This is a genomic window from Actinoplanes sp. NPDC049548 (assembly GCF_040676695.1).
Lineage (GTDB): Bacteria > Actinomycetota > Actinomycetes > Mycobacteriales > Micromonosporaceae > Actinoplanes.
The window spans coordinates 57,672-170,433 of sequence record NZ_JBFAPM010000018.1; the positions used below are offsets into that span (position 1 = coordinate 57,672).

105 protein-coding genes and 1 pseudogene (2 of these 106 only partly in view) are annotated in these 112,762 nt (G+C 71.8%); 55 read left to right on the plus strand and 51 right to left on the minus strand.

Annotated features, from left to right (window positions below; translation table 11 throughout):
• Positions 1-260, plus strand: partial view of a hypothetical protein gene (locus AB0J80_RS28985; protein WP_364711061.1) — the 3' end only. It extends 310 nt beyond the left edge of the window; only the last 260 of its 570 coding nucleotides appear in the window; its start codon lies off the left edge, out of view; it ends in the stop codon at positions 258-260.
• A gap of 6 nt (positions 261-266) precedes the next feature.
• On the opposite strand, the gene AB0J80_RS28990 is transcribed toward AB0J80_RS28985, so the two are convergent.
• Positions 267-1,505 (minus strand): glycosyl hydrolase, encoded by a 1,239-nt coding sequence (locus AB0J80_RS28990; RefSeq protein ID WP_364711063.1) that lies wholly within the window; start codon positions 1,503-1,505, stop codon positions 267-269.
• A 174-nt stretch (positions 1,506-1,679) separates the two neighbouring features.
• On the opposite strand from AB0J80_RS28990, the gene AB0J80_RS28995 reads away from it, so the two are divergent.
• Both AB0J80_RS28995 and AB0J80_RS29000 read left to right on the plus strand, forming a co-directional pair.
• Positions 1,680-3,686 (plus strand): PAS domain S-box protein, encoded by a 2,007-nt coding sequence (locus AB0J80_RS28995; RefSeq protein ID WP_364711064.1) that lies wholly within the window; start codon positions 1,680-1,682, stop codon positions 3,684-3,686.
• Between the two features lie 9 nt (positions 3,687-3,695).
• Complete coding sequence (locus AB0J80_RS29000; protein WP_364711065.1) at positions 3,696-5,363, plus strand: alpha-amylase family glycosyl hydrolase; 1,668 nt, start codon at positions 3,696-3,698, stop codon at positions 5,361-5,363.
• 223 nt (positions 5,364-5,586) lie between these two features.
• On the opposite strand, the gene AB0J80_RS29005 is transcribed toward AB0J80_RS29000, so the two are convergent.
• The gene (locus AB0J80_RS29005) at positions 5,587-7,623 is read right to left on the minus strand and encodes an acyltransferase family protein (protein ID WP_364711066.1); all 2,037 of its coding nucleotides are present in this window, start codon (positions 7,621-7,623) and stop codon (positions 5,587-5,589) included.
• 227 nt (positions 7,624-7,850) lie between these two features.
• Here AB0J80_RS29005 and AB0J80_RS29010 point away from each other — a divergent pair, with 227 nt between their 5' ends.
• The 6 genes from AB0J80_RS29010 (at position 7,851) to AB0J80_RS29035 (ending at position 13,717) form a co-directional block, all read left to right on the plus strand.
• Complete coding sequence (locus tag AB0J80_RS29010) at positions 7,851-8,177, plus strand: STAS domain-containing protein (protein WP_364711068.1); 327 nt, start codon at positions 7,851-7,853, stop codon at positions 8,175-8,177.
• Positions 8,178-8,254: 77 nt separating this feature from the next.
• A complete protein-coding gene (locus AB0J80_RS29015; RefSeq protein WP_364711070.1) occupies positions 8,255-8,728 on the plus strand; it encodes a Fur family transcriptional regulator in 474 nt (157 codons plus the stop codon).
• The gene (gene katG, locus AB0J80_RS29020; protein ID WP_364711072.1) at positions 8,725-11,001 is read left to right on the plus strand and encodes a catalase/peroxidase HPI; all 2,277 of its coding nucleotides are present in this window, start codon (positions 8,725-8,727) and stop codon (positions 10,999-11,001) included. Before AB0J80_RS29015 ends, katG begins: the two co-directional genes overlap by 4 nt.
• Positions 11,002-11,141: 140 nt before the next feature.
• Complete coding sequence (locus tag AB0J80_RS29025) at positions 11,142-11,894, plus strand: DUF4142 domain-containing protein (protein WP_364711075.1); 753 nt, start codon at positions 11,142-11,144, stop codon at positions 11,892-11,894.
• A 30-nt stretch (positions 11,895-11,924) separates the two neighbouring features.
• Positions 11,925-12,578 carry a response regulator transcription factor gene (locus tag AB0J80_RS29030; RefSeq protein ID WP_364711078.1) on the plus strand — a complete coding sequence of 218 codons (654 nt, stop codon included), beginning with the start codon at positions 11,925-11,927 and terminating at the stop codon, positions 12,576-12,578.
• Positions 12,578-13,717, plus strand: a complete 1,140-nt coding sequence (locus tag AB0J80_RS29035; RefSeq protein ID WP_364711080.1) for a GAF domain-containing sensor histidine kinase — start codon at positions 12,578-12,580, stop codon at positions 13,715-13,717. The genes AB0J80_RS29030 and AB0J80_RS29035 overlap by 1 nt, the downstream gene beginning before the upstream one ends.
• A 4-nt stretch (positions 13,718-13,721) precedes the next feature.
• Here AB0J80_RS29035 and AB0J80_RS29040 read toward each other — a convergent pair whose 3' ends face one another.
• The 3 genes from AB0J80_RS29040 to AB0J80_RS29050 are packed head-to-tail and all read right to left on the minus strand — an operon-like array spanning position 13,722 to position 16,611.
• Complete coding sequence (locus AB0J80_RS29040) at positions 13,722-14,597, minus strand: phosphoribulokinase (RefSeq protein WP_364711082.1); 876 nt, start codon at positions 14,595-14,597, stop codon at positions 13,722-13,724.
• Positions 14,598-14,614: 17 nt separating this feature from the next.
• On the minus strand, positions 14,615-15,643 hold the full coding sequence (locus tag AB0J80_RS29045) for a class 1 fructose-bisphosphatase (RefSeq protein WP_364711083.1): 1,029 nt from the start codon (positions 15,641-15,643) through the stop codon (positions 14,615-14,617).
• A 50-nt stretch (positions 15,644-15,693) separates the two neighbouring features.
• A complete protein-coding gene (locus AB0J80_RS29050; protein ID WP_364711084.1) occupies positions 15,694-16,611 on the minus strand; it encodes a LysR substrate-binding domain-containing protein in 918 nt (305 codons plus the stop codon).
• 126 nt (positions 16,612-16,737) lie between these two features.
• On the opposite strand from AB0J80_RS29050, the gene AB0J80_RS29055 reads away from it, so the two are divergent.
• The 3 genes from AB0J80_RS29055 to AB0J80_RS29065 are packed head-to-tail and all read left to right on the plus strand — an operon-like array spanning position 16,738 to position 19,589.
• Positions 16,738-18,195, plus strand: coding sequence for a ribulose-bisphosphate carboxylase large subunit (locus tag AB0J80_RS29055; protein WP_364711086.1), 1,458 nt, complete (start codon positions 16,738-16,740; stop codon positions 18,193-18,195).
• A gap of 9 nt (positions 18,196-18,204) precedes the next feature.
• Entirely contained in the window at positions 18,205-18,645 is a 441-nt protein-coding gene (locus AB0J80_RS29060) for a ribulose bisphosphate carboxylase small subunit (protein ID WP_364711089.1), read from the plus strand.
• Positions 18,642-19,589 carry an AAA family ATPase gene (locus AB0J80_RS29065; protein WP_364711091.1) on the plus strand — a complete coding sequence of 316 codons (948 nt, stop codon included), beginning with the start codon at positions 18,642-18,644 and terminating at the stop codon, positions 19,587-19,589. The genes AB0J80_RS29060 and AB0J80_RS29065 overlap by 4 nt, the downstream gene beginning before the upstream one ends.
• Here the strand turns inward: AB0J80_RS29065 and AB0J80_RS29070 are convergent.
• The 5 genes from AB0J80_RS29070 to AB0J80_RS29090 all read right to left on the minus strand — a co-directional run bounded on the left by AB0J80_RS29070 (position 19,567) and on the right by AB0J80_RS29090 (position 23,268).
• A complete protein-coding gene (locus AB0J80_RS29070) occupies positions 19,567-20,079 on the minus strand; it encodes a GAF domain-containing protein (protein ID WP_364711093.1) in 513 nt (170 codons plus the stop codon). The two genes, AB0J80_RS29065 and AB0J80_RS29070, sit on opposite strands and share 23 nt — an antisense overlap.
• 149 nt (positions 20,080-20,228) lie before the next feature.
• Entirely contained in the window at positions 20,229-21,077 is an 849-nt protein-coding gene (locus tag AB0J80_RS29075) for an oxygenase MpaB family protein (RefSeq protein ID WP_364711094.1), read from the minus strand.
• A 5-nt stretch (positions 21,078-21,082) separates the two neighbouring features.
• Positions 21,083-22,282, minus strand: a complete 1,200-nt coding sequence (locus AB0J80_RS29080; protein WP_364711096.1) for an MAB_1171c family putative transporter — start codon at positions 22,280-22,282, stop codon at positions 21,083-21,085.
• Positions 22,283-22,294: 12 nt separating this feature from the next.
• Positions 22,295-22,798: a hypothetical protein gene (locus tag AB0J80_RS29085; RefSeq protein ID WP_364711098.1), complete on the minus strand. Its 504-nt coding sequence runs from the start codon at positions 22,796-22,798 to the stop codon at positions 22,295-22,297.
• A 23-nt stretch (positions 22,799-22,821) separates the two neighbouring features.
• A complete protein-coding gene (locus AB0J80_RS29090) occupies positions 22,822-23,268 on the minus strand; it encodes an XRE family transcriptional regulator (RefSeq protein ID WP_364711100.1) in 447 nt (148 codons plus the stop codon).
• 560 nt (positions 23,269-23,828) lie between these two features.
• Between AB0J80_RS29090 and AB0J80_RS29095 the strand changes: the two genes are divergently transcribed.
• Positions 23,829-25,865, plus strand: coding sequence for a GGDEF domain-containing protein (locus AB0J80_RS29095; protein ID WP_364711102.1), 2,037 nt, complete (start codon positions 23,829-23,831; stop codon positions 25,863-25,865).
• A gap of 4 nt (positions 25,866-25,869) precedes the next feature.
• On the opposite strand, the gene AB0J80_RS29100 is transcribed toward AB0J80_RS29095, so the two are convergent.
• The gene (locus AB0J80_RS29100) at positions 25,870-26,883 is read right to left on the minus strand and encodes an NADP-dependent oxidoreductase (RefSeq protein ID WP_364711105.1); all 1,014 of its coding nucleotides are present in this window, start codon (positions 26,881-26,883) and stop codon (positions 25,870-25,872) included.
• A 70-nt stretch (positions 26,884-26,953) separates the two neighbouring features.
• Positions 26,954-27,454, minus strand: coding sequence for an Lrp/AsnC family transcriptional regulator (locus AB0J80_RS29105; protein WP_364711108.1), 501 nt, complete (start codon positions 27,452-27,454; stop codon positions 26,954-26,956).
• 119 nt (positions 27,455-27,573) lie between these two features.
• Between AB0J80_RS29105 and pdhA the strand changes: the two genes are divergently transcribed.
• From pdhA to AB0J80_RS29125, 4 genes are read left to right on the plus strand one after another with little or no spacing between them, the layout of a single operon-like run.
• Positions 27,574-28,659 (plus strand): pyruvate dehydrogenase (acetyl-transferring) E1 component subunit alpha, encoded by a 1,086-nt coding sequence (gene pdhA / locus AB0J80_RS29110; RefSeq protein WP_364711110.1) that lies wholly within the window; start codon positions 27,574-27,576, stop codon positions 28,657-28,659.
• 1 nt (position 28,660) lies between these two features.
• Positions 28,661-29,674, plus strand: coding sequence for an alpha-ketoacid dehydrogenase subunit beta (locus AB0J80_RS29115; RefSeq protein ID WP_364711113.1), 1,014 nt, complete (start codon positions 28,661-28,663; stop codon positions 29,672-29,674).
• Entirely contained in the window at positions 29,671-30,873 is a 1,203-nt protein-coding gene (locus AB0J80_RS29120) for a dihydrolipoamide acetyltransferase family protein (RefSeq protein ID WP_364711116.1), read from the plus strand. The genes AB0J80_RS29115 and AB0J80_RS29120 overlap by 4 nt, the downstream gene beginning before the upstream one ends.
• 10 nt (positions 30,874-30,883) lie before the next feature.
• Positions 30,884-33,166, plus strand: a complete 2,283-nt coding sequence (locus tag AB0J80_RS29125; protein ID WP_364711117.1) for a pyruvate dehydrogenase — start codon at positions 30,884-30,886, stop codon at positions 33,164-33,166.
• A gap of 31 nt (positions 33,167-33,197) precedes the next feature.
• Here the strand turns inward: AB0J80_RS29125 and AB0J80_RS29130 are convergent, their stop codons facing one another.
• The 4 genes from AB0J80_RS29130 to AB0J80_RS29145 all read right to left on the minus strand — a co-directional run bounded on the left by AB0J80_RS29130 (position 33,198) and on the right by AB0J80_RS29145 (position 36,518).
• The gene (locus AB0J80_RS29130; RefSeq protein WP_364711119.1) at positions 33,198-33,593 is read right to left on the minus strand and encodes a nitroreductase/quinone reductase family protein; all 396 of its coding nucleotides are present in this window, start codon (positions 33,591-33,593) and stop codon (positions 33,198-33,200) included.
• A 9-nt stretch (positions 33,594-33,602) separates the two neighbouring features.
• Entirely contained in the window at positions 33,603-34,004 is a 402-nt protein-coding gene (locus AB0J80_RS29135; RefSeq protein ID WP_364711120.1) for a hypothetical protein, read from the minus strand.
• The gene (locus tag AB0J80_RS29140) at positions 34,001-35,107 is read right to left on the minus strand and encodes a hypothetical protein (RefSeq protein ID WP_364711122.1); all 1,107 of its coding nucleotides are present in this window, start codon (positions 35,105-35,107) and stop codon (positions 34,001-34,003) included. The genes AB0J80_RS29135 and AB0J80_RS29140 overlap by 4 nt, the downstream gene beginning before the upstream one ends.
• Before the next feature lie 532 nt (positions 35,108-35,639).
• On the minus strand, positions 35,640-36,518 hold the full coding sequence (locus AB0J80_RS29145; RefSeq protein ID WP_364711124.1) for an alpha/beta hydrolase: 879 nt from the start codon (positions 36,516-36,518) through the stop codon (positions 35,640-35,642).
• A 137-nt stretch (positions 36,519-36,655) separates the two neighbouring features.
• Here AB0J80_RS29145 and AB0J80_RS29150 point away from each other — a divergent pair, with 137 nt between their 5' ends.
• Together AB0J80_RS29150 and AB0J80_RS29155 are read left to right on the plus strand one after the other, a co-directional pair.
• On the plus strand, positions 36,656-37,069 hold the full coding sequence (locus AB0J80_RS29150) for a hypothetical protein (protein WP_364711127.1): 414 nt from the start codon (positions 36,656-36,658) through the stop codon (positions 37,067-37,069).
• A gap of 42 nt (positions 37,070-37,111) precedes the next feature.
• Positions 37,112-37,918, plus strand: a complete 807-nt coding sequence (locus AB0J80_RS29155) for a TIGR02452 family protein (RefSeq protein WP_364711128.1) — start codon at positions 37,112-37,114, stop codon at positions 37,916-37,918.
• Positions 37,919-37,933: 15 nt separating this feature from the next.
• On the opposite strand, the gene AB0J80_RS29160 is transcribed toward AB0J80_RS29155, so the two are convergent.
• The 4 genes from AB0J80_RS29160 to AB0J80_RS29175 all read right to left on the minus strand — a co-directional run bounded on the left by AB0J80_RS29160 (position 37,934) and on the right by AB0J80_RS29175 (position 41,095).
• A complete protein-coding gene (locus tag AB0J80_RS29160; RefSeq protein WP_364711130.1) occupies positions 37,934-38,239 on the minus strand; it encodes a hypothetical protein in 306 nt (101 codons plus the stop codon).
• 279 nt (positions 38,240-38,518) lie between these two features.
• Entirely contained in the window at positions 38,519-38,965 is a 447-nt protein-coding gene (locus AB0J80_RS29165) for a methyltransferase domain-containing protein (RefSeq protein WP_364711132.1), read from the minus strand.
• A 364-nt stretch (positions 38,966-39,329) separates the two neighbouring features.
• A complete protein-coding gene (locus AB0J80_RS29170) occupies positions 39,330-40,928 on the minus strand; it encodes an MFS transporter (RefSeq protein ID WP_364711135.1) in 1,599 nt (532 codons plus the stop codon).
• A 2-nt stretch (positions 40,929-40,930) separates the two neighbouring features.
• Positions 40,931-41,095 carry a hypothetical protein gene (locus AB0J80_RS29175; protein WP_364711136.1) on the minus strand — a complete coding sequence of 55 codons (165 nt, stop codon included), beginning with the start codon at positions 41,093-41,095 and terminating at the stop codon, positions 40,931-40,933.
• Positions 41,096-41,418: 323 nt separating this feature from the next.
• On the opposite strand from AB0J80_RS29175, the gene AB0J80_RS29180 reads away from it, so the two are divergent.
• Positions 41,419-42,372, plus strand: coding sequence for a chlorophyllase (locus AB0J80_RS29180; RefSeq protein ID WP_364711137.1), 954 nt, complete (start codon positions 41,419-41,421; stop codon positions 42,370-42,372).
• Here the strand turns inward: AB0J80_RS29180 and AB0J80_RS29185 are convergent.
• The 4 genes from AB0J80_RS29185 to AB0J80_RS29200 all read right to left on the minus strand — a co-directional run bounded on the left by AB0J80_RS29185 (position 42,369) and on the right by AB0J80_RS29200 (position 46,126).
• Positions 42,369-42,764 (minus strand): ATP-binding protein, encoded by a 396-nt coding sequence (locus AB0J80_RS29185; RefSeq protein WP_364711139.1) that lies wholly within the window; start codon positions 42,762-42,764, stop codon positions 42,369-42,371. The genes AB0J80_RS29180 and AB0J80_RS29185 overlap by 4 nt on opposite strands.
• A complete protein-coding gene (locus tag AB0J80_RS29190) occupies positions 42,757-44,637 on the minus strand; it encodes a SpoIIE family protein phosphatase (protein ID WP_364711141.1) in 1,881 nt (626 codons plus the stop codon). Before AB0J80_RS29190 ends, AB0J80_RS29185 begins: the two co-directional genes overlap by 8 nt.
• Before the next feature lie 16 nt (positions 44,638-44,653).
• Positions 44,654-44,983 carry an STAS domain-containing protein gene (locus AB0J80_RS29195; protein WP_364711142.1) on the minus strand — a complete coding sequence of 110 codons (330 nt, stop codon included), beginning with the start codon at positions 44,981-44,983 and terminating at the stop codon, positions 44,654-44,656.
• Positions 44,984-45,094: 111 nt separating this feature from the next.
• The gene (locus AB0J80_RS29200; RefSeq protein ID WP_364711145.1) at positions 45,095-46,126 is read right to left on the minus strand and encodes a B12-binding domain-containing protein; all 1,032 of its coding nucleotides are present in this window, start codon (positions 46,124-46,126) and stop codon (positions 45,095-45,097) included.
• Between the two features lie 220 nt (positions 46,127-46,346).
• Here AB0J80_RS29200 and AB0J80_RS29205 point away from each other — a divergent pair, with 220 nt between their 5' ends.
• The 3 genes and pseudogenes from AB0J80_RS29205 (at position 46,347) to AB0J80_RS29215 (ending at position 48,294) form a co-directional block, all read left to right on the plus strand.
• Positions 46,347-47,636 carry a PA14 domain-containing protein gene (locus AB0J80_RS29205; RefSeq protein WP_364711147.1) on the plus strand — a complete coding sequence of 430 codons (1,290 nt, stop codon included), beginning with the start codon at positions 46,347-46,349 and terminating at the stop codon, positions 47,634-47,636.
• A pseudogene (locus tag AB0J80_RS29210) lies at positions 47,633-47,956 on the plus strand (hypothetical protein); the annotation flags it as partial. The gene AB0J80_RS29205 and the pseudogene AB0J80_RS29210, both read left to right, overlap by 4 nt.
• Positions 47,957-47,979: 23 nt before the next feature.
• On the plus strand, positions 47,980-48,294 hold the full coding sequence (locus AB0J80_RS29215; RefSeq protein ID WP_364711149.1) for a helix-turn-helix transcriptional regulator: 315 nt from the start codon (positions 47,980-47,982) through the stop codon (positions 48,292-48,294).
• A gap of 158 nt (positions 48,295-48,452) precedes the next feature.
• Here AB0J80_RS29215 and AB0J80_RS29220 read toward each other — a convergent pair whose 3' ends face one another.
• Positions 48,453-48,704 (minus strand): hypothetical protein, encoded by a 252-nt coding sequence (locus AB0J80_RS29220; RefSeq protein WP_364711152.1) that lies wholly within the window; start codon positions 48,702-48,704, stop codon positions 48,453-48,455.
• A complete protein-coding gene (locus AB0J80_RS29225; RefSeq protein ID WP_364711154.1) occupies positions 48,701-49,126 on the minus strand; it encodes a DUF2231 domain-containing protein in 426 nt (141 codons plus the stop codon). Before AB0J80_RS29225 ends, AB0J80_RS29220 begins: the two co-directional genes overlap by 4 nt.
• Before the next feature lie 392 nt (positions 49,127-49,518).
• On the opposite strand from AB0J80_RS29225, the gene AB0J80_RS29230 reads away from it, so the two are divergent.
• On the plus strand, positions 49,519-52,251 hold the full coding sequence (locus tag AB0J80_RS29230) for a LuxR C-terminal-related transcriptional regulator (protein WP_364711156.1): 2,733 nt from the start codon (positions 49,519-49,521) through the stop codon (positions 52,249-52,251).
• Positions 52,252-52,272: 21 nt separating this feature from the next.
• On the opposite strand, the gene AB0J80_RS29235 is transcribed toward AB0J80_RS29230, so the two are convergent.
• The 8 genes from AB0J80_RS29235 to AB0J80_RS29270 all read right to left on the minus strand — a co-directional run bounded on the left by AB0J80_RS29235 (position 52,273) and on the right by AB0J80_RS29270 (position 59,032).
• Positions 52,273-52,818 carry a hypothetical protein gene (locus AB0J80_RS29235; protein WP_364711159.1) on the minus strand — a complete coding sequence of 182 codons (546 nt, stop codon included), beginning with the start codon at positions 52,816-52,818 and terminating at the stop codon, positions 52,273-52,275.
• Between the two features lie 18 nt (positions 52,819-52,836).
• Positions 52,837-53,313: a hypothetical protein gene (locus AB0J80_RS29240; protein ID WP_364711161.1), complete on the minus strand. Its 477-nt coding sequence runs from the start codon at positions 53,311-53,313 to the stop codon at positions 52,837-52,839.
• Between the two features lie 9 nt (positions 53,314-53,322).
• On the minus strand, positions 53,323-53,793 hold the full coding sequence (locus AB0J80_RS29245; protein WP_364711162.1) for a DUF6069 family protein: 471 nt from the start codon (positions 53,791-53,793) through the stop codon (positions 53,323-53,325).
• A gap of 214 nt (positions 53,794-54,007) precedes the next feature.
• Positions 54,008-54,457, minus strand: a complete 450-nt coding sequence (locus AB0J80_RS29250) for a hypothetical protein (RefSeq protein ID WP_364711164.1) — start codon at positions 54,455-54,457, stop codon at positions 54,008-54,010.
• Between the two features lie 53 nt (positions 54,458-54,510).
• Complete coding sequence (locus AB0J80_RS29255) at positions 54,511-54,972, minus strand: hypothetical protein (RefSeq protein ID WP_364711165.1); 462 nt, start codon at positions 54,970-54,972, stop codon at positions 54,511-54,513.
• A gap of 176 nt (positions 54,973-55,148) precedes the next feature.
• The gene (locus AB0J80_RS29260) at positions 55,149-55,394 is read right to left on the minus strand and encodes a hypothetical protein (protein WP_364711167.1); all 246 of its coding nucleotides are present in this window, start codon (positions 55,392-55,394) and stop codon (positions 55,149-55,151) included.
• 34 nt (positions 55,395-55,428) lie between these two features.
• Positions 55,429-56,313 (minus strand): polyphosphate kinase 2, encoded by an 885-nt coding sequence (ppk2, locus tag AB0J80_RS29265; RefSeq protein WP_364711169.1) that lies wholly within the window; start codon positions 56,311-56,313, stop codon positions 55,429-55,431.
• A 79-nt stretch (positions 56,314-56,392) separates the two neighbouring features.
• On the minus strand, positions 56,393-59,032 hold the full coding sequence (locus AB0J80_RS29270; RefSeq protein WP_364711172.1) for a LuxR C-terminal-related transcriptional regulator: 2,640 nt from the start codon (positions 59,030-59,032) through the stop codon (positions 56,393-56,395).
• 263 nt (positions 59,033-59,295) lie between these two features.
• On the opposite strand from AB0J80_RS29270, the gene AB0J80_RS29275 reads away from it, so the two are divergent.
• On the plus strand, positions 59,296-60,078 hold the full coding sequence (locus tag AB0J80_RS29275; RefSeq protein ID WP_364711174.1) for a metallophosphoesterase: 783 nt from the start codon (positions 59,296-59,298) through the stop codon (positions 60,076-60,078).
• Between the two features lies 1 nt (position 60,079).
• On the opposite strand, the gene AB0J80_RS29280 is transcribed toward AB0J80_RS29275, so the two are convergent.
• From AB0J80_RS29280 to AB0J80_RS29295, 4 genes are all read right to left on the minus strand, one after another.
• A complete protein-coding gene (locus AB0J80_RS29280; RefSeq protein WP_364711176.1) occupies positions 60,080-60,511 on the minus strand; it encodes an RDD family protein in 432 nt (143 codons plus the stop codon).
• Positions 60,508-61,014, minus strand: a complete 507-nt coding sequence (locus tag AB0J80_RS29285; protein WP_364711177.1) for a hypothetical protein — start codon at positions 61,012-61,014, stop codon at positions 60,508-60,510. Before AB0J80_RS29285 ends, AB0J80_RS29280 begins: the two co-directional genes overlap by 4 nt.
• Positions 61,015-61,198: 184 nt before the next feature.
• Positions 61,199-61,741 (minus strand): hypothetical protein, encoded by a 543-nt coding sequence (locus AB0J80_RS29290; RefSeq protein WP_364711180.1) that lies wholly within the window; start codon positions 61,739-61,741, stop codon positions 61,199-61,201.
• A gap of 79 nt (positions 61,742-61,820) precedes the next feature.
• Positions 61,821-62,024, minus strand: a complete 204-nt coding sequence (locus tag AB0J80_RS29295; protein ID WP_364711183.1) for a hypothetical protein — start codon at positions 62,022-62,024, stop codon at positions 61,821-61,823.
• 116 nt (positions 62,025-62,140) lie between these two features.
• Here AB0J80_RS29295 and AB0J80_RS29300 point away from each other — a divergent pair, with 116 nt between their 5' ends.
• From AB0J80_RS29300 to AB0J80_RS29330, 7 genes are all read left to right on the plus strand, one after another.
• Positions 62,141-62,668 carry a DUF1269 domain-containing protein gene (locus AB0J80_RS29300; RefSeq protein ID WP_364711186.1) on the plus strand — a complete coding sequence of 176 codons (528 nt, stop codon included), beginning with the start codon at positions 62,141-62,143 and terminating at the stop codon, positions 62,666-62,668.
• A 114-nt stretch (positions 62,669-62,782) separates the two neighbouring features.
• Positions 62,783-63,178 carry a hypothetical protein gene (locus tag AB0J80_RS29305; RefSeq protein WP_364711188.1) on the plus strand — a complete coding sequence of 132 codons (396 nt, stop codon included), beginning with the start codon at positions 62,783-62,785 and terminating at the stop codon, positions 63,176-63,178.
• A gap of 21 nt (positions 63,179-63,199) precedes the next feature.
• Entirely contained in the window at positions 63,200-63,622 is a 423-nt protein-coding gene (locus AB0J80_RS29310) for a hypothetical protein (protein ID WP_364711190.1), read from the plus strand.
• Between the two features lie 13 nt (positions 63,623-63,635).
• Positions 63,636-64,220 (plus strand): hypothetical protein, encoded by a 585-nt coding sequence (locus AB0J80_RS29315; RefSeq protein ID WP_364711191.1) that lies wholly within the window; start codon positions 63,636-63,638, stop codon positions 64,218-64,220.
• Entirely contained in the window at positions 64,184-65,938 is a 1,755-nt protein-coding gene (sulP, locus tag AB0J80_RS29320; RefSeq protein ID WP_364711194.1) for a sulfate permease, read from the plus strand. The genes AB0J80_RS29315 and sulP overlap by 37 nt, the downstream gene beginning before the upstream one ends.
• Positions 65,939-65,972: 34 nt before the next feature.
• Entirely contained in the window at positions 65,973-68,711 is a 2,739-nt protein-coding gene (locus tag AB0J80_RS29325; protein ID WP_364711197.1) for a glucosidase, read from the plus strand.
• On the plus strand, positions 68,708-70,180 hold the full coding sequence (locus tag AB0J80_RS29330; RefSeq protein WP_364711200.1) for an alpha-amylase family glycosyl hydrolase: 1,473 nt from the start codon (positions 68,708-68,710) through the stop codon (positions 70,178-70,180). Before AB0J80_RS29325 ends, AB0J80_RS29330 begins: the two co-directional genes overlap by 4 nt.
• A gap of 196 nt (positions 70,181-70,376) precedes the next feature.
• On the opposite strand, the gene AB0J80_RS29335 is transcribed toward AB0J80_RS29330, so the two are convergent.
• Positions 70,377-71,795, minus strand: a complete 1,419-nt coding sequence (locus AB0J80_RS29335) for an MFS transporter (protein WP_364711202.1) — start codon at positions 71,793-71,795, stop codon at positions 70,377-70,379.
• Between the two features lie 161 nt (positions 71,796-71,956).
• On the opposite strand from AB0J80_RS29335, the gene AB0J80_RS29340 reads away from it, so the two are divergent.
• The 3 genes from AB0J80_RS29340 (at position 71,957) to AB0J80_RS29350 (ending at position 75,229) form a co-directional block, all read left to right on the plus strand.
• Entirely contained in the window at positions 71,957-72,565 is a 609-nt protein-coding gene (locus tag AB0J80_RS29340; RefSeq protein ID WP_364711205.1) for a DUF308 domain-containing protein, read from the plus strand.
• Positions 72,566-72,641: 76 nt separating this feature from the next.
• Positions 72,642-73,949, plus strand: a complete 1,308-nt coding sequence (gene fucP / locus AB0J80_RS29345) for an L-fucose:H+ symporter permease (RefSeq protein ID WP_364711208.1) — start codon at positions 72,642-72,644, stop codon at positions 73,947-73,949.
• Positions 73,946-75,229 (plus strand): ABC transporter substrate-binding protein, encoded by a 1,284-nt coding sequence (locus AB0J80_RS29350; RefSeq protein WP_364711210.1) that lies wholly within the window; start codon positions 73,946-73,948, stop codon positions 75,227-75,229. The genes fucP and AB0J80_RS29350 overlap by 4 nt, the downstream gene beginning before the upstream one ends.
• 7 nt (positions 75,230-75,236) lie before the next feature.
• Here the strand turns inward: AB0J80_RS29350 and AB0J80_RS29355 are convergent, their stop codons facing one another.
• Together AB0J80_RS29355 and AB0J80_RS29360 are read right to left on the minus strand one after the other, a co-directional pair.
• Positions 75,237-75,890, minus strand: a complete 654-nt coding sequence (locus AB0J80_RS29355) for a hypothetical protein (protein WP_364711213.1) — start codon at positions 75,888-75,890, stop codon at positions 75,237-75,239.
• Between the two features lie 20 nt (positions 75,891-75,910).
• Positions 75,911-76,177, minus strand: a complete 267-nt coding sequence (locus AB0J80_RS29360; RefSeq protein WP_364711214.1) for a helix-turn-helix transcriptional regulator — start codon at positions 76,175-76,177, stop codon at positions 75,911-75,913.
• 63 nt (positions 76,178-76,240) lie between these two features.
• On the opposite strand from AB0J80_RS29360, the gene map reads away from it, so the two are divergent.
• Both map and AB0J80_RS29370 read left to right on the plus strand, forming a co-directional pair.
• Positions 76,241-77,059: a type I methionyl aminopeptidase gene (map, locus tag AB0J80_RS29365; RefSeq protein WP_364711217.1), complete on the plus strand. Its 819-nt coding sequence runs from the start codon at positions 76,241-76,243 to the stop codon at positions 77,057-77,059.
• 37 nt (positions 77,060-77,096) lie between these two features.
• Entirely contained in the window at positions 77,097-77,696 is a 600-nt protein-coding gene (locus AB0J80_RS29370) for a class I SAM-dependent methyltransferase (RefSeq protein ID WP_364711220.1), read from the plus strand.
• Between the two features lie 30 nt (positions 77,697-77,726).
• On the opposite strand, the gene AB0J80_RS29375 is transcribed toward AB0J80_RS29370, so the two are convergent.
• From AB0J80_RS29375 to AB0J80_RS29385, 3 genes are read right to left on the minus strand one after another with little or no spacing between them, the layout of a single operon-like run.
• On the minus strand, positions 77,727-78,980 hold the full coding sequence (locus AB0J80_RS29375; RefSeq protein WP_364711223.1) for an MFS transporter: 1,254 nt from the start codon (positions 78,978-78,980) through the stop codon (positions 77,727-77,729).
• A complete protein-coding gene (locus tag AB0J80_RS29380; protein ID WP_364711224.1) occupies positions 78,977-79,552 on the minus strand; it encodes a helix-turn-helix domain-containing protein in 576 nt (191 codons plus the stop codon). Before AB0J80_RS29380 ends, AB0J80_RS29375 begins: the two co-directional genes overlap by 4 nt.
• 40 nt (positions 79,553-79,592) lie before the next feature.
• Complete coding sequence (locus AB0J80_RS29385; RefSeq protein WP_364711337.1) at positions 79,593-82,889, minus strand: TIM-barrel domain-containing protein; 3,297 nt, start codon at positions 82,887-82,889, stop codon at positions 79,593-79,595.
• A 148-nt stretch (positions 82,890-83,037) separates the two neighbouring features.
• Here AB0J80_RS29385 and AB0J80_RS29390 point away from each other — a divergent pair, with 148 nt between their 5' ends.
• The 5 genes from AB0J80_RS29390 (at position 83,038) to AB0J80_RS29410 (ending at position 88,519) form a co-directional block, all read left to right on the plus strand.
• A complete protein-coding gene (locus AB0J80_RS29390) occupies positions 83,038-84,513 on the plus strand; it encodes a glycosyltransferase family 2 protein (protein ID WP_364711227.1) in 1,476 nt (491 codons plus the stop codon).
• 11 nt (positions 84,514-84,524) lie between these two features.
• The gene (locus tag AB0J80_RS29395) at positions 84,525-85,457 is read left to right on the plus strand and encodes a glycoside hydrolase family 16 protein (RefSeq protein ID WP_364711230.1); all 933 of its coding nucleotides are present in this window, start codon (positions 84,525-84,527) and stop codon (positions 85,455-85,457) included.
• 76 nt (positions 85,458-85,533) lie between these two features.
• Positions 85,534-87,201 carry a glycosyltransferase family 2 protein gene (locus tag AB0J80_RS29400; protein ID WP_364711233.1) on the plus strand — a complete coding sequence of 556 codons (1,668 nt, stop codon included), beginning with the start codon at positions 85,534-85,536 and terminating at the stop codon, positions 87,199-87,201.
• Between the two features lie 11 nt (positions 87,202-87,212).
• Positions 87,213-87,998 carry an HlyD family efflux transporter periplasmic adaptor subunit gene (locus AB0J80_RS29405; protein ID WP_364711236.1) on the plus strand — a complete coding sequence of 262 codons (786 nt, stop codon included), beginning with the start codon at positions 87,213-87,215 and terminating at the stop codon, positions 87,996-87,998.
• 2 nt (positions 87,999-88,000) lie between these two features.
• Positions 88,001-88,519, plus strand: coding sequence for an inorganic diphosphatase (locus AB0J80_RS29410; RefSeq protein WP_364711239.1), 519 nt, complete (start codon positions 88,001-88,003; stop codon positions 88,517-88,519).
• A gap of 4 nt (positions 88,520-88,523) precedes the next feature.
• Here AB0J80_RS29410 and AB0J80_RS29415 read toward each other — a convergent pair whose 3' ends face one another.
• Genes AB0J80_RS29415 through AB0J80_RS29425 form a run of 3 tightly spaced genes read right to left on the minus strand, consistent with a single transcriptional unit; the run spans position 88,524 to position 93,278 of the window.
• Positions 88,524-90,824 (minus strand): glycosyl hydrolase, encoded by a 2,301-nt coding sequence (locus tag AB0J80_RS29415; RefSeq protein WP_364711242.1) that lies wholly within the window; start codon positions 90,822-90,824, stop codon positions 88,524-88,526.
• A complete protein-coding gene (locus tag AB0J80_RS29420) occupies positions 90,824-91,654 on the minus strand; it encodes an HlyD family efflux transporter periplasmic adaptor subunit (protein WP_364711245.1) in 831 nt (276 codons plus the stop codon). The genes AB0J80_RS29415 and AB0J80_RS29420 overlap by 1 nt, the downstream gene beginning before the upstream one ends.
• Positions 91,655-91,700: 46 nt before the next feature.
• The gene (locus tag AB0J80_RS29425) at positions 91,701-93,278 is read right to left on the minus strand and encodes a glycosyltransferase family 2 protein (protein WP_364711247.1); all 1,578 of its coding nucleotides are present in this window, start codon (positions 93,276-93,278) and stop codon (positions 91,701-91,703) included.
• A gap of 577 nt (positions 93,279-93,855) precedes the next feature.
• Here AB0J80_RS29425 and AB0J80_RS29430 point away from each other — a divergent pair.
• The 4 genes from AB0J80_RS29430 to AB0J80_RS29445 all read left to right on the plus strand — a co-directional run bounded on the left by AB0J80_RS29430 (position 93,856) and on the right by AB0J80_RS29445 (position 98,408).
• The gene (locus tag AB0J80_RS29430; protein ID WP_364711250.1) at positions 93,856-94,875 is read left to right on the plus strand and encodes a LacI family DNA-binding transcriptional regulator; all 1,020 of its coding nucleotides are present in this window, start codon (positions 93,856-93,858) and stop codon (positions 94,873-94,875) included.
• A gap of 131 nt (positions 94,876-95,006) precedes the next feature.
• Complete coding sequence (gene ngcE / locus AB0J80_RS29435) at positions 95,007-96,407, plus strand: N-acetylglucosamine/diacetylchitobiose ABC transporter substrate-binding protein (RefSeq protein ID WP_364711253.1); 1,401 nt, start codon at positions 95,007-95,009, stop codon at positions 96,405-96,407.
• Between the two features lie 12 nt (positions 96,408-96,419).
• Complete coding sequence (locus tag AB0J80_RS29440) at positions 96,420-98,069, plus strand: methyl-accepting chemotaxis protein (protein ID WP_364711255.1); 1,650 nt, start codon at positions 96,420-96,422, stop codon at positions 98,067-98,069.
• A gap of 39 nt (positions 98,070-98,108) precedes the next feature.
• Positions 98,109-98,408: a hypothetical protein gene (locus AB0J80_RS29445; protein WP_364711257.1), complete on the plus strand. Its 300-nt coding sequence runs from the start codon at positions 98,109-98,111 to the stop codon at positions 98,406-98,408.
• A gap of 125 nt (positions 98,409-98,533) precedes the next feature.
• Here AB0J80_RS29445 and AB0J80_RS29450 read toward each other — a convergent pair whose 3' ends face one another.
• A complete protein-coding gene (locus AB0J80_RS29450; protein ID WP_364711259.1) occupies positions 98,534-98,965 on the minus strand; it encodes an ATP-binding protein in 432 nt (143 codons plus the stop codon).
• 233 nt (positions 98,966-99,198) lie between these two features.
• On the opposite strand from AB0J80_RS29450, the gene AB0J80_RS29455 reads away from it, so the two are divergent.
• The 5 genes from AB0J80_RS29455 (at position 99,199) to AB0J80_RS29475 (ending at position 104,243) form a co-directional block, all read left to right on the plus strand.
• A complete protein-coding gene (locus AB0J80_RS29455) occupies positions 99,199-100,413 on the plus strand; it encodes a GAF domain-containing SpoIIE family protein phosphatase (protein WP_364711262.1) in 1,215 nt (404 codons plus the stop codon).
• A gap of 39 nt (positions 100,414-100,452) precedes the next feature.
• Complete coding sequence (locus AB0J80_RS29460; protein ID WP_364711265.1) at positions 100,453-101,301, plus strand: hypothetical protein; 849 nt, start codon at positions 100,453-100,455, stop codon at positions 101,299-101,301.
• 88 nt (positions 101,302-101,389) lie between these two features.
• Positions 101,390-102,583 (plus strand): EAL domain-containing protein, encoded by a 1,194-nt coding sequence (locus tag AB0J80_RS29465; protein WP_364711267.1) that lies wholly within the window; start codon positions 101,390-101,392, stop codon positions 102,581-102,583.
• Between the two features lie 69 nt (positions 102,584-102,652).
• Entirely contained in the window at positions 102,653-103,585 is a 933-nt protein-coding gene (locus AB0J80_RS29470) for a GlxA family transcriptional regulator (RefSeq protein WP_364711269.1), read from the plus strand.
• A gap of 16 nt (positions 103,586-103,601) precedes the next feature.
• Complete coding sequence (locus AB0J80_RS29475) at positions 103,602-104,243, plus strand: DJ-1/PfpI family protein (protein WP_364711271.1); 642 nt, start codon at positions 103,602-103,604, stop codon at positions 104,241-104,243.
• A 12-nt stretch (positions 104,244-104,255) separates the two neighbouring features.
• Here the strand turns inward: AB0J80_RS29475 and AB0J80_RS29480 are convergent, their stop codons facing one another.
• Positions 104,256-105,524: an ABC transporter substrate-binding protein gene (locus AB0J80_RS29480; protein ID WP_364711273.1), complete on the minus strand. Its 1,269-nt coding sequence runs from the start codon at positions 105,522-105,524 to the stop codon at positions 104,256-104,258.
• A 140-nt stretch (positions 105,525-105,664) separates the two neighbouring features.
• Between AB0J80_RS29480 and AB0J80_RS29485 the strand changes: the two genes are divergently transcribed.
• Together AB0J80_RS29485 and AB0J80_RS29490 are read left to right on the plus strand one after the other, a co-directional pair.
• Entirely contained in the window at positions 105,665-107,047 is a 1,383-nt protein-coding gene (locus tag AB0J80_RS29485) for a diguanylate cyclase (RefSeq protein WP_364711275.1), read from the plus strand.
• Positions 107,044-108,348 (plus strand): ABC transporter substrate-binding protein, encoded by a 1,305-nt coding sequence (locus tag AB0J80_RS29490; RefSeq protein ID WP_364711277.1) that lies wholly within the window; start codon positions 107,044-107,046, stop codon positions 108,346-108,348. Before AB0J80_RS29485 ends, AB0J80_RS29490 begins: the two co-directional genes overlap by 4 nt.
• Positions 108,349-108,384: 36 nt before the next feature.
• Here the strand turns inward: AB0J80_RS29490 and AB0J80_RS29495 are convergent, their stop codons facing one another.
• Positions 108,385-109,578 (minus strand): hypothetical protein, encoded by a 1,194-nt coding sequence (locus AB0J80_RS29495; protein WP_364711280.1) that lies wholly within the window; start codon positions 109,576-109,578, stop codon positions 108,385-108,387.
• Between the two features lie 164 nt (positions 109,579-109,742).
• On the opposite strand from AB0J80_RS29495, the gene AB0J80_RS29500 reads away from it, so the two are divergent.
• Both AB0J80_RS29500 and AB0J80_RS29505 read left to right on the plus strand, forming a co-directional pair.
• The gene (locus AB0J80_RS29500; protein WP_364711282.1) at positions 109,743-111,362 is read left to right on the plus strand and encodes a BTAD domain-containing putative transcriptional regulator; all 1,620 of its coding nucleotides are present in this window, start codon (positions 109,743-109,745) and stop codon (positions 111,360-111,362) included.
• A gap of 19 nt (positions 111,363-111,381) precedes the next feature.
• Positions 111,382-112,074, plus strand: a complete 693-nt coding sequence (locus AB0J80_RS29505; RefSeq protein ID WP_364711284.1) for a hypothetical protein — start codon at positions 111,382-111,384, stop codon at positions 112,072-112,074.
• Here AB0J80_RS29505 and lepB read toward each other — a convergent pair.
• Positions 112,071-112,762, minus strand: the 3' portion of a protein-coding gene (gene lepB, locus AB0J80_RS29510) for a signal peptidase I (protein WP_364711287.1). Its footprint extends 13 nt past the window's final position; the window shows 692 of its 705 coding nt (coding positions 14-705); the start codon falls outside the window, past its right edge — the gene reads right to left on this strand; it ends in the stop codon at positions 112,071-112,073. The two genes, AB0J80_RS29505 and lepB, sit on opposite strands and share 4 nt — an antisense overlap.

Sequence of the window (112,762 nt, forward strand, 5' to 3'; positions counted from 1 at the left end):
CGTCGCCGTCGTCGTCGCCACCGGACCGCCGCCCGCGTTACCGTGTCAACGCCGAGGGCGGCGACGTGATCGTGGCGTACTCGCCGACCCGGATCGACGTGGTCGACACCGAGCCGCTGCCGGGCTACGTGCCCAGCATCTCCCGGCGCGGCGACACGCTGGTCGTGGTGCGCCTCGCCGGCCCGTCCCACGCCTCGGTCGTCACGGCGTACTGGGACGGTGGACCGGGTGCGCAGATCGTCGAGGAGTACGGCGGCTGAGCGCTGTCAGCCCGCCGCCTTGTAGATCTTGCCCGCCTCGGTCGGCGTGGTCGCGTCGCGGTACAGGCCGTAGTCCACGGAGTCGCCCACGGCGGGCAGCGAGAACCAGGCGTAGCGCTCGACGTACGGGGCGGCCTCGAGCTGGGCGGTCGCGTGGGAGATGAAGGCCGTGATCTGAGCGGTGTCCGGGAACTTCGGGGTGCCGGTGAAGTTCATCAGGCCGAACTCGGTGACCCAGATCGGCAGCTGGTAGCGGTCGTGCACCGCGGTGACGTAGCCCATGAACTGCCCCACCGCGGCGGCGCTGAAGTCGGAGCCGTACCAGTGCAGCGTGATGAAGTCGACCCGCAGGTTGCGCTGCTTGGCGCCGGACATGAAGCGGTCGAGCCAGCCGCCGGGGGTGTTCCCGCCGTACGCGACCGCCGGGCTGCCCAGCCGCATGCCGGTCGCCTGCAGCTGCGGCCACAGGTCGAGCGCCTGCTCGACGGTCATCTCCGCCTGGCCCTTGAGGTCGGGCTCGTTGAAGCCCAGCAGCGTGGTGCCCTCGGTCCTGACCTTGGCGAGGTTGGCCGCGGTGACGACGTTCTCGTCCCAGATCATCGGTACGAACTCCGCGTTCGCCGCCATGCTGTCGTTGTTCGTGCCCCAGTTGTAATACCACTTGGCGCCGACGTCCGTGACCGCTCCCGACAGGCCGGGGAACTGCCAGGTGCTGACGCCTTTCTTGCCGGTACCGGCGGGTGTGGTCACGACCGGGGCGGCAGTGCTGCCCGGCGGCTGCCACATTTGGCCCGCGGCGGAACTGCACGCCGAGATCTGCAGGCGCGTACCGGAGGAGGAGCTGTTTCCGGCGGCGGCCAGGCACTTTCCGGAACCGGTGTTGACCAGCCGGCCGGTGCGGAGCACCCACTTCTGCGCGCCGGTTCCGTTGCAGTCGTACAGCTGGACCTTCGCGCCTTCGGCATGCGATCCCGCCGCGACGTCGAGGCACTTGTCCAGGGCCCTGACCGCGTCGCCGCCGACGGACCAGCGCTGCGCTCCCGTGCCGTTGCAGGTCCAGAGCTGTACGGCGGTGCCGTTGGCCTTGTTCGCACCGGCCACGTCGACGCACATTCCGCCGATGCCCTTGATCGGGCCCGCGTCCGCCGCCATCGCGGTGGTGACGCCTATGACACCGAGAGCGACGACAACGGTACTGGAAAGGAGGACGGCCAGTCCCCGGCGGCTATGACGTCGTGATGACATGACGCGAACCTAACCGCCGGCAATTCGTTGACGGCGGGCGTCACCGCGCACTTAACCGGGGCCTAAGGAGAACTGACCGTACGGCCGTTTTCCGACCGGAACCGGGGAAAAGCGTTATCGTCGCGACTCAGCCCGCGGCGGGGTGCTGCCGATCGGATCATTGTGAGGGCTGGGTTGCGCACGCAGGAGGCCGCAGAGGCGTGGTTTCAAGCCGCGTTCGAGGCCAGCCCCTCCGGGATGGCCATCGCCGACGAGCACGGCCGGTTCGTCCGGGTCAACGCCGCCTTCGAGGCGCTGCTCAAGCGGCCCGCCGAGCAGATCGTCGGCCACTCGTTCGAGGAGTTCACCCACCCCGAGGACCGGGCCGCCAACGAGGAACAGCGCCGGCGGGTGGGGCGCGAGCCGGGCACGGTCGCCGACTTCGACAAACGTTACGTACGCCCCGACGGCAGCATCGTCTGGGTCAAGCTCGGCCTCACGGCGATCGACGGGCCGGGCGGGCAGCCGTACCGGCTCGTGCAGTGCGAGGACATCACGGCCCGCAAGGCGGCCGACGCGGCGGCCCGGCGAGCGACCGCACGGCTGTACGAGACCATCGCCGCGCAGCGCGAGATCCTGGCGGCCGTCGACCACCAGCCGCGGATGTTGCAGCTCATGGCCGAGCGCGCCCGGCAGATCCTCGCCGCGGACTACGGCAGCGTGCATCTGCTCGACGGAGACCGGGGAGACCTGCGCCTGGCCGCCGGCACCGGCAGCCTCGGCACCGCGCAGGGCTGGGTGATCCCGCTCGCCGGTTCCCTCGCCGAGCAGGCCTTCGCCGGCCGGGCGGCGGTGCGCTGCGACGACACCCGCACCGATGAGCGCACCGACCCGCAGCTGTCGGCCCGGCACCACGTACGGTCGCTGCTGGTCGCACCGCTGATCACGGACCGCACCGAGGCCGGGGTGCTGGTCGTGTCCGCGCGGCTCCCCGGGGCGTTCTCCGACACCGACGCCTACCACCTCACCCTGCTGGCCGACGCGCTCAGCGGCGCGCTCCAGCACGCCCAGGACACCGCCCGCATGGAGGCCAGCGAGACCAGGTTCCGGCTCGCGTCCGAGCACTCGCCGCTCGGCTTGACGCTGGCCAGCATCGCCCCGGGCACCTTCGGCCGTTACCTGCACGCCAACCCGGCGATGACCGCGATCACCGGTTACACCGTCGACGAGCTCACCACCATGACCGTCGCGGACCTGCAGCATCCCGAGGACGCGGCGGACACCTACGCGATCATGGGGCAGCTGCTCGCCGGCACGCGCGACAGCGTCCACGTCGAGCGCCGCTACCGGCACAAGGACGGTCACATCGTCTGGGTGGCCCTGCACTCGGCGGTCGTCCGCGACGAGCGAGGCTACGGCGACTACGTGGTCAACCAGGTCGAGGACGTGACCGCCCGCCGCGCCGCCGAGCGGAACCGGGCCGTAGCCGCGGCGACGCTGGCCCAGCGGAACCTGGAGCTCGAGGCGGCCAACCAGCTCAAGCTCGACATCATCGGCATGCTGGGGCACGAGATCGGCAACCCGCTGTCGTCGATCCGCGGCTACAGCGAACTGCTGACCGACGACTGGGCCGACCTCGACGACGCGCGCCGCGAGCGAGCCGTAGCCGCGATCGCCCGGCAGGCCGGGCGGCTCGACGACATCGTGCGGGAAGTGCTGGCCCTGGCCGCCTACGACGCCGGTACGGTCACCGCCGACCGCCAGGCGCTCGCCCTGCGTCCGGAGATCGCCCGTGCCCTGACCGCGGTCGACAACGAGGACCTCCCGGTGACCGGTGCGGACACGCGGGTGTGGGTCAACGCCGGCCATCTGCAACAGATCCTGGTGAACCTGCTGTCGAACGCCGCCAAGTATGGCGCCGGCGCCACCGCCATCCACATCGGCCCGGCCGGCGACCGGCGGATCGGTGTGCGGGTCGAGGACCGCGGTCCGGGCGTACCGGAGGAGTTCCGGCCCCGGCTGTTCCAGCGCCTCGCCCGCGCCGAGCGCGACGCATCCACGGTGAGCGGCACCGGCCTGGGCCTGTACATCGTGCGCCGGCTGGCCGAGGCCAACCAGGGGTCCATCCGCTACGAGCCCGGCCCGGCCGGCGGCTCCCTGTTCATCCTCGAGCTCGAGGCCGCCGACACCAGCGCTGACTAGCATTGCCGCATGCGGCGTGACTGGCTTGCCGACGCGGTGATGTACGAGATCTATCCGCAGTCGTTCGCCGACTCGAACTCCGACGGCGTGGGCGACCTGCGCGGCGTGATCGACCACCTCGACCACATCGCGTCGCTCGGCGTCGACGTCATCTGGTTCAACCCGTGCTTCGCCTCGCCGTTCGTGGACGCCGGATACGACGTGGCCGACTATCTCACCGTGGCGCCGCGCTACGGCACCAACGAGGACATGGCCGAGCTCGTGGCCAAGGCCCGCGAGCGCGGCATCCGCGTGCTGCTGGACCTGGTCGCGGGACACACCTCGATCGAGCACCCGTGGTTCCGCGCCGAGCTGGCCGCCGGGAAAGCCGGCCCGGACGGCGACCGGTACATCTGGTGCGAAGAGCTGCCGGCCCGGACCTGGGCGGGCGACATCCCGGGTACGCCGGCGTGGGTGCGCTCGCCCGGCCCGCGCAAGGGCTACTACCTGAAGAACTTCTACGACGAGCAGCCCGCCCTGAACTTCGGCTGGGTCTCGCGTCCCGGCGGTGAGCCGTGGCGGGACGCCGTCGACGCACCCGGGCCCCGGCGCAACCGGCGGGCGCTGCGGGACATCATCGCGTTCTGGCTGGACAAGGGGGTCGCCGGCTTCCGGGTGGACATGGCGTTCTCCCTGGTCAAGGACGAGTCCACGGCGGAGGGTCTGCGGGCGACGGTGGCACTGTGGCGCGAGATCCGCGAGTGGCTCGACGAGGCGTACCCCGACGCGGTGCTGATCCCCGAGGGCGTCGAGCCGCGTACCGGCGGGCCGCTCGCCTTCGACGCCGACTTCTTCCTGGTCATCCACGCCGAGCACGCGAGCCTGTTCGACAACCACGGCGCCGGCCTGCTGCCGTTCCAGGCGCCGACGGAGCCGTACTTCGGCGCCGGGGGACGCGGCAGCACGCGCCGGTTCCTCGACGGCTGGGCGGCGGCGCGCGAGGCGGACCCGTCGAGGCTGGTCGTCATGGCGACGGCCGACCACGACTTCAGCCGGCTGTGCTGCGGGCCGCGTACGGCCGAGCAGCTCGGCGCGGCGCTGACGTTCCTGTTCACCTGGGGGACCGTGCCCTGCCTGTACTACGGCGACGAGATCGGCATGCGGTACCTGCCGGGCCTGCCGGACGTGGAGGGCTCGGTCTGCAACCCCTCGTACAACCGGGCCGGCTGCCGTACCCCCATGCAGTGGGACGACGGGCCGAACGCCGGCTTCTCGACCGCCGATCCCGTCGGGCTGTACCTGCCGGTCGACCCGGACCCGCAGCGGCCGACGGTCGCCGCGCAGGAGCGGGACCCCGCGTCGACGCTGGCGTTCGTCCGCGAGCTGGTCGCCCTGCGCCGGGCCACGCCGGCCCTGGGTACCCGGGCGCCGGTCCGGGTCGTCTCCGAGGGCTATCCGTTCGCGTACGTCCGCGGCGAGTCCCACCTGGTCGTGGTGAACCCGCGCCGTGAGGCGGCCGTCCTGGCGGTGCCGGAGGCGCTCGCCGCCAGCCCCGTGCTGGCGTCGGGTGTGGTGCAGGCGGTCGACGGGCTCCGCGTGGACGGGTTCGGCTACGGCATTCTGGGGCTGGGCGGTCAGTCCTGCGGCGGCAAGGGCTCGTCGGGCAGGTCCGGCGCCGATTCGTTCCGGGTGCCGTGAGCGGCCCGGCCGCCCTGCGAACCGGTGACGTCGCCTTGCGGGGCGTCCCCTGACCCCGATTCCTGGCGAGGATCTTCGTCGTTGGCGTCCTGCAGGTATCGGGCCGCGTCGTCGGGCTGGTCGCCGAGTGCTTCCGGGTTGACGCTCATGTCCATCCTCCTGGGGCAGCGGGATCCGATGGCTACCCGCGGATGTGCGGCATAGTCGCCCGCGGGGCCGGTGTTCATTCCGCGGCGGGCACCCGCGACGGGTTCGGCGCCCGGTACGTGCCGGTCGCGACGGCCGCCAGCTTGGGCAGCAGCCAGGGCGCGATGATCCTCTGCACCGCGGACGGGGTGTAGTGGAGCCCGTCGCTGCGCACCTTCATTCCGTGGATGCGCCACGTGAACTCGCCGTCCGGGCAGACGAGCGGGTTGAGGTCCAGGACGGTGACCTTGCCGGGACGGCGGGCTGCGGTGGCGCGGAGCAGATCGTTCCATGCGTCCACCCGGGAGGGCTGATCCTCGGCGTAGAGGCCGCCGTCCGGTTTCTCGGCCCGGTGGGTGTACGCGGCTGTCAGCAGCACCACGGCGGCCCCACGTGAACCGGCGATCGCGATGGCCTTCTCCAACTGAGCCGTCAGGTAGGCGTCGTATGCGGGGTCGCCGATGTGCTGGTACCGGCCCTGGTACCGGCGGTCCATCAGCTCCCATCGGTTGAGCTCGACGACGGCGACGTCGGGGTTGTCCTTAGTGACCCCGCGCTTCCACCGCTTCTCCCAGTTCGTGCAGCCGGGGTAGTTGGTGTGCGGTGCGTCGATGTAGCGGATGTCGGGAAGCGTGGCGATGCCGCAGCCCTGGATGGCTCGTACGCTCGTCCACATGCCCGGGTGCTCGGGCAGGTATGTGCCGATGACCCAGGAGACGGAGTCGCCGAAGAAGGTGACGCGGGGTTCGCGCTCGGGCGCGGTCTTGGGCCGGTGAGGGCGGTTGACCGGCGCGGAGGGGCGGGACTTGATCCGCGGCACGGTGACGACGACCGGCGCGGCGACGAGCGACGGCTCGGGCCGGGGAGCGGTGCAGACGGTGACGCCCGCGATCATGGCCGCCAGCGCTCCGGCGGTGACGACACTGGAAATCCTGCGGGGCATGAGGCGGATCAGCGCGCCACGGCGGATGGGTTGTTCGATGAGGTGGTAGCTCGCGAGGGCCAGCGCCAGTGTGGCGGTGAGGCGGACGGCGAGCAGCGGCCACCGGGACAGTCCCGTGGCGTCCGCGGTGACGAAGATGAACAGCGGCCAGTGCCACAGGTAGACGCCGTACGAGATCCGCCCCAGTCCAACCAGTGGTGCCAGGCCCAGGAACCGCGCGATCGGTGCGCCGGGGGTGGTTACGACGTGGGCGATGACGGCCGCCGTGGCGAGCGCGGCGAGCGTGAAGCCGCCGTGGAACATCCATGGGGCCTGGTCCGACGCGGCATGCCACAGCAAGAGCGTCGCGGCGGCGCCGACGCCGGCGAGGAGTCCCAGCCCCCGGCCGCGCCCGCTGCGCCGGCGAGCGAGGACGGCCGCGAGGGCGGCACCGATGAGCAGGGCCTGGGCGCGGGTGTCCGTGCCGTAGTACGCCCGCGCCATCGAGTCGGCGTCGAACAGGCGGCTGCACAGCACTTGGGACAGCGCCGCCCCGGCGAGGCAGCAGGTGACCAGGACGGCGCGGGCGGTGCGGGCCGCGAGCCAGGCCAGCAGGCCGGCGACGATCAACGGCCAGACCAGGTAGAACTGTTCTTCGATGCCCAGCGACCAGGTGTGCTGCAGCGGTGAGGGTGCGGCGGTGGCGGCCGCGTAGCCGGTGCCGCGGAAGATCATCCGCCAGTTGGCGACATAGGCGAGGGCGGCGTACGCGTCGCTTCGCAGGAGTCCGAGGGCGTCGCTGTCGAGCAGGTAGCGGCCGGTGATCACCGTGGCCAGCAGGACGGCCAGCAGGGCCGGCAGTAGTCGGCGGGCGCGGCGTACCCAGAAGTCGGTGAGCTTGATCCTGCCGGTGCGTTGGCGTTCGCCGAGCAGCAGGGACGTGATGAGGAAGCCGGAGAGGACGAAGAAGGTGTCCACGCCGAGGAATCCGCCGGCCACGCCTGCCGCGCCGGCGTGGAACAGCAGGACAGCGGCCACGGCGAGCGCCCGGATGCCGTCCAGAGCCCGGCTGTACCCGAACGACGGCCCCGCATGTGGCGGTGCCGTGACGACCGGAAGCACGACGGTCTGATCGGGGTCGGGTTTTCCCATGGAGACCATGCCACCTTCCGGGTCGGTGTCGCGTGACTTGCGGCACCACAGAATAGGGCTCTTATGGGCAAGACGGTAATTCAGGTAGGAACCGCTCATTCTTGTCGGTGTTCCGCGCCGCGTACCCACCGGGCCGCGAAGGATTCGCCTCAACCGGTGGTTTGACGTCGGCGCCAGGCGGAATGCCAGTCCGTCCATCGACAGGCCGGGCGGAGGAGGTGGCGACGGTGCAGATCGAGGTGGTCGGCGAGGGGGCGGTCACGGTGGTCGTGCGGGGCGAGCTCGATGTGGCGCACGCGTGCGAGCTCCGGCAAGTGATCACGGATCTGCTCAACCGTGGCGACGTAGGGACCATCGACCTGGACCTGCGCGGAGTGTGCTCCATCGACTCCGGCGGGCTCGGCACCGTCGTCGTGGCCAATCGCATCGCCGCCGCCGTCGACGTGCGGCTGCAGGTCGTCGGTTCCAGCCCTTTCGTCGCCGAGCTTCTGCGGATGCTCGCTGCCGACGGCGTGATACCCGCCGACGTCGTACACAACGATAAGTATCGATGACGCAACTCTACCGAGCCCGGGCCGGCGCCCGCGCGTAAACTTGATTTATTCCAAACAAGGGGCCTAAGGTTCATCGGGTGACGTCGGACTTCGAGGCCCAGTTGCGGGCGGTCTCGTTGCGCGTGACCAGGCCCCGGGTGGCGGTGCTGGCAGCGCTGCGGCAGCATCCGCACGTCGACACCGACACCGTGATCGGGCTGGTCCGGGCCCACCACCCCGCCGTCTCGCACCAGGCGGTCTACGACGTCCTGCGGGCGCTCACCGACGCCGGCCTCGTGCGGCGCATCCAGCCCGCCGGCGCCACCGCCCGCTACGAGGTCCGCGTGGCGGACAACCATCACCACGTCGTGTGCCGCTCGTGCGGCGCGATCGCCGACGTCGACTGCGCCGTCGGCCACGCTCCCTGTCTCACCGCCCCCGGCGACCACGGTTTCGTGGTCGACGAGGCGGAGGTCGTCTATTGGGGCGTCTGCCCCGACTGTGCGACGCATCGCACGTCCCCGTCATCCGCCAGTTCGGCGTCATCCGCCAGTTCGGAAGGAAGCAGATGAGCGACACCCAGGACCACGGCCCCACCAGCGCTCAGGGCGTGGACCAGAAGGAGGCGGCCGGTTGTCCGGTCGCGCACGACTCCGTGACCGCGCACGGCAGCGAGAGCGAGAACCCGGCGATCGACTCGCCGACCCCGAAGACCGGCGGCCGCCCGCGTACCAACCGGGACTGGTGGCCGAACCAGCTCGACCTGTCCGTGCTGCACGCCCACTCGTCCAAGGGCAACCCGCTGGGTGAGGGCTTCAGCTACGCCAAGGAGTTCGAGAAGCTCGACGTCGAGGCCCTCAAGCGGGACATCGTCGAGGTGCTCACCACCTCGCAGGACTGGTGGCCGGCGGACTTCGGCCACTACGGCGGTCTGATGATCCGGATGAGCTGGCACGCCGCCGGCACCTACCGGATCAACGACGGCCGTGGCGGGGCCGGCGACGGCGGCCAGCGTTTCGCGCCGCTGAACAGCTGGCCGGACAACGCCAACCTCGACAAGGCCCGCCGCCTGCTGTGGCCGGTGAAGCAGAAGTACGGCCAGAAGATCTCGTGGGCCGACCTGCTGGTGCTGGCCGGCAATGTGGCTCTCGAGTCCATGGGCTTCCAGACGTTCGGGTTCGGCTTCGGCCGCCCGGACGTCTGGGAGCCGGAGGAGATCTTCTGGGGCCCGGAGGACACCTGGCTCGGTGACGAGCGCTACGTCACCGAGAAGGACATGTCGGAGGGTGTCGGCGCCACCGAGATGGGCCTCATCTACGTCAACCCGGAGGGGCCGCGCGGCAACGCCGACCCGCTGGCGGCGGCGCACTTCATCCGGGAGACCTTCCGCCGGATGGCGATGAACGACGAGGAGACCGTCGCGCTCATCGCCGGTGGGCACACCTTCGGCAAGACCCACGGCGCCGCCGTGTCGGACAACCACGTCGGCCCGGAGCCCGAGGGTGCCCCGCTGGAGGCGCAGGGCCTGGGCTGGCTGAGCACCCACGGCACCGGCAAGGGGCCGGACACGATCACCAGCGGCCTCGAGGTGACGTGGACCGACCGGCCGACGCAGTGGAGCAACCGCTTCTTCGAGATCCTTTTCGGCTTCGAGTGGGAGCTCACCACGAGCCCCGGCGGGGCCAAGCAGTGGGTCGCCAAGGACGCCCCGGAGATCATCCCGGACCCGTTCGACCCGGCGAAGAAGCACCGGCCGACGATGCTCACCACGGACCTCTCGCTGCGCGTCGACCCGGCGTACGAGAAGATCTCGCGCCGTTTCCTGGAGAACCCGGACGAGTTCGCGCTGGCGTTCGCCAAGGCCTGGTACAAGCTGCTGCACCGCGACATGGGTCCGGTCAGCCGTTTCCTCGGCCCCTGGGTTCCCGAGGCGCAGCTCTGGCAGGACCCGGTGCCGGCCGTCGACCACGAGCTGGTCGGCGAGGCCGACGTCGCCGCGCTCAAGGCCAAGGTGCTCGAGTCGGGCCTGACGACCGCGCAGCTGGTCTCCACCGCCTGGGCCTCCGCCGCCACCTTCCGCGCCACCGACAAGCGCGGCGGCGCCAACGGTGCCCGTATCCGGCTCGAGCCGCAGCGCTCGTGGGAGGTCAACCAGCCCGAGCAGCTCGCGGCGGTCCTGGGCACCCTCGAGGGCATCCAGCGCGAGTTCAACGAGGCCGGCGGGGCGAAGATCTCGCTCGCCGACCTGATCGTGCTGGCCGGCTCGGCCGCCGTCGAGAAGGCGGCGCGCGACGCCGGCGTCGAGGTCACGGTGCCGTTCCACCCGGGGCGCACCGACGCCACCCAGGACCAGACCGACGTCGAGTCCTTCCGGGTCCTCGAGCCGCGCGCCGACGGGTTCCGCAACTACCTGCGGGCGGGCGAGAAGACCCAGCCGGAGGTGCTGCTCGTCGACCGGGCGTACATGCTGAACCTGACGGCGCCCGAGATGACCGTCCTCATCGGGGGTCTGCGCTCGCTCGGCGCCAACGCCGGCGGCGCCCGGCACGGGGTGCTCACCGACCGGCCCGGCGTGCTCACCAACGACTTCTTCGCCAACCTGCTCTCCCCCGGCACCCGGTGGAAGGCGTCGGAGTCCGAGGAGCACGTGTACGAGATCCGCGACGTGGCCACCGACCAGGTGAAGTGGACCGCCACCGCGGTCGACCTGATCTTCGGCTCCAACTCGCAGCTGCGGGCCCTGGCCGAGGTCTACGCCAGCCAGGACGCGCGGGAGAAGTTCGTGGCGGACTTCGTCGCGGCCTGGACCAAGGTCATGGAGCTCGACCGCTTCGACCTGGCCTGATCCTGCCCCCAGCAAGCCCGGCCGGTCCTCGCGATCGGCCGGGTTTGTTGTGTGCGTGGCGAAATTACTCCCCGGTCACTCATCCGGTCCGGTGACCGCAGCCGTACTCCTGGCCACAACGAGCCGGGAGGAGATGGGCAATGCGTTTGACTATCCTGGCCGGCCTCATGGTCGTGGGGGCCACCATCCTCGGCGGGTCGCCGAGCGCCGCCTACGCGCAGCAGCGGAGCGGCCCGGTCGATGCGGCGGACCGCAACTTCCTCGCGTCGATGCACGCCACGGCGCTGTTTGCGATCCCGGCGAGCGACGTCGCCGAGAAGACGGCCCGGCAGGCCAAGGTGCGGACCATCGGCAGGACCGTCGGCGACCAGGACCGGCGGCTGGACCGCCTGACCCAGCAGGCGGCCGGCACACTCAAGGTGGCCCTGCCGACGGCTGCGGCGCCCGACCAGCAGGCGCAGCTGAAGCAGCTGAAGGCAGGCGGCGCGGCGCTGGACGCCGCATATGTCCGTTCCATGCGGGCCGCCGACGGTACCCTGCTGGCGACCGCGGCCGCCGCACGGGCGGGCACCCGCAACGACACCGTCCGCAAGCTCGCCGAGGAGGCTACCCGGGTCGTCGCCGGGCAGCTGCCGTTGCTGGAGGGCTCCGGGCTGGTGGACTTCGAGGCGCTGCCCAGGGCGCCGGGACAGCCCAGCCCGAGCGCGGGCCGGCGCGGCGGACCCGTACCGATCGACGCGGGCATCATCTCCGGAGCGCGGACCGGTCAGGGGTCCCTTCCGGTCAGCACCGCGGGCAGTGCGGCAGTGCTGGGCCTCGCCATCGTGGTCATCGTCTTCGTCTGGTGGCGGTATCTGGCGCCGTCGCGCCGGAACCCGGGGCGCCCCCGCTGAGCCATCGATGGAGGTCGCTACGGTGGGGTCATGCCGCCGATCCGCGTCCTGGTGGTCGACGACCACGAGATGGTGCTGCACGGGGTGTCCGCGATGCTGTCCCGCTTCCCGGAGCGGGTGCAGGTCATCGGTACGGCCACCGACTCGCCCCAGGCGGTGCGCGCGGTCACCGACCAGCGCCCGGACGTCGTGCTGTGCGACGTGCGGCTGCGCCGGGGGAGCGGCCTGGACGTCTGCAAGGCGATCCGCGACGTCGACGACCACGCGAAGATCGTCTTCCTGACCGTCTACGACGACGAGCAGTACCTCTACCAGGCGCTGCGGGCGGGCGCGTCGGGCTACCTGCTCAAGCGGGTGGACGCGTACGAGCTGGTGCGGCACCTGGAGAACGCGAGCCTCGGCGAGGTCGTCATCGACCCCGGTCTCGCCGGCCGGATCGCCGCCTCGGCCGCGCACCTGCAGCGGGGCGAGTTCTGGCCGGGCGCCCGGCTGGGCCTCACGCAGCGGGAGAGCGAGGTGCTGGCGCTGCTGGTCGGCGGGCTCTCGAACAAGGCGATCGCGGCCCGGCTGGTGATCAGCGACGACACGGTCAAGACCCACCTGCGGGGCCTGTACCGCAAGCTGGAGGTCCGCGACCGCGGCAGCGCGGTGGCGACCGCGTTGCGCGAGGGCCTGTTCCACTGATGGACGACGCGGTGATCGCCAAGGTGGCGCGGTCGGTGACGCGGGAGCCGTCGCTGCCCCTCATGCTGGCCGAGGTCGCCCGGCTGCTGGCCGACACGCTCGGTGCCGACGGATGCCTCGCCTTCCTCGCCGACAGCGGCGGCGACCTGGTGCTGGCCGCGAGCCACCCGCGGCCGGCCGGGGCCGGGGCGCCGCTGCGGGTGCCGGAGGGGTCCGGCGCCGCCGGGCGGGCGGCGGCCGACGGAGTCCCGGTGGTGCTGGTGGCGGACCGGCCCCGGCACCCCCTGCATCGTGAGCTGCTCGGCCTGAGCCCGGGTCAGCCGGTGTCGCGGTTGTGTGTGCCCGCGCGGGTGGCGGGCGGCGGCAGCAGCGCGGTCCTGGCCGTGCACAGCCGTGCCCGGCGCGAGTTCGGCGAGGCCGAGGTCGACCTGGCCCAGCGGGTGGCCGACCTGGTCGGCCTGCGGGTCAGCGTCGCGGCCGCGCTGGCGACGATGCGCGACCACCAGGACGAGTGGGACGCGGTCGTGGCCGGAGCGGTGGCGGCCCAGGAGGCCGAGCGCCGCCGGGTTGCCGCCGACCTCCACGACGGACTCACCCAGGCGATCGCGAGCCTCACCTTCCACCTGTCGGCGGCGGACGTCGCCCTCGGCGACGGGGATGTGGCGTACGTGGCGGAGCAGGTGGCAGCGGCCCGCTCCCTCGCCGACCTGGCGCTCGGCGAGACCCGCAGCGCCATCACCGGACTGCACAGCCCGGTGCTGGAGAACCAGGGGCTCGCGGCCGGCCTGACCGCCATGGCGCGTGCCGTGCCCGGCCTGCGGGTGGACGTCGACGCCGCGGAGTTCCCGGTGCCGCACCACGTGAGCACCTCGCTGTTCCGCGTCGCCCAGGAGGCGGTGCACAACGTCGTCAAGCACGCGGAGGCGAGCCGGGCGGTGGTCCGCCTCGCCCGGCACGGCCACATGGTGCTGCTCAGCGTCACCGACGACGGCTGCGGCTTCGACCCGCCGGACGAGGGGCCGGCCTACGGGCTTCGGGGGATGGCGGAACGGGTGCACCTGCTCGGCGGCCGGCTGCGGATCCGTTCCGGGCCGGGTGCGGGAACCACGGTCGAGGTGACCGTACCGATCGCCCTCTGAACGCTCAGCCCGCCCGCCGGCGCTGGTCCATCAGCCGCAGCACCATCGGGGTGAGGATCAGCTGCATGGCCAGCTCCATCTTGCCGCCCGGCACGACGATGATGTTGGGCCGCGACATGAACGAGTCGTGCAGCATCGCCAGCAGGTACGGGAAGTCGATGCCCTGGGGATCCGCGAACCGGATGATGAGGAAGCTCTCGTCCGCCGTCGGGATGTGGCGGGCGATGAACGGGTTGGAGGTGTCCACGGTGGGCACCCGCTGGAAGTTGATGTGCGTCCGGGAGAACTGCGGGCAGATGTAGTTCAGGTAGTCGGGCATCCGCCGCAGGATGGTGTCCACGACCGCCTCGCTGCTGTAACCCCGCGCGGTCCGGTCGCGGTGCAGCTTCTGGATCCACTCCAGGTTGATGATCGGTACGACGCCCACGGCCAGATCCGTGTGCTGGGCGACGTCCACCTTGCCGGTGACGACGGCGCCGTGCAGCCCCTCGTAGAAGAGCATGTCGGTGCCCGGTGGGATGTCCTCCCACGCGGTGAAGGTGCCCGGCTGCTGCCCGTACGGTGCGGCCTCCTCCTCGTCGTGCAGATACCGGCGCACCCGGCCGGACCCGGTCTCGCCGTAGCCCCGGAACAGCTCCTCGAGGTCCTCCAGGAGGTTGGCCTCCGGGCCGAAGTGGCAGAAGTGGTGGTTGCCGTCGGCCTCGGCGCGAGCCATCTCGGCCTGCATCGCCGCGCGGTCGTAGCGGTGGAACGAGTCGCCCTCGACCACCACCGGGGTGATCTCCTCGCGCCGGAAGATCTGCTGCATCGTCCTGGTGACCGACGTCGTCCCGGCGCCGGACGAGCCGGTGATGGCCACGACGGGGTGTCTGACTGACAAGGCGAGCCACCTCCTGGTCACGTACGGAACAGGGAACGGGTGTGGAACAGCGAGAAGTCCTCGTCGGCGGGGCCGGAGCTCTCGCGGTGGTAGCGCTCGATGCGGGCCACCTCGTCCCGGGAACCGAAGATCAGCGGGGCCCGCTCGTGGAGGCTGCCGGGGACCCGGTCCATCAGCCGCCCCCGGCCGGTGCTCGCCAGGCCGCCCGCCTGCTCGACCAGGAACGCGACGGGCCCGGCCGCGGAGAGCAGGTGCGGCCGGTCCGGGCGGCCGGCGTCGCGGCGGTCGTCCGGATCGAGGAAGACCCCGCCGCGGGTGAGGATGCGGAACGTCTCGGCGACCAGGCACGCCACCCAGCGCATGGTGAAGTCGTGCGCCCGCGAGCCGGAGCGGCCGGCCAGGCACTCCGCGACGTACCGCTGCACCGGCGGTTCCCAGAAACGCTCGTGCGAGGCGTTGATCGCGAACTCGTCGGTGGTGCCGGGGATGCGCATCCGGGGATGGGTGAGGACGAAGGCGCCGATGTCGCGGTCGAGCGTGAAGCCGTCCACGCCGTCGCCGGTGGTGAGCACCAGCATCGTCGCCGGCCCGTACAGCGCGAACCCGGCGCAGACCTGCTCGGTGCCCGGCTGCAGGAAGTCGGCGGTGCAGGCCGGTGCCCCCGGGCGAGGGCTGCGCAGGATCGAGAAGATCGTGCCGGCTGAGGTGTTGACGTCGATGTCGCCCGAGCCGTCCAGCGGGTCGAACACCAGCAGGTACTTGCCGCGGCGGTACGGCTCGGGGACACGGTGGATCGCCGCGGACCGGGCGGACGCCATGGCCGCGAGGTGCCCGGCCCACTCGGTCTCGCCGATCATCACGTGGTCGCCGATGACGTCCAGGTTCTTCGGCGCGCCCAGCAGCGTGCCCTTGTGCACCCGGTTCGCGATGATCTTCACCGCGGTGCTGATGGCGTTCAGCAGCCCGGAGAAGTCACCGGTCGAGTCGAGGTGCCGGTGCTCCTGTTCGATGGTGTAGCGGGTCAGGGTCTTGTGCACCTCGGGCACGGCTGCCTCCTTCGCCGGCGATGGAGGCGACGCTAGGCGTAGCGGCGGCGTCAGGCCTCACCCGTACGGGGGGCCACGGGGGTGAGCGTGGCGCGGCGGGCCCGGAACGCCAGCTCACCGGCGGCGGCCGGGTCGGTGAGGTGGGCGAGGAACAGGCGTGCGGTGGCGGTGGGGGCGGCGGCGGTGACGGCGTGCCAGGGGCGGTCGAGCGGCGTACCTCGTACCGTGACGCGCTGCAGGGAGCCCTGCCGGAGGTGCCCGGCCACGGCGTCGGCCGAGACCAGCGTGACGCCCAGGCCCAGCACCGCGGAGGCGACCACGGCGCCGTGCGAGCCCAGCGCCAGCGTCGGCGGCCGCCACTGCAGCGCGTCGAGCAGCGCCAGCGTGGTGTCCCGGGTGCCCGAGCCCGGTTCGCGCAACAGCCAGGTCGCGGTCGCCGGCTCCGGCGCCGTCCCCGGCGCGGCGACGACGATCAGGGCGTTCGGCCGGGTGGCGCGGGTGGTCAGCCCCCGGCCGGCCCGGGGCCGCCCGCCGATCACGACGTCCAGGCGGTGGTCGGCCAGCAGGGCGGAGACCCGGTCCCGTACGCCGACGTCGAGCGTGACCTCCACCCGGGGATGACGGGTACGGAACGACGCCAGCAGCCCCGGGACCAGATACTCGCCGGCGGTCGTGACGGCGCCCAGGCGGACCCGGCCCCGCTCGGGGTCGCCGCTCTCCCGGGCGGCGCTCATGCCCTCGTCGATCAGGCCGAGGATCCGGCGCGCGTAGTCGGCGAACACCCGCCCGGACTCCGTGATGCCCAGCCCCCGGCCGTGCCGCTCGAACAGCGCGACGCCGAGCTCACGCTGCAGGGCGGCCAGCGCGGCCGACACCGCCGACTCGGTCACCGACAACCGTTGCGCGGCCGCCCGCGCCGAGCCGTGGTCGACGACCGCCAGGAAGGTCTGCAGCCGCGCGGGGGTCACGGGCATCAGGCTATTCAAGCGATCGCTCAGGTGTCCACGGTAAACAGTCGCTGGACGGCTCAAGGTACGGCGGGAGACGGTGAGGACCCGTCCCGGGCATCCCGGGCGAGAGCTGAGGAGGGGCCGATGTCGATCGACCTGACGTCCGGCGAAGCGGAGCCGGCCCGGTGGGACCCGGGCGTGCACAGCTACGCCAGCATGGGCTACTACGACGCCGACTACCGGCCCAAGGACACCGACGTGCTGGCCCTCTTCCGGGTCACCCCGCAGCCCGGCGTCGACCCGGTCGAGGCGGCGGCCGCGGTCGCGGGCGAGTCCTCCACGGCGACCTGGACCGTGGTGTGGACCGACCGGCTCACCGCCCACACCCGCTACCAGGCGAAGTGCTACCGCGTCGATCCGGTGCCCGGCCGCGAGGGCGAGTACTACGCGTACGTCGCGTACGACATCGACCTGTTCGAGGAGGGCTCGATCGCCAACCTCACCTCGTCGATCATCGGCAACGTGTTCGGCTTCAAGCCGCTCAAGGCGCTGCGCCTGGAGGACATGCGCATCCCGGTCGCGTACGTGAAGACGTTCCAGGGTCCGGCGCACGGCATCGTGATGGAACGCGAGATCCTCAACAAGTTCGGCCGCCCGCTGCTGGGCGCGACGATCAAGCCGAAGCTGGGCCTCTCCGCCCGCAACTACGGCCGGGTGGTGTACGAGGCCTGCCGCGGCGGGCTCGACTTCACCAAGGACGACGAGAACATCAACTCCCAGCCCTTCATGCGCTGGCGCGACCGCTTCCTGTACGCGATGGAGGGCGTCAACCGCGCGACAGCCCAGACCGGCGAGATCAAGGGCCACTACCTCAACATCACCGCCGCGACGGTCGAGGACATGTACGAGCGCGCCGAGTTCGCCAAGGAGCTGGGCAGCGTCATCGTGATGATGGACCTGACCGTCGGCTACTCGGCGATGCAGTCGATGGCGCACTGGGCCCGCCGCAACAGCGTCCTGCTGCACCTGCACCGCGCCGGCCACAGCACGTACACCCGGCAGAAGACGCACGGCGTGAGCTTCCGCGTCATCGCCAAGTGGTGCCGGCTGATCGGCGTCGACCACGTCCACGCCGGCACGATCGTCGGCAAGCTCGAGGGCGACCCGGCCACCACCCGGGGTTTCTACGACACCCTGCGCCTCGGGCACGTCCCGGCCCAGCACGGCAACGGCATCTTCTTCGACCAGGACTGGGCGAGCCTGCCCGGGGTCATGCCGGTCGCCTCGGGCGGCATCCACGCGGGACAGATGCACCAGCTGGTCGACCTGCTCGGCGAGGACGTCATCCTGCAGTTCGGCGGCGGCACCATCGGGCATCCGCTGGGGATCGCGGCCGGCGCCGAGGCGAACCGGGTAGCGCTGGAGGCGGTCATCAAGGCCCGCAACGAGGGGCGCAACCTCGTCAAGGAGGGCCCGGACATCCTGCGTACCGCCGCGCAGGGCAACCGGCCGCTCGAGGTCGCGCTCGCCACCTGGGGCGACGTCACCTTCGACTACGCCGCCACCGACGCCCCCGATGCCGTACCGACCCCGAGCGTCTAGGAGACCCCCATGCAGCTGCGCCACGGATCGTTCGCCTACCTGCCCGACCTGACCGACGACGAGATCGCCGCCCAGGTGCGCTACGCGCTGCTCAACGGCTGGCCGGTCTCGGTCGAGTACACCGACGACCCGCACCCCCGCAACGTCTACTGGGAGATGTGGGGCCTGCCGATGTTCGACCTGGCCGAGCCGGACGGCGTCGTCCGCGAGATCAACGACTGCCGCGCGACCTTCCCGGAGCACTACGTCCGGGTGCTCGCCTACGACGCCCGGCTGGGCCGGCAGACGATCGCGATGAGCTTCCTCGTCCAGCGCCCGGCCGAGGAGCCCGGCTTCCGGCTGGACCGCACCGAGGGCAGCAACCGGGTGCAACGGTACGCCGTGCACTCGTACGCGACCGAGGCGCCCGCCGGGGCCCGGTACGCCCACGGTCGTGAGGACGTACGGTGACCGCCCCGGGCTTCTCCCTGCACCGCCCGGGGGCGACCGCGGCGCCCGAGACGCCGACGCTCGACCCGCAGGCCAAGGTGGACATCCAGGCCGACGAGGCCGCCGCCCGGGTCCGGGAGGTCCTGGCCGCGGTCGACGCGGACCTGGTCGGCCTGGCCGGGGTGAAGCGGCGTATCCGCGAGATCGCCGCCCTGCTGATGGTCGACCGGGCCCGCGCCCGGTTCGGGCTCTCGGCGAGCCGGCCGTCGCTGCACATGAGCTTCGCCGGCGGACCCGGCACCGGAAAGACCACGGTCGCCCTGCGGATGGCCGAGATCCTGCACGCCCTCGGCTACCTGCGGGCGCCCCGCGTCCACGCGGTGACCCGTGACGACCTCGTCGGCCAGTTCATCGGCCACACCGCGCCCAAGACCAAGGAGGCCCTCGCACGGGCGGCCGGCGGCGTCCTGTTCATCGACGAGGCCTACTACCTCTACCGCCCGGACAACGAGCGCGACTACGGGCAGGAGGCGATCGAGATCCTGCTGCAGGAGATGGAGTCGGCCCGGGCCTCGCTGGTGGTTATCTTCGCCGGCTACGAGGACCGGATGGAGACCTTCTTCTCCTCCAACCCGGGCCTGAGCTCGCGGGTCGCCCACCACATCCAGTTCGAGGACTACGCCACGGACGAGCTGGCCGAGATCGCCGAGCTGATGCTCACCCGCGACGACTACTGCTTCACCGAGGGGGGGCGCGCGGCGTTCCTCGAGTACCTCGAGCGCCGCCGCACGATGCCCCGCTTCGCGAACGCGCGCAGCGTCCGCAACGCTCTCGAGCGCGCCCGCCTGCGCCAGGCGAACCGTCTGGTCGCGCTCTCCGGCCAGGTCGGCCGTGACGACCTCATGCTGATCACGGAGGAGGACATCCGCCGCAGCCGGATCTTCAGAACCGGTACGCGAGATTAGCCACGAGCGGAGCGCAGAGGTCGGCCACGGACCGCAGGAACAGCCGCTCGACCCGGGTGAACTGGTGGGCGTCGGTGTCGTGGATGACGGCGATGGCCCCGACCGGAATGTGCCGCACGATCAACGGCACCGCCGCGAAAGCCCGTCCCCACAGCCGGCCCGCGGTCGGGTACGTGGTCCTGATCTCCGGCAGTGACGACAACCAGATCGAGTCCTCCTTCGCGACGGCGTCGGTCAGCGGATAGCGGCCCCCCACCCGCAGCGTCCCCCCGCGATGCATCCCGCCCCCGGCCCGCACCTCCATCGTCGCCATCGCGGCGCGATGATCGCGCAACTGCCCGAGCACCGCACTGTCGGCGCCGGTCGCCGCGATCGCCTGGGCCAGCGCCAGCTCCAGGACGGTCACGTCGCCCGGCGCCGCCGCGGCGGCCTGCAGCAGCAGGTGCAGCCGAGCCAGCAGCCCGGCGGCTGCGGCCTCGTCGTCCGGCATGAAAATCGGAGCCTCCCCAGGTGCGGTGGACATCCCCGCTGCAGGCATAGTGCCTGATGCGGGGCGGTCCTCCGCAGCGTTTTCACCCGAACGGTTGCCCTATGGCAACGATCCCCGTGGGCGAGGGTGGGAGTCACTCCGCGTAAGTGCTACTGCGGCCCGAGCGTGGCCAGGTCGTACCCGTCGGGATAGGTCTTGCCCGTGATTCCCTCCTCCAGCCAGCCGCGGGTACGGGGCTTCGCGCCGTGTCGCAGCCATGCCGCCCGGCCTTTCAAAGCGGCGGCCAGGAGCACGGCGGCCCATCCGGGCGGTTCGGCGATCCCGGTGGCGTGGCGCAGGGGCGGATCCAGCAGGGCCTGGACGACGCCACCGGCCAGGGGCGCGAGCGGCCGGGGGAGGGAACCGACCAGGCGGCCGGTGGCCGCCATCAGCTGAGCCGCGGCCGGGGTGTACGCGAACCGCTGCGCCTCGTAAGTGTCGTAGAAGGACTGGAAGGCGTCCCATGTCCTGGGGATGTCCCTGATGTTCATACGCCGGCCGAGCGTCGTGTAAAAGGTCAGCATGGCGGCGCGCTCGTGACAGCACAGCGGCCGCCAGCCGTGCCGGTCGATCCATCGGGCGGGCGCGAAGAGGAAGGTGCCCAGCACGTACCGGTAGTCGTCGTTGCTGATGGCGAACCGTCGGTGGATCTGGTTCAGCCGGCGTGTGGCGGTACGCCCGTGCGGGTGGTCGAGCCCGTACTTGATGAGGGTGTACATGAGGATGCCGGTGTCGTCGGCGCGGCGGTCGGTGCGGTGGACGACCTCGCCGGTGCCGGCCAACGTCTCGGCGATGGACGGCACGGCGAACGTACGCCAGAAGGCCAGCACCAGACCCATCCGGGTGTCGAAGGGGAACTCGTACAGGGCGGTGTCCCGGTAGACGGTGTGGTAGTCGGCGACGGGGTCACGGCGACGGATGTCGGCGAGGCGGTCGTAGCGGCCGCGACGGTGCAGCATGGACGTCATCCTCGGTCCGCGGCCGGCACGCCGGTCCCGGGCCGCGTGGCGGGAACCCGGCCGAGGGCGGTGGCGAGCTGAACGAGCCAGGCGATGTCGTCGCCGCGCTCGGGTGATGCCGGCGGGGGAACGGTGCCCGGCCCGGCCGGGCCGGCGGCGTGGAACCGGTCGGCGGCCGCGCGGATCCGCAGCGCCTCGCGGACGACGTCGACGGGCAGCTGCCAGGTGGCCGCCAGCTGCTCCGCGCCGGGCACCGCTTCCGGCATGTGCGGCGCCAGGGCCAGCCGGCCGTCCCTGATCTCGACCAGGCGCCGGTACAGGCGGAAGTCGAGGTCACCCAGCGCCGCCCAGCCGGCGGTCGGCCGCTCGAGCGCGATGCCCGGCACTGCGCGGTACATCACGTCCCACAGCGGGCGCAGCTGGCGGTACTGGCGCCGCTTGCGCAGCCAAGCGGCGCCGGCGCTCACCTTCGGTCCCCAGGAGGGCATGGTCAGCCCGGCGGCCAGCGGCGGGGAGGCCAGGCAGGCGAACACCACGCCGAGCTTGCTCACGTGCGGCAGGTACGCCCCGGACCACGCGGAGATCACGAAGACCGACTTGCAGACGGCGTAGCCGAGGCCGACCCAGGAGCCCACCGCGACCGTGCGCAGTCCCCGCCGCAGCCAGGGCCGGCCGCCGGTGCGGGTGACATGGCGGTGGAAGTGGTGGCAGCGCACCGCGGTGGCGGTCAGGCCGGTGGCGTGCAGGCTGACGTAGACGAGCAGGAACGCACCACCGGCGGCGGTGGGCCCGTAGGTCTCGTCGAAGTCGGTCGGGTGCTCGGCGTGCGTGTCGATGCTGATGAACAGGGCCACCATCGTGGCCAGGGCGGCACCGTACAACGCCATCAGGGAGGCGCCGATGCGGCGGGCCTGCCGCGCCGGCTTGTACCAGAGCAGCAGCATGATCGACACCATGATGCCGTAGCCCGAGATGCAGCCGTACACGATCAGGGTGGCCAGGTCGGGGATGCCGGAGAGCCGCCCGAGGTGCGGGTAGATGATCGGTGCGGCGACCGTGAACCCGGTCGCGGGCAGCGTGATGGACACCGCCAGCGCCCACAGTGCAGCGTTGCGAGGGTCGCGCCGCAGGGCCAGCATCTTGTAACCGGCGGCGATCCAGGCCGCGGCGGCGCAGAACAGGAAGACGGCGGAGGTCGTGTCCACGATGCGCCCGCCCTATCCGTGTTCCAAGGAGCGGCCGAGCCGCTGGACGACCGGGTCGCTGCCGCTGTCGGGGGCGGGCGGGGCCAACGGGTGGGCGCGCTGGCCGAGCAGGGAGGCGAGGATCTCGGCTTCCTGCTCCTCGACGGTGCTGTAGGTCGTGCGGCCCAGCATCGTGCGGATGACGGCGGGGTCCAGGTGCTGGAAGAGCTGCCCGCCGGCGTCGGGGTCCAACGCCTGCAGCTGATGTCCCAGCAGCAGGTGCGCCAGTTCGTGCAGAACGATGTGGTCGCGTTGGGTGCCAGTGGCGGACGAGGTCACCACCAGGTAGTCCGCTGTGCCCGCGGCCACGCACAGCCCGGACGGCGCCCCGGTCGGCAGGTCGAACGGCAGCAGGACGATCGGGCGTCCCCGCCGGGTGCCGAGGGTCGCGAGCAGGAGCTCGATGTCGAACGGGTCGGGCACCTCGATGCTGCGAGCCACCCGCTCGCAGCGCCGCCGCACCTGCCGCAGTGACACGCGGTCCCCACCTCCTCGAGGGTTCAAGTCTGGTCGCTGTCGGTTCCGCGACGCTGTTCCAGATCGGCGATCACGCGGAGGAGCTCGGCGATGGCACCGATCTGCTCCTGGGCCTGGGGGACGACGGACCGGCGCAGGGCCACCGTGCGAGCCCGGACCTGCTGCAGGGCGGCCGCCAGCAGCAGCTCCTCGTCCACCTCGGTGGCGACGGCGTCGGAGGTGAAGTACTCGACCGGGACGCCGAAGAACCGGGCCAGGCCCTTCATGTGGCGCAGGGTCGGGTCGGTGCTGCGGCCCGAGCGCAGGTGCCCGATGAAGGCGTGCGAGATGGGATCACCGGCAGCGGTGACCGCGTCGGCGACCTCTCGCAGGGAGTACGGGGTCCCGTCGGGTTTGCGCACCTTGTCGAACAAGGCGTTCAGCCGGTCGGCGAGCGACGAGCCGGGCTGCTGTGGCGAACTCTCGTCCATGAGGAGCTCCTGGCAGGGGCGCGCGGGCAGTGTCAACCTGCTTTACAACGCTGCCCTTCGATGTCTATGTGGGTTGACACTATCACCGGCGGTGTGCGTAAAATCGACGCGCTTCGAGATCGTGGGCATTGTCCGGAATGGTCTCACGTGCCGGCGAAGGCCGAGCATGCAAGGGATGAGTAGTGACGGTTTGCTCACCTCGGCCCGGGCCTGGAGCAGGCGTTGGTCAGCGGCTCGGGTTGCGGGGCAGCCCGTATCCTGCAGTCCGCCGGTCACGCGAACGGGGGCGCCCGGTCCGCCTGGCCGCGCCCGGCACGACGTGGCGCCCCCCGCTACGTCGTGCCGGGCGCCATCCATGAGGCACGCCCGCGCAGCGACGCGGCCGAGGCACGCACCAGCGGTGAATCTCGGCGTCCCAGTCGTTCGGCGTTCGTCACCTCCCGTTCCCCATCACGACGCAGGTGACCGGCTCGGGTTCACCGCTGCCGCCGAGTCGCTAAGGTGCCGGAGCAAGCGGACGAAAGGCATGAGGGCGTACTGGGAGCCGATCGGGGGCCGGAGTGAGCGCAGGCACGGCCGGGCGCGCGGCGCACCGGCGGGTCGCGGCCATCCGCTCCGGCGCGGTCCGGGGGATGGGCGGCCCGGGCATCGGGTTGCTCTACGCCCTGGCCACCCCCGCAGGTCCGCACCGGCCGGCGATGCTGGCGGTCGCCACGGCGATGCTGCTGGTCGGCGGGCTGACGTGGGGCTCGGCGCCCCGGGTGGCCGCCTCCCGGGCCGAGGTCCCGGTGCGCATCGCCGGAGTGCTGGTCGCCATCCTCGGTTCCGCGCTGCTCAGCCTGCTCGACGGCGGGATCGCGAGCCCGCTCGGCGCGCTGGTCCCGTTCTCGTTGATCTTCCTGGCCCTGGTGACGCCGCCGCGGGCCCTGGCCGTGCTGGCGCTCGTCGGTGCCGCGGCCTACTGGGCGGTGGCGTTGCTCGGCGCCCCCGCCCCGCCCGGCTACGCGACCGTGTTCACGCTCGCGTTCGGCGGGCTGGGCTACCTCTGCGTACGGCACGCGGGTGCGCTCGTCTCCCTGCGCCGGCGCCTGGCCGAGGTCTCGCGCGCCGATCCGCTGACGCAGGCGCTGAACCGGCGCGGCTTCGACGAACGGTTCGCGGCCGAGCTCGCCGAGGCGCAGCGGTCCGGCGAGCCCCTGACGTTGGTCTTCGCCGACCTCGACGGCTTCAAGGAGATCAACGACCGGTACGGGCACCAGTCCGGCGACCGGCTCCTGACGTGGACCGCTGACCGGCTCGCGGCGGAGCTGCGGGCCCACGACGCCGTGGGGCGCATCGGCGGTGACGAGTTCGCCGTCGTGCTGAGCGGCACGGGTCCCGAGGGGGCCGCCGTCGTCGTCGAGCGGCTGCGCGAGTCGCTCGACGGGGTCGTTCCCGCGAGCATCGGGTACGCGTGCTTCCCGGCGGACGCGGCGACACCGGAGGACCTGTGGCGGCTCGCCGACTCCCGGGCGTACGCGGACAAGACGGCCGGCGAACGTACCCTGCCGGCGCCGGACGACGTGGCCCGGGCGAGTGACGCCGTCGACCGGCCGGCTTCGGTGCGGCGGGTTCCGCGCCGGGAGCGGCGCCGCCGGTCGATCGCCGACATGGGCTGGATCGCCCTCTTCGACTCCTGCATCGGCGTGTTCTACGCCGTCGTGTTCGCGGCCGCGCAGCCGCATCGGCTCGGGATCGGCCTGATCGCCGGCGCCGGTTGTGTCGTGGGCGGTGGCCTGATCCTGGGCGCCGACCGGCTCAGCCGCGCGGAATCTGCCCGGCAGCTGATGCTCGGGTACGCCCTCGTGATGGCCGCCGTGGGTGGCAGCCTGACCGCCCTCAACGGCGGTTCCGGCACCGTCTGCGCGCTGAGCATCCTCGTGCCGATGCCCCTGATCGCGCTCGGCACCCCGGCCCGGGTGGCGGTGCCGATCCTCACCCTCTACGCCTCGGTGTACGTCGCGGTCGCGCTCTGGGTGGGCATGCCGAGCGGGTGGTTCACCGCCCTGCACCTCGTGGGAGCCGTCGCGGTGTCGGTGGTCTGCGGTGCCCAGGGCCGTGCCGCGGCCCGGCAGCGGCGGCGGCTCACCGAGCTGTCCCGCGCCGACGTGCTGACCGACGTGCTGAACCGGCGCGGCTTCGAGGAACGGTTCACGGCCGAGCTGGCGCACGCCGACCGCGGCGACCGGGCGCTCGCGCTGCTGATCTACGACCTGGACGGCTTCAAGCGGGTGAACGACGAGCGGGGCCACGCCGCCGGGGACGAGCTGCTCTGCTGGGTGGCCGGCACGCTGGCCGCGAACCTGCACCCGCACGACGCCGTCGGCCGGCTGGGCGGCGACGAGTTCGTCGTGCTGCTCACCTCGGACCCGGCGGGGGACGCGGCGACCGTCGCGGAACGGCTGCGCGGCGCGCTGGCCGAGCGGACGTCGGCCAGCGTGGGCGTGGCCGTCCTGGGCGTCGACGGCGAGGACTTCGACTCGCTGTACGCGCACGCCGACGCCCAGCTCTACGCGGAAAAGACCACCCGGGGCGGCCGCCGGCGCGCCCGGGCCTGAGGCGTCAGCCGCCTGCCACCTTGAGCACGAGCTTCCCGGTGTTCTCGCCCTTGAACAGCTTGAGCAGGGTGTCGGGGAACGCCTCGACGCCGCCGTCCACCACGTCCTCCAGCGAGCGCAGCTTCCCGGCGGCCAGCCAGCCGGACATCTCGGCGGCGGCCTCGGCGTACCGGTCGGCGTAGTCGAAGACCACCATGCCGGTCATGGAGGCGCGGTTGACCAGCAGCGACATGTAGTTCGCCGGGCCCTTGGGCTCCGTGGCGTTGTACTGCGAGATCGCGCCGCAGATGACGATGCGGGCGCCGCGCGCCAGCCGGGTCAGCACGGCGTCGAGGATGTCCCCGCCGACGTTGTCGAAGTAGACGTCCACGCCGTCGGGCGCCACCTCCCGCAGGGCCTTGCGCACGTCCTGGGACTTGTAGTCGATGCAGGCGTCGAAGCCGAACTCCTCCACGACCAGCCGGCACTTGGCCTCGCCGCCTGCGATGCCGATCACCCGGCAGCCCTTGAGCTTGGCGATCTGGCCGACCACGCTGCCGACAGCCCCGGCCGCGCCCGAGACGACGACCGTCTGCCCGGCCTCCGGGCGGCCGATGTCGAGCAGGCCGAAGTAGGCCGTCATGCCCGGCATGCCGAGGACGCTGAGATACACCGGCAGCGGCGCCAGCGCCGGGTCGACCTTGGTCAGGCCGCGCCCGTCCGACAGGCAGTACTCCTGGACGCCGAGGGTCCCCGACACGTGATCTCCCACGGCGAACCCGGGATGGCGGGACGCGATCACCCGTCCCACACCGCCGGCGCGCATGACCTCGCCGATCTCCACGGGCCGGATGTACGACTTGCCCTCGTTCATCCAGCCGCGCATGGCCGGGTCGAGCGACAGGTAGGCGACCTCGACGAGAAGCTGGCCGTCGGCCGGCTCGGTGACCGTCTCCTCGGCGTACTGCCAGTCGGTGGGCTGCGGCAGTCCCACCGGGCGGGCGGCGAGCCGGTACTGGTGATTGGTACGGGAATCCATCACCTCAGCCTAGGCAAACGACCGTTCATTAATTGATCCTGCGCGACAATGATTTGACTTCGCGCGACACTTACTCGGCGTACGGGACCCCGCGGCCGGTCTCCTCCTCGAAGACCAGCCAGGTGCGAGTCGTCCGGACCCCCGGGATGTCCTGGATGCGGTCCAGCACGACGTCGCGCAGCGCGGTGTTGTCCGGCGTCCGGACCAGCGCCAGCACGTCGTGGTCGCCGCCGATGAGCGCGAAGTGCTCGACGTACGGGATCTCGCGGATGCCGGCGGCGACCAGGCGCCACGCGGTCTGGTCGATGGTGATCGCCACGTACGCCGTCGTGCCCAGCCCGATGCTCCGCGGGTTCAGCCGGGCGCTGAAGCCGCGGATCGTGCCGTCCTCGACCATCCGGGCGACCCGCGCGTACGCGTTCGACCGCGAGATGTGCGTGCGCTCGGCCAGCGCGCGGATGGACAGGCGGCCGTCGCGCTGCAGCTCGGCCAGCAGGGCCGTGTCGGTCGGATCGAGCGGTCCGGCAGGACGTCCAGCCTGACCCGCCGCCGGAGGGGTCTCCGAGGACATCTGGTCACTCCTCCGGGGTCGGAACGGCAATCTGTCGGCGATCATCGGGCGCTCTTGACCGTACATCGCCTCGAATCCACGCTAATGCGATCAGGCGTCCAGAGAGAGGCGTGCGTCACATGAGGCTTGAGGACCTGCTGCCCTCCGCGGAGCCCGTGCGCTTCGTCGCCGAGGACGGCACCGAGACGCCGGCGCCCGCCCGGCACCGCCGGCCCGCGGACGAGCTGCTCGTCGAGGCGTACCGCCGGATGGTGCTCGGGCGCCGCTTCGACACCCAGGCGACCGCGCTGACCCGGCAGGGCCGGCTCGCCGTGTACCCGTCGAGCCGGGGCCAGGAGGCGTGCCAGATCGCCGCGGTCCTCGCCCTGCGCGACGACGACTGGCTGTTCCCCACGTACCGTGACAGCGTCGCCCTCGTCGCCCGCGGCCTCGACCCCGCCGAGGTGCTCACCCTGCTGCGCGGCGACTGGCACTGCGGCTACGACCCGGCGGCCACCCGGGTGGCGCCGCAATGCACGCCGCTGGCCACCCAGACCATCCACGCGGTCGGGCTCGCCGAAGCCCTGCGCCGCAAGGGCGAGGACGCCGTGGTGCTCGCGCTCATCGGCGACGGCGGCACCAGCGAGGGCGACTTCCACGAGGCGCTCAACTTCGCCGCGGTCCGGCGCGCGCCGGTCGTCTTCCTCATCCAGAACAACGGGTACGCGATCTCGGTGCCGCTGGCCCGGCAGACGGCGGCGCCCGCGCTGGCCTACAAGGGCATCGGGTACGGCGTGAGCTCGGAACAGGTCGACGGCAACGACCTGCTCGCCGTGCTGTCCGTCCTCACCACCGCCGTGGAGCACGCCCGCGCGGGGCACGGTCCCTACCTGGTCGAGGCGCACACCTATCGGATGGAGGCGCACACCAACGCCGACGACGCGACCCGGTACCGCGACGACGACGAGGTGACCCGGTGGGCCGCCGCGGACCCGCTCGCCCGGCTGCGGACGTACCTGATGAACCGGGGTCTCATCGACGACGAGAGCGTGCGGACCGCCGAGGCCGAGGCCGAGACCTTCGCCGGGCGGGTCCGCACCGCGCTGAACGCCGACGTGCCGGCCGACCCGCGCACCCTGTTCGACCACGTCTTCGCCGAGCGGACCGCGCAGCTGCGCGAGCAGCGCGACCAGCTCGTCGCCGAGCTCGACGCCGGGGAGGCGTGAGATGACCGAGATGAGCATGGCCCAGGCGCTGAACGCCGCCCTCTGCGACGCCATGGGCGACGACGACTCGGTGCTCGTCTTCGGCGAGGACGTCGGCCCGCTCGGTGGCGTCTTCCGGATCACCGACGGCCTCACCCGCAAGTTCGGCGAGGACCGCTGCTTCGACACGCCGCTGGCCGAGTCCGGCATCGTGGGGCTCGCCGTGGGCCTGGCAATGGGCGGCTTCCGGCCGGTCGTCGAGATGCAGTTCGACGCGTTCGCGTACCCGGCGTTCGAGCAGATCACCTCGCACGTGGCGAAGATGCGCAACCGGACCCGCGGCGCCCTGACGATGCCGATGGTGATCCGGGTGCCGTTCGCCGGTGGCATCGGCGGCGTCGAGCACCACTGCGACTCCAGCGAGGCGTACTACGCGCACACGCCGGGTCTGAAGGTGGTCACCCCGGCCACGGTGGAGGACGCGTACTGGCTGCTGCGCGACGCGATCGCCGACCCGGACCCGGTCGTCTTCCTGGAACCCAAGCGCCTGTACTGGAGCAAGGCGCAGGTCGACCTCACCACCCGCTCGGCCGGCCCGATGGGCCAGGCCGCGGTCCGCCGCTCCGGCACGGACGCGACGCTGGTGGCCTACGGCCCGACGGTGCCGCTCGCCCTGCAGGCGGCGGAGGCGGCCGCGGACGAGGGCATCAGCCTCGAGGTGGTCGAGCTGCGCACGCTCGTCCCGTTCGACGACGAGACCCTGGTGCGATCGGTACGCCGGACCGGCCGCTGCGTCGTCGTCCAGGAGGCCCAGGGCTTCGCGGGTGTCGGCGCGGAGATCGCCGCGCGGGTGCAGGAGCGGTGCTTCCACTCGCTGGCCGCGCCGGTGCTGCGGGTGACCGGCTTCGACATCCCGTACCCGCCGCCGAAGCTCGAGCACGCGCACCTGCCCACAGTGGACCGCATCCTGGACGCCGTCGACCGCCTGCAGTTCGACGACGAGCCGGACCTGCGCCACTGGAGGACCGCGGCGTGAGCGGCGACCAGGTCTTCCGGCTGCCCGACCTGGGAGAGGGCCTGACCGAGGCGGAGATCGTGCAGTGGCACGTCGCGGTCGGCGACACCGTGACCATCGACCAGGCCGTCGTCGAGGTGGAGACCGCCAAGGCGGTGGTCGAGGTGCCCGTCCCGTACGCGGGCACGGTCTCGGTCCTGCACGCCGAGCCCGGCTCGGTCGTGGCCGTGGGCGCACCCCTGATCTCGGTCGCGTCCGGATCGGGAAACGTCTTGATCGGGTACGGCACGGGTCACGCCCCCGCCGCACGCCGCCGCCGCATCCGCCGGGCCGCCGCCGTGACCGCGCCGGTCTCCCGGGAACCGGGTGCCGCCCGCGTCATCTCGCCGCTGGTCCGCAAGCTCGCCCGGGACAACGGGGTGGATCTCGCCACGGTCACGCCGGACCCCGCGCACGGTGTGATCCGGCGCCGCGACGTCGAGGACGCCATAGCCGCCGCCAGGCCCGTGGCGGCCGAGCGCGTTTCAGCGGGCTCGCCCCCGGGCGAGCGGATTCCGTTGCGAGGCGTGCGGCGGGCGGTCGCCGACAAGCTGACCCGCAGCCGCACCGAGATCCCCGACGCGACCACCTGGGTCGACGCCGACGCCACCGGTCTCATCGAGGCGAAGAACGCCCTGGCGAGCCGCGGTGTCAGCCTCCTCGCGCTGCTCGCCCGGATCTGCGTCGCGGGCCTGCGGCGGTTCCCCGAGCTGAACGCCACCGTGGACACGGCTGCCGGAGAAATCGTCCGGCTGCCGTACGTGAACCTCGGTTTCGCCGCCCAGACCGACCGCGGCCTGATGGTGCCCGTGGTGCAGGGCGCACACCTGATGAGCACGGCGCAGCTGGGCGCCGAGGTGAGCCGGCTCGCCGGGCTGGCCCGCGCGGGCACCCTGCCGCCCGCCGCCATGACCGGCGGCACCTTCACGCTCAACAACTACGGCGTCTTCGGCGTCGACGGCTCGAACGCGATCATCAACCACCCCGAGGCGGGCATCCTCGGCGTCGGCCGCATCGTCGACAAGCCGTGGGTCGTCGACGGGCAGCTGGCCGTCCGCAAGGTCACCCAGCTGTCGCTGAGCTTCGACCACCGGGTCTGCGACGGCGGCGCGGCCGGCGGGTTCCTCCGGTACGTCGCCGACTGCGTGGAACAGCCCGCGACCCTGCTCGCGGACCTCTGAGGGAGTGGCGATGACCGACCGCTGGGCCGTCCTGCGCGTGGTGGAGCAGCGGGTGCTCTGGCTCGCCACCGCGATGATCGACCACGCCAACCGGGTCCGGCCCCGCACCGACGGGCTGAAGGTGGGCGGCCACCAGGCGTCGAGCGCCTCCATGACGACCATCATGACGGCCCTGTGGTTCGACCACCTCGCCGCGGGCGACCGGGTCTCGGTCAAGCCCCACGCCTCCCCGGTCCTGCACGCCATCAACTACCTGCTCGGCAGCCTCGACGAGCACTACCTGACCACCCTGCGCTCGTTCGGCGGCCTGCAGAGCTACCCGAGCCGCGCCAAGGACCCCGACCCCGTCGACTACTCGACCGGGTCGGTCGGCATCGGCGCGACCGCCCCGATCTGGGGCGCGCTGGCCCGCCGCTACATCGGCAGCCGGGGCGCCGCCACCGGCACCGGCCGCCAGTACTCGCTCGTCGGCGACGCCGAGCTGGACGAGGGCGCCTGCTGGGAGGCGATCCTCGACCCGATGGTGGCGGAGCTGGGGGAGGTCTGCTGGATCGTCGACCTCAACCGCCAGTCGCTGGACCGGGTCGTCCCGCAGGCGGCGGCCACCCGCCTGCAGGCCATGTTCGAAGCCGCCGGCTGGCAGGTGCTCACCGCCAAGTACGGCCGGCTGCTCACCGCCGTCTTCGACCGGCCCGGCGGCGACGCGTTGCGCCGCCGCATCGACGACATGTCCAACGCGGAGTTCCAGCGGCTGCTGCGCTGCACCCCGCAGGAGCTCCGGCTGCGGCTGCCGGACTCCGAAGCGCTGAGCAACCTTGTCGAGGGCCTCGACGACAGCACCCTCACCGCGGCGCTGCGCAACCTCGGCGGCCACGACCTGCAGACCCTGGGCGACGCCCTGGCCGCGATCGACGACAGCCGCCCGACGGTCATCCTGGCCTACACCGTGAAGGGGTACGGCCTGGCCACCGAGGGCCACCCCCAGAACCACTCCTCGATGCTGACCGAGGCGCAGCTGCGCGAGCTGGCCGACCGCGTCGGCATGTCGCTGGACGCGCCGTGGGCCCGCTTCACGCCGGACTCGGCCCCCGGACGGCTCTGCGCCGAGACGGCCGCCCGCCTGCACCGCACGCCGGCGCGCGTACAGTCGTCCCCCGACGTCCCCACCGACCTGGGCCGCACCCCCGCCGGCACCTCCTCGACCCAGGCGAGCCTCGGCCGGGCCCTGCTCGACCTCACCCGCCAGGCCCCCGCCGTAGCCCGGCGAGTGGTGACCGCCGCACCCGACGTGGCCTCCTCCACCAACCTCGGCGGCTGGATCAACAAGGTCGGCGTCTGGTCCACCGACGCCCGCCGCAACTGGTTCGACGACGACCCCGAAACCATCCTCCACTGGCGCGAACGCCCCACCGGCCAGCACATCGAGCTGGGCATCGCCGAGGGCAACCTCGTGGGCCTGCTCGGCGAGCTGGGCGCCACGTGGAGCCGCTGGGGCGAGCCGCTGCTGCCCATCGGCGTGGTCTACGACCCCTTCGTGGAACGAGCCCTCGAACCCTGGTCCTTCGGCATCTACGCCGGCGGCCAGTCCATCCTGGTCGGCACCCCGGCCGGCGTCACGCTCGCCGCCGAGGGCGGCGCCCACCAGTCCATCAAGACACCGTCGATCGGACTCGAACAGCCCGGCTGCGTCAGCTACGAGCCCGCCTTCGCCATCGATCTCGAATGGACACTGCTGGCCGCCCTGTCCCGCCTCGGCCGCCCCGGCGGCAGCTCCGCGTACCTGCGGCTGTCCTCCCGCCCGGTGGACCAGGCACTCGCGACGGTCCCGCCCGACCCGGCAGCCCGCGAACGCCGCCGCCGCCAGGCCGTCGCCGGTGCCTACCTGCTGCGCCGCGCCGCGCAACCGCCGGCCCTCACCATCGCCGCCATGGGCGCCATGCTGCCCGAGGCACTCGCCGCGGCCGACCGGCTCGACGCGCTGGGCGTACCCGCCGACGTGGTCTGCGTGACCAGCCCAGGCCTGCTCTTCGCGGCCGCGCAGGCCCGCACCGGGCAGGGCAGCGCCGACACGTGGATCCTGGACGCGGCATTCCCGGCCGACCGGGCCGCCCCGCTGCTCACCGTCCTGGACGGCCACCCGCACACGCTGGCCTTCCTGGCAGGTGTCCACCGGCGCCCGGCGCGTCACCTGGGAGTGACGTCCTTCGGCCAGTCAGGGGCGCTCGACGCGGTCTACCGCCACCACGGCATCGACACCGACAGCATCATCCGGGCCGGCCTCGACCTGACATGACCGGGCCCGAGGGCTGCCGGCAAGCCGGCAGTCACTGCGCAACGCCGGCAAGCAGCCAGCGCACGACGGGAATCTCCATCATGACCCGCCGGCCCTCGCGTTCGTTCGGGATGGTGATGTCCCAGTCGTACTTCTTCTTGAACCGTTCGATGACATCCGGCGAGAAGTCGTACGGGTGAAGCACGACCTGGCCTTCCGCCACGACAGGAGCGCTGCCGCCCTCCAGCGCTACAGATACCCGCGGGTCGAGACGCACGTTGCGTACTTTCCGGTTCTTCTCAGCGCTGCAGATCCAGAAGGTCGAGTCGTGGAAGACGAACCACACCGGGGTCACGTGAGGACTTCCGTCCTGCCTCAGCGTGCACAACCATGCGAGCGGTTCCTGCTCCAGTCGTTCGACAACGCTCTGATCAAGCCGGCTGGACATGGGCCGATGCTAGCCGAGCCTTCCGGATGCGCCGCGACGACGCCACCAGCGCTGCTTGGTCCCGTGGTTGATGGTCACCTTCGCGTTCGCCTTATCGTTGAACACCACCCCGGAATTGATCGCCGCCCGGCCCCCGGGCCCGACGATGACGGCCTGATCGCCGGCCGCTGGAGCGCCGGGTGCGCCGGGCGTTGGGTTCGATGGTGCGGCAGCCGGCGGGTCTCCCGGGCGGTCCACGTGCCGGTCGGCGCGGCGATCGGCGACCGCCATGCCGGCGAGGATGGCGGCCAGCACGAAACTGGCGACGCTGGCCACCTGGTCGGCGGCGCTCAAGTTGACGATCGCGAAGACCACGCCGGCGGCGACCAGCGCGCCGCAGAGCCCGGCCAGCATCACCCGCTTCGGTGTCACCGCTCGAACCGTCCCGGCGGCGGAATCTCCGCGTCGAGGTCCCGCTGCGGCCGCGCCCCGGCGACCGCTTGCCGCAGTCCGGTCAGGCTCTTGCCGATCGAGGTCTTCAGCGCGTGGCCGGCCGACCACGACACGTCGACCCGCGACGTATGGCTCAGCTTGTTGCCGTAGCCGACCATCACCGCGCCGGCGAGGTTCACGCCGATGTCGAAGACGTTGCGGGTGACCTCGGCGCCCCGCTGCAGCTCGTCGGCGTAGGTCAGCAGGTCGCTGTCGCCGAGCCCGGCCACCATGCCGCGGATGATCCGGAGCGGGTCGCCGGCGGCCGACGACCTCCCGGCGAACTGCGCGGCCATCGCCTCGACGAGCTCCCGGTTGTCCACCAGCAGGTCGGTCAGCGCAATCGCCGCCTCCTCGACGTGATAGCACGTGGTGCTCGTGAGACGGGTGCCGTCCCCCTGCGCCACCACGTCCGCCCCGTCGGCGATCAGCGCGGTGGTCGGCGCGAGGTCGCGCCCGTACTCGCGCACCTCACCGGCCGCGGGCTCCGGGCGCCCCGCGGCCACCAGCGATCGGAAAGCCTCGTGGTTCGCCCGGCTCGGGTCGGCCATCATCGCGGCGAAGGCGTCCAGCACCGCGGGCCGATACAGCGGCTCACAATCGAGGGAGATCCGGCGTACGCGGTAGTGCTCCTCCGCCTCCAGCCGGCAGTTGTTCGCCTGGACGACCGCCCCGGTGTCGGTCGTGGTCACCCGGCGCGGCTCGGCGCGGCCCCACGCCTCCCAGACGACCAGCCGATCGTGCGCGGGCGCCACCACCTGCAGCCGCAGTGGCGGCAGGTCGTGCAGCTTCAGCGCCTCGTCGAGGCCGTCGAGCCGGGGCCCGATCTGCTCCACCAGCTTCTGGAAGCCGGCTTCGATCCGGGACCGGGCCGCCGGAGACTCGCGCAGGAGCCTGACCGGGTCGGCGAGGGTCCGCCCCAGAGCACCGACCGCCTGTACCGCCGCGCCGAACGCCTCCGGCGGAGCGCCCGGTCGCAGCTTGTGGGCCGCGACGTCGACCTTCTTCACGGCCGCCGTGGCCTCGGGCACATCCTTGACCAACTTCGTCAGCTCGCGAACAGCCCGGTCGAGGGGCGGTGTGATGATCGGCCGGCCAAGATACGAGATGGCATCGCCGACCCGCGGCGACGACCCGCGCGTATCGGCATGCCAGGGGAACAAAGCGTCTTGGGTCGAGGCACCGGCCACGTCCGGAGCAGATGACCCGGAACTCACTGTCGGGTGCTGCGGCGTGCGAGTCTCCTTACGAGGTTCCGGAACCGACCTGAACTCCATCACCGACTCCCTCCTCACCGCGCGTGTCCGTAGCATGGCAGATGGTCATCAGTGTCGATGTCGGCTTCGTGACTCACTGGTCAGGTCAGCGCGCCGACGATCGGCCCCGGTAGAAAGCCGGGTACCTGCCGATGGAGTGGGCCGCCATGCTGATCGACGTTTCGGCGAAAGCGGCGCACGCCCCGCCGGACCGCGGCCCACCACGGCTGCCTCTCACTGCGGGTTCCGGATACGCCGCCACCGATGCTCGGCCCAGTCGCGGACCTGCCCGCGCGAGGCTGGGGGATGGCTGCCGTCATTACTTGGTGAGTGGTAGTCGGCTTACGAATCGCGCGAGTATCCCGCCGAACGCCTCGTCGTCCAGGCCCAAGGAGTAGATCTCCGACAGGTGCGTGTGGTCCGGGATGGTCAGGAAGAGGGGGTGGGGCCGCCCAGCGGTCTGCATGGCGTCGAGAAGCGTGGTGGCCTGCCGGTGACAGGGCGGGAGGTCCCGTTCAGCCGTCGCGATGAGCAGGGGTGACTTGCACTCGACCAAGCCGGCGACGGACGACTGAACAGGATAACGATCAAAGTCATCGCCGAAGTACGCGCGGATCGTCGGCTGGTCGTGGACGAGTGCGGGATCGAAGAAGGCCGACAGCAGCACCGCGGCCGCGACACCAGGCATCGCAGTACCGGCTTGGCCGGCGAGGTACCCGGCGACGTGCGCGCCGCCCGCCGAGTGCCCCATCAGGATGATCCGATCCGGATCGCCGCCGTGCTCCGCGATGTGCTGGTGAACCCAAGAGACCGCGTCAGCGACGTCCTCCGCACCCGCGGGCCACCGGTGCTCTGGCGCCAGCCGGTAGGTCATCGTGACCGCGACCAGGTGGTGCCGGGCGGCCCATCCGCCGATGTGGTCGTAGAACGGTGAGCCAGGCACGGTCTTGCCGCCCGCGACGAAGCCACCGCCGTGGACGAAGACCAGCACGGGGCGGCCGGCGGCGTCCGGAGCGGTGTGTACGTCGAGCCGCTGGCGGGCATCCGCGCCGTACGGCAGGTCTCGGTGGACGACTGGCGCCAGATACCCACACTGCTCATGCAGCGGCGAGAAAAGCGCATGATGGGCCGCCCTCGTCTCCGGTGTGATCTGCCAACTGAGTTGGCGGAGCGCCGCGAGGCTCTCATCGACAAGCATTCAGGAACGCTACCCGATCGGTCCCGGTCGGCCGGACCCCTGCCAATGGCGTGGGCCGCCATGTGCAGGCTCGTCCCCGGCGCTGTGACTGCGCACCCGTCGTGCGGTGGCGAGCGGGCTTGTGTGAGGCTTTTTTCGTGCCAGTGATTGCAGACCCCGGCCGGGTACGGGAAATAGACGTCATCGAGATCGCTCCCCAGCAGAGCCGTGGCTGGGACGGGCGGACAGCCGTCCGCGGCGCCGTGGTGGCGACCTGGCATGGCGAGGCGGCCCGTACGGCTCTGGCCCTTGTCACGGCGCTGCCCGAAGCGGAGCAGGAGCGATGTTTCCTGCCGCGGTATGCCGTCCGGCTTCGCAGCGGGCCCACGGTTCTTGCGGAGATCGCGTTCTGCTTCCGATGCCGCAATGCGGGGTCGTTGTCGTTCGAGCCGGACTTCGTCATTCCCGGCCGGTTCACGTTCGACCCCGACAGCGGACCGGCCCGACAGTTGCTCGCTCTGTTCACGATGGCTGCCGGCGACCGGGATGCGGGTCCGGCGGGGCGCCGATAACGAGTCGCTTCGGCCGGGGTTGGTCGACCACAATCGGTCGGCGTGACGAAGAACCTGCGCGAGCTCGCCCGCGACACCCTGCAGATCCTCCAGGACGGCCGCTACCGCACTCCGCGCGGCGAGAAGGTCGACTTCGCGGACGAGATGCAGGCGGCCGTCGAGGGCACCTCGATGTACCTGCCGGGGGAGCCCTTGCCGACGCCGATGGTGACCGGCGCCGCTCCCACGGTGTCGGTCACGGGGGAGAGCACGTTGGCGGCGACCCGCCGGCTGGCGCGTGACGGTGAGGTGGCTGCGCTGGTCTTCGCGTCCGCCAAGCATCCGGGCGGCGGCTTCCGCACCGGGGCTCAGGCGCAGGAGGAGAGCATCGCCCGGGCGTCGGCGCTGTTTCGCTGTCTCAACGCCGTACCCGAGTTCTATGCGGTCCATCGGGCCGCCAGCGACAATCTCTACAGCGACCGGGTGATTCATTCGCCCGGGGTTCCGGTGTTCCGCGACGACGACGGCCACCTCCTCGACACCGCCTACCGGGTGTCGTTCCTGACCGCCGCGGCGCCGAACCGCGGGGCGGTACCGCGTGGCCGCGCCGGCCAGGTCGAGGCGATCCTCGCCAGGCGAGCCCGGCGGGTGCTGGCCGTCGCGGCCGTCCACGGGCATCGGCGCCTCGTCCTCGGCGCATGGGGGTGCGGCGTCTTCCGCAACGATCCCGCGATGGTGGCCGACGCTTTCGCGGGTGCCTTGCGCGACAGCGCCGGATGGTTCGACGAGGTGGTCTTCGCGGTGATGGACCACGCGAGGGGAACCCCGGTGCGGGCGGCGTTCACCGCCCGCTTCCTTTCCGCCGCCTGAACTCCACCTCCTCATTCACAGGTGCAGCCACACAGCGGTCAACGGCCCGACCAGGACAGCGATCCAGAGCCACCCGGCCCAGGTCCCCAGCATCGCGCCTGAGGTCGCCCGCCTGGCCCGGAAGGCGATGACGGCGGCGCTCAACGCCATGCCGAGCGCCATCACGGGCAGGCCGATGAAGAGACCGATGCCGAGCATCAGCGCCTGCTCGTCGCCACAGCCCACGACTCCCGAGCAGCCGGGCGGTCGGCCTGGCCGGGACAGCGCGTACGCCAGGTAGACCGTCGCGACCGCGAGCCACCACAGCGATGACACAGCCAAGGCCCGCAGCCGAACCTCGGACACGGGGGGACGCGGACGCTGGTGACCGTCGTTGCCGCCGCTGTGAGGACGATCAGCGATTCTCACAGCGGCTTCCCCGTGCGGTCAGGTGCGCTGAAGAAGCCGGACCACGAGGGTGCCGTCACGATGAAGATCATGGCGGTCAACCTACGGGCCGGTTGTGTGCGAACTGAGGTGGTGGCCCGGAGGAAGTGTGCTTCTCCGTAGCCGATCGGTTCGAGCCGGGGGCGGCGGCCGGGACGCCGGGTCGTCCGCCGGTCAGCAGCCGGGCGCCTGCGGCAGGTGGAAGTGCCACAGGACCACAGCCGGGGTTCCGTTCCAGGCAGCGGCGAAGGCCGCGGGTGTGATGGCGAGCAGAGACCACGGCCAGACGTCCCACGCATCCGTCACAATGTCGTCGACCATGGGTGCCTGCTCGGGCGTGGACTGCCGGCCGGGCTCCTCGCAGCGTCGAAGCTGGAGTCCGAGAGGCAGGGCGGCGCTGAGGTAGTCGCTGGCCCGGTGGCGGAATGACGGAATGAGCCGGGGCTCACCAGCTGCGGACCGGACGTGCGGCACGGAGCCCAACGCCACCGTCTCGTGGTGGACGTCGGTGATGATCAGGTGACCGCCAGGGCGCAACACCCGGACGAGCTCCGCGAAGGCGGGACCGAGGTCGCGAAGATGCGCCAGAGCGAGCCCGCACACGGCGATGTCGACATGCATCGAGCGCCGTGCCGGCAGGAAGGGCGTCGATGATGTCGTGCACGAACGTCTCTTCGAAGCCGAACAGTCCGTTCCCCGGCTGGTCGTACGTTGCTGACCAGACGCGGTAGCCGGCGACCGTGTCCACCGCGGCGGCAGTGACGCCCTCGCCGGTGAGTGCAGGGCTGTCCAACAGCCGGCGGATCTCCGCGATCCGTGCCTCCCCGAACTCGCGGCCGTGGTCGCCGGCGAACGTCCGGATCAGGGCGAGACCCTCGAGCCCGAGCAGGTAATGCAAAGGATGTTGCTAGATCACGGCACGACGCTATGGCCTGGGCAGGCCGCCTGCCACGGGGTTTCCACGTACACGAGGACTTGGCCCACGTCAGCGGGCCGACAGCAGGTGGCTGACCAGCGGGGGGCCGTCGGTGAGCGCCTGCGCCCGCTCCTCGGCCTCCCGGTCCGAGCCGGTCAGCCGGCCGGCGTGCTGCCGGCGGTGCTCGTCCCAGCTCGGCACCAGGTACGCCTCGACGAAGCGTCCCCGCTCCTCACCGTCGCGGAACAGCCCCCAGCGCACCGCCCCGGTCCGCAGGCGGCTCCGGCGTACCGCCTCCATCGCGTCGACGAATGCCTGCTCGTGCTCGGCGCTGACCGGGTAGGAGACGGTGACCAGCACCGGGCCGTCGTGGTCGTCCGGGTCCAGCTCGAGGTGCGGTTCGGGCCAGAACACCGCGGGTTCCCGGTTCAGCCCGGTCGTGTCCCGCATCGGCCACCAGCGCAACGTCACCACTCCGGCGCCCATCAGTGCGGCGGCGGCCAGATGCGCCGGGACCAGCCCGTACGCGTCGGAGAGCGCGCCCCAGGCGAGTGCTCCGGCGGCCTGCGCTCCGGCGAACACCATCTGGTAGACGGCGAGGCCCCGGGCGCGTACCCAGTTCGGCAGGAACAGCTGCATGGCCGCGTTGACGCTGGAGAGCACCATGACCCACGCCACCCCGGCGGGCAGCAGCACCGCGACCACGGCGAGCTCGACGCGGGCCACCCCCAGGACGACGAGGACGACGGTGAACGCCGCACCGGAGACGAGCAGCAGCTGGTTCATCGACCACCGGGCCCGCATCCGGGGCAGGAGCAGCGCGCCGGCCACCGCCCCGACGCCGACGGCAGCGAGCAGGATGCCGTACCCGCCGGAGCCGAGACCGAGGCGGCGGCTGGCGACCAGCGGTAGCAGGGCCCAGAGCGCACTGCCCGGAACCAGGAACAGCGCCGCGCGAAGGAGGATGCGCCGCACCACCGGCGAATGCCGCACGTACCGGCCACCGGCCCGCACGGCGGCGGCGAACCGCTCCGGCGCGGCGGCATCGCCGGCCGTGGGGGAGCGCCACCGCCAGAGCACCAGACCGAAGGCGGCGAACGTGAGCGTGTTGAGACCGAACACCACGCCGGCGCCGGTCTGCGCGATCAGCACGCCGGCCACCGCCGGGCCGACGGCCCGCGCCAGGTTCATGCTGATCGCGCCGAGGGCGGACGCGGAGGCGAGCTGAGGACGCGGCACCAGCTCCGGGATGACGGCCTGCCAGGCGGGAGCGGTCAGCGCCTGCCCGGCCCCGAAGGCGAAGGTGAGCGTCAGCAGCAGGGTCGCGGGCATGTGCCCGGTCAGGGTCAGGACGGTCAGCAGGATCCCGGTCGCAGTCAGGAATGCCTGGACGCCGATGAGCAGCCGGCGCCGGTCGAGGGTGTCGGCCAGTGCCCCGGAGGGCAGGGCCAGCAGCAGCATCGGCAGGGTGCTGGCCGTCTGCACCACGGCCACCAGCGTGTCGTTCCCGGACTGTTCGACCAGCAGCCACTGCGCGCCGACCGTCTGCATCCACGTACCGATGTTGCTGGCCAGCAGCGCCAGCCACAGGCTTCGGAAGACGGCGATGTGCAGCGGCGCCCACGCCGACGGCGAGGCGACCGGGGCGGTGACGGGTTCGGCGCTCACCATCAGTCCGTGGGCTCGGTGGCTCCCGCCTGCGGTTCGTCGGACTGCTCCGGCCCGATGCGGACGTCGTCGCCGCCCGGTGGCGTCGGTCCGTCGCCCTGGTCGGCCGCCGCGGTGGGTTCGGTGGCCTGGTCGGTGCCGGGTTCATCCCGCTGTGGTGTCGTCATGGGGCACGCGTACCCCTCAACCCCGGGGATGATGCCCGGCACTGTGGGAAGTCTTTCCCGCTGACCGATCCGGCGGTGGAGGGCCGGCTGAACCGCAGGCTGCGTGCCACGACGTGGTGCCGGGTCGGGCTGTCCGGACCGCGGCGGATCTCGCCGGTCGGTCCGCAGAAATTGGTGCATCTCAGGCCGGCGAGGCTCACGGATCGGCCCGTAACGAGAAGCGCCGCCGTCGCGGACGGGCTGCTCTGGGTGGACAAGCGGAACAGGGTTCCGTATTGTGGTTGCGGAACAGGGTTCCGGTTCAGTCGAGGAAGGGTACGGACATGAGTGAGCCGTTCAGTGAGGCCGGTGGAATCCCGGTCGACGATCCGACGCCGGTGACGACCTACAGCCCCGTGGTGCTGAAGGTCCCGGGCCGGGCGGTGGACCTCCACCTCAAGGTCTCCGCGCCCGCGACCGGCGGCGACCTGCCCGTCATCCTGCTGTCGCACGGCCACGGCCCCTCGAACTTCGTGTCGTCGCTGCGGGGCTACGGGCCGCTCGTGGACTTCTGGGCCGCGCGGGGCTTCGTCGTGATCCAGCCGACGCATCTGGACTCGGCGGCGCTGGGCCTGCGGGACGCCGACGACCCGGAGGCCCCGCTGTACTGGCGGTCCCGGGTCACCGACATGCGCCACATCCTCGATCACCTCGACGCCGTCGAGGCAGCCGTCCCCGGGCTCGCCGGCCGGCTGGACCGCAGCCGGATCGCGGCGGTCGGGCATTCGCTGGGCGGGCACACCGTCGGCATGCTGTGCGGCCAGGAGGTCACCGACGGGACGGTCGTGAACCTGGCCGACGCGCGGGTGAAGGCGGGTGTGCTGCTCGCTGCGCCGGGCGGCGGCGACGGGCTCGCGGCGCAGGTGAGGGAGAGCTATCCCGCGCTCGGCACGACCAGCTTCGCGGCCATGACGACGCCGGCGCTGGTCGTCGTGGGGGACAAGGATGTCAATCCCGCGTTCTCCGCCCGCTGGCAGTGGCGTGCCGATGCGTACGCGCAGAGCCCCGCCCCCAAGACTCTGCTCACGTTGCGCGACGCGGAGCACGGGCTCGGGGGAGTGTCCATGTACGACGGCGCGGAGACGACGGACGAGAATCCCGAGCGGGTCGCCACCCTGCGGGCGCTCGTCTGGGCGTACCTGCGCAGCCGGCTCTACCCCGGCGACCGGGCCTGGGCGGACGCCACTGCCGCGCTGGCGGCGGAGATGGGGACGATCGAGGCGAAGGAGATCGGTTAGGCGGCGATGGCCGGGCTGGACAGGGTGATTCTCGTGCCCGTGGCGCCGGTGGTGATGGTCAGGCCGGCGATGCCCTGCTGAGCGAGCCACAGCCCGCGCCCGCCGACGGAGTGCGCGCCGGGGCGGCTGGGGTGGCGGTGTTCGGCGGGGATGCCCTCGCCGCGGTCGGTGACACGGCAGTGCAGGCGGTCGCCGGTGCGCCACAGCTCGAGGCGGCCCCGCCCTCCGCCGTGGCGTACGGCGTTGGTGGTGATCTCGTTGACGGCCACGACGAAGCGGTACAGGGCCAGGTCGTCCAGGCCGTTGGCGCGGGCGCAGTGCTCGACGTCGCGGCGCAGGTCGACCAGTGTCCCGGTGTCGAACTCACGGTCGATCAGAACGAGGTCAGGCACGGCCGGCTCCGGGGTGCCGGCGCACGGCGAGCAGGCAGGTGTCGTCGTCCGGGTTTGCGCGTCGCAGCTCGCCGAGCAGGTCCTGCAGGGGCGGCGGCTCGGCGCCGGCGGTGAGGCGGCTCAGGGCGGCCAGCACCGGCGCGAGGCCCTCCTCGAGGCTGTGCGACCGGTGTTCGATGAGGCCGTCGGTGTAGAGCAGGAGCACGTCGCCGGCCTCCAGGCGAGTGGTGGAGGCGTGGTACTCGGCGTCGTGGAGGGCGCCCAGCAGCGGCCCGGGCCGGCGGGACAGTTCGGTGACGGTTCCCGCGCGGGCCTGCAGCGGTGCCGGGTGCCCGGCCTGCGCCCAGGTGAGGACGTGGGCGTCCGGGTCGTAGCGGACGATGGCGGCGGTGGCGGTGCCGGTCTCGGGGTCCCCGGCGTACAGAAGCCGGTTGAGATGCGCGAGCAGTTCGCCGGGGTCGGACGTCGTCGTGATGGCCAGGGCCGCCAGGGCGTGGCGCAGCTGGCCCATCGTGGCGGCGGCCTGCAGGCCGTGGCCGGCGACGTCGCCGACCGCCAGGACGATGCTGCCGTCTCCGGCGGCGGCCGCGTGGTACCAGTCGCCGCCCACCCGGCTGGCCTGTTCGGCGGGCAGGTAGCGCACCGCCGCCCGCAGACCCCGCAGCTCGATGGGGGCGTCCGGGATGGGCAGGACGATGTGCTGCAGCTGTGCGGCCAGGCGGTGCTCGGCCGCGAGGCTCTGCTGGTGTTCGCGCAGCTGCTGCTGCACGTCGGCGAGCTTGAGGCGGCTGGTCTCCCGGGCGGTGACGTCCTGGATGATCCCGTAGATCTTCACGGGCCGGCCCTCGGCGTCCCGGACGGCGTCGATGACGGCGCGCAGGTACTTGATCTTGCCGTTGATCGCGGCGCGGGCGGTCAGGTCGACCGTCTCGCCCCGGCCGAACGCCTCCGTGGCCTGCCGCCGCAGCGGCTCGTCCTCCGGCAGGCCGAGGGCGTCGGACTCCTCGCGGGGCAGGGGACCGTCGGCGGGGTCGCGTTCGTAGATCCGGTACAGCTCGTCGGACCACTCGGTGGCGTCGGTGACCAGGTCCCACTCGCCCCAGCCGAGGTTGCCCAGCCGCTCGGTCTGCGCGATGCGCTCGGCGAGGCGGGTCTGCTCGTCGACGCGTACCCAGGTGTTGAGCAGGCCCGGTCCCACCGGCTGGACCCGCACGGAAAGGGGGCGCTCGGCGTGGGCGTTGTGCGGATCGGGCGGCGCCACGGCGGCGACCTGGCGGTGCCCGCCGTCGGCGAGGGTCTCGGCCCAGGCCTGCCAGACCGGCCCTCCCGCGATCGCCGGATAGACGTCGCTCACCCTCCGGCCGATCAGCTGCGGCCCGCTGCGACCGGACCGGTCCGTCACGGTACGGCCGGCAGCGACGATCCGGTAGTCGATGATCCGCCCGCCGTCGTCGCGGAGCGCGGTGAGGGCGAGGTGCTCGCCCGGCACGGCGTCCAGCACCTGCTGAACCACGGCCGCCCAGTCCTGCGGGACCGGGGCGTGCTGCGGTGGCCGGTGCCGGCGTGGTGCCGGCGGCGCGTGGATGACCCGCAGTGCTTCCTCGGCGCTGCGGTGCAGGGTCCGCGACGGCGTCGACCGCTGCGTCTCCAGCACGGCGATCGCGCCCGACGCGACGGAGGCGAGGTCCTTGCCCTGCTGGCCGGCGAGCAGCCTGAGGTGCGCATGAGCCTCGTCGATCCGGCAGCCGATCCGCCCGGCGAGCAGCCCCGCGGCCCGCTCACACACCACGTCGGGGCCGAGCCGGGCCTCGCTCACCTGGGCCTCGAGCTCGGCCAGGCGTTGCAGGTACCCGTGGTCCGCCTCGGTCGCCATGGATCTCCTCAGCCGCTCATGGGTCCACGGTGGACTCGGGCAGGCCGAAGGCCTCCAGCAGGCCGGAGAGCCACAGCTGATCCAGCACCTTCGGGTTGGGGTTCGTGACGCGGAACTCCGCCGCGCCCTCCTCCGCCGCCTTCATCGCCCGTACGAGCAGCCCTATGCCGGAGGAGTCCAGGAAGGTGACCTCGGCGAGGTCGATCCGGACCGAGGCCGGCCGGCCGCCGTTGATCGCCTGCTGCACCACCCCGGCGACCTGCGAGGCGTTGGTGAAGTCCAAGTCGCCTCTCAGGACCACAGTGAGCCGTCCGTCGGCACTGCTGTCCACCGAGATCGTCCGCACGCGTCCGCCTTTCTGCGTGTCGCCGGCGCTCACCGTACGCCGCCGGCGGTGCCGCGAGGAGACACCGATCCGGCGACCTTGGCGGCCGCCCAGGTCAGCGACGGCGGGACGTCACCCGATCGAGGACACCCGGTACGCGGTGTGCCCCTGCTCCAGGAGCCGGTGGCTGCGGGGATGGTCGTGCAGGACGCGGGCCAGCTCGCTCAGGGCGAGCTCGACGGCGTCGGCGGGCACGCCGCGGTTGCCGAGCACGTCGGCGAGCCAGCAGGCGAACGCGGTGAACAGCGATCCGTCGTCGACGTAGATCGCGGCGGCGAGATGGTCGAGGATGTAGCCCAGATCGGTGATCGTCATGTCGAGGGCGAATCCCTCAGCCGTCTCCTCCGGGTAGGTGGCGCGAAGCCGGCGCACGGTGTGCCGGATGAGATCGCCGCGCCGCTCGGTGAGTGCCCGGTACTCGTCGTCCGCCGGCTGGGCGACGATGGCGGCCGGCCGCGGGGGCCGGTCCAGCAGCGGGATGGCGGTGATGCCGTTCGTTGCCCACGGCGCGCCCAGGCGCGCGGCCCAGCGTCCGTCGGCCCCGAACGCCCGGCCGCCCACGATGATCGGCAGGCCGAGGCTGTGACAGGTGGCGAGGACCCGGTGCGCGTCCGGCAGCCGCATCGGCAGGCTGCAGCTCAGTGCGACCGCGAGGGGCCGGTAGCGGCGCAGGAAGGTGATGAGGTGCGCCGTGGGAACGTCGGAGCCGAGGAAGACGCAGTTCCAGCCGCGCAGTCGCAGGGTTTCGGCGAACAGCAGGGCGGGCGTGGCGTGCAGCTCGCGTTCGATGCAGGTGACCACGACACGCCGGTCGGGATCGGGGCGGCCGGCGGTGGCCGCGAGGGCGGCGACTACCCGGCTCGTGATGTGGGATGCGCAGTGTTCCTGGGCCACCGTCCACACGTTGGTCTGCCACCAGCGGCCGACCTGCACCATCGCGGGCGCCACCAGGTGCAGCATGACCGTCTCGGGGTCGATGTCCGGTGTGCACAGCTGCAGCACGAGGTCGACGGCGGCTCGTTCGTCCTGGCGGGCGAGGCATCGCAGGTAGAGCGGGTAGGCGTCGCCGACGGCGGCCGGGAGGGCTTCGTCGCGTCCTGTCATGGAGGGTCACCGCCATGTCGACTGCAGTCCTGGCCAGCATAGGACAAGGGATCACCATCGATATCGCCGCTGATTTCGACAGACTTTCGTCCCGCGAGACAGAAGTTCGACGGTAGTTCACTGAAGTTATGGACTTTTGAACAGAACGCGCCTACCGTCACGAGGCATCGATGGTCATCGACCCGCGGTCGTGGCCGTGCTGCTGCCCTCGGAGCGCGCGATGAAGACGAAACTGTTGCTGGGCGCCGCCCTCCTCCTCGCGGGCCTGCTGCCCGCCCTCCCGGCCGAGGCGGCCGTTCCGCCGCAGGAGCCGGGCGTGACACTGCGGACGTACGACCTGCAGACGGCCCGTGACGCCATCTGCACCCTCAAGCCCGGTCAGACTCCCAACGTCGACAAGCTCATGCCCGCGGTCAACTGGACCACCGCGGCCGACTTCGGCTTCGAGGACCACTTCCAGACCGAGGTGATCGGCAACGTGAGCATCGCCGCCGCGGGGACGTACGCGTTCCGGCTCACCAGCGACGACGGGTCCCGGCTGCTGATCGACGGCGCGACCGTCATCACCAACGACGGCCTGCACGGGGCGACCTCGGTGGAGGGCACCGTCTCCCTCACGACCGGCTACCACGCCCTGCACATCGACTTCTTCGAGCGCGACGGCGGTCAGCAGCTGACGCTGGAGTGGCGGCCACCGGGCGCGAGCGCCTTCGCCGTCGTCCCCACGTCCGTCCTCAGCACGGACGCGGGCGTGGTGCGGGTGACCGCGCCCGGCCGCAAGGAGTGCGAGAGCTCCGGGGACAGCCCCGGCGACGGCCTGCCGCTCGACGCGGTGCACCCCGGTTACACGCTGACCAACCTTCGGCCGTCCGGGTTCCAGCCGCAGGTGAGCGCGATGGACTGGTATCCCGACGGCCGGCTGGCGATCGCGACCTGGGGCGGCAGCGACACCGTCGCCGGAGAGGTGTACGTCCTCAGCGGCGTCACCGGCGCCACGTCACCGGGCCAGGTCACGTACAAGCGGATCGCGACCGGGCTCCGGGAACCGATGGGCCTCAAGATCGTGGACGGCACGATCTACGTCTCCCAGAAGCACGAGCTCACCGAGCTGAACGACACCAACGGCGACGGGGTCATCGACCAGTACCGCCGGGTCGCCACGTGGCCGTTCGACGGCAACTTCCACGAGTTCGCGTTCGGCCTGCTCTACAAGGACGGCTACTTCTACCTCAACCTGTCCGTCTCGATCGATCTCGGCGGCGCCACCACCGAGCCGCAGGGCTCGCCGAACCCCCGTGACAGCATCAGGTCCGGCGGTGCGGAGGTTCTCTCTGGGGTCCGACGATGTGGACGAGGTCCGTGCCTTCGGCAGGACGCACTTCTTCCCCCGGCGGTACCTGCACCCGTTGGGCAGGTCGGGACGGCTGGCCGCGCGGTTCGACGTGCTCGATCTGCCATCGCTGGCCATCTGCGACGCACGGTACGGCGCCGACGTCACCCTGGCCTATGACAACCCCGACGCCTATCAGGTCGGCGTACCCGTGTCCGGCAAACCTGCGGACGCGCCTGGGCGGCAAGACCCTGGTCGGCGCCGGCGACCGCGCGGTGGTGTCGAGAGCGGGCGAGGACGTCACGCTCGACCGCTGGAGTGCCGACCGCCGCCAGCTCGTCGTCAAGATCGAGCAGGGTTTCCTGGAGCGGCAGCTGCAGGATCAGCTGGACGCGCCGGTCCCGGGTCCGGTCGGGCTGGCCGGGCGGCTGGACCTCGCCGACGACCCTGGCCGCAGCTGGGTGGCCCTGGTACGACTGGTGGCGGCCCAGCTCGCCCGGCCCGCTGCTACCGGCCGCCCCTGGTGCGCCGTGCCATCGAGGCGGTGCATGCGCATCCGGAACACCCGTTCACCGCCGCGGATCTCGCCCTCGCCGCCGGCGTCAGCGTCCGTACGCTGCAGGCGGGGTTCCGCCGCTACGTCGGCTGCAGTCCGATGGCGTACCTGCGTCAGGTGCGGCTGTCCCGGGCACACGACGACCTGTGTGCCGCGGACCCGAGCCGCACCACCGTCGGGGAGATCGCCTACCGCTGGGGATTCTTCCACCTGGGCCGGTTCGCGGCCGCCTACCGGTCCCGCTACCACTCGACGCCGTCGGAGACCCTGCACAGTCCCTGACGGGTGCCGGCCCGGTCCAGCGACTCCTCGGCCGCGGTGGTCGCGGGCGGCTGGGGCCGGCGCCGGTGACAGTGTCGGGCGGTTGATACGGCGCCGGATGACCACAGCCCGCGACCACTCGCGGCCGCCACCCCCTCAGGCGGACCGGGCCGACGGGGTCAGTATGGGCGGGAGGGGACGGCGCGCGCCTCGTCCGCGGCGGATGAACCGTGGCTTCGCGAGTCCGGCCCGGACGCGGCCGCCGGGCTCTTCCCACGGCGGCTCTCCACGACCGAGTCGATGACCGAGGCGATGAGCGAGCCCCCGGCCGCGGCCAGGAAGGGCATCACGAGCAGGAGCCCGTAGTCGGGCCTGGGCGGGCGGCCACGCAGGATGCCCCAGGCGGTGATCATTCTCCGGCGGTAGGTCATGAGCTTCGTCCTTCCGAGGTGTCGCGGATACCGAACCAGGTGGCGGAGGCGGCCAGGGCGAGGCCGACGAGCTCCAGGGCCACGAGTCCCGGTCCCGCCGTCCGGTCGGGCGTCCGCATCCGGATGAGCAGCAGGACGGCGAAGACGACCAGGACGGCCGGATCCAGCAGGTGGCGCAGGGGCTGCGGCTTCGCCGTCCTGTCACGGGGAGCGGTCACTCTGTCGATTCCCACCGCGACAGCCGTCGCGGCGCCGCCCACGAGCCCGGCGGCCTGGGTGCAGTACGCCAGCGTGCCGATCATCGTCGGCGCCCCGAGCAGCCGGGCGACGTCGAGGATGACCACCACGGCCAGCAGGCCCAGCGGGAACATCAGCAGAAGGGGCTGTACCGCGTTGCCTCGTACGCTGAGCCGGCTCTCCATGCCGTGCTCCCTCCGCCGACCGGCACGAACCGAGTCTCGGTCGGCGCCCGTTCGCCCACGTCGTCCCTGGCGGATGAGCTGTACTTCAGTGGTGGTGTGGCAGCGTGAGAACGAGAAGTGAAAACATCGTTGCAGAGGGTCACGGCTTGTTGCCGGAAGCGACAACGGTGGGTAACCGGGGTGTTGCCACGTCCTTGATCGCATGGTTCGCTAGGGGAGAGCGAAGGCGCTGGAGGCGTGGTCTTCAAGGGGTGCAGGGACGGTGGACCGCGACACCGACTCCAGGGGAGCGCCTGACGCTGTCGTCGCGGCCGATGCGTGCCGGCGGTATCCGAGTACGTCGTCCACCGAGGACGGCAGTGCGGATGCGGACCAGTGCCGGAGGGGGCGGCGTGGACGTCGACAACGTGGCCGAGACGGTGAACGGCTCCCTGACCTCGGCCCGCCGGCCGGGCCGAGGAGCCGTGCATCATCACGCGCCGTCGACATTCAGCCTTTTCAACGCCGCAAAGGTGTCCCGGCCGCAGATGTTACGTGCCCAGGTCCACCGGTCCCGCTTGGACGCGACCCTCGATGCCTCGGTGCGCGTACCCGTGACGCTCGTGTGCGCCGGTGCGGGCTGGGGCAAGAGCGTGCTCGTCTCGGCGTGGGTGGAGCGTTGCCCGTATCCGGTCGCCTGGCTCACCGTGGACCGTGGTGAGAACGACGCACAGTCCTTCTGGGCCTATGTGGTCGCGGCGCTGCGGGCTGCCGGAGCCGTCCCGGCCGGCAACCCGCTCGGTGAGTGGCAGACGGTCCCGTCCGATGACGACGAGCGGGTCCGGGCGCTGGGAGGCGGCCTCAAGCGGCTGCATGCCCCGACGGTCGTGGTGATCGACGACTTCCACGAGATCGACGATCCCGGCGTGCTGAGCGAGCTGAGCGCTCTGATCGACCCTCCGCCGCCCGATCTCCACCTGATCCTGATCAGCCGGTCGGAGCCGCTCCTGCCGCTGCACCGGCTGCGGCTCGCGGGCGCCCTCGGCGAGATCCGGGCCCGCGACCTGGCCTTCACCAGGGACGAGGCGTCCCGGCTGCTCACCCGCCCGGGGCTCGATCTCGGCGCGGACGACGTCGCCGCGCTGGTGGAACGCACCGAGGGATGGGCCGCCGGTCTGCAGATGGCGGCCGCCTTCCTGGCCGGTCCCGACCGCCCCCGTCCGGTCACCGACTTCACCGGCGACGTGCGCCCCGTCGACGAGTATCTCGCGACCGAGGTCCTGGCCGGGCAGTCGCCGCGCATGCTCCGCTTCCTGCTGTACACGAGCATCTGTGACCACGTGTGCGGCGAGCTCGCCGACGCGGTCACCGGGGACGACGACGGCCAGCGGGCCCTCGAGGAGCTCGAGCTGGTCAACGACTTCGTGGTGCGGCTCGGCGCCAAACCACGCTGGTACCGGTATCACCACCTGCTGCGGGAGGCGTTGCGGCATCATCTTCTGCTGCGGGATGCGCCGATGGTTCCCGAGCTGCACGGCCGGGCCGCACGCTGGCATCTCGCCCGGGGCTCGATCTTCGAGGCCCTCGGCCACGCGGCGGCCGGCCGGGACTGGCCGTTCGTCGGCCGGCTGGTCGTCTCGCACGCCGCGCCCCTCATCCTGTCGGCGAACCGGGCGGCGTTGATGAAGGTGCTTCGCGCCGTACCGGCCGCGGAGCTGGCGACGACCGCCGAGCTGATGGTGTGCGCGGCCCTGCTGATGTTCGACGCGGGGGACTGGGACACGATGCCGGCGGTCCTGGAGGGAGCGCGTGAACTGCTACGGGAGCGGCCCGAGGAGGAGCGGCTGCCGACCGAGATCACCATCCGGTCGCTGGAGATGAGCGTGTACCGGGCGGTCGGCGACATGCCGGAGGTCGTGGGGGAGACGACCCGGCTGCTCGCCACGCTGAGCAAGCTCCGGTCCGCCCAGGTGCCGTCCGCCGCACAGTTCCGGGCGGTCGCGTTGAACAACAAGGGAGTCGGGCTGCTCTGGGAGGGCAGACCGGAAGTCGCGGAGCGCTTTCTCTCGAGCGCGTCGACCGCCGCGCGGGCGGCCGGCGTCGAGCTGGTCGCGATCAACGCCCTTGGGCATCTGGCGATGCTGGAGGTGATGGCCGGGTCCGTGCGGGAGGCCGCCCGGCTGGCGACGACGGCGAGGGACCTGGCGGAGCGGCGTGGCTGGACGTACGCGCTGCAGTCCGTGCCGGCTCACCTGGCGCTGGTGCTGGCCCACATCGAGCGACACGAGCCGGCTCAGGCGGAACGGGTCCTGCAGCAGGGCCGGCGGGCCCATCGTAACGAGCCCGAGGCGGTGAGCCGGATCACGTGGCTGGGGACTCAGGCCCGGCTCGCCCTGGCACAGGGAGAGCCGGCACGGGCCCGCGCCCTGGTCGCGCAGGCGCGCCGGCAGCGCGACTCCCGGATCCGCGCCCCCGCCCTGGACCGGTGGCTCCTGCTCACCGAGTCGGAGATCGATCTGCGGACGGGCCTGCCCGAGCCGGTCGAGCGACGGTACGCCGACCTCGCGACCCGGGGTCCCCTCACCTTCGCCGAGCGGGTCCGCTGGGCGCAAGCCGCATTCGCCGTCGGGCACGTGCACCTGGCGGAAGAGCTGCTGGCAGGGCCGCCGCCGCCACTGTCCGAAACGGTGGCGACCGTCGAAGCGCACATCCTGACTGCCCTCATCGCCGACTCCCGCCGGCAGGGGCTTCGCGCGGGCGACGAGCTCGGCCGGGCCTTCGCCCTGGCCGAGAAGGAACGTCTGCGGCGGCCGTTCATCAGCATGCGAGGCGGCCGGCTGGAGCGGCTCCTCGGCCGGCGGAACCTGTTGACGGGCCGGCCGACGGCCTTCGTGACCGGCATCCTGCAGGACACGGACGCCGCCGGCACGGGCGATGAGGTCCTGCACCGCAACGGGGAGCTCAGCGAGCGGGAGATGGAGGTGCTGGGCTACCTGCCCACCATGCTGACGGCCGGCGAGATCGCCGCCGAGCTCGGCGTGTCGGTCAACACCGTCAAGGCGCACATGAGGTCGATCTACCGCAAGCTGGGGGTCGCCCGTCGCCGCGAGGCGGTGACCCGGGCGAGGGCGCACGGGCTCATCTGAGCCGGCACCGCCGCGCACCGGTCAGTGCAGCATCGTCTTCAAGCCGATCAGCGCGACCCCGAACAGGCCGGCCACGACGGTGGAAACCAGCTGCTCGAGGGCGGAGAGCCGGCCCTGCCTGCCGACCCGCCAGCCGGCCATGCAGAGCAGGACGGTGCTGCAGAGCAGCGCCGAGATGACCGCGGTACGCAGATCCCGGCGCAGCAACCAGGCGACGACCAGCACCCCGAGGGGCAGGAAGGACGCCGTGACCAGCTCCCAGCCGCCGGTCAGCTGCGCGCGCAGCGTGTCCCAGCGGGGGCGGTGTCCCTCGTGGATGCGCTCGGCGACGATCCGGGCGTACCGTTCGGCGACCCAGTAGATCGTGAGGGTGCCCAGCACCGTCACGACCGTGGCCGACACCGTCGGGGCGTGGGAGGCGACCATGACGGCGGAGCTCACGATGATGCCGTACAAGCCCGCGGCGGTCGCCTCCTGGATCTCCTGCGCCGGCTTCGGCATCAGCGCGCGCCGGTCGCGGCGGTGGCCCGGCGCGCGGTGTGCTGCCGGGACCGCTCCTCGGAACACACTGTGACGTTCATCCGGTCATCTCCGGGTGATGCGCAACGTCTTCGCCTCGCCCCCGTGGACGATCAGCGCATAGATCGCCAGCACGTCGAAGCCGACCGCGAGGATCGTCCACGCCGGGTATGCCGTCGCGAAGCCGAGGTTCACCAGGGCGTTGATGGAGGCGACCACCACGGCGACGACCCGCGCCCAGGCGTACCCGAGGATGACGCCGCCGCCCGCCGCGACCAGCACCGCACCCAGGATCAGCAACGCCCATCCCCATACGGCGTAGTTGACGTCGACGGCCAGGGCGGCGGTCGACGAGTGGTAGAAGCTCTCGTCGAGGATCGCGACCAGCCCCTGAACGGCATTGATCACACCCGCCCCGCAGAGCAGGATCCCGGTGAAGACCACCCAGCCCAGCCAGGCGGTGACGCTCCGGGGCTCCGTCCGCGCATGCGCCGGTCCGGAAGACGACGGACGTGCGGCGGCAGCATGTTCACTGTCGGTCATTCTCGCTCCTCAGCGGTAGAGCCTGGGCAGGGGCCGGACGGCGGTGTGCGCGGAACCCGCAACGAGCGAGCCGATGGCCACCCCGAGGATGAAGTTGAGGCCCGCGGTGAACAACCGTGAGCCCAGGTCCTGATCCGTGACGAAGGGCGCCAGCATCGCCACCACCGTCGCCAGCGTCATCACCCAGCCGAAGAAAAGCATCGGGCGCGGCGTGAACAGCAGCAGGAGATGCATCACGCCGGTTGCCAGAAGGCTGAGCATCGCGGCGCCGAGGGCGTACCACCCGGTACTGGCATCGCCCCACACGCCTGCGCCCTTGGGCGCGAGCACCTCCACGCCGAAGAGGCCACGACCGATGAGGATTCCGACGATCGCGATGAGGGCGGCCACGACCGCGGTGGCCGCACCACCGGCCCACAGCCGCCCGGCGTTGAGCTCCGGTCGCGGTGAGGGACTAGCGGACTGGTACATCGCCGTCATGGCGTTCCTCCTAGAGCACCGCGGCTACCGTGGCCGCACGTGGCCCGAGCGTCGTCGGCGGAGGCGCCCCAGTGCCTCATCCGGTAAGGGTGAACAGGTCTGGACGGGGCGGGAACACCCTCGGCGGCGCCCCAGGGCGAACGACCGCAGCGCCCCGACGACCTCGGGGCGCTGCGCGGCGGCTGCGGGCGAGCCGGCGTGGACGCCGTTCACCTCAGGGTGCCTTGACCTCATCGCCGTGCGCCGCCAGCGCGTAGATGACCAGGACGTCTGTCGCGATCACGATGGTGCACCAGATCGGATAGGCCGGAAGGAACGCGATGTTCGCCAGGGCGCTGAGCACGGCCACCACGATGCCCAGCACCCGGGCCCACATCTGACCGAGCAGGACGCCGATGCCGATACCGATGGCGGCGAGCCCGAGGAACAGGTGCGTCCATCCCCAGGAGGTGTAGTCCATGGTGAGAATCAGGCCGTTGCGGGTGACGAGGTACTGGTCCTCCTTGAACAGCGCGACGAGTCCCTCGATGGCCTGGAACCCGCCCATCATCACCAGCATGATGCCTCCGAACAGGACGAACCCGACCCACCCGGTGCGTTCGGGCACCGGGGGCTCATAGGAGTCGTCCGCGGTGTAGGTGCGCCTTTCCTGGGTGTCCGACATGGCGATGCCACCTCTCCTCGTACTTTTCGGTCGTCCGGACGCTCGACCGGACGTCATGTCTGGCGCCGGCGCACCGGCGCCTGCGGAAGGTCGTTGACCGCCGCGGTCAGATAGGGCCCGACCAGGGCCAGCCGCGAGTCGCCGCTCGCGGCGACCTCGATCCGGGAGCCGTCCCACACCAGCAGACAGACCGCGACCGGGTGCGGCCCGCACCGCCGCACGTCCGCCGCCGGCAGGGTGTACACGCCTTGGGACACCGACGCCCGCAGGACGATGATCCGGCTCGAGACCGGACCCCGCCGGATCACCAGCATGTCGTCGTCCCAGGCCGCCCACATCGGCCGCGACCAGCGCCGGGACAGCCGGGGCCAGACCGCCGACGGATAACCGCAGAACCGGGCCCTGCAGCGGAAGGTGTTCTCGGCACGAACGAAGCGTCGCCGGCTGCGGTACGCCGCGATGTCGACGGCGATCAGCGCGCCGAGGAAGGCCGCGATCACGAGCGATCCGAGCATGGGGACCCTCCTTTCGGCTGTCGTCGGGCATGGTCGCCCGGCGGGGGAGGCCGGCGCGCCATCCGCCGCGAGTGATATGGGCCGGCCGGTCATTCGCCGGGGACGATCCAGCGCCGCAGGGTTCACGCTGAGAGGGGGCGTGACCTCGAGCGGCTGCGGTGCGATGGGTGAGAGAATCAGGAGCCGGGCGGACCGGGCGGTTGCTCCGGGGCCTCCTCGGGAGGTAGCCGGCGCACCTCGATGAGGCGGAGACCGAGACCGTGGATCCGCGAGATGAGGCCGACGACGGCGGACTGGTCCGGGAGCGACCCGTGCAGGACGGTCTCCGGCGGTTCCACGTTCACGGTCAAGTCCCGCAGCTCCGCCAGCAGCTCCGCCGGGATCACCCCGGCGACCGTGACCTGATATGACGCCTCGGGCATGGTCCCTTCCTCCGTCGCCGCGTTCGCCGTACGGTCATCCCGCGAAGCTGCCACTGCGCTTCAGCTCCGCCCGCATCAGGGCGACCTCCTCCGGGCCCGGAACCACGATGTCCGGGTCCGGGGTGAAGTCGAGGTCCGCATCGCGCTCCTTGTAGTCCACCGCGTTGAGGATGACCTTGATGGTGTTCAACCGGGCGCGCTGCTTGTCGTTGGAACGGATGATCAGCCAGGGAGCCGCCTTCGTGCCGGTGCGCACGAGCATCTCGAACTTGCGGTCGGTGAAGTCGTCCCAGCGGTCCTGGGCCTGCAGGTCGATCTCGCTGAGCTTCCACCGGCGCAGGGGATCGGTCAGGCGGCGCTCGAAGCGGCGCGCCTGCTCCTCCTTGGTGACGCTGAAGTACAGCTTGACGAGGACGGTGCCCTGACGGACCAGGTCCTTCTCGAAGCCGGTGACACCCCGCAGGAAGTCCCGGTACTCCTTGCTGCTGCAGAACCCGAAGACCCGTTCCACCATCGCGCGGTTGTACCAGCTCCGGTCGAACAGGACCATCTCTCCACCGGTCGGGAACTGTGCCACATAGCGCTGGAAGTACCACTGGGAGCGCTGCTCCTCGGTCGGGCGGCCCAGCGCGACGACGCGGTAGTGCTTCTCGTTCATGAACCGCGTGACCCGCCGGATGGCGCCGCCCTTGCCCGCCGCGTCGCGCCCCTCGAAGAGCACGACCATGCGCAGGTCCTCGGCCTCGAGGTGGCGCTGCAGCTTCAGCAGCTCGACCTGCCACGGCCGCAGGCAGTGATCCGCCTTCAGCTTCCGTGTCAGCGTCGAGTGCTCGCGCCGCAGCGCCGCGAGCTCCCGCATCGCCTCCTGGTACGCCGCAGCGAGATCGGCCGGCGGCCTGAGCGGTGGTGACCCGGGCATCGTCGTCCTCCCTTCGACCGGCTGGCTCCCAGCCTCGTGGGTCACTCGTCCGGCGACGTCATCCCGGACGAGTGACGCGTCAGATGAGCCCGAGCGAGCGTGCCCGGCGAACCGCCTCGTTGCGCCGCGAGGCGGACAGCTTGCGCAGGATGCTGCGCACGTGGGTCTTCACCGTGTTGACCGAGACGTACAGCGTGGCGGCGATCTCCTCGGTCGGCAGCATCCCGGCCATGCCCTGCAGGACCTCCATCTCCCGCCGGCTCAGCGCTTCGACGATGACCAGGCTGCCGGCGTCCGACTTGCGACAACCGGCGGACGAGGGCGCCGGGGTGTCGCCTTGCAGGGCCCGGTACTGCTGAGTCAGCTCGTCGTCGTCGCGCAGCACGCGGCGTAGTCGTGCCCAGACCTGCTGCACGGCGCGCCGCTGCGACTCCGGGAGGGCCTCCCGCAGGGCGTGCCGCAGGGCGCCGCGTGCGGTGTCGGCGTCGCCCGTCTGCTCCGCGATCGTCGCCATGACCAACCAGGCCTCCACGCGGATCGGCGGGGTGGATCCGGCCGATGTCAGCACCGGCATGAGCGTGTCGGCCGCCAGGTCCGGCTCACCACCGGCGGCCAGCGCGGCTGCGTGGAGCACCACGACCTCCGGCGGCTGCGGTTGGGCGAACCGGCCGACCTCCTCCAGCGCTTCGCCGGCCCGTCCGGTGGCGATCGCCAGATGGCCCCGGGACACGCTGATCTCCCGGGCCAGCCACTCCGGTGGTACGGGACCGGTCGAGGCCTCGGCGAGCTGGCTCATCGCCCCTCGCAGCTCGCCCCGGGCCTGCAGCCGGCGCGCCTTCACCAGCGCGAAAGCGGCAGCGGCCGCCCCGTCGTCGCGGGGATGACGTTTCGGGTCCGCCGCGCGCAGGTGACGGCCGGCTGCGTCGACGCTGTACCGCTCCATCGCCACCCACCCGAGGGCGGCGTGGGCGACGATCGGCCGGCGCGCCTGCTCCAGCCCGCATCGATCGGCCGCGTCCAAGGCCTCGGTGGCCAGCTGCTCGGCATGTCCGAGACGACCGCGGTAGGCCTCGATCAGGGCGAGGTGCTGGAGGCAGTCGATCGCCAGGTACCGGCACCTGGGCGCCGTGGTGGCCACGACCTCCGCGAGGCATATCGCGGCGGCGTCGACGGCTCCCAGCCAGCTGTGCGCGAAGCCTCGTGCCGAAAGCGTAAGCATGCGCAGCTCCGGACGCCTCGCCAGGATCTCAGGCGGCGCGTCGGCGAGGGCCTGCTCGGTGGCGGGACTCAGCTGGAGGACCTGGGCATGGTCCCCGCGGGCCGCGGCGACGAGAACACTGAGGACGGAATCCGCCAGGGCCAGGCCCTTGCCGTACTCCCAGCCGCGGCCGATGACCAGATCCTGAGCGCGGGCCAGGTGGCGGGCGCTGCGGTCGACCGACGCGTCGGCCAGCTCGAGCGCGGCGACCACCATCGCCACCTCGGCGTCGTCGCAGTCGTCGGGAAGCTGGCCCAGCAGCGCACCCAGCCGGCCGGTCCGCCCCTCGATCGCCACGCGGCCGATCGCGTAGTGGTCGAGCGTGATCGTGGCGGCGGTGTGCCAGTCCCGTGCCTTCACGGCGTGATGGACCGCCTCGACCGTCTGGCCGTGTGCGGCGAACCACCGTGCCGCGTGGCGGTGCAGCTCCGGTACCTGTTCCGGGGCCTCACACATCAGCTGAGCGCGGAGCAGCTCCGCGAAGAGCCGATGGAACCGGTACGCCTTCGAGTACTCCGTCGCCGGCTGGACGAACGCATTGCGCCGCTCGAGCTCCATCAGCAGCCTGCGGGCGTCGCTGCGCCCCGTGACGGCCTCGGCCAGTTCGGGGGTGAACGTTTCGAGGATGCTCGCCTCCAGCAGGAACGCCCGCACGTGCGGCGGCTGGACCCGCAGCACCTCGTCGACGAAGTATTCGGCGATGGTCGCCTCGTTGCCTGTGATGGTGTCGAGGAGGCGTTCGGCGTCGCGGTGGTCCTGCAGGGCCATGGCGAACAGCCGCAGGCCGGCCGCCCATCCCTCGGTGTGTTCCAGCAGCGACGCCAACCCCGCGGCGCTCAGGTTCACGCCGTGCAGGGTGAGCAGTGCGGCGGCCTCCTCGGCGGTGAAGGCGAGATTCTCGCTGCGGATTTCCGTGAGTCGCCCGGCGAGGCGGTACCGGTGCAGGGGCAGCGGCGGATCCCACCTGCCGATCAGCACCAGCCTCAGTCTCGGGCTCGCGTGCCGGAGGACGAACTCCAGCTCCATGGCCCACTGTTCTCCTCCGACGCTCGACACGCCGTCGAGGACGAGCAGCAGCGGCCTGTCCAGGTCGGCCAGCTCGGCCGCCAGCCGTACCAGGAACGACCGGTCCACTTCGGTGCGCGACGGCAGTGGGACCAGCGACGGCGACACCGGTACTCCGGCGCGCTGGAGTGCCGCCACGACGTACGTCCAGAACACTGCGGACTGGTCGTCTTCGTCCTCCAAGGTGATCCATGCCACGGCGTCGTCCATGGTTCCGCCGCGGATCCACGAGGCCACCAGTTGGGTCTTGCCGCTACCGGCAGGACCGACCACCAGGGTTACCGGGATGTCCCGGCGGGTAGTGAGCGCTTCGAGCAGGCGGGGCCGCGCCACCATGAAGCGCGGACGTTCGGGTATCTCGAACTTGGACTCGAGCAGGGGATCGCCATCCGTCACCGGACCGATCATGGGCGTGGTGACAACAAGATCAGCACGCACGGGTCCTCCCTCCTGTGGGGCAACCACGGAGCTGCGTGACTCAGCCTTACGGCCGGACGAGAGTGCCACATCGTCCGGATCGGATAATTTCTGTCCCGTTCCTCCTCGGCGGATGGTGCGCAGCCGAGCACTCCCGGTGTTTGGTCATAGGCAGGGATCGCAGTCGCTCGATCGCAACGCCGGAGGTCGGTCATGACTGGTCAGACAGCAGCGGGCCGTCGATGACCGCGGGTCCTGCCGGGCTCGTGGTAGCGCACCTGTCCGACCTCCACCTGGGAGCGCACGATCCCGAAGCCGCGGAATCGGTGATTGCCGACGTCGCGGCGGCGCGGCCGACGCTGACCGTGGTGACCGGCGACTGCACCATGCGTGCCCGGACCGGGGAGTTCCGTCAGGCCCGGGGCCTGCTCGACCGGCTGCCGGGTCGGCGGCTGGTGGTTCTCGGCAACCACGACGTCCCGTTGATCAGCGTCCAGCGGCTGGTCGCGCCGTACCGGCGGTACCGGCGTCTCGCCGAGCCCGACCTCGAGCCGGTGGTGCGGCTGCCCGGCCTGGCGGCGTTCGGGCTGCCCACCGCACCGGCATGGCGGTGGAAGAGCGGCCGGGTGTCGAGGCGCCAGTGCGACGCGGTCGGGACGGTGCTGGGTGCGGCGCCGGTGGACGACATCCGGCTGCTGGCCGTACACCATCCGCCCAGCGCCACGGGCCTCGCGACGATGGTGGGCCGCCGCCACCTGTTGACGGCCCTCGCCGCCGCCCGGGTGGACCTGGTGCTGGCCGGGCACACCCACGTACCGGCTGCCGGCCCGGTCCGGCTTCCCGGAAGCGCGCACCGCCCGATCGAGGTGGTGGCCGGCACCGCCACCAGCCGGCGTCTCCGCGGTGTCGGCCGCTCGTGGACCGTGATCAGGGTGGACGCCGAGCTCATCACCATCGAGGAACGCCACCAGGACGCTTCGGGGTGGTGCACCGGGCCGGTGCGGCGCTGGGAGAGGAGCCGCTGAGTCAGCCCACCCGGACCACGGCGGTACGGGCCAGCTTGTCGTGGACCCCCTGGTGCCGGCGGTCGACGAGCACCCACACCGCACCAATTGGGAAGTACGCCAGCACCACCGCACGGACGGCCGCGGAGATCCAGGACAGGTGCTGCGGACGAACGGCGACGACGCGCAGGCCCAGCAACGCCATGCCGGGGGTCCGGCCGGCGAGGGCCCAGAACAGCGCGCAGTAGGCCGCCAGCATGGCCGGGAGCATGAGGAGGAGGGCGGAGGCGGCGGCACGCGTCAGATCGTGGATCTCCGCGCCCATGACGGAGGTGATGAAACCGGCGAGGGCGGCGCCGCCGGTGAAGAAGGAGGCGACGATCAGCGTGTCGAGGGCGTATGCGATCGCCCGGCTGACCGGGCCGGCGTAGTCCCGCGGCGCCGGGGTGCTCACAGGTCGGCGGGTGGCGCCGGTTCCGACCGGGGAGCCCGCCGCAGCATCCGGAAGGTCAGCCGATCGACCGCGGTGTCACCGGCTTCCGCGCCGGCCCGCAGCCGGCCGACCAGCTCGTCCACCATGCTCTCGCGCTGACCGCGGATCAGCGCCTGGATCCGGTCCGGTTCCTTCTCGAGCAGCAGCAGGACGTCGTCGAGCACGGCGAGCACCACCGGACGCAGCACCCGTTCGAGCTGGTGATCCACGATTCGGTCGATCACCGGGGACGTGGCGACGGCGGTGACCGCCGCCTCGGCCGCCTGCACGGTCGCCCGCCGGTACCGGGCCCGTTCCACCGCACCCCGCTCGGCGAGCTCGGCGACGCGTGACCGCCGCCGCTGCACGGCCCGACCCACGTCGCGGGCGAGGCCCGCCGCGGCTCCCAGCGCCGCATCGCTCCACCGGGTCGGCACGGCGGTGGTCCGCTCGGGTGCCGCATGGTGGTGATCGGAGATCGTCATGGCTCCACGGTGCCGTGCCAGGGGGAGAAGTGGGCCACCCGCCAGGGATGAATGATGCAGCCGGGCCCTGGAGCCCGGCTGCATCCGATGGTCGTCGTCAACGGCGGCGTCGCGACACACGCCGTGCCGTGCGGCGCGCGGTGCGCCGGGCCACCCGACGGGATCCGAACATGTCCGTACCTCCTTATCGATGAGCCGCGGTCTCGAGGTCGTGCAGCTCCTTGGCCTCCTCCGCGGTCACCAGGCCGATGCCGACCAGGTCCAGCGGGCTGATGAAGCCGTCGCCGAGCCGGTACCCGCCGGCGCGGGCGATGGCGTCGCGCAACGGCACCGCCCAGTGGTGCTCGATCAGCAGCAACGCCGCGGCCGTGTCGTTGGGGATCTCCGCGATGATGTCCCAGGCGTCGGCGTCGGTGAACGCCTGCAGGCCCTGCGTCGCCGCCGTCTCGGCGCCGGCGGCCGCGCCGGCCTCCATGCCGGCCTCGCCGTCGATGCCGAGCCCGACCAGCGCGCCGATCTTGCTGCCGAGCTCGACGGCTTCCTCGGTGGACAGGTTGCTCAGGTGCTCGACCTCGATCTCGCCGTCGGCGTCCTTGTAGACGGCGAGCGCGTCGATGACGCGTACCGTGTCGCTCCTGCGGAGTCTCTCGAGCTCTTCGATCACCTCGCCGTGGAAGTTCGGATGATTGAAGCCGAGCACGATCATCTGCACCGGACCGATGGCCATTTGCTCGCTCTCCTTCCTGATCGGACGACGGAGCGGTGACGCCCCACCCGATCCTTCCCGGACGTGACCCGGTGCTGCGTCATCCAGGCTGGATGACCTGGACCTTGATCAGCTCGACACCGGACCGGTCCAGGCGGATCAGCAGATGACGGAGCTGCTCCGTGGACAGCCGTGCGCGAATCGTCGAGTGCCGGGCGACGGCCTCGCAATGCACGTCGGCGAACGCGCATCGCAGCACCGGGCCGAGGAGGCCCTCTACGCAGATCTCGTACTGCACACTCATGCCAACACCGTGCCCGCGTGTCGCCGTCCCTGCTTCATTCGTGCGGAATGAGGTCCGTCCAAGGCCGGCATGACTGACTGGGTCCGACCGGTTCGAGGAAGGGATGTGGACGAATCATGGCAACACTCGTCGCCATCGGATACCCCGACGAGACCACCGCGACGGCCGCGTCGCTGGAGGCCCAGCGGCTGGCCAAGGACCTCATCATTCAGCCCGACGCGATCGCGGTGATCATTCGTGACCGCGAGGGCAAGTTCCACGTCACCACCAACCACCATGCGGTGGGAGGGGGAGCCACCTGGGGGATGTTCTGGGGGCTGCTGTTCGGCATGCTGTTCTTCATCCCCTTCCTCGGCATGGCCGTCGGTGCCGGCCTGGGCGCCCTGATGGGCAAGATGACCAAGGGCGCGATCAGCAAGGAATTCCAGGATCAGGTACGCGACCAGGTGCAGCCCGGCACGTCCGCGCTCTTCCTCGTGGTCGAGCACGTCACCCCCGACAAGGCGGTCGAAGGACTGGCCCGCTTCGGTGGAACCGTGCTCAAGTCGTCGCTGTCCAAGGAGACCGAGGCGGAGCTGCAGGAGGCGCTGCACGGCGGTGCCGACGGCAACCGGTCCGACCAGGCGGCGGCCGCGTCAGCTTAGGGGTGGAGGCGGGATGCCGGCCGGCTGGGGAGCGGGCCGGCATCCGGCGTTCCGGGAGCCGTTCATCCCGGCGAGATGACGTCGGATGCGGGCGCGCCGGGCAGGCTCGACGGCATGAGACCGATTCCAGTCATTCTCGTGGTGACGGCGGCGCTGCTCGGGACCGGCGGATGTGGCTCGGACCAGCCGCCCGTGTGCGACAGCCTCGATGCCGTCCAGACCACGATGGACCACGTCCGCGACGCCAATGTCAGCGAGAACGGCCTGACTCAGCTCGAGACGGGCCTCCAGCAGCTCAGAACCGATCTCCAGCAGCTCGCCGCGGACGCCAAGGCACAGTTCGCACCGGAGATCGACATGGTGAAGAACGCCGCGAACCAGTTCCGCGTGAGCGTGGACGACGCCCGGGCCGCGCCTGACGCAAAGACGCTGGCGGCCGTGCAGGCGACTCGGACGACCCTGCGGAGCAGCGTCCAGAACCTCGGCGATGCCATGTCGGGCACCTGCTGAGCCCGGCACAGGGAGGGCTCGATGTCGGGAACGGTGGAGCGCAGCACGGCGACGGCCTGGGTGGCCTGGGTCCTGCTCGGGGCGCTCATGCTCGTCATGCTCGGGGCGGTGCACGTCGGCACGGGCGTCATCGCCCTGTTCCGCCCGGAGGTTCTGGCCGGCGGCCGCGCCGACCTGCTGCTGCCCGTGGGGGTGACGGCACTGGCCTGGTTCCACATCGTGCTCGGCGCCGTGGCCGTGGCGGCGGGAGCGGGACTGACGGCCGGGCGCCGGTGGGCGCGGTACACCGCGATCGTGCTCGCGGGCTCGGCGGCCTGGGTGAACTTCGCGTTCCTCAGCGTCTATCCGGTGTGGTCCGTCACGGCGATCGCCATGACCGCCGTCGTGATCTACGCGGTGGCCGTACACGGGGCAGAGGTGGCCGACGCCCAGGGCCGCTCATGACAGGGAGGCCGGCATGTGGGGGAAGCGGATCCGACGCCGGATGCCGTGGGTGCGGATGCCGCTGCGCCGGGGCACCGACCGCGTCCAGGCGTGGCTGACGTTCGTCCTGGTGGTGGCGATGGTCTTCGCGGGTCCCTTGGCGGCCTGGTGGACAGCGCGGACGACGTACCGCGGTGCCGAACGGGCCGGCGAGTGGGAGCGGCGGCACCACGTCGCCGTGGTGGCCGTCCTGCTCGAGGACGCCGTCCGTCAGGGTGGTGCGAGCGACGCCATGCCGGTGTCCAGCACCGTACGGGTGCAGGGGCGCTGGACCGGGCCGGACGGCGTCGAGCGGTCGGGGGCCATCTCCGCGACCGAGGGCCTGCGAGCCGGCAGCACGATGCCGATCTGGGTCGACGACCACGGCACGGTGGTCCCCCCGCCCGGCCGCCGGAGCGCCACCCTCGACGCCGTCATGGCGGCGCTGCTGGCCCTGGGCGGGCTGGCCACCTGTCTGGGCGGCGTCCGGCGGATCGTCGTCTGGCGGCTCGATCGCCGCCGCTTGCGCTCGTGGGAGGCGGAATGGCTGATCGTCGGACCTCGCTGGACCCGGCGATGAACGCGGCGGCCCGCTGGATCCCCGGCCTCGGGGTCGCTTCGGGCTACCGGCGGACCTGGCTGGCCAAGGACGTCGTCGCGGGACTGGTCCTGTCGACGCTGCTCGTGCCGCAGGGGATGGCGTACGCGGAGCTCGCCGGCCTGCCACCGATCACCGGCCTGTACACCACGGTCTTCGGCCTGCTCGGCTACGCCCTGTTCGGCGCCTCCCGGATCCTCGTGGTCGGGCCCGACTCGTCCCTGGGCCCGATGATCGCCGCGGTGCTCATCCCGATCGTGGGGTCGGGCGGGGACCCGGCCGTGGCCATGGGCCTGGCGTCGATGCTCGCGCTGCTCGTCGGCCTGACCATGACGGCGGCCGGCATCGCGAAGCTCGGGTTCATCGCCGACCTGCTGTCCCAGCCGACGCAGATCGGCTACATGAACGGCCTCGCCGTGACGATCCTGGTGGGACAGCTGCCCAAGCTGTTCGGCTTCTCCGTCGACGGTGACAATCTCATCAGCGAGGCGGCCGGGTTTGTCCGCGGGGTGGCCGGGGGCGAGACCGTCCCCGCGGCGCTGGCGGTGGGCCTGTTCACCCTGACCGTCATCGTCGTCCTGCAGCGCTGGCTCCCCAAGGTGCCGGCGGTGCTGGTCGCGGTCGTCGGGGCGATCGCGGCCACCTGGCTGCTGGACCTGGGGGAGCGGGGAGTGCAGCTCGTCGGCCCGCTGCCGGCCGGGTTCCCGCCGCTGACGCTGCCGCACGCGTCCTGGTCGCAGCTGGGGCTGCTGATGGTCGGCGCGGTCGGGATCACCGTCGTGTCGCTGACGGACACCATCTCGACCGCCTCCTCCTTCGCGGCCCGCTCGAACCAGGAGGTCCGCGCGGACCAGGAGATGAAGGGCGTCGGCGCCGCCAACATCGCGGCCTCCTTCTTCCAGGGCTTCCCGGTCAGCACCAGTGGCTCGCGCACCGCGGTGGCCGAGCAGTCGGGTGCCCGTACGCAGCTGACCGGCGTCGTCGGCGCGGCCGTCATCCTCGTGATGCTGCTGCTCACGCCCGGGCTCCTGCGCGACCTGCCGCAGCCGGCGCTCGGTGCCGTGGTGATCGCCGCGTCGCTGTCGCTCGCCGACATCCCCGGCACGGTACGGCTGTGGCACCGCCGCCGCCTCGAGTTCCTCGTGTCGCTCGCGGCATTCCTCGGCGTGGCGCTGCTCGGGGTTCTGCCGGGCATCGGCCTGGCGGTCGGGTTGTCGGTGCTCAACGTCTTCCGCCGGGTGTGGTGGCCGTACCAGGCGGAGCTGGGCCGCACGACGGGCCTGCAGGGCTACCACGACCTGCGTTCGTACCCGGAGGCCGAGCGCCTGCCGGGCCTGGTGATGTTCCGCTTCGACGCGCCGCTGATCTTCGCCAACGCCCGGGTGTTCCGCGACCAGATCCGGCGGCTGGCCCGCCGGGACCCGGCGCCCCGCTGGATCGTGCTGGCGGCGGAGCCCGTGACCGACGTCGACACCACGGCCGCGGACATGCTGGAGGCCCTCGACCGGGAGCTGAACGCCCGGGGGACGTCGCTCGTGTTCGCGGAGCTGAAGGACCCGGTGCGGCGCAAGATCGACCGGTACGGCCTGGCCGGTCCGCTCGACCCCGCACACTTCTTCCCCACGCTGGACGATGCCGTGGCCGCGTACCGGGTGCGGACGGGTGCCACGTGGGAACGAGGGGTCATCCGCCCAGGGTGACGCGGCCGTCACCGGGCGCAGCCAGCATGGCGGCATGACGAGTGCAGCACCCTCCGGGGCCGAGCAGCGACGGCTGCGCGAGGCCGGCACGACAGGCGCCGGCTGGCGTCGATGGGGTCCCTATCTGAGCGACCGGCAGTGGGGGACGGTCCGCGAGGACTACAGCGCGGACGGGGAGGCATGGACCTATCTCGGCCACGACCAGGCGCGCTCCCGCGCGTACCGCTGGGGCGAGGACGGCATAGCCGGCTTCAGCGACGACCAGCAATGGATGTGCCTGGCCGTCGCGATGTGGAACGGGCGCGACCCGATCCTCAAGGAGCGGTTCTTCGGGCTGACCAACGCCGAGGGCAACCACGGCGAGGACGTCAAGGAGTACTACTTCCACCTGGACGCCACGCCGACGCACTCCTATCAGCGCATGCTCTACAAGTACCCGCAGCGCGAGTTCCCCTACGGCGACCTGGTGGCGACCAACCGGTCCCGCAGCCGCACGGAGTTCGAGTACGAGCTGCTCGACACCGGGGTCTTCGCGGAGAACCGCTACTTCGACGTCGTCGTGGAGTACGCCAAGGCCGGCCCCGAGGACGTGCTGCTGCGGATCACCGCGCACAACCGCGGACCGGACCCGGCCGACCTGCGCCTGTTGCCGACCCTGTGGTTCCGCAACACGTGGTCCTGGGGCTCCAACGGCAACCGGCCGCACCTGCGCGAGGTGCCCGGCGTGCCCGGGGCGTCCGTCGTCGCGGCGACCCACCATCGCCTCGGTGACCGGTGGCTGCTCTGCCAGGGCGCCCACCGCCTGCTGTTCACCAGCAACGACACCAACGCCGAACGGCTCTTCGGTACGCCCAACCCGTCGCCGTACGTCAAGGACGGCATCGACCGGTTCGTGGTCGGCGGCGACGACACGGCGGTGAACCCGGCGGCCACCGGCACCAAGGTCGCCGTCGACGTCGCGATGACGCTGCCGCCCGGCGGGTCGGCGACGATCCGGGTACGCCTCACCGACGAGGCCGTCGTCGCGGGCCGGCCCGACGCCCGCACCGATCCGCAAGCCTTCGACGAGATCGTGCAGCAGCGGCGCGACGAGGCCGACGAGTTCTACCGGGACCTGCTCGCCCCGGAGCTGAGCGACGACGAACGGCAGGTGGTGCGGCAGGCGCTCGCCGGGATGCTGTGGAGCAAGCAGTACTTCGGCTACGACGTCGAGCAGTGGCTGGGCGAGCACGGCCTGGACCCGCTGGAGGCCCGGGGCGTGCGCAACGGCGACTGGTTCCACCTGCTCGCCCACGACGTCATCTCGATGCCGGACACGTGGGAGTACCCCTGGTTCGCCGCCTGGGACCTCGCCTTCCATGCCGTCACCCTCGGCATGGTCGACCTGGCCTTCGCCAAGGCGCAGCTCGACCTGCTGCTGAGCCGGCGCTACCTGCATCCCAACGGGCAGATCCCCGCGTACGAGTGGAACTTCAGCGACGTGAACCCGCCGGTGCACGCGTGGGCCACGTACCTGCTGTACGAGCTCGAGAAGTCGCGTACCGGGCGGGGCGACCGCGCCTGGCTGGAGAACGCGTTCCACAAGCTCGCCAAGAACTTCACCTGGTGGGTGAACCGCAAGGACGTCGACGGCCGCAACGTCTTCCAGGGCGGGTTCCTCGGCCTCGACAACATCGGCGTCTTCGACCGCAGCGCCCCGCTGCCGACCGGCGGCCACCTGGACCAGGCGGACGGTACGGCCTGGATGGCCCTGTACTGCCAGAACATGCTGCAGATCGCGGTGGAGCTGGCCGAGGAGGATCCCGTCTACCTCGAGCAGGCGCAGACCTTCTTCGAACACTTCGCGTGGATCGCGGTCGCGGTCAACCACACGTCCGGCAAGGCCGAGACGATGTGGGACGAGGAGGACGGCTTCTTCTACGACCTGCTGCGGCGTCCCGACGGCAGCGCCACCCGGCTGCGGGTGCGCTCGATGGTCGGGCTGCTGCCGCTGGCCGCCGCCACGGTCATCGGGCCCGAGGTGACCGGGAAGTACCCCGAGCTGCTCGCCGACGCCCAGGGGTTCATCGCCCGCCACCCGAGCGTGGCCGCGGTGTCGTCCGAGGGCCGGCCCCGCGGCGAGCGCGGCTACCACCTGCTGGCGCTCTTCGACGAGCCCCGGCTGCGCCGCATCCTGGAGCGGATGCTCGACGAGGAGGAGTTCCTCAGCCCGTACGGGATCCGCTCGCTGTCGCGCCATCACGCCGCGCAGCCCTACGACCTGGAGGTGGACGGCCGCCGGTTCCAGGTGTCGTACCAGCCGGCGGAGTCGGACACCGGCATGTTCGGCGGCAACTCGAACTGGCGGGGGCCGATCTGGTTCCCGATGAACGTGCTCATGATCCGCGCGCTGCTCAACCTGCACGTCTGCTACGGCGACGACTTCACCGTCGAGTGCCCGACCGGCTCGGGGACGCGGATGACGCTCTTCGAGGTGGCCCGCGAGATCGCGAACCGCCTGACGCGGATCTTCCTGCCGGGCGAGGACGGGCACCGGCCCTGCTACGGCGGCCAGTCCGTCTTCGCCGGCGACGACCACTGGCGCGACCTGGTGACCTTCTCCGAGTACTTCCACGGCGACAACGGGGCCGGCCTGGGCGCCTCCCACCAGACCGGCTGGACCGGGCTGGTCGCGGTGCTCCCGCACCTGTTCGCCGGCCTGACCAGTGAGGACCTGCTCGAACGCGGCCTGATCGGCGTCCGGCGGGAGCGGTCCGGAGGGGACGTCCGATGACCGGCTGGCCCTTGCACCCCGTCGTCTTCGAGGTGAACACGGTGCCCTGGCTGGCCGCTATGCGCCCGTGCCTGGGGCCCACGGCGACACTCGCCGACGTGCCGGCGCGGGTGTGGGACGAGCTGGCACCGGTGGGAACGAACGCCGTGTGGCTGATGGGCGTGTGGGAGCGCAGTCCGGCCGGGCTCGACGTGGCCCGGCACAACCCGGCGCTCCAGGAGGCCTTCCGCGCGGCGCTGCCGGATCTGACCCCGGACGATGTCGTCGGCTCGCCGTACTGCGTCCGACGCTACGTGGTCGACCGGCGGCTCGGCGGCCCGGAGGCGCTCGCCGTGGCCCGCGCCCAGCTCGCCCGGCGCGGCCTGCGCCTGATCCTCGACTACGTCCCGAACCACGTCGCCCCCGACCACCCGGCCGTGACGGCGCATCCCGGCTGGTTCGTGCAGGGCAGCCGCGACGACCTCGCCGAGGACCCCGCGGCGTGGTGCGACGTCGGCGGCCGGGTGGTGGCCCATGGTCGCGACCCGTACTTCCCTCCCTGGCCTGACGTCGTGCAGCTCAACGCGTACAGCGGCGAGCTGCGGCAGGCGACCGTGGACGTCCTGGGCGACATCCTGAGCCAGTGCGACGGCGTCCGCTGCGACATGGCGATGCTGCTGACGAACGACGTCTTCGGCAAGACCTGGGGCGAGTACGCGGGTCCCGCGCCGGCCGAGGAGTTCTGGCCGACCGTCATCGGACAGGTACGCCGCCGGCACCCGGGCGCGGTGCTGATCGCCGAGGCGTACTGGGACATGGAGTGGACGCTGCAGCAGCAGGGCTTCGACTTCTGCTACGACAAACGCCTCTACGACCGCCTCGTCGGCGAGAACGCCGAAGCCGTACGCCTGCACCTGGGTGCCCGGACGGACTACCAGGAGCGGCTCATCCGCTTCATCGAGAACCACGACGAGCCCCGCGCCGCGACGGCCCTGCCCGCCGGACGTGACCGCGCCGCCGCGGTGGCTGTCGCCACGCTCCCGGGCGCCACGCTGTGGCATCAGGGCCAGCTCGAGGGCAGCCGGGTACAGCTCCCGGTGTTCCTCGGCCGGTGGCCGTACGAGCCGGCCCGCGCCGACCTGAGCCGCTTCTACCACCGCTTGATCGCCGCGGCCGCCGTGCTGCGGCGGGGCAGCTGGACCCTGCTCGGCGTCAACGGCTGGCCGGACAACCCGACGCACCGGGACCTGCTGGCCTGGGCCTGGCACGGCGGCCTGCCGCACCACCTGGTCGTGGTCAACCTCTCCGGGCACGCCTCGCAAGGCCGTGTGGTCCTGCCGTGGGAGGCCCTGCGCGGCCGCGACTGGCGGCTCACCGATCTGGTGGAAGGACAGGTGTACCGGCGCGACGGCGCTGAGCTCGCCGGGGCGGGGCTCTACGTCGATCTGCCCCCGTGGGGTTCGCACGTGCTGGCGCTCGAGGCGTACTGATCCGGCCCCTGGAACGGCTGGAAGCGGCGGGGGTGGCGGTCGCCGTACCCGAAATCGCCGGTGGCGCTCGCCGCCGGCCTGATCGGTGTCCGCCACCCGGGTGGTCTTCGCGGCGGCCCGCGCGCTGTACCAACGCCGCGGTCCCTCACCGAGGCGTACCGGGATGGTGGCCGCACCCCTGCGGGCCGTGGCCGGATCAGCTCGCGTCTGCGCCGACCGCCGTGTCCATCCGGCCCCGGGGGAGAAGAAGAGCGGCCCACAGGCCGAGGACACCGGCCAGCGCCACGACGACCATCGCCAGGGCGTACGACCGCTGCGGCGTGGCCGTGAGCCCGGCGACGAGAATGGTGCCGGCGAGCGCCGCGCCGACGGACGAACCCAGGTTGGACACGCTGCGCGACAGGCCGGAGATCTCACCCTGCAGCTCTTCGCCGAAACTGGACTGCACGACGTTCACCGACGGCGTCAGCATGGTGCCGAGCCCCAGTCCGATCAGGAAGAGCCCGGGGAGGAAGGTCCACACCGCGCTGGTGTCGCTGACCAGGAAGAGACCGGTGACGATACCGGCGATGGTGGCCACGAAGCCGACGACGATGATGGTCCGCTGGGCGCGCCGTTTCGCGAACCGCTCGGCGGCGAGCGAGGAGAGCAGCAGGCCGGCGGTCGTCGCCGTGAAGATCAGACCGGTCTGGACGGCGTTGTAGCCGCGCACGACCTGGAGGTAGGCCGACACGGTGAACGAGACGCCCATGAGCATCAGCCATTGCACGTGCTGGGTGACCAGGCCGAGGTTGGACGTACGGTTGCGGAACAACGCCACGGAGAGCAGCGCCTCCCGGCCCGCCCGCTCCTTGGCCCGCATCGACACGAAGAACCACGTCAGCACGAGCGCCCCGGCGATCAGCAGGCCGGTCATCAGCCACAGGTCGTCGTCGGCCGCGAGGATCCCCGTGACGACGAGGATGAGGCCCAGGGCCGACAGCACCGCGCCGCCGACGTCGAAGGGCCGCTCGGGATCCGGCGGGAGCGGGTCGCGGACCCAGCGCCGGCCCAGCACGACGATCACCGCGATGATGAGTACCTGCAGGACGAAGGCGGCCCGCCAGCTGAACGCCGAGGTGATGAAGCCGCCGATCAGCGGTCCGGCCGCCGCGCCGATGCCGCCCATCGCGCTGATCGCGCCGAAGGCGCGGGCGCGTCCGGCCAGCTCGGTGAAGAGCAGGGTCGTGAGGATGTAGACCGGCGGGATGAGCAGGGCCGTCCCGATGCCCTCGAGGATCGAGTTGCCCAGGATGAGGACGCCCAGCCCGGGTGCCACCGCGCTCAGCAGCGCGCCGATCCCGTAGACGACCAGCCCCACGTTGAAGCAGCGTTTCCGCCCGTAGCGGTCGGTGAGCTTCCCGGCCGGAATCATCAGCGCCGCCATGACCAGCAAGAAGATCGTGATCGCGAGCTGGACCCCCTGCACGGTCGTGTGCAGGTCGCGGCTGATGTCGTTGATCATCACGTTCATGTTGGAGCCGGCGAAGCTGCAGATGAACTGCGCCAGCGCGAAGGGGATGAGGGCCCGGCGCAACGCACCGGAGGGCCGTCCCGCCACGACCTGTTCAGTCATTCCGCACCGTCCTCGCTCCGCCTGGACATTCGACTGGCAGAGTGCCCGCGGCCTGCCGCGCGGGGCATCACCCCCGGCGGATGATGACCCGGCGGCGGCGCTCGCGTTTGCTCAGCACGGCGATGGACGCCGGTAGCGCACCACAGCGCCGAGGAGGTCACATGACCGGGGCATCCGCGGGAGTCGGCGGCGGCACGGCCGGCAGCTGGCCGGACGCGGCCACGGAACTGCGATCGATACCGGTTCCCTGGTGGACCGTTCTGACCACCGGGATCTGTGCCGTCGCCTTCGGCACGGCGGTCCTCCTCTGGCCGGACGTCAGCCTGAGGATCATGGCTGCGCTGGCCGGGGTGTGGCTGCTCGTCGCCGGCATCGCCCGGATCATCGGCGCCTTCCTGCCCGGCAGCGGCGGGAGCATCGGCCGGCACGTCCTGTCCGGCATCGTGGGCATCGTCGTGCTCATCGGAGGTCTCATCTGCCTGCGGGACCTGGTCAGCCGCCTGGCGGTGCTGGCGCTGCTCTTCGCGGTCACCTGGATCCTCAGCGGGCTCACCGAGATCCTGCTCGGCCTGCAGCGGACCGGTCCCGCCCGGGCCGGCCTCCTCGCCGTCGGCCTGCTCTCCGTGGCCGCCGGCATCGCGTTCCTGCTGATGCCGGACCTGTCCCTGGCCTCGCTCGTGCTGCTGACGGGCATCAGCAGCCTGGTGGTCGGGCTCGGCGAGGTGGCGCTCGCCATGGTGCTGCGCAAGGGACGGGCGAAGCACGCCTGAACTTACGGCAACTGAACACCCGGACCTCCGTCTCGAGACGATATGTAACGTCATCGATGGAGTGAAGGGGGTGCAGATGGCAAGCACCGTGCCCGTGCCCGTCATGGAGCCCGAGGAGAGGCAGCGCCAGCCGCTGGTCGGGCGGGGAATGTTCCTGCTTTTCGTCGCCCTGATCGGCTGTTTCACCGTCTGGGGCGTCGCGCAGGACCTGACCACGCCCATGGTGGCGGGCTTCAAGCGGATCTTCGACATGAGCACGTTCCAGGCGTCGCTCGTGCAGCTCGCATACTTCGGGGCGTACTTCCTGCTGGCCCTGCCGGCCGCCTTCATCAACCAGCGGTTCGGCTACAAGACCGGGATCCTAACGGGGCTCCTGCTGGCCGCCCTGGGCGCGTTCTCCTTCTACCCGGCGAGCAAGATCATGACGTACGAGGCGTTCCTCGTGGCCCTGTTCGCCATCGCCGCCGGCTGCTCGATCCTGGAGACCTCGGCCAACCCGTACGTGCTGGCACTCGGGCCGGAGGAGACCGCGACCCGGCGGCTGAACCTCGCGCAGGCGTTCAATCCCGTAGGGACGAACATCGGGGTGCTGCTCGCGTCGACGCTCATCCTGCCCAAGCTCGCCGACCCGGTCGACATCGCCTCCCTGACGCCGGAGCAGCTGCACGTGATCCGTGCCGGTGAGCTGGGCGCGGTGATGGGTCCGTACCTCGGGCTGGGATGCGTCCTCATCGCCATCGCCATCGCCATCGCCAGCCAGAAGGCGCCGCCGATCGTCGAGGAGTTCCCCGACGCCGGGCCGCACGAGGGCGGCACCGGCACCCTGTTCCGGACTCTGTGGCACAACAGCCACTACCGCTACGGCGTCGTGGCGCAGTTCTTCAACGTCGCGGCCCAGGTGTGCACCTGGACCTACCTCATCCAGTACGTGCAGCAGGCGCTCGGTGGCAGCCTGGAGAAGGGCGGCTTCTACCTGCAGATCAGCCTCCTGGTCTTCCTCGGCTCACGGTTCCTGATGACCTGGGTCATCGGGCGGGTCCGGGCCACCTGGGTGCTCGCCGTGCTGGCCTTCCTGGCCGTGCTGCTCTGCCTGTTCGCGATGGCGAGCCCGAACATGGCGGGAGTCATCGCCGTCGTCGCCCTGTCGTTCTGCCTCTCCCTGATGTTCCCGACCATCTACGGCGTCGCACTCAAGGGCCTGGGCCCGGCGACCAAGTTCGGCGCCGCCGGACTGGTGATGGCGATCGTCGGCGGCGCCATCATGCCCCTGGTGCAGGGCAAGCTCGTCGACGAGACCAGCGCGGCCGTGTCCTTCGTGGTGCCCGGCGTCTGCTTCGCCGTCGTCGGGCTCTACGCGCTGTACGACCTGAGGAGGAAGGCATGAGCGCCCGGTGCTGGACGGCCGCGGCCGCCGCGGCGCTGCTGGCGGTGAGCGCCTGCGGCAGCGACGAACCGACGAGCGCCACCCAGGACACCCAGCGGCTGGAGATCGTGTCCTGGTGGACCTCCGGGTCCGAGGCGCCCGCCCTGAACGCCCTGCTCGACGCGTACCGCCGGGCCCACCCCGGCGTGGACACGGTGAACGCGGCCATCACCGGCGGCGCCGGCTCCGAGGCGATCGTGGAGCTGGCCAAGCGGCTGCAGCGCGGGGACCCGCCCGACGTCTGGCAGACCTTCGCCGGCCAGTCCGTTCAGGGCTACGCGAACCGCGGCGTCGTCCGCGACGTGTCGTCCGTCTTCGACGCCGGCGACCTCCGCGCGGCCATGCAACCCACGATCCTGCGGTCGCTGCTGCGCGACGGCAGACCGTACGGCGTACCGACCGGAGCGCACCGCAGCAATGTGCTCTGGTACAACGTCGACGTGCTCAAGAAGGCGGGCGTCGACCCGCCGACGAGCGGCGACAGCGCGGCGATGTTCCAGGACGACCTCCGCGCGATCAAGGCCTCCGGAGCCGCGCCGCTCTGCCTCGGCGGCAAGGACCCGTTCACCACCGTCGAGCTCTTCGAGAACGTGCTCCTCAGCACGATCGGAGCCGGCGGCTGGCAGGACATGGCCGGCGACCACCTCGACTGGCGCGGCACCCGGGTCCGCGCGGCGCTGCGCACCTTCGGCGATGTCCTCACGTACGCCGACCCGGCCGCGAGCGGCCTCACCTGGGACGCCGCGACGCGCAAGCTCGCCGCGGGCGGGTGCGCCTTCGAGTCCATGAACGACTCCGCGTACGGCGAGCTCCTCGCGGCCGGAGCCAAGGAGGGCGAGGACTTCGGGGCCGTACCGTTCCCCGGCACCGGCGACAGCTTCCTGGCGGTCGTGGACGTGTTCGTCGCCGCCACCAAGGCCGAGAACGCCAAGAACGCGCTGGCCTTCCTCGGCGGCATCAACGACCCGGCGACGCAGCTCGCCTTCCACAAGGCGAAAGGCTCGGTGCCGGTGCTGCGTACGGTCGACGTGGCGGCACTGTCTCCGTACCAGCGGGGGGTGTCCAGGAGCTTGTGGAACTCCCCGGTGCTGCTGTCGGTCGCGCACGGCGAAGCGCGCAGCCCCGAGTTCCAGGAGGGCTTCTACAACGCCGTCTCGACGTACGTGCGTACCCGTGACCCGGCGGCCTTCGCCGACGACCTCGCCGGCGCCGTCGCGAACGACCGGATCCCGCCGCGGTGAGCCGCTGTCAGACGGCGTAAGGCTGCCACGGAAAGCGAACGGCGATGGTGGGATCGCCTTCCAGGAACGCGACGAAGGCCCGCACCACTTCTTCGAGGTCCGACAGCTCGGCACGGAAGTGCTGATCGGGCGTGCCGTCTCGCCGTTCGAGGGCATACCAGCCCGGTCGCGTGCCGGCCTGCTCGCCGAAGCCGACCTGGACGTACCAGTCGTCGGCGCGGGTGAGGATCGCGTAGTAGTCGGCCGTGGACAGGCGCACCAGGACTCTACGGACCAGGTCGGCGTCCGGATCACGGAACGAGCGGCCTCGCGCGGAGGTCAGCTCGAAGCGCCAGGGCTCAGAAAACGGCGTACGCAGCCGGTCCCACTGCGGGTCGTAGCAGTTCAACCCATGCTCTTTCGCAAGCTGGGCAGCCCATTGCGAGTTCTCCTCGCAGCGGCTCCACACCACGGGGAAGTAGAGGAACGGTCCCCGGCCCTCGTTGACGGTGAGATCCGGGACCCTTGCCAGTAATGCCTCCACGTAGGCGGCGATGCGCGGGGTCGGTGCCACGGGCGTGTCCGACTCGATGTAGTGCTCGTACAGGCGCTCGAACTCCGCGTGCGCGGCGATGTCGTTCGCGGGCCGGTCGCCCTCCCACACCGCAAGGTCGTATGACACGCCGTGATCTTACGAAAAGCTCAGGAAGCCTGGTGGGCGGGCATGTCGGCCAGCCAGGCGTCGGCCAGGTCGCCGAGCGGCACGTCGAGGGCCTGGCTGAGGCAGACCACGGTCCCGAAGGCCGGCGCCGGGAGGCGGCCCGCCTCGATCTTGCGCAGCGTCTCGGGGGAGATGCCGGCCGCCAGGGCCACCTCGACGAGGCTGCGGCCGGCCCGCGCGGCCCTGAGGGCGGCTCCGAGGCGCCGGCCCGCGGCGATCTGTTCGGCGGTGAGTGGCTGGCGAACCATGCCAGCAGGATATCCCCCCGGAGCGTCCGGTATATTAATACCGCATTCGTGAAGGGGGCTGTCGTGATCGAGCTCAAGTCCGCCGACGAGATCGCCCGGATGGCGGTGACCGGCCAGTTCGTCGGCGAGCTGCTCGCCGAGCTGAGCGGCGTCGCCGCGGTCGGCGTCAACCTGATGGACCTCGAACACCACGCCCGGCGCCGGATCAAGCAGCGCGGCGCCGAGTCCTGCTATTGGGACTACACCCCCTCGTTCGGCCGCGGCCCGTTCCGCAACGTGCTGTGCCTGTCGGTCAACGACGCGGTGCTGCACGGCCTGCCCCACGACTACGTGCTGCGTGACGGTGACCTGCTCAGCATCGACATGGCGGTGGTCATCGACGGCTGGGCCGCCGACTCCGCGCTCTCGGTCGTCGTCGGCACGCCCGACCCGGGCGACCTGAAGCTCATCGAGGCCACCGAGGTCGCGCTCGAGGCCGGCATCGCCGCCGCTCAGCCCGGCGGCCACCTCGGCGACATCTCGGCCGCGATCGGCGAGGTCGCCCACTCCTACGGGTACGGCGTCAACGGCGAGTTCGGCGGTCACGGCATCGGCCGCACCATGCACGAGGCGCCGCACGTCGCCAACCTGGGCCGTGCCCGCCGCGGCATGAGGCTCGACCCGGGCCTCACCATCGCCATCGAGCCCTGGTTCTGCCGCTCCACCGACAAGATCAGGTACGACGACGACGGCTGGACGATCCGCTCCGCCGACGGCTCCCGCACCGCCCACTCCGAGCACACGGTCGCCATCACGGCGTCCGGCCCGCAGGTCCTGACCCGCCGCCCCGCGCAGGACGCCGCCCCGGCCGACCCCGCCAGGAAGTCCGCCACCACCGCCTGAGCGTCGGTGTGCTTCGATGGCGGCGAGGAGGTGTGCGTTGACCAACTATGCCCGCATGTACCGCTGGGGGGTCACCCCCTGGGAGCGTTACGGGAAGCCCGCCGCCGGCAGCATCGCAGCTCTGCTGGACCGGGAGGAGGCGGAGCGCTCGCGCCCGCTGGGCCGGGCGCTCGACGTCGGCTGCGGCCGTGGTCAGTTCACTCCCGAGCTTGCTCGCCGCGGCTGGCAGGCCACCGGTGTGGACTACGTGCCGGCCGCCGTCGAGGCGGCCCGCAGCGCCACCACCGAGGCAGTCACCTACGTCGTCGGAGACGCGACCGACTTGGCGGCGGCCGGTCTGGGCACCTTCGACCTCTTCCTCGATGTCGGCTGTTTCCAGGGTTTCGACGCCGAGCAGCGACGCGCGGTGGGCCGGAACCTGTCGGCGCTCGCCAATCCCGGAGCCACGCTGCTGATGCTGGCCTTCGGTGTGACCTGGTTCCGGGCTTTGTCGGGTGGCGTCTCGCGGGACGACGTGACGGCTGCCTTCCCGGACTGGGCGCTGATCGCCGACGAACCGGCGCAGACCGATGGGCTGGGCTGGCCGATGAACCGGACGTCACCGCGCTGGTGCCGGCTTCGTCGCGCGAGAACCTGACGATCACCGCGACGGGGGCGCACTACGCAGTCACGCGTCGGGCAGCTCGCGCATGCGCGGGACCGGAGAGAACGCGACGAACAGCACGCCGGCCACCGCACCGACGGCGCCGATCCACAGCGTGGTGCGCACCCCCACCAGCTCGCCGAGCGCTCCGCCGAGCAGCGCTCCGATCGGCCGTACCCCGTAGTTGACCGTGCGCTGCGCGCCCTTGACCAGCGACAGCCGGGCCACCGGAGTGGCCGCCGTCTGCAGCGAGCCGACGGCGATGTCGAGGATCATCACGCCGAGCGCGGAGAGGAACTCCGCGGCGAGCAGCATGCCGGTCACCATCGGCCGGGAGCCGTCAGCGAGCGGGACCAGGACCAGCGGGAGCGGGAACGCCACGTAGCCGAGGACCACGACGGGGCCGATGCCGAACCGGCGGGTGAGGGGGCCGGTGACCGCAGCGCCGACCAGCCCGCCGATCGACGCGATGCCGAGCAGCGTCCCGAGCAGGCCGGGCGAGATGCCCAGCACCGTGGTCACGTAGAGGATCAGCATCGCGTGGAAGACGTAGTTGAACAGGTTGATCACGGTGACGCCGAGCAGCAGCTGCCGCAGGACCACGGATCGCGCGATGAACGCCAGGCCGGACCCTGTGCTCAGGCCGCCGCCTTCCGGCGTCGGACCCGCGTTCTCGGGCGCGGCGATCCGGCTCAGCAGCAGAGCCGATCCGAGGTACGACAGCACGTCCGCGAGCAGGGCGAACGGCGCGGTGAGCACCTGCACGAGGACGCCGCCCACGCTCGGGCCCGCCACGAACGACATGGCTCGGGCGCCGTTGGTGAGCGAGCTCGCGGCGATGTAGTCCGGCCGCTGGACCACGGACGCGAACAGGCTGCCGTCGGCGACCTCGTAGAAGACGGTGAGCGTGCCGATGGCGAGCGACAGGAGGCAGAGGTGCCACAGGTTCAGCACCCCGGCGAACGCCAGCACCGGTACGACGGTGAGCAGGGCGGCCCGGCCCAGGTCGGCAACGATCATCACCCTCCGCTTGTCCGTCCGCCGGTCCACCCACGCCCCGGCGAGCAGGGACAGGAAGAGGTTCGGCGCCAAGGCCGCGGCGGTCAGGTAGCCCATCTCGGCCGCTCCGGCGCCGATCGTCAGCACGGCCAGCAGCGGAACGGCGATCAGGGAGATCTGGTCGCCGACCAGCGAGACGACGTGCGCGGACCAGTAGTGGCGGAAAACCCGGTCGCGCAGCAGTGCCGGTGCGGGCCTCGGCCTGGCGTCGGCGGTCACGGGGCGCCGTGCTCCGGCGTCGGCATCACCAGCTGCACGACGGTGACCGCCCGCGATCCCTCGGACCGCGTGGCCTTGTCCCGGTACGGCTCCAGCAGCGCTTCGACCTGCTGGGTGAGGGTGGCCAGCTGCTCGGCGGTCACGTAGATCATGTCGTCGCTGAAACCCGCCGCCTTGCGCCACTCGGCGGGTTCGTCGCCGCGGACCGCGAGATACGCCTCTGCCCGCCGCATGTACTGCCCGAGGATCGCCGCGTTCAGCTGGTCGGCCGCGGCCCGGGATTCCGGGTCGTCCGAGTCGTCCGTCCAGGACGTGCTGCGGGCGGTCGCCTGCCAGGGGCGCTCCCGTCCGTCGGCCGCGGGCGCTCGCTCGGCCAGCCCGTACTTCGCGAGCTGCCGCAGGTGGAACGAGCAGTTCGGCACGTTCTCGTTCAGGAGGGCCGCGCACTGGGTGGCGGTCATCGGCCCGTTGCGCCGGAGCATCCCGATCAGGCTCAGCCGCAGCGGATGCGCGTAAGCGCGCAGGGCCCGGGGATCTTCCAGCCGGATCGTCGCGCGTTCTTCGGAAGCCACATCCTAGAGAATGCTTTAGAAAGACTCCTTTAGCAAGGTGCTAGGAGACGGTGAAGGTGAAGGTGTACGGGCGGCGGATCGTCACGCCCGCCGGGCCGGTACTGCTGACCTCCGCCACCGTCGCGGTGTAGGCCCCCGCCGGCAGTGCCGTGCCCGGAGTCCACGACAGGGTCCCGGGCGTCGGCTCGGTGACGGTCCCCGCGACCGGTCCGCCGGGTCCCGTGACCGTCACGGATCCGGTGTAGTCCGTGCCCGACGGTTGCACGTCGCGCTGGAACCTGACGGTCACCGCGGCGGGGGCGGGACCGCTGCTGCCCGCGGCCGGTGTGGTGGTCACGACGAGCGGGTCACGCCAGTACTGGATCGCCAGGTGCGTGTCCGGCGTGCCCGGCTGCCCCCAGGCCGTGGAGGTGTCGTCGACGACCATGGTCCGGGTGATGCCACCGTCCACCGTGACACTGCGGTTGTTGGTGCCGGTGATCGATCCCCATTCCTCCACGGTCTCCCAGGTGCCGCGCGTGTACTTGTACTGGATCTCCGTGCCGTCCAGGACGGTGATCGTGGCTTCCCAGATGCCGTTGCCGCGGTCGGTCATCGGGACCTTGCCGGGATCCCACGGTCCCAGCTCGGTGATGTTTCCGGGCACGTAGAGGGTGGCGTCGGCCGGGGTGCCCGGCGGGGCCAGCACCCGGAAGGTCACCGCGACCGGGCGCAGCGGCACGGTGAGGGAGGCCGGCAGGCTCACCGCGCTGCCGTCGGGGTTCCGGTACGCGAGATGGGCGACCACGTTCTGCGTACGGGGTGAGGCGCCGCTGGGTGTGACGTCGTAAGTGGCGGTGAACGTGCCACCGGGGGCGAGGGAGGCCACGGTGGTGGGTGTCCGCGGGGTGACGACCCAGCCGTCCGGTGCGGTCACGGTGGCCGACACGGCGGTGATCGTGCCCGGGCCCTCGTTGCGGGCGGTCGTCACCAGCGTGCTGGTCGCGCCGGACTGCAGCCCGTCCGGGGCGGTGAAGGTCAGGTCGACGGCCGGCTGCTGGGACACCGTGAGGACGCTGCCGTCGTGCGTGATCACGACCGGGCGCCGGACGGAGGACGCGGGGACCTCCACGGTGAGCAGGTGCTTCGCGGCGTCGTACGTCCAGGGCGCGCGGTGGGCGCCTACCGTGACCAGGTGCGGGCGCGAGACGCCGGCGAACCCGACGGTGTAGCGGCGGGCGGCCGGGGCGCCCGGGTAGCTTCCGCTGACCGGGCCGACGACGAGCGCGGACCGCCGGCCTTCGAGGTAGTGCACGGGGGTTCGGGTGTACTGCCCGTTGCGGTAGCCGAGGCCGTCACCGGCGTCGTCGTACACGGACGTGGCGCCCGAGGCGTGCGGGTACACGGTGAGCTTGAGCAGGTCGCGGGGCTGGGCTGCCACGCTCGCCGCGGCCGGTGCCTGGGCCACGATGCCGCCCGCCCGCACGTACACGGGCATCCGGTCCGGGGTCGCCGCGACCGTGCGGGTCGCCGGCCCGCGGAAGGTGGCGCCGGTGAAGAAGTCGGTCCACGTGCCCGGCGGGAACCAGACCGATGTCGTGGTGCTCAGGCCCGGCTTGGTCACCGGGGCGACCAGCAGCGAGTCCCCGAGGAGGTACTGCGTGTCGTGCCGGTAGGCCTCGGGCTGTTCCGGCCAGTCGAGGTAGAGCGCCCGGGTCATCGGCAGTCCGGTGTCGTAGCTCTGCCGGGCCGCGGTGTAGAGGTACGGCACCAGCGACTCGCGCAGCCGCAGGTAGTCGGCCGCGGCCCCGCTGACGGTGCCGGAGTACTCCCACGGCAGGCGGTCGCCGTGGTCGGAGTGCAGCCGCAGGATCGGCTGGAACGCGCCGAGCTGCACCCAGCGCAGGTAGAGGTCCTCGGGCAGGTGCTTGCCGGCGAAGCTGCCGATGTCGTGGCTGACGTAGGACATGCCGATGCTCGCCTCGGCCGGGGTCATCGCGGCGGCGAAGGCGAGCGTCTCCCAGTCCGGCCGGGTGTCGCCGGTGAAGTGCACGGTGCTGCGGTGCTCGGCCCACGGCCCGGAGCCGCCGACGGTGGTGTACGCGGGGAACGACGCCCCGATCCGCGACAGCGAGAACCCCCGCAGCCCACGCGCGTCCCCGTCCCGCCGGTACAGCTCGTTCACCCAGCTGTCGGCGGTCACCCCGCGCGTGCCGACGGTGCTGTCGTCGCAGCAGTAGTCCAGCCACCACTGCCGTACGCCCTGCTCCTCGAACGGCTGGTGCAGCCCGGTGAAGGCCGCGGCCTGGTCGGGGTCGGTCCAGTCGAAACGGTACGGGTTCGGCGCGAAGCTGCTGCCCGCCGGGGTGAGCTTGCCCTTGGCCCGCGCCTGGGCCTCGGCGAACCGGGGATCGTCGCCGGAGATGGCGGCGTGCACGTTGAGGGTGGCGTTGATGCCCTGCCTCTTCAACCGCGCGAGGAACCCGGCGGGATCGGGGAAGAGGCCGGTGTTCCAGTTCCAGCCGGCCCACGCGTTCGGCGCCTTCCAGTCCGTGTCGACCACCAGCGAGTCCAGGGGCACGTCGTGCTCCCGGAAGGCCGGCAACAGCGCGGTCTCGTAGTCCTCGGTGCTGTACGCCTGGTACTTGGAGAACCAGGTGCCGAACGCCCACTTCGGGGGCAGCACCGACGGCCCGGTGAGCGTCCGCAGGTCCGCCAGCCCGCGCTTGTAGTCGTGCCCGTAGCCGAACAGGTAGCCGTCCTGGTAGGCGCCGGCGCGCTGCGGCCGGGCGGTGACCCAGCCGTCGCCGGTGCGCAGCGCGGTCGCCGTGTCGTCGAGCAGGTACCAGCCGTCGCGGTGCAGCATGCCGGGGTGCAGCGAGATCTGGTCGACCGGCCCGGCCTGCCCGGCGTAGTAGTCGAGGCCCCGGTACCAGCCGCCCAGCGCGTCGGTGCGGGCCGGTGACCCGAAAGCCGGGTGCACGCTCGTCCGCCGGCCGGCGATGGTCAGGTCGAGGGTGGTGTTCGCGGGGGACACCGGCCCGCTGCCGAGGGTGTAGTGCAGCGTCACCGCGCCGGTCCGGATCCGCAGCTCGCCGTTGCGGGTGACGGCGGTGAACCAGGTCCGCCCCGGGTCGCGGTACGTGGCGTTGAAGGTCGGCCGGTCCTCGAACCTGTCGTCGGCGGCGTACTCGAGGCGCAGCATCGTCGCACCGAGCACCTGGACGCGCAGGTGTCCGGCCTGGACGGTCTGCCCATGGATCTCCGGCGCCCGTGGGGCGGCCAGCGCCGTGCCCGGCAGCGCCGTCAGGGTCAGCAGGAGCGTCAGCCACCACGCCGGCGCCCGCCACGTACGCATCGACACGACGTCCTCCCGGTGATGAGCGACACTCCTGTCACGCACTGCAGCCGAGCTTTCGCTCCAAGTGGCATCGATGTCAATACCGGTGTTGTGTTGACAATGGATTGAAATACCGAGGGAATATGGCCCGCGTACATTCTCCCGGGTGATCGTTTCCACTGTTCTCTATGCCGGTACTCTGCTACTTCTGGTCTACTTCGGCTGGTTCGCGGCGTACAACTACGCCTACTCCTTCGCCGCGATGTTTCCGTCGCGGATCCCGACCGTCGTGCCGCGCCCGGGGGCGCGGGTCGCCGTCGTGGTGGTGTCCTTCAACGAGCGTGAGGTCATCGCCGATACCGTGGCCGCCTGCGAGCGACTGTCCTACCCGGGCAAGACCGTCATCGTCGGCGACGACTCGAAGGACCCGGAGACCATCGCGTTGCTGCGCCGGATGGCCGTCGAGCGTGGCTGCCGCCGGGTGACCGGCGCCACATATGGGGAAACCGACGTGGAAGTGTGGGAGTCCGACGGTTTCGTGCTTTTTCACCGCGCCGACAACGTCGGTTTCAAAGCCGGAAATCTGAGCTCGCTCGAGGGCTATCTGCGGGACCGTGGATTCGACTACATGTACCTGCTCGACGCGGACTGGCGCCCGCAGGCCGACGCCGTCGAGCGCTGCCTCGAGGTCATCCAGGCGGACCCCGCGATCGGGTACGTGCAGACGAAGCGCCTCTACCACCACGGCCCCGCCGACCACTTCCAGCGCTGCCTGGCGATCAACGAGGAGGCCTGTTACCTGGTCGACCTCGCCGGCCGGCAGCGCCTCGGTCACATGATCCTCTTCTCGGGCTGCTGCACCCTGTTCGACCTGGGCTCGCTGGAGGCCGTCGGCGGCTTCCAGGCCGGCCACCTCACCGAGGACATCGACCTGTCCAACCGCTTCTACCTGGGCGGATACCGGGGGGTCTACCTGGAGACCGTCGCCAACGTCGGCGAGGTGCCGCCGAACTACAAGGCCTTCCGCCGCCAGCAGGAGCGGTGGGCGATCGGCTCGGCGCGCACCTTCAGGGAGTACCTCGTGCCGGTCCTGCGCTCGCGGCTCGACTGGCGTACCAAGCTGAGCCTGCTGCGCCAGAACGCCTACTACACGGCGGCGCTCGGCATCGAGGTGTCCGTCGCCTGGGGCCTGCTCGCGGCCCTGTGCGCCGGGCTCGGCCTGGTGCGGGGCTGGGCCGGCTCGGCGCTGGCGCTCACGATGGTGGTCGCGCTGTTCAGCGGCGTCCTGCCGCTGATCGTCGCGGCGGTCAAGAAGCGGGCGTGGCTCAACCTGCTCTTCATCCCCGCCGCCTGCTGGATCGCGCTGTCCGTGGTGCACACGTACGCCATCGCGAACATCAAGGGCTTCCGCCGCATGGCCCAGACCTGGTTCGTCACCCCGAAGACCAACCGCCGCAAGAGCCGCGTCCGGGTCCGGGGCGCCCGGCGCATCCGCGCGCTCAGTCTGGTGACCCTCCTGCTCCTGGTGGCGGCCTATGCGACGGTGTACCGGATCGCACCCGGATCCGCCGCGCGTACTCTGATCACGACTTACGCCGTACTGTGGATCCCATCGATGCTCATCGCCTCGTTGAAGAGTTGAGATGGTCGCTCATGAGCCGGACCAAGGCCGGGATTCTTATCGCAACGCTGGTTCTCGCCCTGGCGGGGTGTACCGACGAGGCGCCCACCGCGCCGCAGCCCTCCCGCGCGGCACTGGCCTGGAAGCTAGTGTGGAACGACGAGTTCGAGGGCGGTGCGGGCGGCCGCCCGTCCGCCCGCGACTGGATCCTCAGCACCGGAACCGGCTATCGCGGCGGGGCGAGCCAGTGGGGGACCGGTGAGGTCGAGACCATGACGGACGCCGCCGCGAACGTGCACCTCGACGGCGCGGGGCACCTCGCGATCGTGCCGTTACGGGCCGGCGGCGGTGCCGGGCGCTGGACGTCGGCGCGGGTGGAGTCCCGGCGGACGGACTTCGCCGCCCCGGCCGGCGGCGCGGTGCGGATCGAGGCCTCGCTGCGCATGCCGGACGTCACCGGGCCGCAGGCGGCGGGGTACTGGTCGGCGTTCTGGGCGCTCGGGGAGCCGGCCCGTCCGGTGGCGGCCACCAACTGGCCGCACATCGGCGAGTGGGACATCATGGAGAACGTCAACGGACGCGACTCCGTCTGGCACACGCTGCACTGCGGTACGCCCATCGGCGGCCCGTGCAACGAGACCACCGGCCTCGGCAGCGGCGAGCTGCCCTGCTCCGGCTGCCGGACCGCGTACCACACGTACGCGATCGAGCACGACCGCAGCGTCAGCCCCGAGGAGCTGCGCTGGTACGTGGACGACCGCAACACCTTCACCGTCCGCGCCGACCGCGTCGACCAGGCGACCTGGTCGGCGGCCAACCACCACGGCTTCTTCGTCATCCTGAACGTCGCCATGGGCGGCGCCTTCCCGGCGCCGTTCGGCGGTGGCCCCACGCCGGCGACGAAGCCCGGCGTGCCGATGCTGGTCGACCGGGTCGCGGTGCGGACCGCCGCCGGCCGCGGCTGACCGTAGATCGACAGTTATCTCTGACGTACGGGGGGAACGCAACCGGATCCGCGCCTGACCGAGGAAGGTGGCGCCGATGACCAACGAATCGCCGATGCCCGCGACCCGCACCCCCGACAACATGGACTGGCGGCCGATGCAACGGTCCACCAGGGTCGCCGTGTTCCTGGCTCTGGGCGTGACGCTCTTCTACATGATCTTCCTGCTCAACCCGGCGTACCGGGGCAACACGTGGGTGTGGATCCTCGTGCTCTTCGCCGAGGGCATCACGATCTTCAACGCGCTGGCGATGTGGTGGACGGTCCTGGTTCACACGCCGCAACCCGATCCGCCCGAGGTGTACGCCTGGCGGCGCCGGCTGCTGTCCGGCGACCTGAAGCCGACGATCGACGTGTTCATCACCGTGTACGGCGAACCGATCGACATCGTGCTGGTCACCGTCCGGGCGGCCCGCGACATGACGGTCGAGCACCGGACCTGGATCCTCGACGACGGTGACAGCGACGAGCTGCGCGACGCCGCCGCCCGCGAAGGGGTCGGCTACCTGCGCCGCAAGGAGCACCTGCACGCCAAGGCCGGCAACATCAACGCCGCTCTGCGCCGTACCGATGGGGAGTTCATGGTCATTTTCGACGCCGACCACGTCCCCAGCCCGGACTTCCTGGTCCGCGCACTGCCCCACATGCAGGATCGGGGTGTCGCGTTCGTGCAGACGCCGCAGGCGTTCCCGAGCGCCCGCGGGCTTGTCGCCGAGGGCTCCGCCGAGTCCCAGAAGATCTTCTACGAGCTGGTGCTGCCGGGCCGGAACTACTTCAACGCCGTCTTCTGCGTGGGCACCAACGTCATCTTCCGGCGCGCCGCCCTCGAGCAGATCGGCGGCATGTACGTCGCCAGCAACTCCGAGGACATCTGGACCTCGATCGAGCTTCACCGGCGGGGCTGGCGCTCCTGGTTCATCCCCGAGGTGCTCGCGCGCGGCCTCGCCCCGGACAGCCTGCTGTCGTACTTCAAGCAGCAGTTCCGGTGGGCGTACGGTGCCTTCGAGGTCCTTTTTCGCGGTGGGCTGTTCCGCGTCAAGGGCCTGACCGTCGACCAGCGGTTCCAGTACCTGCTCGCCGGGGTGAACTACCTGCTCTCGCTGGCCGCGCTGATCCTGATGTGCCTGCCGGCCGTCTACCTGCTGTTCGGCCTGAGCCCGATCCGGTCGGACATCAGCACCTGGATCGTCCACTACGCCCCCTTCTACCTGCTCATCGTGCTGGTCACGGTGATGCAGCTCGGGGGGTTCAAGCCCGCCGCGATCGTGACGAGCATGGCCGCCGCGCCGGTGCACGTGAAGGCCCTGGTCATGGCGATCTTCAAGCGCAAGGTGCGGTGGACCGTGACGAACGCCGGTCCCAAGGGTCTGCCCGGCGTGGAGCTCGTCCTGCCGCACGTCGCGTTGTTGCTGCTCAACGCGGTGGCGGTGGCCGTCGGCCTGAGCATGCTGCCGCTGCGCGGCACCGACGTCGCGGCCGTCGGCCTGTCCATCGGCTGGGCCGTCATCTACGTGGTGGTGCTGGGTCGCGTCGTGGCCGAAGCGGTCATCGCCCCGCACGTCATCCGGCAGCGTCTCGAGCGCCGTAAGGCCGGAGCGCTGCTGGCCCGCGCTCTGCCGTGGCCCGCCCGGTCGGACGCCGACGACCAGCTCGTGGTCGCGGCCGTGGAGTCCGCCACCCCGGCCCCGCCGTCCCCGCCCGCCTGAAGGGAGTCGTCATGGTGCAACCGACGGGAACAAGTTCACAGGACAGCGCCGACCCCATCGAGGCCCCCCGCGTGCCGCCCCCGCCGCCTCCCGGAAAGACCCGCGCCCGAGTGCGCAAATGGCGGGCGCGGTTCATCGTGCTCGTACTCCTCGCCGCCGCCGTCGCGCTCTTCCTGCGGATCAGCTCGGCCCGCGCCACCGATGCGGCCCGCATCGACCTCGGGACGGTGACGCTCACCGCCCAGCCGATCCCGGTCGAGGTGGCCCAGGTCGGCCAGGTGACTGCGGTGGCCGTCACGGCGCAGCAGCAGGTCGCCGCCAAGCAGAAGCTCGGCACGATCGCGGTCGCCACGACCGACTCGGACGGTGACCCGAAGACCACCAAAGTGGACGTGACGGCACCGAGTGCCGGGATCGTCGTCGACCTGCCGGTGACCGTCGGCAGCACGATCGGTCCCGGCCAGCCGTTCGTTCGGCTCTACGACCCGGCGCAGGTCCGGTTCGAGACCAAGATACCGCTCGAGGACCTGCCCGACATCGCCCCGAAGATGCAGGCCGTCCTGGAGACCGACGGCATCAACCGCAAGATCCACGCAGTCGTGCAGCGGGTCGTCCCCCGCGTCGGCGACCCCGTGACGACGGTGGCCGACAACCCGCGGGCGATGACGCTGGTGCTGGTACCCGCCACCGCCGACGACGTCCGGGGGCTGGTGCCGGGGCTGCGCTTCACCGGCTACGTCGACACCACCACCGGCGTTCCCGGAACCGCGCGACTGGTGTCGCTGGGAAGGATCTGATCATGGACTTCGACGTCACGGTGGAGATTCCCCGCGGCACCCGCAACAAGTACGAAGTGGACGTGCAGACGCACCGGATCCACCTCGACCGCACGCTGTTCACGGCCACCCAGTACCCGGCCGACTACGGCTTCATCGAGGACACCCTGGCCGGCGACGGCACCCCGCTCGACGCCATCGTGCTCGTCCAGGAGCCGACGTTCCCGGGCTGCCTGGTCCTCAGCCGGGCGATCGGGCTGTTCCTGATGCGCGACGAACAGGGCCCGACGCCCAAGGTGCTGTGCGTACCCACCGCCGACCATCGGCTCGTCCACCTTCAGGACATCACCGACCTGGACCGCTACCTGCTCCTCGAGATCAAGCACTTCTTCGAGGTGTACAAGGCGGTCGAGCCCGGCAAGAGCGTCCACATAAACGACGAGCCGTGGGCCGGCCGGTCCGAGGCGGAGGCCGAGATCGTGCGGTCGTTCGAGCGGGCGCGGGCGGGCGGCGGGCCGGTGCGGCCCGCCGCCCTGCCGTGAGGCGTCACGGCTGCCGGACGATGCTCTGGCCCGGGTCGACGGCCACCGTCGCGACGATCTCGCCGTTCCTGCGGAACGTCACCTGCCGGCGGGCCGCCGTCGGGTTGGTGGCCATCAGGCGCGGATGGTCCGCGTCACCGAAGGCCAGACCGTACGGGCCGTCCGCCACCACCGCGGGCTGCGGCGGACCGTACGCGTCCAGCATCTCGATCCAGTAGCGGACCATCGCGCGGCTGGTGCTCTCCTCCCGCGGCAGCTGCGGCGTGAGCCGGCGTCTGGCCGCCGCGGGATCGGCCACGGCGAGGTCTGCCGCGAACAGGTCACCCCACGCGCGCGGCTTCCCGCCGACGTCCCGGGCCAGCTCGGCCGACCTCGCCGCCGCCCGCTCGGGATTCGCGCGGTACAACGAGCCGAACGTGAGCGGCAGCAGCTGGATGCCCAGGATGGACTCCGGTTTCGGGTCGAACCACGTGGCGTAGTCGATCTTGGAGTCCCAGACGATGCCGGCGCCGGTGTGGGCGTACCCGGCCGGCCGCTGCCCCTCCTCGCCGAGCCAGTAGCGGCGGGCGGTCGCCGCCTCCAGCGCGTAGTGCGTGACACCGTACGTCGTCAGCTGCGCGTCGCCCGACACGATGCCCCAGCGGGTCACCGCCTCCCACGCCGCGACCGCCTCGCTGGACGACTCCTGGTTGTTGCCGTCGGCGAAGGGGGCGAACCCCGACGCCGCCGAGTGCCCGAGGTACGCGTTGAACGCCCGGAACGGCGGGAACCCGTCCGCGCCCTCGCCGGCCAGGGAGCCGCTGTAGTCGCGTACCACCAGGTCGACGGCGCCGCCGTAGTCGCGCAGGAACGCCGGGTCGGCCTCCGCGAGCACCGCTGCCGCGCGGACCAGATGCCCGTACTGGAAGTGGTGGTCGTTGTAGTCGCCGCTGCCGAACTCCGCGGGCACGGCGATGAGCCCGCCCCAGACGCGGTCGTAGGCGAAGTAGCGGACGTCGCCGGGGCCGCTGTACGTCAGCCAGTCGACCAGTCCCGCCCGCAGGCGCTTGAGGGCGGCCTGCTGCTGGTCCGGCGCACCGATGGCCTTGGCGACCTCCGCGACCGTGGCCAGGCGTGCCAGCTCCTTGAGGCCGAAGTAGCTGCCCCCGTTCGCCGGTGCGGGCTTGTCGGCCAGATCCTTGTCCAGGTCGGCGAGCACGGCGGCGCGGGCCGTGCGCGTCAGCGGGAGCATGGGCGCCTCGGTGACGAGACCGGGCATCGGGACCCGGACCCGGACGTCGAGGCTGCGCGCCACCGACAGGGACCCGCGGGCGTCGGGGTAGCTGCCCTTCAGCGGTTCCAGGCCTCCGCCGGGCACGAGCCCGGCCTGCTGGTGCGGCAGCAGCGCCCAGATCCCGGGCTTGCCGGACCGGCGTTCGGCGCGGAGGGTCTGCGTGACCGTGCCGGTCGTCCCGTCGTACGCCATGTTGGCGGTGCTGCGGATCACGGGGTCACCGGCGGCGTCCGCCAGCGCCCCCGTCCACTGGGCGTCGTCCGCGCCGTCGGGCACCCGGGCCACCACGATCGCGTTGTGGCCCGGCCGGTCGACGGTGAGCCGGTCACCCTCCTGGCGCCAGCCCGCGCCGTCCTGGGCCTGGACGTCCCAGCGCTGCCCCGCGACGGTGAGCTGGGCCAGCGGTCCCGTGCCGCCGACCCGCCGGACCGGCCCACCGGCCGTCAGCGACGGGGTGGCGTCGCGGAAGGTGAGGTACAGCAGGGGGCTGCCCTGCACCAGGGTGGCCTCCATGGTGCCGCCGCCGCGAAGCTCCGCGGTGAGGACGACGTGGAAGGCGCCGTACCCGGTGACCCGCAGCGAGGAGATCGCCCCGCCCGCGCTCAGCGCCGGTTGGAACGGCGTGACCACCGCCCGCGCCGATGCGGCCGGGGCGGCCGCGCTGACCGCCAGCCCGGCGGCGGTGTTCTTGAGCGCCAGCGGGTGGGCCCAGATCGGCTGGGAGAGCGGGCCGGTCAGGGCGGAGCTCCACCACTGGTTGGTGGGCAGCGCCTGCCCGGCCAGCGGCTTGCCGGCCTGCACCGGGGTCTTCTGCGGGCCCGCGGTGGCCGGCAGGGCGTCGGCGAGGCGCGCCTTGCCGCCCGGCGCCGGACGCCCCACGAGGGTCGTGGCGGCGCCCTCGGTGAGGGCCCCGGACACCGGGGGAGCGGGGTCGGGCACGGTGCGGTCGGAGCCGGCTCCCGGCTCGCACGCGGCGGTGAGCAGGACGGCCGGGACACATGCGGCGGTCATGATCCGCCGGAGGCGGGCCATCATCCGGCACCGTTCACCGCGGGGGTCCTGCCCACCGCGGTCTTGGTGTCGATGTCCGCGGTGAACCGCAGGCCGGGAACCAGGGCGCTCACCGTGTCGACGGCGTCGGTACGGGGGACCAGCACGACCGTGAGCTGCTCGTGCGTCGCCTTCTGGTCCTCGGTCAGCGGGGCGTCCAGGAGCGGGTCCGGGCCGATCCGGGCCTCGACGTGATCCACGACGGCCGCGACGGGCCGGGTGAGGCCAGGACCGGTGATCCGCGCTGCCATCCCGAGCCGCAGCTCGCGCAGCTGCTCCTCGGTGGCCTTGGCGTGGAAGCTCAGCTTCGTGTGGTCGTACAGGGTGACGACGGGCTCACCCGCGCCCACCACGCCGCCGACCGCGACGTCGACCTTGGACACTGTGCCGGGTGTCGGTGCCTGCAGGACCTCCACCGCCGACTTCTGCCGGGTGGACCGCTCGGGCTGTTCGGCCAGCCGTACCCGGGCCAGCTCCTGGCCTGCGGCGACCCGGGTCTGCTCGGACACGAGGACCTCGGTGACCACGCCCGAGCCGGTGGCGCCGACCGGGAGCGCGTCGGCGGTCAGCACCGCGTCCTCGAGCGTCACGAACGCGCTCTCGGCGAGCCGGTGGCTGACCACATAGGTTCCTCCGGCGGCGGCGCCGGCGAGCAGGACGACGGTGACGAGGAAGGTTCGGACCGCGGGCATCCTCGACCGCACGGTGCGCCGGCCACCTCCCGGCGGTGCCGGCTCCGCGGTCACGGGCGGCATCGGGGCGAGCGGCTGGGGCGATGGTTCACGATGGTCGTGCTCGACCACACTGGTCATGACGGTCATCCTTTGAACGGCGGAACAGGTCCGATGGGTGGTGCGGTCAGCGGGCGGCGGCCGTCGCGGGCGCGTTCTCGCGCGCGGCGACCGGCGCCGGGGGCTCGTCCTCGCGGCCGGTGACCGACTCGACGATGATCCGGCCCAGGATGAGCACGATCATCGAGGCCCAGGCGACGGAGAGCCAGGTCGGCGCCGGGTCGGCCATCACGACGAGACCGACGACGATGCCGGTCACGTTGAGCACGACGAGGGCGAGCTGCGGCATCACAGCCCAGAGCGACCGGGTGCCGGTGCCGGCCTGGTTCGTGACGCTCCACTTCGCCGACTTGCGGCGCAGCGTCGCCCAGAACGCCCGCGCGTGCACCGGCGCGGCGCCGATGCTGGCGACGATCGCGGAGCCCTTGAACCCGCCGGACTGCAGCCAGGTGACGACCAGCACCATGATCTGGAACGGCACGTAGTGCGTCGCCCAGGTGATGCCGTCGGCCCGGATCGGGCTGAGGGCGAACAGCAGGTACAGCGCCGGCAGCACCATGAACGTCAGCATCGCCAGCGACAGCAGGTAGTGCGTGCCGACGAAGAGGTACTGCAGCCGCTGGTCGATCGTCAGCCCGTTCCCGCGCCGGAACAGGCCACCGCGCAGGACCACCTCGAATCCGCCGCTCGCCCAGCGGAGCTGCTGCTTCAGGTACGACGTGACGTCCGTGGGCGCCAGTCCCCGGGCGAGCACCTGCGGGACGTAGATCGACTTCCAGCCGCGCCGGTGCAGCTCCAGCGAGGTCCAGATGTCCTCGGAGTTGCTGCCGGTCGCGATGCCGCCGATCTCCTCGAGGGCGGCACGCCGGAACATGACGTTCGTGCCGACGCAGAACGCGGCGTTGAAGTGGTTCTTCCCCGGGCACACCAGCTCGTAGAAGATGCGCTGCGCCTCCGAGGTGCCGGTGGAGACGAGGTTCGTCCGGTTGGTGTACGACTGCGGCGACTGGACGAACGCCACGTCGGGGTCCTCGAAGTGCGGCAGGATCTGCAGCAGGAACGTCGGCTCCGGCACGTGGTCGGCGTCGAGGATGACGACGAACTCGCCGGCCGTGCGGGCCAGCGCCGCGTTGACGTTGCCCGCCTTGGCGTGCAGGCCGCCGTCGCGCCGCAGGTAGCCCACGCCCTCGTCGGCGCAGATGTCGCGCAGCACGTCGCTGTCGCCGTCGTCGAGCACCCAGGTGTGGTGCGGGAGGACCATGTCGCGAGCGGCGCGCAGCGTCGTGCGGACCAGCTCCGGCGCTTCGCCGTAGGCCGTGATGAAGACGTCGATGCCGGGCACGTCGGCGCCGGCGCGCAGCCGGTTGCGCCGCACCGTCACGTTCACGGGCTCGTCGCGGTTGTCGTGGGCCAGGATCGTCCACCACGTCCCGATGGCGTGGATGGCGGTCAGGCCCTCGGCCAGCAGCATCGCGGCCCAGAGCCAGACCGGCCCGCGATACTGCGGGTCCAGCAGGAAGCTCTGGTAGAACAGCGTCGCCAGCAGCGCCCCGAAGATGGCGATCCGGGTGGACCGCTGCAGCGGCCGCCAGGCCTGCCGCTGCGCTGCGGCCGCTGTGCGGGTCGGGGGATCAGTGGTCGGCATGGTGGCTCCAAAGAGGGTTCCACAGGCGCGAGGTCAGGACAGGGCGATCGCCCCCGCTGCGATCGCCGGCGCCCCGCGGCATTGCGGGGGCATTCGATCGATGTTTCTCCGTGGTAAAAACGGCGATCATCGTGGCGTGATGAGCTGCCGGCAGCGGCACCGGAAAAACGTTAGGGGTAGACGGCGGTCATTGCAAATGAGGTGACCCGGGACACGTACGGGCCCGGAAACGCTCTTGTATCGGGGCGTAAATCCGATGTTCATCACACGTCGCCGCGGGCGCGCCGCCTCCTCGGTTCAGCGGCAGTTCAGAGCGTTGTCGACGGCGGGACGCGATATTCGTCACGGTGCGCCGGAGACGTGGATTTCAAGAATCGGAAGCATGTTTCCGCTATCGATTCGTTGCACCATCCGAAACTCGCACCCCGCCGACCGCCGGAGGGTCGCCGGCTGAGTACATTGGCGCGGCGATGCCGATTGCGGCGTTACTCCTCGAACCCTTGAGCCAGTAAGGTGACCGGCGCATGACCTCAATGCGAAATCTGCATTCTCCATCCGGCCGGCGGCGGGTTGCCCGATGAGCGCGCCGGACGCGGCGGCGTACCGGCCGACGCTGGAGGAGGTCGCCCGGCGGGCCGGCGTGTCCAGGGCCACGGCCTCCCGCGTCGTCAACGGCTCGATGAAGGTCGACGCCGACATGCGGGAGAGGGTGCTGCAAGCCGTCGCGGAGCTCGGGTACGTGCCGAACCGGGCGGCGCGCAGCCTCGTCACCCAGCGGACCGACTCGTACGCGCTCGTGCTGACCGAGTCGGCCGGCCAGACCTTCTCCGACAGCACCTTCTTCCCCACGCTCGTGCAGGGGGTGAGCCAGGAGCTGGACGCGGCCGGCAAGGAGATGGTCCTGGAGGTCATGAACTCCCAGCACAGCCTGGACCGCATCCGGCGCCGCCTCGCCGCCGGTCACGTCGACGGCGCGCTGGTGGCGTCCGCCTCGGGAACGGACCCGTTGACCCGTACGCTCGCCCGGATGGGTGTTCCGGTCGTGACCAACGGACGTCCGAACGGCACCCGGCCCGTGCCCTACGTGGACGTCGCCAACGTCGACGGTGCCCGGCTGGCCGTACGCCGGCTGCTCGAGTCGGGGCGGCAGCGGGTGGCCACGATCGCGGGCTCGCAGCGCAGCGCGGGCGGCGTCGACCGCCTGACCGGCTACCGCATCGAGATCAAGGACCGCGGGCGCCGGCCCATCGAGGCCGTGGGCGACTTCACCCGGGAGTCCGGCGCGGCGGGGATGGCGCGGTTGCTGGCGGAGGACCCCCGGCTCGACGCGGTGTTCGTAGCCTCCGACCTGATGGCCAACGGCGCGCTGCGCACCCTGCGCCGCTCCGGCCGGCGGGTGCCGGACGACGTCGCGGTCATCGGCTTCGACGACACCGCGATGGCCTGGTACGCGGACCCCGCCCTCACCACGGTGCACCAGCCCATCCTGGACATCGGCCGGACGATGGCGCGCCAGGTGCTGCGCCTGGCGGCCGGTGAGGCCGTCGAACCGGCGGTCGTGCTCGCCGCCGAGCTGGTGGTCCGCGAGTCGGCCTGACGAAACTTCCTTAGTTTCCTCGATCGCGGACCCCGGCCCACCCGCATCGCTCTACTCTGACTGCGGTTCGCGGTTTGCCCAACTATGTCTGACAATTTTTGCGCCGCGTAGGCGGGAAGGGTGGCGTCCCGATGCCGGAGTTCCCTGGTGTGCTGGCGCGCCGCACCTTGTTGCGGGCGGCTGCGGGGGGTGCCTTCGCCGCGTCCGCGTACCCGCTCCTCGCCGGGTGTGACAACGGATCCGGAGCGGCCGCGGCCGCCGACTACTTCGGCGAGCCCGCGGCCCGTCCCCTCGACGTCGTCATCTTCAACGGAGGTTTCGGCGAGGACTACGCCAAGGCGCACGAGGCGATGTTCGTGGAGCGGCACCCGGGCGCCAAGGTCAAGCACACGGCGACCAAGACGATCCGCGACGACCTGGATCCGCGGTTCCTGCACGGTACGCCGCCCGACGTGATGAACAACGACGGCGCGAACGCCTTCGTGCTCGGCACGCTCGTCAACGAGGGCGTCCTGTGCGATCTGACGGAGCTGCTGGAGGCGCCGAGTCTGGACGACCCGGCCGCGAAGGTCGGCGACGCCCTGCTGCCCGGGACGGTCACCGCCGGCACCTTCAACGGCCGGCTGTACTCGCTGAACTATGCGCTGACCGTCTTCGGCCTGTTCCGCGACGCGGCGCTGTGGGACCGCCAGGGCTGGCAGCCGCCGAAGACCTGGGACGAGTTCCTGGCGCTGGCACCCAAGATGAAGGCCGCCGGGGTGGCGCCGTGGGCGCACGCGGGCCAGTACCCGTACTACATGGGCTGGCCGATCGCCGACTGGATCCAGAAGATCGGCGGGCGGGAGGCCGCGTTGCGGATCGACAACCTGGAGCCGGGCGCCTGGCGCCAGGACGCGGTCCGGACCGCGATCTCCATGGTCATCGAGATGGTCCGCAAGGGCTACGTGCTGCCCGGCAGCGACAAGCTCTCCCACACCGAGTCCCAGCAGGCGCTGATCGACGGCAAGGCCGCCATCCTGCCGTGCGGCACCTGGCTGGAGAACGAGATGAAGGAGACCCTGCCCGCCGAGGTGAAGCTGACCATCGCCCCGGTGTGGAGTGCGAGCGCCGGCGACAAGATGCCGTACGAGACGGTGCGTGCCTCGGCGGCCGGCGCGTTCGTCGTGCCGACCAAGGCGGCCAACAAGGCCGGCGGCCTGGAGTACCTGCGCATCATGCTCTCGCGCCCGGCCGCGCGGAAGTTCTCCGAGCTGACCCGGTCACTGTCCTGTGTCGCCGGCGCGGCGGACGCCGTGACCGGCTCCGCGGGGCTGTCCTCGGCCGCGGCGGTCATGAAGCAGGCCGGTCCGAACACCATCAGCTGGCGGTTCAACGACTGGTACGGCGACCTGGACAAGGCCTGGCAGGCCGCCATCGCCGAGGTGATGTCGGGCGCGATCACCAAGCCGGAGGACTTCTCCGCCCGGCTTCAGCGGGCGGCCGACGACGTCGCCAAGGATTCCTCCATCACCAAGTACACCCGGGACGAATAGCCTGGAGGTCACGTGCGCCATTTCAAGCGCCCCAGCAGGCGGGCCACCGCGCCGACCCCGGCGCGGGGTCGCTGGCGTTGGACCATCGGCCGGCGGCTGATCGCGGGATTCGCGGTAGCGCTGGTGCTGCTGGCCGCGGTCGGCGGCGTCTCCTACTACAACACCAGACGCCTGCTCTCCAACGAGGACGCTGTGACGCATGCCCGCGGCGTGATGGACGACCTGCAGACACTGGGTGTGACGCTGGCCCAGGCCGAGAACGGCGAACGCGGCTACCTCATCACCGACGACAAGGGCGCGCTGGCGCCGTTCGACGCGGCGCGCCGGTCGGTCGACCAGGTCATCGGCCGGGTCACCGCCTCGACCCGGTCGGACCCGGTCCAGCGGGACCTTCTCCGCGAGCTGCGTCCGCTGGTCGACGCCCGGTTCGCGCTCATGTCACGGATCATCGAGGCCCGCCGCAGCCAGGGCTTCGCCGCCGCGAGCGCGCTGGAGTCCACGGACCTGGGCCGGCGCCTGATGGGCGGCGTGCAGACCGTCGTGGACAAGATGCTGGCCGCGCAGCGACAGGTGGTGGCTCAGAAGCAGGATGCCTCGGAGGCGGCCGCGACCGCCACGGCCTCGGTCGTCCTCGGCGGCACCGCGCTCGCCGTCGTGTCGCTCGTGCTTCTGGCGCTCTGGCTGACCCGCGGCATCACCACTCCGATCAACGAGCTGTCGCATCGCATCGACGAGATCGCCAACGGGGACGGGGACCTGACCCGGCGGGTGGACGAGTCCCGCCGGGACGAGGTGGGCGATCTCGCCCGCCGGTTCAACCGCTTCGTCGACGGCATCGCCCGCCTGGTCCGGGAGATCGCGGAGTCGGCGACGAGCGCGGCGGCCGCTGCGCAGGAGCTGTCCACTGTGAGCAACGAGATGTCGCTCAGCGCCCGGCAGGCGCACGAGGAGGCGGAGGCGGCGGCTGCCGCCGCCGAGGAGGTGTCGCGCAACGTGCACACGGTCGCCGACGGCACCGAGGAGATGACCGCCTCCGTGAGCGACATCGCCCGCAGCGCCGCCGAAGCGAGCACGGCCGGCAGCATGGCCGTCGACCGGTCGGAGGACGCGACGGCAACGGTGACGCGGCTCGGGGAGTCGTCCGCGGCGATCACCGACGTCGTGGCGATCATCAACGCCATCGCCGAGCAGACCAACCTCCTCGCGCTCAACGCCACCATCGAGGCCGCCCGGGCCGGCGAGGCCGGCCGGGGCTTCGGGATCGTCGCGGGGGAGGTCAAGGAGCTGGCCCAGGAGACCGCGAAGGCGACGGAGGACATCACCCGGCGGATCACCGCGATCCAGGACGAGGTCCAGCGCGCGGTCTCGGCCATCTCGGCGACGGGCGAGGTCATCGGCGAGGTGAACAAGCACCAGGGCACCATCGCCGACGCGGTGCAGGCGCAGAGCAGCACCACCTCCGGGATGGGCCGCCACATCACCGAGGCGGCCGCGGGCACCGGGCGCATCGCCGGCAACGTCCGCCTGATCGCGCAGACCACCCAGGTGACCGCCGAGGGCATCGGCCAGGTACGGTCGTCCGCCGACGAGCTGGCCCTGGTCTCGGAGCGCCTGCAGACGCTGGTCGGCCGCTTCAGGGTGGGCGCCGACGCCGCGCACTGAGCTCCCGCCCGCGGGCCCCGGCGGGAAGGGAGAGCCCCGATGACGGATCAGGACCGGCCGGAGACCACCGAGGACGGGCGCTACATCATCGTGCGCGGCCGCCGCTGGCGGGCGACCGACCCGGCGATCCCCGAGGACGTCGCCGCGGCGCTGCGCCGGGCGTTGATGGCCGCCCGGCGCGACGTGGGGACGGCGTTGCGTGCCGGCGAGGACCCGGCCGCCGCGCGCGCCCGCGTCCACGCAGCCAAGGTGGCACTCGGCGAACGTGGTACGCCGTGGTGGGAGCAGACGCCCGAGGAACGGCGCCGGCGCTGGGAGCGAGGGCTGGCCGACCGGTGAGTCACCGCCGGGCGTGGCGGCGCCAGAGGAGCCAGTAACCGAAGCCGGCCAGGCGGATGACGGCGGCGATGCCACGAGCGGCGAGATCGTTCATACCCGGATGAACGATCGGCGCCGGGCTTGGTTCAGGCCGGCTCGCGGCGGGCGGCGATGCGGATGGTGGTCCCGGAGGGCCCGCTGTCGACGCTGACGTAGTCGGCGAGCTGTCGCACCACCCACAGTCCCATGCCGCCGGTGCCCGAGAGGGCCGGCCGGTGCAGCCGCGCCAGATGGGCCGCGGCGTCGAAACCCGGCCCCTCGTCGCGGACCTCGCAGGTGAGGCGATCGGCTGCCGCGAGGCGTACGGTGCCGTGGCCGCCGCCGTGCCGGATGGCGTTGATCAGGAGCTCGTTGACCGCGGTGATCCAGTCGTCGACCCGCTCGTCCTCCAGGCCGCAGCGGCGGCTGACGGCCTCGACGTCGTGCCGGACCTGCCGCAGGAGTGTGAGGTCGAACCTGGCCGCGAGCAGGGGACGCGCCATGGTGAGCGAGGGGTGCTCGCGGGTCGGATCCGCCATGACACCCTCCTTAGCCTCAGCTCCCGGTCCGCGACCTTACCCGGCCCGGACAGCGCTAACCGCGCCCGCATCTCTTCGCTCGAGAGCTGACCCCCGCCTTTGACGGCCTATGTACCCGAAAAGCCGGATTCTAAGCACTCGCAGCGTGAGGCCGCGGGGCGACTAGTGTGACGTCCGGGTGGCATAGCCGCAGGGGTGCCGACGCAGGGCAGGCAAGGGTCTAGGCTGCGTGCGTGACGTCCGTGGAGCCAGTCAGCGACGAGGAGCGGCTGCGCCGTATCGCCTCGATCGCGGACGCCTCGCTCTCGGACCTGCACGTCGCCGAGGTTCTCGACGAGCTTCTCGACCGCGCGCGCGAGCTGCTCAACGCCGACACAGCCGTCATCCTGCTCGCCGACGGGCACACCAACGAGCTGGTGGCCACGGCCGCCAAGGGTCTCGAGGAAGAGGTGCGGCGCAGCTTCCGCATCCGCGTGGGGCGCGGCTTCGCCGGCCGGGTCGCCGCCGGGCGGCAACCGGTGATCATCGACAACGTGACCCCGGCCGACGTCGTCAACCCCCTGCTGCTCGACAAGCAGATCCGGTCGCTGCTCGGCGTGCCGATGATCTCCGGGGGCCGGCTCGTCGGCGTCATGCACGTCGGCACGCTCACACCGCGGCGCTTCGGCGCGGAGGACATCCACCTGTTGCAGCTGGTCGCGGACCTGGCCGGCCAGGCCGCCCAGGCGCGGCTGCAGATCCTCGACCGCCAGGCGGCCCTGGCCCTGCAGCGCAGCCTGCTGCCCAGCCGGCTGCCCAGCCTGGCGGGGCTGGACCTGGCGGCCCGCTACATCCCCGGTCACGACCTCGGCATCGGCGGCGACTGGTACGACGTCTTCGAGCTGCCGACCGGCTGGGTGGGCGCCGTCATCGGCGACGTCTCGGGGCACGGGCTGCCGTCCGCGGTCGTCATGGGCCGCATTCGCAGCGCTCTGCGGGCGTACGCCCTGATCAGTGACGATCCCGCCGACGTCCTCACCGCGCTGGACCGCAAGATCCACCACTTCGAGGCCGGAACCCTCACGACAGCCACCTACGCCCTCGTCGCACCGGACCGGTCCACCATGCACATCTCGTCGGCGGGGCACCTGTTGCCCCTGCTCGCGGCGCCCGGGCAGCCCGCGCGGCTCGTGCAGGCCCGCGTCGACAGGCCGCTGGGAGTGGGCCAGCCCAAGGCCCCCCGCCACACCACCGAGCTGAGCCTGCCGCCCGGCGCAGCGCTCGTCTTCTACACCGACGGGCTCGTGGAGCGCCGCGGTGAGCTGATCGACGTCGGCATCGACCGGCTCGCCCGCGCCGCGGAACCGGGCCCGGCCGAGGACATGTGCAACCGCCTCATGCAGACCGCCGCCGACCAGGATCCCATCGACGACATCGCCCTGCTGATCGTGCGCCGCGCCGGCGAGTGACGCCGTCGCGGGTTGACCGCCCGCACTAGCCTGCCGTCGATGGTCAACCGATCGGACTCCGCGGAAGGTCCCGCTCGCCTGCCCGCCCTGCTCGCCGTCGTCGCCGCGGCCCTCGCCGCCGCCTTCGTGCTCGCCCCTCCCGCGCTGGTGCGGAGCAGCTCGGGCGCCGGCTTCGACGACCAGCGGCACCTCGTCGAGGCTCTCCGCCCGGCGTTCGCCGAGTACTGGCGCTCCGGCGGCCGCGACCTCTCGCCGGGCATGGCCGACGTGGTCGACTACTGGTTCCGCTACCACCTGGTCAAAGCGCTGATCGCGGCGATCGTGCTGGCCGTTCTCGGCGCGCTGTCCGTCCTGCTCTGGAAGGCGTTCCTGCGCTCCGGCACGGCGGCCGGGCGGGCCGGTCTCGCGTCGGCCGGCGTCCTCGTCACGATCCTCACGCTGTTCTCGACGGCGGTGCTGATGGCCAACGTCCAGGGCATGGTGGCGCCCTTCGCGTCGCTCTTCCCGCTGCTGACGGACGGCCCGGGCGCCGGTACGCCGCCCGGAACCCTCGAAGAGGTCCGGCAGAGCCTCGCCGGCTCGCTCGGCGGGACCGGCGGCACCCCGCCCGCTCTCGACGTCATGATCAGCGACTTCGCCCGCTACCACGAGGCGATGGCGGTGGTGGCCGCGGTCGTGACGGCCGTCCTCGGCGGTCTGAGCGTGCTGCTGTGGCGCAGGTTCGCGGCGACGCGGCGGTCCGAGCGGCGGACGAGGCGGTTACTGGGGGCGTACGGGGTGGGGTCGGTCGTGATGCCGCTGGTCGTCGCCGTGGTCGTCGTCGCGAACACGACCACCGCGGCCCACCCGGCGCCGGCGCTGCTGGCGTTCTTCGAGGGCGGTTGGTGACGGTTCGAGGGCCCGGCGGGCTCAAGATGGCGGCTGGGCCGCCGATTGTCCTGGGGCAACGGTCTGCAGGACAGCGAGGGGAGGCGCCGTGGCCCAGCAGCACCCGGAGGCGGCGCAGCAGCTCGCCGACCTGTTGCGGACCGCCCGCAAGTCGCTGGGGCTCGGGCTCGCCTTCCTCACCCGGTTGGACGACACGACGCAGCACCTGGAGGCCGTCGAGTCGTCGCTCCCCGACGTGTTCGTGGCCGGGATGAGCCAGCCTCGGGAGAACTCGTTCTGCCAGGCGGTGCTGGACGGGCGGCTGCCGCCGGTGATGGCGGACGTCACCGCGTACCCGGAGGCCTCGAAGCTGCCCGGGGCGCGGGTGCCGTGGCTGCGCAGTTTCGTCTCCGTGCCGGTGGTGCTCAGCGACGGTACCGTCTACGGCACCTTCTGCGCGGCCGGCTTCTCCGCGACTCCCGAGCTCACGACCCGGGACCGCGCCCTGATGGACGTCCTCTCCCACGCCGCCTCACTGATCATCGAGCCGGGCCTGCGCGAGCACGCCCGGCACGCCGAGATCGCCGAGCGCCTCGGGCCGGTCCTCGACGCCGGCGGCCCGGTCGTCCTGCTCCAGCCGATCGTCGACATGGTGAGCCGCCGCCGGGTCGGCGCCGAGGCGCTGAGCCGCTTCCCCCGGGAGTGGGACCTGCCCCCGGACCGCTGCTTCGCCGACGCCCACGCCATCGGCGAGGGGCACCGCCTGGAGCTGCTGGCCCTGCGCCGGGCCGCGGCCCATCTCGAGCGGGTACCGCACTACGTCACGATGAACGTCTCGCCGGCCACTCTGCTGACCAGGGCCTGCACCCGGCTGCTGCAGCGTTTCCCGCTGGAGCGGGTGGTGCTGGAGCTCTCCGAGCACGAGCCGGTCGACGACTACGACGCCCTCAAGGCCGTGCTGGCGCCGCTGCGCGCCCGCGGCATGCGGCTGGCGATCGACGACGTCGGCGCCGGCTTCTCGTCGCTGCGGCACATCGTCGTCACCGCCCCCGACGTCATCAAGCTCGACCGCAGCATCGTCACGGGCATCGGCGCCGACCCGGTGCTCAGCGTGGTGACCACCTCGCTGGTGGAACTCGCGCGGGCCACCGGCGCCACCGTGGTGGCCGAGGGAGTGGAGACCGAGTCCGACGCTGCCGCGCTGACCGCGGCCGGCGTCCGCCTGGGGCAGGGCTGGCTCTTCGGCCGGGCGACCAGCCCCGAGGAACTGCGCGAGGAGTACGCGGTAGCCGTCTCGTCCTGACTGCCACGTGGCAGGAATGGTGGGAACTACGTCATTGCTGACATCGCGGCGGGCGGCGAAGCTGGTGTCATGCCCGGCCGCAGCATTCTGATCATCGTGTTCGAGGGCGTCCAGAGCCTCGACGTCACGGGCCCCCTGGAGGTCTTCGCGGGAGCCGGCCCGTCCGCCTACCGCGTCAGCACGGCGAGCCCGGGCGGTGGGCCGGTGCGGACGTCGAGCGGCCTGGTGGTCGTTCCGGACCTCGACCTCTTCGCCGCCGCCGCGCCGGACACGGTGGTCGTGCCGGGCGGTGAGGGCACCCGGGAGGTGCCCGCGGCGGTGGTGGACTGGCTGCGGTGCCATGCCCCGCAGGCCCGCCGGGTGACGTCGGTGTGCAGCGGAGCGTTCCTGCTCGCCGAGGCGGGACTGCTGGCCGGCCGCCGGGCCACCACGCACTGGCGGGTGTGCGGCACCCTCGCCCGGCGCTACCCGGACGTCGAGGTCGACCCGCATCCCATCTTCGTCCGCGACGGGCCGGTCGCCACCTCGGCCGGCGTCACCACCGGCATCGACCTGGCGCTGGCCCTGGTGGAGGAGGATCTCGGCCGCGAGACCGCCCTCGCCATCGCGCGGCACCTGGTGATGTTCCTGCGCCGCCCGGGCGACCAGGCCCAGTTCAGCGTCCAGCTGGCCGCCCAGGCCGCCGCCCGGCCGGGCCTGCGCGAGCTCCAACGGTGGATCGCCGACAACCCGCAGGCCGACCTCAGTGTCGCGACCCTGGCGCGCCGGGCGAACCTCTCCGCGCGGCAGTTCGCCCGGGCCTTCGCCGCCGAGGTGGGTGAGACACCGGGCCGCTACGTCGCCAACGTACGGCTGGAGACGGCGCGACGCCTGCTGCAGGAGAGCGGCGACGGGCTGACCCGGGTCGCCGCCCGCTGCGGGTACGGCACGGCCGAGGCGATGCGCCGCGCCTTCATCCGCGAGCTGGGCGTCGCTCCCAGCGAGTACCGCCGCCGATTCTGAACCGGAGGAGAACGCCATGCAGATCGCCGTCCTGTTGTTCGACCGCCTCACCGCGCTCGACGCCGTCGGCCCGTACGACGTGCTCAGCCACCTTCCCGGGGCGTACGTCGTCTTCGTCGGCGAGCGGGCCGGGCCGGTCCGCACCGAGGTCGGCAGCCTCGCGCTGACCGCCGACCACACCCTGTCCGAGGTCGGCCGCCCGGACGTCGTGGTGGTGCCCGGCGGCCCCGGCCAGCGGGACCACATGGGCGACGGCCCCGTCTCCCGCTGGCTGCGCGCCGTGGACCGCACGAGCACGTGGACGACCTCCGTCTGCACCGGCTCGCTGCTGCTGGCCGCCGCCGGGCTGCTCACCGGGCGGCGCGCCACCACGCACTGGCTCGCGCACGACCAGCTGGCCCCGCTCGGCGCCGTCCCGGTGGCCGAGCGGGTGGTCACCGACGGCAAGTACATGACCGCCGCCGGCGTCTCCGCCGGGATCGACATGGCGTTCACGCTCGCCGGGCGCATCGCCGGTGCCGCGGTCGCGCAGGCGATCCAGCTCGCCCACGAGTACGCCCCCCGGCCGCCGTACCGGGCCGGCTCGCCACAGGACGCGCCGCCCGAGGTGCTCGCTGCTGTTCAGGCCCGCAAGCAGTTCATCCTCACCCGCCGCTGACCGGCGCGGCGCTCACTCGAAGATCGATGCGAGCGCCTCGACGAGCGCGCCGGCGTCGCCCTTCTCCTCGAACGCCGCCAGTGCGGTGTCGACCTCGGCGCTCTGCGCGGTGTCGACCACGACGCCGTGGGTCATCGAGCCGACCACGACGGTGGCCGGGTCCTGCCAGGCCGCCAGGGCCGTGGCCAGGTAGTCGTGGTACTTGGACTTGTCGGTGTCGATGCGCGCCGGCAGGGAGCCCTTCTTGACGGCGAGCGCCTCCTGGCCCTCGAGGGAGGCACAGGCGGCAAGCCACTTCTCGGCAGCGGCCCGATGCGGCGCACCCTTGGGCAGCGTGAACGTGTCGGACAGGAAGTTGAACACTCCGCTGGTGCCGGGGGAGACGACCGCGTCGTAGTCGACCTTGAACTTCAGGCTCTTGGCCCGGCCCAGGTACGCGTCCGCCCAGTCGCCCATGACGGTGTACGCCGCGTCCCCCGTGATCATCTTGTCGAGCGCCGACTGCCAGTCCCCGCCGACCGAGTCGACGTCGGACATGGCGAGCACCTTGTCGAACATCGTGACCGCCGCCCGGACGTCCGCCCCGCGCCAGCTGGTCTTCCCGTTCCACAGCCCGGTGTACTTCTCCGGGCCGAGCTCACCCAGCAGCACGTTCTCGAGCAGGTGCTTCTGGGTCCAGCTGGGGCCGATCGACAGCGGGATGACGTTCTTCGCCTTGAGCTTCGCGGCGACGGTCAGGAACTGCGACCACGTCGTCGGCGGCTTCGTGATCCCGGCGCTCTTCACCGTCCGCGGGTTGAACCACAGCACGTTGGAGCGGTGGATCGTGAGCGGGACGGAGTAGATCTTGCCGCCGATGGTGCCGGCTTCCAGGATCGACGCGGGGAACTTGTCCCGCCAGCCGTTCTGCTGGTACATGGCGGTCAGGTCCTCGACCTTGCCGGCCTGGATGTCGGCGGTCTGCTCCAGGCCGAGGTGCGTCTGGTACGAGTCGGGCGGGTCACCGGCCGCCAGGCGGCTGCTCAGCACGGTTCTCGCGTTGCCCCCGGCGCCGCCCGCGACCGCCGCGTTGATGAACTCGGTGGTCGGGTTGTCGCGCTTGAAGTAGGCGATCAGGGCCTCCAGGCCCTCCTTCTCGCCCGGGCCGTCCCACCATGAGAAGACCTCGACCTTGTCGGCCGCCTGCGCTCCGCCCTCGTCGCCTCCGCCCCCACAGGCCGCTACAACGGCCAGCAGAAGCCCCACCAGCAGGATGATCGGTCCCCGTCGGCGCCGGTGCATGGCACCACCCTTTCCGCCACCTCGGCGATTTTCAGCGTAGTAGTCGCCGCACTCGTTGATCAGCCATTCGCTTGATTGGCGGCGTCCGCGACCGATGGGAGAAGAGTCCGGAGTCGGTGGTGCGTGAAGGGAGGCAGCTGGTGCCGAGCACGTCGACACGCCCCGTCACACGCCGCCGCTCCCTGCTCAGCGCCCTCCTGCACCCCAAGCGCTTCTTCGCGGACCTGCGGATCAGCACCAAGATCGTGAGCGTCGCGCTCGTCGTCGCGTCGGTGTTCGCCGCGGTCGGCGTCACCGGCCTCGTGCGCATCAGAGACCTCGCCGCGCAGCAGGACTACCAGTACCGGACCAATGTGCTGGCGCTCTCCCACATGACCGACGCCCGGTCCGCCGTCGGCGCCCAGCTTGAGGCGGTCGTCTCGCACATCCTGAGCGAACCCGGGTTCTACCGGCACCAGTACGAGTCGATGATCGCGACGACGGACCAGCGGATCACGATCGACCTCCAGGAGCTGCACAAGCTGAACCTGGCCCGGCCGGAGGCGCGGGCGCTCGAGGCGTTCGGGTCCCTGCTCACGCTCTGGCGTACGGCCCGGGACACCGCGCTCGACGCGAGCCGCAACGGCGACCGGCAGAAGGCCACCACGATCCTGCTGGTGCGCTCGGAGGCGGTGGCCCGGTCGGTGAAGACCCGCGCCGACGCGGTCCTCAGCCAGCTCGTCGAATCGGTGGCCGCGGGCGCCCGGGCGTCGCTGTCCAGCAGCCGGGCCACCGAGCGGCTGATGCTGTTGTCGCTCGTGGCCGGCGCGTTCGTCGCCTTCACCCTGTCGGTGCTGGCGGCGCGCACGCTGTCCCGGCCGCTGCGCGAGGCCGTCGACGTGCTCACGGCGGTCGGCCGCGGCGACTTCAGCCGGCGGCTCACCGTGCGCGGCAACGACGAGGTCGGGCAGATGGGCCATGCCCTCAACAAGGCCCTCGTCGCGCTGCGGGATGCATTCTCCGGCCTGAAACATCAGGCCTATCACGACAACCTCACCGGGCTGGCCAACCGGGCCCTCCTGCGGGAGCTGCTGACGGACGCCTTTGCGCGTACGGGTCCCCACACGCACATGGCGCTGATCCTGATCGACCTCGACGGCTTCAAGCAGATCAACGACCTGTACGGCCACGGCGTGGGCGATGTCCTGCTGGTGGCCGTCGGCGAGCGCCTGCGCGAGGGCCTGCACCGCCCCGACGACACGGCCGCGCGCCTCGGCGGCGACGAGTTCGCGGTGCTGCTCGACGGGTTCGAGAAGCCCAGTGACGCCTACGAGGTGGCCGAACGGCTGCTCACCAGCATCGGTCAGCCCCTGCTGCTGCCCGAGGTGGAGCTCTTCCCCAAGGCCAGCATCGGCGTGGCGCTCTGGAACGGCCACACCGACATCGACGCCCTCATCCACGACGCCGACGTGGCGATGTACGCCGCGAAGGCCCAGGGCAAGCACAACGTCGTTCGATTCGAGCAGTTGAAGGCGATGACATGAGGCTAGGCGCAGCGGTTGCAGCAGGTCTGGTTCTTCTCGCCGGCACCGCGGGGTGCTCGCACGACACCCCGGCGGCCCAGTCCGGCTGTGACGCGTACGCCGGCTATCTCGGACACGCCGGCACCTCGGTGAGCATGTTCTCGTCGATCCGGGGCCTCGGCGTCCAGCAGGCCGAGCAGTCCTGGGCGGAGTTCGAGGACTGCACCGGCATCAGCATCCGCTTCGAGGGCACCGACGAGTTCGAGGCGGAGCTGCGGAAGCGCGTCGAGAAGGGCACCCCGCCGGACGTGGCGATCCTTCCGCAGCCCGGCATGCTCAGCGACCTGGCGAGGGCGGGAGCGGTGAAGCCGGCCTCGGACCAGGTGAAGGCCAACGTCTCCAAGTGGTTCTCGCCCGACTGGAGCCGCTACGGCACGGTCGACGACGTGCTCTACGCGGCCCCGTACACCGCGAACGTGAAGTCGTTCGTCTGGTACTCGCCCAAGCTGTTCAGCGCGCGCGGGTACGCCGTACCGAACACCTGGGCCGAGATGATCGCGCTGAGCGACCGGATCGCCGCCGACGGCATGAAGCCCTGGTGTGTCGGCATCGAGTCGGGGGCCGCGACCGGCTGGCCGGCCACCGACTGGCTGGAGGACGTGATGCTGCGCGAGTTCGGCGCCGACGTCTACGACCAGTGGGTAGGACACAAGATCCCGTTCGACGACCGGCGGGTGGCCCAGGCGCTGGACCGCGTCGGGCAGATCGTGCGCAACCCGGCCTACGTCCAGGGCGGGGTGAAGAGCATCGTCACCACCGGTTTCAAGGAGGCCGGCCTGCCGGTGCTGGAACGAAAATGCGCGATGTACCGGCAGGCGTCGTTCTACGCCGACGAGTGGCCCAAGAGCGCGACAATCGCCCCCGACGGCGACATCTTCGCCTTCGCGCTGCCGCCCGTCGACCCCGCCAAGGGCCGGCAGCTCCTGGTGGCCGGCGAGTTCGTCGGCGCGTTCACCGAGCGACCCGAAGTGCAGGCGGTGACGGCGTACCTGTCGACGCCGGACTGGGCGAACGAGCGGGCTCGGATCGGTGGCGCGGTGAGTGCCAACAAGGGGTTCGACCCGGCGAACGCGCAGACGTCCGTGGAGAAGCTCTCGGCCGGCCTGCTCACCGACGCGTCGGTGACCGTTCGCTTCGACGGCTCGGACCTGATGCCGGCGGCGGTGGGCGCCGGGACGTTCTGGACCGGCATGACCGAGTGGGTCAAGGGCGCGGACACCGAGAAGACTCTGCACCACATAGAGACCACCTGGCCCCGCTGACACCCGGCGCCCGGGCCGGGTGTCAGCGGCGCCTCGTCAGCCGGCGTGGTGCGCCCGCACGTACGCCTTGACCAGCTGCAGATTGTCGATCGCCTCGTCCACCAGCGGCAGCGTCTGCACCTCCTCGTGGCGATGGACGGCCCGCGAGTGCACCTCGTACCGGTCCAGCAGCGCCGCGGCCCGGTCCCGGCCGACGCGCGACACGCACGCGGCGACCGGATCGCCGTCGGCGCCGCCCGCGGGCAGGCAGGAGGCACCGAGTCGCGGCTGGTCCTGGGTGGCCGGCGTGCCGGCGCGCAGGTTCGCGGCGGCCCGCCGGTACGTCAGCCGTAGCGACATCGTGCCGGGCAGGTCGGCCGGCAGCGCGTCGCTGCCGTAGACCAGGGCACTGAGCTGCTCGTCGGTCTCCTTGGCCCGCGGGAAGCCCAGGTCGGTGTAGGCCTGGACGAGGCGCAGGCTCGTGTTCAGCGCCCGCGCCTCGGGCAGCGCCCCGGCCTGCAGCTTGTCCGCGACCAGGTCGAAGTACTGCGCCCGGCGCTCGTCGAGCAGCGCCTCGGCCGGCGCCACCCCCGCCCCGGCCGGGCTGACACCCGGTTCCGTCGCACCGAAGCCGCGGTCGGCTATGGCGCCGTCGGCCGGATGGCCGGTGCAGCGCGCGGGTACGGCGGGCGGGTCGCCGGCCTCCTGGGTCCAGCTGCACACGACGCGCTGGCTGCGGCCGGTCGTGGTCCGGCCGAGCACCTTGCCGGACGGGCCGGGCGAGGTCACGTACTCCTTGATGTCGACCATCCGGTCCTCCACCCGCTTCCAGTCCCTGATGAACACGACGGCACCGCCGTCGTGAGGGTCGTGGATCTGATGGGTCTGTCCCGCCACGTTGCGACCCGCGGACCATCGTGCGTCGTCCCAGCAGACCGAGTACGCCCAGCCGCCCGCGTACAGGCCGAGCAGCAACGGGTGGGGCAGGTTCCGGCCGGTGACGAAGTCCGGGGTCGGAATCGTGCCCGGCTGGCCCGCGCAGCCGCCGATCGTGGCGGGAACGGCGGTGAGCCGGTTGACGGACCCGTCGGTGGGATTGGTCGAGATCCGGCCGAGGTCCACGGACTGGTCGGCCGAGTCCCACAGCCGAAGCGGCCGGTTGCGGGCCATGACCTCGGGCTCGAGGCGGCTCAGGCTCGCGAGGAAGCGGCCCCGGGCGTCGGCGTTCTCGTCGAGCAGGCCGCGGAACAACGCGTTGGTCGCGACCCAGTCGCCGCTGCCCGGCGCGTCAGGCGCGCCGAACCGCTTCGCGGTGTCGCGGATCTGCCGTCCGGCGGCGAGGATCTGGTCGGCGCGCGCGTCGCCCTCGGTGGCGGCGAAGTCCGGGTTCTGGATGGCGGTGAGCGTGTACGCGCGTGCCGCCTCGCCCCACAGGTCGGCGTTCGGCGTGCGGACGCCCGTACCGGGTACGGAGTAGCCGTACCGGCCGGCCCGGCGTCACCGGATCGCTGGCCGAGCTCGACGCGGCGCTCGCGGTCGCGGGTGGCCACCCCGAGGTGCATCCCGCGATCCTCGGCCTGGTCCAGCACAACCGGTCCCAGTTGCTGCTGCGCACCGGCAGGTTGCGGGAGGCGCGCGACGGCTTCCGCGCCGCCTCCGTGACCCTGCAGCGTTCCGGCGCCGGCAGTGTCGCCTATCCGCTGACCGGGCTGGGGGAGGCGTACGAGCTGAGCGGTGCCCCGCTGCCGGCGCGCGCGTCGTACGAGGAGGCCGTCGAGGTCGCCACGACGGCCGGCAACGCGCAGGCCCTGGTGCCCGCGCTGTCCGGGCTCGCGAGGGTGCTGGCCGCCCTCGGCGACGACGCGGCCCTCCCGGTGGCGCAGCAGGCCCTCGCGGGGGCGACCGGGTTGACCGCGGCCGTCGCGGAAGCCGCGGCGGGCTGGGCCGCGCTCGCCGCCGGCGACCGCGGGGCCGCGGCCGCACACGCGGACCGCACGCTGGAGCTGGCGCGCGGGCAGCGCAACTTCACGGCCCTGGCCGAAGGCCTGGAGCTCGCGGCCATGGCCGGCGGCCCGGTCGGCGCCCCACAGCGGCTGAGCGACGCGGCGGCGATGTGGAAGGACGTCGGCGACCCGGTATCGCAGGCCCGGGTCGTCCTCGCGAAGGCCCGGTTCGAAGGCCGGCCGGCCGAGGTCGTCGCCGAGGACCGGCTGCGCACGCTGGGGTCCGACCCGGCCTCGGGCACCCGGTCGCTGGCCGGGCGGCTGCACGCCGCCCCGGTCGTCCGGGTGCTCGGCACCTTCACGGTGCTGCTCAACGGCCGTACCGTGCCGGTGGCCTCCTGGCAGAGCCGCAAGGCGCGCGACCTGCTCAAGGTGCTGGTCGCCCGGCGCGGGCGCCCGGCCACCCGCGAGGCGCTCGGGGAGCTGCTGTGGCCGGGGGAGGAGTCCGTGGCAAACCGGTTGTCGATCACGTTGTCGGTGCTCCGCAAGGTTCTCGACCCCGATCGGCGCGCGCCCGCGGACACCTACGTGGTCGCCGACGCTGCGGGTGTCCGCTACGACCCGGCGAACCTGCGCGTGGACGTCGACGGCTTCCTGCACCTGGTGACGGCCGGGGCCGCGGCGGCCCGCGCCGGGCGCGCCGAGGAGGCCCGCATCCTGTACGAGGCGGCCGTCGACGCCTACACCGGTGAGGTGCTGGACGACGAGCCCGACCTCGCCCCCGTGGTCCCGCTGCGCGACGAGGCCCGGGCCGCGTTCCTCGCGGCGGCCCGCGCCCTGGGCGAGCTGCGCGCGGCCGCCGGCGACGTGGACGGCGCGGTCAGCGCGTGGCTGCGCCTGCTGGAGGCCGACCCGTACGACGAGGACTGCTCGCTGCGCCTCATCGCCCTGCTCGCCGGCACCGGGCGGCACGGCGAGGCGGCCCGGCACCATCACCGGTACGCCGGCCGCATGCGGGAGCTGGGTGCGCCGGTCGTCCCGCTGGCCCGCGTGCGCACCGTACGTGGACACACGGATGTCCCGGCGCGGTGATCTCCGGCAGCATGCGGGGATGCAGAAATCTCTCGACGCGGCGATGGCCACGGCACGGTTCTGGCGGACCTACGCCTTCGACGGCGACTTCGAGCAGGAGGGCGAGCTCCTGGAGGAGGAACTCGGCGACGATCTGCGGATCTACCTGCCGGTCGGCGGCCGGTACCGGCTGCGCCTGGAGCCGTCGTTCGGCCTGGCTCTGCACGTGCTGAACCTCGTCGTGCTCGAGGAGTACGAGGACGAGGACGACGACGGGTGGGCGTACGAGATCGGTCACTGGGACCAGGCCCGCTGGCATCCGTGGTGCCTGCGGCGGGAGGAGGCGTCGGCCGTGGCGGCGTTCATGCGCGCCCACCCCGGTGACCACGGGCTGGAGAACGGCTGCACCGTGTCGCCGGACCTGGCCGAGCTGCTGCTGAGCCGGTTCGTCGGCCACGCCACCGATGACGCCGCGGGACTGGCCGCGCACCGTGCCGAGGTGGCCGGTCGGTTCCTCCGGATGGGCCTGTTCGACGCGGCCGAAGCCGAACGGGTCGCCGAGTCGATGGTCCGCACCCCGCCGGACCGGTACGCCTGGACCCGCTCACAGACCCACGGCTGGCTGTTCGGCGGCGACTACGGCTGCTACTCCAACCGCGACCTGGGCCACAGCCACTTCCCGTTCGACGACTTCGCGGCCTTCAGGGCGATGCTGGGGCTCGACGCCCGCTAACCGTGGATGCGCACGAGCATCCGGCCGCGTACGGAATCCTCGTCGATCGGCCCGTACTCGCGGGAGTCGACCGAGACGAGCCGGTGGTCGCCGAGGACGTAGAGCTCGCCGCGCCGCAAGGTGACGGTCGCGCACTCGGTCCGGTCCTCCTCGGCGACACCCCACAGGTACGGTTCGTCGAGAGGGCTGCCGTCGCGCCACACCTTGCCGTCGCGGCACTCGATGGTGTCGCCGGGCAGCCCGACCACCCGCTTGACGAAGGTGCGTGGGGCGGAACCGGCCTCGATCACCTTGGTGAACTCCACGACGTCGCCCCGGTGGATCCCGGTGAGCCGGTGGCCGATGCGGTCCACGAGGTACCGGTTGGCGACACCGAGCGTGGGCTCCATGCTGCCGCTCGGCATGTAGTGCACGGTGACGACGAAGGTGTTGACCACGAGCCCGCCCAACAGGCCCACCACGGCGACGGAGGCGACCCGGCGGCCGATGCGGATGTGCCGGGGGAGCTGCCGGATCCGGCCCCGGCGTTCCAGCCAGACCGCGCGAAGGCCACCGAGCAGCCAGCGTACGGCCTCCCAGCGTCCCCGGGTCTCACCGAACTCGGCCAGCACCGCCTCGCCCCACTCGCCGCCGCGCTCCCGCCGGCCTCGTACGGCGGCCCGCAGAAGGGCGTGGGCGGCTCCGCGTA

Coding starts and splice junctions, on each gene's coding strand:
- AB0J80_RS28990 (WP_364711063.1), bottom strand. CDS start 1,505: ATGTCATCACGACGTCATAGCCGCCGGGGACTGGCCGTCCTCCTTTCC.
- AB0J80_RS29000 (WP_364711065.1), top strand. CDS start 3,696: ATGCGGCGTGACTGGCTTGCCGACGCGGTGATGTACGAGATCTATCCG.
- AB0J80_RS29005 (WP_364711066.1), bottom strand. CDS start 7,623: ATGGGAAAACCCGACCCCGATCAGACCGTCGTGCTTCCGGTCGTCACG.
- katG (WP_364711072.1), top strand. CDS start 8,725: ATGAGCGACACCCAGGACCACGGCCCCACCAGCGCTCAGGGCGTGGAC.
- AB0J80_RS29025 (WP_364711075.1), top strand. CDS start 11,142: ATGCGTTTGACTATCCTGGCCGGCCTCATGGTCGTGGGGGCCACCATC.
- AB0J80_RS29030 (WP_364711078.1), top strand. CDS start 11,925: ATGCCGCCGATCCGCGTCCTGGTGGTCGACGACCACGAGATGGTGCTG.
- AB0J80_RS29035 (WP_364711080.1), top strand. CDS start 12,578: ATGGACGACGCGGTGATCGCCAAGGTGGCGCGGTCGGTGACGCGGGAG.
- AB0J80_RS29055 (WP_364711086.1), top strand. CDS start 16,738: ATGTCGATCGACCTGACGTCCGGCGAAGCGGAGCCGGCCCGGTGGGAC.
- AB0J80_RS29060 (WP_364711089.1), top strand. CDS start 18,205: ATGCAGCTGCGCCACGGATCGTTCGCCTACCTGCCCGACCTGACCGAC.
- AB0J80_RS29070 (WP_364711093.1), bottom strand. CDS start 20,079: ATGCCGGACGACGAGGCCGCAGCCGCCGGGCTGCTGGCTCGGCTGCAC.
- AB0J80_RS29075 (WP_364711094.1), bottom strand. CDS start 21,077: ATGCTGCACCGTCGCGGCCGCTACGACCGCCTCGCCGACATCCGTCGC.
- AB0J80_RS29090 (WP_364711100.1), bottom strand. CDS start 23,268: ATGGACGAGAGTTCGCCACAGCAGCCCGGCTCGTCGCTCGCCGACCGG.
- AB0J80_RS29100 (WP_364711105.1), bottom strand. CDS start 26,883: ATGGATTCCCGTACCAATCACCAGTACCGGCTCGCCGCCCGCCCGGTG.
- AB0J80_RS29105 (WP_364711108.1), bottom strand. CDS start 27,454: ATGTCCTCGGAGACCCCTCCGGCGGCGGGTCAGGCTGGACGTCCTGCC.
- pdhA (WP_364711110.1), top strand. CDS start 27,574: ATGAGGCTTGAGGACCTGCTGCCCTCCGCGGAGCCCGTGCGCTTCGTC.
- AB0J80_RS29115 (WP_364711113.1), top strand. CDS start 28,661: ATGACCGAGATGAGCATGGCCCAGGCGCTGAACGCCGCCCTCTGCGAC.
- AB0J80_RS29125 (WP_364711117.1), top strand. CDS start 30,884: ATGACCGACCGCTGGGCCGTCCTGCGCGTGGTGGAGCAGCGGGTGCTC.
- AB0J80_RS29130 (WP_364711119.1), bottom strand. CDS start 33,593: ATGTCCAGCCGGCTTGATCAGAGCGTTGTCGAACGACTGGAGCAGGAA.
- AB0J80_RS29145 (WP_364711124.1), bottom strand. CDS start 36,518: ATGCTTGTCGATGAGAGCCTCGCGGCGCTCCGCCAACTCAGTTGGCAG.
- AB0J80_RS29165 (WP_364711132.1), bottom strand. CDS start 38,965: ATGCATGTCGACATCGCCGTGTGCGGGCTCGCTCTGGCGCATCTTCGC.
- AB0J80_RS29175 (WP_364711136.1), bottom strand. CDS start 41,095: ATGACGACACCACAGCGGGATGAACCCGGCACCGACCAGGCCACCGAA.
- AB0J80_RS29180 (WP_364711137.1), top strand. CDS start 41,419: ATGAGTGAGCCGTTCAGTGAGGCCGGTGGAATCCCGGTCGACGATCCG.
- AB0J80_RS29190 (WP_364711141.1), bottom strand. CDS start 44,637: ATGGCGACCGAGGCGGACCACGGGTACCTGCAACGCCTGGCCGAGCTC.
- AB0J80_RS29200 (WP_364711145.1), bottom strand. CDS start 46,126: ATGACAGGACGCGACGAAGCCCTCCCGGCCGCCGTCGGCGACGCCTAC.
- AB0J80_RS29205 (WP_364711147.1), top strand. CDS start 46,347: ATGAAGACGAAACTGTTGCTGGGCGCCGCCCTCCTCCTCGCGGGCCTG.
- AB0J80_RS29220 (WP_364711152.1), bottom strand. CDS start 48,704: ATGACCTACCGCCGGAGAATGATCACCGCCTGGGGCATCCTGCGTGGC.
- AB0J80_RS29225 (WP_364711154.1), bottom strand. CDS start 49,126: ATGGAGAGCCGGCTCAGCGTACGAGGCAACGCGGTACAGCCCCTTCTG.
- AB0J80_RS29240 (WP_364711161.1), bottom strand. CDS start 53,313: ATGACCGACAGTGAACATGCTGCCGCCGCACGTCCGTCGTCTTCCGGA.
- AB0J80_RS29245 (WP_364711162.1), bottom strand. CDS start 53,793: ATGACGGCGATGTACCAGTCCGCTAGTCCCTCACCGCGACCGGAGCTC.
- AB0J80_RS29250 (WP_364711164.1), bottom strand. CDS start 54,457: ATGTCGGACACCCAGGAAAGGCGCACCTACACCGCGGACGACTCCTAT.
- AB0J80_RS29255 (WP_364711165.1), bottom strand. CDS start 54,972: ATGCTCGGATCGCTCGTGATCGCGGCCTTCCTCGGCGCGCTGATCGCC.
- AB0J80_RS29260 (WP_364711167.1), bottom strand. CDS start 55,394: ATGCCCGAGGCGTCATATCAGGTCACGGTCGCCGGGGTGATCCCGGCG.
- ppk2 (WP_364711169.1), bottom strand. CDS start 56,313: ATGCCCGGGTCACCACCGCTCAGGCCGCCGGCCGATCTCGCTGCGGCG.
- AB0J80_RS29275 (WP_364711174.1), top strand. CDS start 59,296: ATGACCGCGGGTCCTGCCGGGCTCGTGGTAGCGCACCTGTCCGACCTC.
- AB0J80_RS29285 (WP_364711177.1), bottom strand. CDS start 61,014: ATGACGATCTCCGATCACCACCATGCGGCACCCGAGCGGACCACCGCC.
- AB0J80_RS29290 (WP_364711180.1), bottom strand. CDS start 61,741: ATGGCCATCGGTCCGGTGCAGATGATCGTGCTCGGCTTCAATCATCCG.
- AB0J80_RS29295 (WP_364711183.1), bottom strand. CDS start 62,024: ATGAGTGTGCAGTACGAGATCTGCGTAGAGGGCCTCCTCGGCCCGGTG.
- AB0J80_RS29300 (WP_364711186.1), top strand. CDS start 62,141: ATGGCAACACTCGTCGCCATCGGATACCCCGACGAGACCACCGCGACG.
- AB0J80_RS29305 (WP_364711188.1), top strand. CDS start 62,783: ATGAGACCGATTCCAGTCATTCTCGTGGTGACGGCGGCGCTGCTCGGG.
- AB0J80_RS29310 (WP_364711190.1), top strand. CDS start 63,200: ATGTCGGGAACGGTGGAGCGCAGCACGGCGACGGCCTGGGTGGCCTGG.
- AB0J80_RS29315 (WP_364711191.1), top strand. CDS start 63,636: ATGTGGGGGAAGCGGATCCGACGCCGGATGCCGTGGGTGCGGATGCCG.
- sulP (WP_364711194.1), top strand. CDS start 64,184: ATGGCTGATCGTCGGACCTCGCTGGACCCGGCGATGAACGCGGCGGCC.
- AB0J80_RS29325 (WP_364711197.1), top strand. CDS start 65,973: ATGACGAGTGCAGCACCCTCCGGGGCCGAGCAGCGACGGCTGCGCGAG.
- AB0J80_RS29330 (WP_364711200.1), top strand. CDS start 68,708: ATGACCGGCTGGCCCTTGCACCCCGTCGTCTTCGAGGTGAACACGGTG.
- AB0J80_RS29335 (WP_364711202.1), bottom strand. CDS start 71,795: ATGACTGAACAGGTCGTGGCGGGACGGCCCTCCGGTGCGTTGCGCCGG.
- AB0J80_RS29340 (WP_364711205.1), top strand. CDS start 71,957: ATGACCGGGGCATCCGCGGGAGTCGGCGGCGGCACGGCCGGCAGCTGG.
- fucP (WP_364711208.1), top strand. CDS start 72,642: ATGGCAAGCACCGTGCCCGTGCCCGTCATGGAGCCCGAGGAGAGGCAG.
- AB0J80_RS29350 (WP_364711210.1), top strand. CDS start 73,946: ATGAGCGCCCGGTGCTGGACGGCCGCGGCCGCCGCGGCGCTGCTGGCG.
- AB0J80_RS29360 (WP_364711214.1), bottom strand. CDS start 76,177: ATGGTTCGCCAGCCACTCACCGCCGAACAGATCGCCGCGGGCCGGCGC.
- AB0J80_RS29385 (WP_364711337.1), bottom strand. CDS start 82,889: ATGCGTACGTGGCGGGCGCCGGCGTGGTGGCTGACGCTCCTGCTGACC.
- AB0J80_RS29395 (WP_364711230.1), top strand. CDS start 84,525: ATGAGCCGGACCAAGGCCGGGATTCTTATCGCAACGCTGGTTCTCGCC.
- AB0J80_RS29400 (WP_364711233.1), top strand. CDS start 85,534: ATGACCAACGAATCGCCGATGCCCGCGACCCGCACCCCCGACAACATG.
- AB0J80_RS29405 (WP_364711236.1), top strand. CDS start 87,213: ATGGTGCAACCGACGGGAACAAGTTCACAGGACAGCGCCGACCCCATC.
- AB0J80_RS29410 (WP_364711239.1), top strand. CDS start 88,001: ATGGACTTCGACGTCACGGTGGAGATTCCCCGCGGCACCCGCAACAAG.
- AB0J80_RS29415 (WP_364711242.1), bottom strand. CDS start 90,824: ATGGCCCGCCTCCGGCGGATCATGACCGCCGCATGTGTCCCGGCCGTC.
- AB0J80_RS29420 (WP_364711245.1), bottom strand. CDS start 91,654: ATGACCAGTGTGGTCGAGCACGACCATCGTGAACCATCGCCCCAGCCG.
- AB0J80_RS29425 (WP_364711247.1), bottom strand. CDS start 93,278: ATGCCGACCACTGATCCCCCGACCCGCACAGCGGCCGCAGCGCAGCGG.
- AB0J80_RS29430 (WP_364711250.1), top strand. CDS start 93,856: ATGAGCGCGCCGGACGCGGCGGCGTACCGGCCGACGCTGGAGGAGGTC.
- ngcE (WP_364711253.1), top strand. CDS start 95,007: ATGCCGGAGTTCCCTGGTGTGCTGGCGCGCCGCACCTTGTTGCGGGCG.
- AB0J80_RS29445 (WP_364711257.1), top strand. CDS start 98,109: ATGACGGATCAGGACCGGCCGGAGACCACCGAGGACGGGCGCTACATC.
- AB0J80_RS29450 (WP_364711259.1), bottom strand. CDS start 98,965: ATGGCGGATCCGACCCGCGAGCACCCCTCGCTCACCATGGCGCGTCCC.
- AB0J80_RS29460 (WP_364711265.1), top strand. CDS start 100,453: ATGGTCAACCGATCGGACTCCGCGGAAGGTCCCGCTCGCCTGCCCGCC.
- AB0J80_RS29470 (WP_364711269.1), top strand. CDS start 102,653: ATGCCCGGCCGCAGCATTCTGATCATCGTGTTCGAGGGCGTCCAGAGC.
- AB0J80_RS29475 (WP_364711271.1), top strand. CDS start 103,602: ATGCAGATCGCCGTCCTGTTGTTCGACCGCCTCACCGCGCTCGACGCC.
- AB0J80_RS29480 (WP_364711273.1), bottom strand. CDS start 105,524: ATGCACCGGCGCCGACGGGGACCGATCATCCTGCTGGTGGGGCTTCTG.
- AB0J80_RS29490 (WP_364711277.1), top strand. CDS start 107,044: ATGAGGCTAGGCGCAGCGGTTGCAGCAGGTCTGGTTCTTCTCGCCGGC.
- AB0J80_RS29505 (WP_364711284.1), top strand. CDS start 111,382: ATGCAGAAATCTCTCGACGCGGCGATGGCCACGGCACGGTTCTGGCGG.